We start from the raw sequence: 112910 nt of genomic DNA on the forward strand, positions 1-112910 counted from the left end.
GATCCCGACCAAAAGGCCGATGATCCACCGCCGCCACCGCGACCCCCATCGCAGCCGCGTGCAGCAACCCCGGCGCGGTTGGGTCGTTAGAGCCTACAAACACCGCGCGCGCCGGATGATCCCCCACCATATCGCGCAGCAGTGCCAGCATGTTAGAGCCGCCCCCAGAAATCAGGACGGCGACGCGTTTCACAGCAGACGGCCCTTGTAGATCACGCCCTCGCCCGCAACAACGCGACCCATAACCACAACCGTCTCCCCCTCAGCCCGCAGCAAATTGCTTAAAGCCTCAGCCCGATCAGCCGCCACTACCGCAATCATCCCAATGCCGCAGTTGAAGGTTTTCAACAGTTCAGGCTCGCTCATATTGGCGGTCACAGCCAGCCACCGGAACACACCCGGTAGATCCCAAGTCGACAGATCAATCTCACACGCCAACCCCTCCGGGATCACCCGTGGCGGGTTTTCTGTCAAACCACCGCCAGTGATATGTGCCAAGGCATGCACCCCACCAGCGCGAACCGCAGCCAAAGCCTGCTTCACATAAAGCCGCGTCGGCGCCAGAAGTGCCTCGCCCAATGTCCCGTCCGAGAACGGCGACGCCGCATCCCAGCCCAACCCCGACAATTCCACTACCTTGCGCACGAAGGAATAGCCGTTGGAATGTACCCCGTTCGAGGCCAATCCCAGCAGGACATCGCCCTCAACGACGCCCGCTGGCAAGTCCGCCCCGCGCTCCATCGCGCCCACCGCGAACCCGGCCAGATCGAAATCGCCCTTGTGATACATCCCCGGCATCTCGGCGGTCTCGCCACCGATCAACGCGCAACCGCTCGCCTCACAGCCCGCCGCAATGCCGTTGATGATGCGCGTCGCTTCCTCAACGTCCAGCTTGCCAGTGGCGAAATAATCCAGGAACAACAACGGCTCGGCCCCCTGACAGACCAGATCGTTGACACACATCGCCACCAGATCAACGCCGATGGTGTCAACGCGGCCAGTATCAATCGCAATCCGCAGCTTGGTGCCCACGCCATCCGTCGCTGCCACCAAAATCGGGTCGGTGTAACCCGCCGCCTTCAGATCAAACAGCGCGCCAAAGCCGCCCAAACCCGACATCGTGCCCGGTCGTTGCGTGCGCTTTGCCGCAGGTTTGATCCGCTCTACCAAAGCATTGCCCGCATCAATATCCACGCCCGCATCGGCATAGGTCAGGCCATTGTGTCCGGTACTCATGCGCAGATTCCCCAAGCTGAAAGGCAGTTGCCGCCCCCATAAGCCATCCGGCTCGCGCGCGCAACGCAAGCGCCGCACTCTGGCACGGTTTTGTCACCCCAAACCTTGACCCCGCCCCCGCATCTGATAGGCAAAGGCAGAATGGGTCTGTAGCTCAATGGTTAGAGCAGGGCGCTCATAACGCCTTGGTTGGGGGTTCGAGTCCCTCCGGACCTACCATTCCTTAGAAATTTCAACCCGACGGCCCTGCGCCAAGCGAGGCCCCGACACCGTAAACCATTGCAGTGATCGCCAATGAGATTATCGCCCTGCCCATCCAGCCGATGCGCCCGATCAGCGGAATAAACCGCGAGATCAAGACCATCGCGGCGGCAAAGGGCAAAATAAGCCATGCCGGAGCCTGCATGAAGCCCAGCATGCCCAGCACAAAAAGAAAAAGCGCGCCGATCATGGCGCGCTTTTGGATATGAAGCCAACCGATGTCACTGGTCGAGGAACGACCGCAACTTGCGCGAACGGCTCGGGTGTTTCAGCTTGCGCAAAGCCTTCGCTTCGATCTGGCGGATACGTTCGCGAGTCACGCTGAACTGCTGGCCAACTTCCTCCAGCGTATGATCGGTGTTCATCCCGATGCCAAACCGCATCCGTAGCACACGTTCTTCGCGCGGCGTCAGCGAGGCCAGAACCCGAGTCGTCGTCTCTTTCAGGTTTTCCTGAATAGCCGAATCCAGCGGCAGGATCGCGTTCTTGTCTTCGATGAAGTCGCCCAGTTGGCTGTCTTCTTCGTCGCCAATCGGGGTTTCCAAGGAAATCGGCTCTTTGGCGATCTTCATCACCTTGCGCACTTTTTCCAACGGCATTTGCAGCTTTTCAGCCAATTCTTCCGGTGTCGGCTCGCGGCCAATTTCGTGCAGCATTTGCCGACCGGTGCGGACCAGCTTGTTGATCGTCTCGATCATATGCACCGGAATACGGATGGTGCGCGCCTGATCGGCAATCGAGCGCGTGATCGCCTGCCTGATCCACCATGTCGCATAGGTCGAGAATTTATAACCCCGGCGATATTCAAACTTATCGACCGCCTTCATCAACCCGATATTGCCTTCCTGAATCAAATCCAAGAATTGCAGCCCGCGGTTGGTGTATTTCTTGGCAATCGAGATCACCAGACGCAGGTTCGCCTCAACCATTTCTTTCTTGGCCTGACGGGCTTCTTTCTCGCCCTTCTGCACTTGGTTCACGATGCGGCGGAATTCGGAGATATCCACGCCGATATAGGTGCCGACCTGCGCCATTTCAGCCCGCAAATCTTCCACCTTGTCGCGGCTTTTCTCGATCAGCGCCTGCCAGCCCCGGCCCGCTTTGGCGGCCATTTTGTCCAGCCAGTTCGGGTCAAGCTCGTAGCCTTGGTATTCGTCGATAAACTCGCGACGATTGATCCGGGCAGCATCGGCCAGCTTCACCATGCCAGAGTTGATCGCCATGATCTTGCGGTTGATGCCATAAAGCTGGTCAATCAGCGCTTCGATCCGGTTATTGTGCAGATGAAGTTCGTTCACCAACACCACGATTTCGCTGCGCAATTTCTGATAGGCGGTTTCCTCGGTGGCCGAGAACCGCGACTTTTCCGACAAGGTCGCCGACATCCGCAGATCCTGCATTTCCGCCAGCTTGGTATAATCGCGCGCGATCAGGTCAAGCGTTTCCAGAACCTTCGGCTTCAACGCCGCTTCCATCGCGGCCAGCGACATCGAGGTACCATCATCCTCGTCGTCATCGTCATCCGAGCGCATCAGCGGATTGCCATCGGCGTCCAGTTCCGGTTCGTCGCCACCAGTCCGACGCGGAGCAGCCTCTACATCGACGCCTTCCAGATCAGCGCCAACCAGACCTTCCTCGCCATCCAAAGACCGCCCAAAGGTGGCCTCCAGATCAATCACGTCGCGCAGCAGAATGTCTTCCGACAAAAGTTCGTCGCGCCAGATGATAATGGCCTGAAACGTCAGCGGGCTTTCACAAAGCCCGGCGATCATCGTGTTGCGGCCCGCCTCGATGCGCTTGGCAATCGCGATCTCGCCTTCGCGCGACAGCAGTTCAACCGAGCCCATCTCGCGCAGATACATCCGCACCGGGTCATCGGTGCGATCCAGTGCCTCGGTCGTCGTCGTAACAACGGCCACATCGCGCGCGCCCGATCCGGTTTCCACCAGATCGCCGCCCACCACAGCCTCGCCTTCCTCAACATCCTCATCTTCAATGACGTTGATGCCCATCTCGGACAGCATCGACATCACATCTTCGATCTGCTCGGACGACACCTGTTCCGGCGGCATCACATTGTTGAGCTGCTCGTAGGTGATGTAGCCCCGCTCACGCGCGTCGGCGATCATTTTCTTGACGGCCGCTTGGCTCATATCAAGGGAAACGTCCGCCTCATCGGCTTCGGGTTTGCCGTCGTCGGTGTCTTTCGAGGCCATGAGCGCTCCTAGGTCAAAACGGGTGGTCGGGGTCGTGGTAGCGAATCAGAGTCAATCAATTCGAATCAATAGCGCGAATCACGGCGGGGGAAAGCCGAATCAGTGAAATCCCCGTGATCTAACGCTTCGGGCCGTCCTTAGAGAACTGGATGCTGTCCCACAAGCTGCGAGCCCCTTCCAATTCGTCCTTATCCATTTGCACGCCATTACTGGCCATAACCGCCTCGGCCGTTTTGCCTTTCGGGCCAGCAGAGGCCGAAAACCGCGCCACATTGGCTTGGGACAGACGCCAAGTCAGGCCTTCATCGGCCAAACCTTCGATATCCTCCATTGCCTCGGCAATCTCCCGCTGCGCGCCCCGGCTGGCTTCCAGATGCGTCAGAGCCTCGGCAATGCAAAATTCGGCAAGCTCGCTGTCGGTGCGGTTTCTGACCGGCGGTGCGATCTGAACATGGGGGCGGGCGAGCAGCGCATCAAGGGCAGCGGGCGCTGCCTGCTGAATTTGGTCATAAAGCTGGGCAGGCTCTGCATCATGCCCGATCAGCAGTTGGCCCCGCAGGGCATGGTGGCCGTCTCCGATCAACTCCATGCGTTCCAGCGCAGATTCAAAGCGCCGGATCAGCCGGGGATGAAAAATCAGCACCGCTAAAATCACCGCCTCGCGCAAGACTTCCTCGGCGCGTTCGGGAGCAGCGGCGAGCATGGAATCCTTGGTAGACGCTACAGGCGGCATTTCAACCGTCGACTCAAAGCGCCCCTTCTGCCCCGGCTGGCGCGCGATGAAGGGTCTGGCTGCGCGCGGACGCTGCCCAAACAACTCCCAGCGCAACTGCTTGATATCCTCGCCATAATGGTTGCGGATCGACGGATCGGCGATGCGCTTCAGATGCGCGCGCAGGGATTTGTCCAAGGCGGCCTTGCGCTCGGGACTGTCAAATTGCTTGCCCTCAATCTCGCGCTGCCACAGCAGTTTGACCATCGGCACCGCCTGATCCAGCACGGCTTTCATCGCGCCCGCCCCCTGCGCGCGGAGCAAATCATCCGGGTCCATTCCCCCCGGCAGCACGGCAAAGCGCAAACCCTTCCCGGCCTCCAACAGCGGCAACGCCAGATCAATCACCCGCAACGCCGCCCGAATCCCCGCCGTATCGCCGTCCAAAGCAATGATCGGCTCATCCGAAATCCGCCACATCAGCCGCAGCTGATCTTCCGTAACCGCCGTGCCCAACGGCGCGACCGAGGCCTTGAACCCGGCCTCCGACAGCGCGATCACATCCATATAGCCCTCGGCCACCACCAAAGCCGCACCCTTGCCGGAAGCCTCCCGCGCCGGGGCATGGTTGAACAGATTGCGCCCCTTGTCGAACAACTCAGTCTCTGGCCCGTTCAGATATTTCGCCCGTGCGTTCGGGTCCATCGCCCGCCCGCCCAAGGAAATCGCCCGGCCCCGGCCATCGCGGATCGGGAAAATGATCCGCCCTCGAAAGCGGTCATAAGGCGCGCCGCCATCATCCGGCTTGGCACAAACCCCTGACGCCACAATCAAATCATCCGCCACGCCCTTTTGCCGCAGCGCCAGATACAGCCCCTGCCGCTGATCCGGCGCAAAGCCGATCTCCCAGCGATCCTGCGCCTCCACCGACAGGCCGCGCTTGGCGAGATACGCCCGCGCCTCGGATGCCGCAGAGGTGCGCAGCTGCAGGCGGAACCACTTCACCGCCTCCTCCATCACCTCAACCAGTTGCGTGCGCCTGTCCGCCACCTGTGCTGCGCGTGGATCGCGCGCAGGCATCGGCATCCCGGCCTCGCGCGCCAGAACCTCGACCGCCTCCATGAAGCCAAGGTTGTCGGTTTCTTTGATAAAGGTCACCGCGTCGCCTTTGGCATGGCAGCCAAAGCAATAGTAAAACCCCTTGCGATCATCGACGTGGAAGCTGGCGGATTTTTCCTGATGGAACGGGCAAGGCGCCCACATGTCGCCCTTGCCTTGGTTGGACTTGCGCGGATCCCACGTCACTTTCCTGCCCACAACCGAGGACAGCGAGACGCGGGTGCGCAGTTCGTCAAGGAAACCGGGTGGCAGACTCATGCCCCGTTATATCAGGTCTGATGGGTGCGCTGTCCAGTGCAGGGCGCAGCGTTGGCAAAAGTTTGAAGGGGCACGGCGTGGCGCACGCAACCTTTTGCGGACAAAGCTTAAGAGAGTCTGAACAACCCCCCGGTAACCCATTGATTCATATAAGAGGCCCACCTGTCCACGCGTGGACACAGGTTCAGCCCAGCAGATTGCGCAGCACCCGATCAAAAATCTGCACCCCCAGCGGGGTAAGCGCATCAGGGAAATCATAATCCGGGTTATGCAGCGCCGGATGATCCTCCCCCACGCCCAGAAACAGCATCGCCGAGCGGGTGCCACCCTGCCCAAACCGCCCGAAATCCTCCGACGCCCGCATCGGCAAATCGCCCGCATCATAGGGCATTGCCAAAGCCTCCAGCGCGCGGGCCAAATGCCCCGTCGCCTGCACATCATTCACCGAGGCCGCGAAATCATCGTGGTGGCTGAACCGAATACCAAGCCCCTGCGCGGCTGCCTCTGCCCGCGCCAGATCCATCGCGGCTCCACGCAAAGCCGCCATCTGACCATCTTCCATCGTGCGCAAGGTGGCCCAGACTTCCGCCTCTCCGGGTGCAATCCCGAACGCCGCCTCCCCCAGCCGTGCATGGGTGATCGTGACCAGTCGGTACTCAGGCCCAAGCGGCCCACCCCGCCCCAAAGCCGAAATCGCCGGGATCAGCCGCGCCAAGGCCAATGCAGGCGACAGCCCAGTTTCCGGCAAAGACGCATGGGCAGTCTTGCCCGTCAGCGTGATCTTCAGCCCCTGCGAGGCGCAATTCACTGCCCCCGCTTTCAACGCGGAATACCCAAACGGCAGCCCCGGCATGTTGTGGATCGAGAACGCCCAATCTGGCCGCAAGACCGCAAAGCGCGGATCGGCCACCACCGCAGCAGCCCCCGAGCCATCCTCCTCGGCGGATTGGAACATCAGCACCACCCTGCCCCGCGCGGGCCTTTGACGTGCGATCAGCCGCCCCAGCCCCATCAGCAAAGTCATATGCCCGTCATGCCCGCACAGATGCCCCTTGCCGGGAATCGTCGAGCGGTGCGCAGCCTCCGACAGTTCCTCTATCGGCAGCGCATCGAGTTCGGCGCGGAACAAAACCGTCGGACCATCGGCCGAACCGTTGAACACCGCAGCCACCCCATGCCCGCCAAGCCCTGTCACCACGTGATCAGGGCCAAGCGCCTGCAAAGCCTGCACGATTCGCTCCGCAGTTGCCAATTCCTCGCGCGACGCCTCGGGAAACCGATGCAACTCCTGCCTAAACGCCGTGAGTTCAGCCAAATCCTGCATAGAAAGCATCACGCCGCCCGCGCCGCCAAGGTTTTCAGTGCCACCTCAATCTCGTGCCACGCCGTCCGCGCCATCGAGCGGAACAGCATCAGCCGGAAGCCATCCTCGGCCACCCGCAAAAGCACCATCGACATATGGTAAAGCGGGGTGCGCGCCGCCATACCCACCGGGAATGCGACAAGCCGCAAATCCATCGGCACATAGCGCGCCAATGCCTGCACCGCCAACGGCCCCTGCAAAGACAGACTAACCCAGCCACCGGATTGATCCGTCACCGCCGCCAAACCGCTTAAATCCGGGCAATCGGCGCCAACCAAAAACGCTTGCTCACGCCCCGCCCAAGCGATAATCGCCACGCCGTTCATCGCAAAACTATTCACCGCAGGAAAGCCAAAGCCCAGCGGCTTCAAAGCGTTACCGACCACATCCTCCTGCCCTGGATAGGGCGCAATCGAGCTGACCATACCATGATCCACCTCGGCCAGCACCGTCCCAGACACCACCAGCTTCTTCCCCGCCAAAGCGGTCTTTGCGATCAATTCAGGCACGCAATTTCTCCCCGTCTTTGTCGTGGAACACCGGATCACAAACCTCGGCCAGCACATCAATGCCGCGCAGCCGGTCCACCACGCGCACCGTCTCGCCATGCCGTGCGCGACCATTCACCAGAAAGCCCAAGGCCAGATCGCGGTCAAACATCGGCGAATAGCCGACCGAACTGATATGACCTTGCGAGTTCACGCGGTTCAAATCCGCGCCCGGAATGAACAAATGCGCCCCCGAGGTGATCTTTTCTGCCGACAACGGCTTCAACCCCACCATCTGCGCCCGCTCAGGCCCAATCAATCCGGGGCGCGAGGCCGCCAATTTCCCGATGCAGTCCTTCTTCGCTGACAGCATCTTCGCTGCGCCAATATCAAACGCCGTCGCCCGGCCATCAATCTCGGCATGAGTGATCAGGCCCTTTTCGATCCGCAACACGTTCAGCGCTTCCATCCCGTAAGGCCCGCCGCCCATGGTTTCGGCCCGTGCCACAAGGTCACGGAACAACGCCTCACCATATCGCGTCGGCACCGCAATCTCATAGCCTTCCTCGCCCGAAAAGCTGATGCGGAACAATCGCGCTTGCACGCCGCCCACTGTCACCGCCCCCGTCGCCATGAACGGGAAGTCGCCCAAAGGCTGATCGAGATAGCCGTTCAGCAAAGCCCGCGCCATCGGTCCTGCCACCGCAAACTGCGCCCAGGACTCCGTCACCGAGATAAACCGCACATCCCAATCGGCACATTCGCTTTGATGCACGAAATCCAAATGCCGCATCACCAGACCCGCCGCCGCCGTGGTCGTGGTCATCAGGTAGTGATCCTGCCCCAGTCGCGCCGAAGTGCCATCGTCCAGCACATAGCCATCCGCCCGCAGCATTAGCCCGTACCGCACCCGACCCACCGACAAGGTGCTGAAAGTATTGGTATAAACCAGATCTAGGAACCGCCCCGCGTCCTTGCCCTGAATGTCAATCTTACCCAAGGTCGAGACATCGCAGACCCCAACCGCGCCCCGCACATAGCCAATCTCACGATTGCAGGAGTCTAGCCAACTCGTCTCGCCCGGCTTCGGGAAATAGCTGGGCCGATACCACAACCCGGCCTCAATCATCGGCGCAGCCCGGTCGCGGCTGGCCTGATCCGAGGTCAAAAACCGTTGCGGCGCAAAACCATTGCCGCGCCCGCCCGCCCCCATCGCCGCAATCGACGTGGGAATAAACGGCGGCCTAAACGTCGTTGTCCCCGTCTCGGGAATCCCGCGCCCCGTGGTATCCGCCAGCACCGCCAGAGCCCCCACATTCGAGTTTTTGCCCTGATCCGGCGCCATGCCTTGCGTGGTGTAGCGCTTCATATGCTCGACAGAAGAATACCCCTCTTGCGCCGCCAGCTTCACATCCTTGGTCGTCACGTCATTGGCGAAATCGAGCCAAGCCCGCCCCTTGCCCGCCACCTGCCACAGCGGCGCGATCACATAAGGCATCCCCTCTGCAGTCGGCAAAGCCGCATCCGCCGCCGCCATATTCAGGCCACGCAGCGCCGCCCGCGCCGCCGCTTGACCCTCGCTCAGACAGCCCAGAGTATCAAACACACCGTTACAAGCCCCCGCCGCCGTCAGGTTTGGCACCGCATCTGCCAAAGGCACAAACGCCGCCAAAGACGCCTCCCACCGAGGCCGGCCGTTCAGATGGCAGGTGATATGCAGCGTCGGGTTCCAGCCGCCCGAAACAGCCAACAGGTCGGTTTCCAACGAAAACTCACCACCAACATGGGTGCCCGTGATCGCTCGCAACCCCAGCCGCCCTTTGGTATCAGTCACCTGAGCACCCAGATACACCGGGCAATCCTCGACTGCCGATGCATCCGTCCGGCTGTCCAAAATCGCCGCAACCGTCACGCCCGCCGCCATCAACTGCCGCGCCACAGCCCGCGCACCATCGTTGTTGGCGAACAAAGTCACCCGCTTGCCCGGCACCACACCGAATTTATTGAGATACGTCTGCACCGCAGAAGCCAGCATGATCCCCGGCCGATCGTTCATCGGAAAGGCGATAGACCGCTCCAACGCCCCGGCCGCCAGCACTGTCCGCGCGGCCGTGATCCGCCAGAAACACTCGCGCGGCAAATCCGGGCGCGGCCCCTTATGCAGCCCCACCCGCTCAACCGCCGAGAATTGCCCGCCGTCGTAAGCCCCCGTTACCGTGGTGCGCGGCATGATCCGCACATTCGGCAGCGCCTTCAACTCAGCCTCAACCGCCGCCACCCATTCGCCCGCAGGCTTGCCATCCAGATGCGCGTCATCGGCCAGCAGACGACCGCCCAAAAGCCGATCCTCCTCGCACAAGATCACATCCGCCCCTGCCCGCGCCGCCTCCAACGCCGCCATCAAACCGCTAGGCCCTGCGCCGATCACCAGCACATCGCAAAACGCAAAGGCCTTTTCGTAATGCCCCTCGTCATGCTTGCCCGACAGGCTGCCCAGCCCCGCCGCCCGCCGAATGATCGGCTCGTAAATCGCCTCCCAGAACGCGCGCGGCCACATGAAGGTCTTGTAGTAAAACCCCGCCGACAGGAACGGCGACACCATATCGTTCACCGCCATCACATCGAACCGCAAGCTGGGCCAACGGTTCTGCGAGCGCGTGTTCAGCCCCTCAAAAATCTCTTGCACCGTGGCGCGCACGTTGGGGGTCTGGTTCGACGCCCCAACCACCTCAATCATCGCATTCGGCTCTTCCGAGCCAGCGGTCAAAACCCCACGCGGGCGGTGATATTTGAACGACCGCCCGACCAGCTTCACCCCACTTGCGAGCAAAGCCGAAGCCACCGTATCGCCCTTAAAGCCCTGATAGGCCTTGCCATCAAACTTAAACGAAACTGGCTTTGTCCGATCAATCAGCCCCTTACCTGCAATCCGCATGTTCAGGCCTCCTTCTGCTTGGCAACCAGTTCTGATCCCAGAACCTCATGGCTAATCGTGTTCCGCGTCACCACCATCCAAGCCCCACAGCCCGCCTCGTGATACCAGAGATCCCGCGTCACCCCCGCCGGATTATCGCGCAGGAACAAATGGTTATCTAAATCCTCGACCGTCCCTTGGTCGCTGGGCCGCTTCAGATAGTCCTCGGACCCGTAGTAATAAAACTCGCGCCGATCCCGAGTGCCACAAAGGGGGCAAGGTATACGCATCAGAGGGCCTCACAGGTTGCGACGGTGACAGATGAAACAAGTTTTCGATCTTCGAAATTCAACGGGTTCTGCGGTTTCGTGACAATCAGCAGATCAAAAACCACAGTTGCGCCCGAAGTTATGAACTGACGAAGATCGAAGCTGCTGCAAACCCTGTGGGTCAGCGTGGTGTTCAACAACGCAAGTCTGCCCTCTGAAGGCACCGAACCCGCGTCTGAACGCAGTGCAATCTCGTAGCGTGCGATCGGGCCTGTTTCAGAATCGCCGCCAAGAACAGGGTTAGGAGAGCGTGCCACAGTAGAATTGTCGCCGCCCACGACGCTACGAATTTCAACCGATGTGCGGCACCAATCAAACACGCCATTGCTCCCAAATTCGCCTGACCCTTCCAAGCAAACCTCAGCAATCGCCGTCGCTGGACTGGCGAGAAAAACCAACGCTGCCAAGGGTAAAGACCAATACATCACACTCATCTCAGTGCAAATTATGTTGGCTGCCGGTGGCTTCTTCGTCGATCACATGGCCCGAGCAGAAACGATCCAGCCGGAAGCGCCGTGCGACCTCGTGGCTTTCCCCGGTAGCCATCAGATGCGCCATACACCAGCCACTCGCCGGAGCCGCTTTGAAGCCGCCATAGTTCCAGCCCGCGTCGACAAACAGCCCCTCGACATGGGTCTTGTCGATGATCGGCGATCCATCAGGGGTCATATCCATAATCCCGCCCCAAGACCGCAGCACCTTGGCCCGTCCGATCATCGGCATCAACGTCATCGCGGCTTCCATCACATGCTCGACCATCGGCAAATTGCCCCGCGCCGCGTAGCTGGAATAGAAATCGAGATCACCGCCGAACACCAAGCCGCCCTTGTCGGACTGGCTGATATAGAAGTGCCCCATCCCGAAGCTGATCACAGAATCAATGATCGGCTTCAGCCCTTCGGTCACGAAAGCCTGCAACACATGGCTTTCAATCGGCAACCGCATCCCCGCCATCGCCGCGACCTGCGAAGACCGCCCCGCCACAACCATCCCAACCTTCTTGGCACGGATCGCCCCGCGCGTGGTCTGCACGCCCCGCACAACCCCGTTCTCAATATCAATCCCGGTGACTTCGCAGTTCTGAATCAGATCAACGCCCCGCCGATCTGCGCCGCGCGCATAACCCCAAGCCACCGCATCATGCCGCGCCGTCCCACCCCGCTTGTGCATCAACCCGCCATAAATCGGGAACCGGGTCTGCGCGAAGTCCAAATAGGGTGCGAAATCCTTGACCTGATCCAGCGTCCAGAGTTCAGCATCATCGCCCTGATTGATCATCGCATTGCCGCGCCGCGCGAGGGTATCGCGCTGCCCGTCCGAATGCGCCAAGATCAACTGGCCGCGTTGGCTGTGCATGACGTTATAGTTGAGTTCGGCCTCAAGCCCTTCCCACAGCTTCAAGGAATGGCTGTAGAACTCGGAATTTCCCGGCATGTAGTAATTCGCCCGCACAATCGTGGTGTTGCGCCCGATATTGCCTGACCCGAGATAGCCCTTTTCCAACACCGCGATATTGGTCAGCCCGTGGTTCTTCGCCAGATAATAGGCGGTCGAAAGCCCATGCCCGCCGCCGCCAATGATAATCGCATCATACTCGGCCTTCGGTTCCGGATTACGCCACGCCGGCCCCCAGCCCTTGTTGCCGAACAACCCTTCGGTGATCACCTTCAACCCGGAATAACGCATGGGGTGGCTCCTTGCCTAGCTGCGGGCAAGTGAACCCGCTTTGCGTGGGTTATTCAACAGCCAAACCCGAATAACTGTGCCATCCGCGACAAATGGTGTCGCAAGCCTATCAAGCCTTCAGCGTTTCATCTTGGTCTAAATATCCCCGCCGGAGGCTCTAGCCTTGGCCAAAGGAGCCTCCGGCGGGGATATTTGAGCCAAGACGAAAGCCCTTACAGCCCCTTCGATTTATAGGTCGCCGCAATCCGCCCGATCGACACGATATAAGCCGCCACCCGCAGATCGCCGACTTCGGGCCGACCGTGCCAAACCTCGCGCATCGCCTGATAGGCCGTGCGCATGGTGTCATCGAGCCCTGAGCGCACCAGCGCCAACTCATCCGAACCTTGCAGGAACTTCTTCTTGAAATCCGGCGTCAACTGCCAGCCGAGATGCTGATCATTCGACAGCCGCTCCAACTCCTCGACCAAAATCCGCGAGCGGCCTTCCTCGGCGCGCCTCTGCATCCGGCCAAAGCGGATGTGGGACAGGTTCTTCACCCATTCAAAATAAGACACCGTGACGCCACCCGCATTGGCATACATATCGGGAATAATCACGCAGCCCTTGGCGCGCAACACCTCATCCGCACCATAGGTGATCGGACCATTGGCTGCTTCGACGATCAACGGCGCTTGAATCCGCGCTGCGTTGGAAAGATTGATCACCCCCTCAAGCGCCGCCGGGATCAGGATATCGCAGGCCATCTCCAGCACCTTGGCACCGTCAACCACATGCTTCGCCTTGGGGTATGCCGCGAGCAAGCCATCATTGCGGTTCATCCATTGCCGCACATCTTCCACGTCGATGCCGTCTTCACTCACCAAAGCACCGTCGCGCTCAATGATCGCAATCACCTTCGCGCCGTCTTCCTCGGACAGGAACTTCGCCGCGTGGTAGCCCACATTGCCCAAGCCCTGCACAACAATCCGCTTACCATCCAGATCGCCCGACAGCCCTGCCATTGCCGCATCTTCCGGGTTGCGGAAGAATTCGCGCAAAGCATATTGCACGCCGCGCCCTGTCGCCTCGACCCGTCCCTGAATACCGCCCGCATGCGGCGGCTTGCCAGTGACGCAGGCCTTGGCGTTGATATCGGTGGTATTCATCCGCGCGTATTGGTCGGCAATCCACGCCATTTCGCGCTCGCCCGTGCCCATATCCGGGGCGGGGACGTTCTGCGCCGGGTTGATCAGGTCGCGCTTGATCAGTTCATAGGCAAACCGCCGGGTGATCTGTTCCAGCTCATGCTCATCCCACGCACGCGGATCAATACACAACCCGCCCTTCGATCCACCAAACGGCGTCTCCACCAAAGCGCATTTATAGGTCATAAGCGCCGCCAGCGCTTCAACCTCGTCTTGATTGACCCCCAACGAATAGCGGATGCCACCTTTCACCGGTTCCATATGTTCGGAATGCACCGAGCGATAACCCACGAATGTCTCAATCTTGCCGCGCAAACGCACCCCAAACCGCACGGTATAGGTCGAGTTACACACCCGGATTTTTTCCTGAAGACCTGGGCCAAGGTCCATCAGCGCGGTCGCCCGCCGGAACATCATATCTACGGATTCGCGAAAACTCGGCTCGCCTGCAACGCTCATGGTCGTCCTCCCAAAATGCCGTCTCTCTCCCGGCAGAGCGCCCGTTGCGCTCCCCCAACACCTACCGCCATTTGCTCAATAAACCAGCAAACATTGTAGGCAGATTTGAGCCGCTTTTGACCAAAAGTGATTCGGAATTGTACAATTTGGGCGATAGTGTGGCGCTCCATACAACCTATGCGAAAGCACACTGTCGTCGGTTTCGCCACAGTAAACCCCCTACATTGCCAGTGTTTCCATCACCGTCAACAATGCCCACTGCTTGCCAAGGTTGCCACAATTTTGCCATAACTTCTGGGCAGCAAAGTGGCGAAAGGATGTGTTTGCGGGGGCAGCATCCGATGTGGCTTGTAAAGGATAAGACCGTGATTTTGGCCCCCTCCCCCAGCGCTCTGATGCGTAATCTGGTTAATTGCAGCCAGCGGTTTCGCCGCGACGAAGACGGTTCTCTGATCATTTTCGCGCTGGTGCTGTTCTTGCTGATGGCGATGATCGGCGGCTTTGCGGTCGACATGACGCGCTATGAGCAGACGCGCACCGCTCTGCAAAACACGCTGGATCGCTGCACCCTGATGGCGGCCAGCCTTGACCAGAGACTCGATCCTGAATCAGTGGTCAAGGATTGCGTCGACAAAGCCGGTTTTGGGGCTGATCTGCAAGGCGTGATGGTGACTCAGGCGTTGAATTCGCGCAGCGTCGTCTCGAAGGGCCGCGTCGATACCAAGCCATTCTTCATGCACCTCATTGGCATCAACAAATTTGACGCCCTTGGCACCTCGGCGGCCGAGCAAGCCATCACCAATGTCGAAATCTCGCTGGTGCTGGACGTGTCAGGCTCGATGAGCGGGGCGAAGATCGCCAACCTCAAGATCGCTGCTGCCGAGTTTGTCGACAACATGCTGGCCAACGATCCCAATCACCGGATTTCGATCAGCATCGTGCCGTATAATGCGCAGGTGAACCTCGGCTCCGTGCTGCGCTCCAAGTATCAGGCGGTCAACTTACATGGTGTGGCTGATGTGAACTGCCTTGAGCTGCCGTCGTCGGTGTTCAGCGCCCCCGGCATCCCGCGCAATGTTGATTTGCCGATGATGGCCTATGCCGACCACAATTATGGCACCAGCCAGACCAATGCTGCTGTCTCGCCAACCTCCAGCTCTGCACTGCCGAACTATGCCTCCGTCTTCTGCACCAAGCAGCCGGCAAATATCGTGCGCCTGCCCAGCCAGAACGCCACCGCGCTGAAATCCCAGATCAATGGCCTTGTCGCGGGCGGCAACACGTCGATCACTTTGGGGATGAAATGGGGCGTGTCGCTGCTCGACCCTTCGGCGCGCGGCATGTATAATGAGCTGATCGGCGCGGGCCAGATGGGGGCAAACCTTGCAGGTCGCCCGTTCAATTACACCGACCCCGAGTCGATGAAAGTCGTCGTGCTGATGACCGATGGCGAGCATGTTGCCCACAACCGCGTCACCGATAGCTATAAGACCGGCCCCTCGCCGATCTATAAAAGCGCCGCCGATGGTCAGTATTCGGTGTATCAGGCCGCGCATGCTGGCAACAAATACTGGGTGCCGCATTTGGGCAGCTGGTCGGCCACCCCCTACAATGGCGGTGTGCAGCAGAACTGGGAAACCGTTTGGACCAATCTGAAGGTCAGCTATGTCGCATGGCAATTCTACGCCCGCGCCTTGGGCAGCACCAGCTCCGCGCGCAGCACGATCTACACCAATCAGATGGACGACATGGTGCAGACTTATGACTCTGTCAGCGGCATGAACGCCTCACTGCAACAAAGCTGCGGACAGGCCAAGCAGAACAACGTGCTGGTTTATGGCATCGCGTTTGAGGCGCCCAGCAATGGCAAAGCGCAGATCCTGCAATGCTCCACCTCAGCGGCCCATTACTTCGACGCACAGAACGGGCCCGAGATTCAGGCTGCGTTCCGTACCATCGCCTCGAATCTGACCCAGTTGAAGTTGACGCAATAACACAAGCGCCCCCGATCCCGGCATCGGGGGCACTCCTTTTCCGCATCGGTCAAAACCAATGCCCCAGTCATTCATCAGCCCCGATTCGCACCGTCCACTGCTTGGCTCTGTCCATTCGGCAATCGTAAAAGCCAATTTGGGTCATTCTATCTACGATTGTGTCTAATCTTCCTACCATTGCGCCAAACCACTCAACAATCCCCCCCCATCGGCGCAGTTTGTCGCCGGAATCGTGGATTTCGCCACAAGCTGCCCACAATCTGAAACACCAAAGCCATAGTTTTGCCCAAGCCCACGCGCTTTATGCCGTTTCAAGGTGTGTTTCTATGCTTCGCCGCCCGGTGCCCCGCACCGCAAGCCGCGAGCCGGAGTTGGGGTATGTCCATGTTCAGAGCGAACGTTGGAAATCAGGGTTGTGGCCAAATCAAACCGCGCATTGCGGTGTTGAGACGTTTTTGGGTGGCGCAAGACGGATCGCTGACCATTCTGGCGCTCACCCTGTTCCTGCTGATGGTGATGATGGGAGGCCTCGCGGTCGACCTGATGCGCTATGAGCAAACCCGCACCACGCTGCAAAACACCCTCGACCGCGCCACGCTGGCCTCGGCTTCGCTGTCCCAAACGCTAACCCCAAAGAACGTGGTGGCAGATTACTTCACCAAGGCGGGAATGGACAAATATCTCAAAGGCGTCACCGTGTCCGAGGGCATGAACTTCCGAAACGTCACCGCCGATGCCGCCGCCGCCACCGACCCCTATTTCCTGCATCTGATCGGTCAGGACAAGTTGGATGCTCTGGGCCATTCGATGGCCGAGCAACGCGTCACCAATGTCGAGATCATGCTGGTGCTCGACGTGTCGGGCTCGATGGCCTCCAACAGCAAGTTGGTCAACCTGAAGACCGCTGCGAATGAATTCGTCGACACCGTGCTGTCCAGCGATGCCGAGCATAAAATCTCGATCGGGCTGGTGCCATTCAACGGACAGGTCAACATCGGCCCCAACCTGCGCGCGAAATACACTGGCCTCACCGATGATCCGGGCGTGACCAACGTGCAATGCGTGGACATGCCCAGCACCGTCTACAATGCTACAGCACTACCGACCAATACAGTAATGTCGATGACCGCCCACGCCGACACCTATTCCGCCACCAACCAGACCAATTCTTGGGTGGCTTACACCGACACCAACTATGCCATCGGATACCATGCCACCAACAACAACGGCAACGTCTGGTGCCCGCCGATCGCCGGCAACATCATCCGCCTGCCCGCCGAGACGATCTCAACCCTTCAAGGGCAGATCAACGGCCTGACGGCGGTTGGGGCGACCTCAATCAATGCTGGGCTGAAATGGGGTCTGGCTTTGATGGACCCATCCGCCTCCACCATGTACACCCAGCTGATTGCCACAGGCAAAATGGCGGGCGATCTCAGCGGGCGTCCGTTCAGCTTCACCGATCCCGAGGCGATGAAGGTGATCGTGCTGATGACCGATGGTGAGCATTTCGCCGAAGAACGCGTCAACGGGGCCTACAAAAGCGGGCTGTCCGACATCTACAAAAGCAACAGCGACGGTAACTATTCAATCTATCATGCCAGCTTGGCCAGCAACAAATATTGGGTGCCGCATCTGAGCAAGTTCCAAGCTGTTCCGTGGACCAACTCGACCAACAGTGGCACCTACACCCAACAAACTTGGCCGCAGGTCTGGGGCGCGATGCGCCTCAGCTATGTCGCATGGCAGTTCTACGCCCGCGCCTTGGGCAGCACCACAACGGCGCGCAACACCGAATACACCAACCGGATGGACCTCTTCCGCAGCAAAACCCTAACCACCACGATGGACAGCCAGTTGCAACAGATTTGCGGGCTGGCGAAAGGTCAGGGCGTGATCGTCTATGGCATCGCGTTTGAAGCGCCAACCAACGGCCAGACCCAGATCCGGAACTGTTCGACCTCGGCAGCGCACTACTTCAATGCCTCTGGCCTGCAAATCCGCACCGCCTTCCGTGCCATTGCCAGCAACATCAGCCAGTTGAGGTTGACGCAATGATCCGCTGGTTCAAACGCCTAAGCCATGCGTTTCGCCGCGAGGACGGCACCGCCGCGCTGGAATTCGTCCTCGCAGTGCCGCTCTTGATCACCATCTTCATGGCCTCGTTTGAAAGTGGCCTGCTGATGATCCGCTCGATCATGCTGGAACAATCCGTCGATATGACGATGCGAGAGCTGCGCTTGGGCCATTACACCCTGCCCGACGCCGCACTGCTGAAAACCGAGATTTGCAAACGCACGGTGATCTTCAAGGATTGTCAGGCCAACATCACCATCGAGATGACCCGGATCAGCACCACAAGCTGGGCGCTGCCCACCACTGGCGTCGCTTGCATCAACCGCTCAGAAGATATCCAGCCCGTCACGGCGCTGCAAATTGGCCAGCAGAATGACATCATGCTGATTCGGGTCTGCGTTGTGCAGGACGCGCTGTTTCCCACCACCGGTATCGGCCTTGGCCTGCCGAAAGACGGTCACGGCGGCTATGGCGTGATTGCGACTTCGGCCTTTGTGACCGAACCGAGTTGAGGGGAACATCATGAAATCGCTCCGCAACATGTTCCGCCGTTTTGGCCGCGACGAAAGCGGCGTGCTGATGGCCGAGGCCATCATCGTGCTGCCCTTCATGCTCTGGTCCTACCTCGCGCTGTTCGTCTATTGGGATGCTTTCCGCTCGGTCAACACCGCGCAAAAGGCCGCCTACACCATTTCGGATATGATCTCGCGTGAGATGGTCACCCTGCCGACCAATTACGTCACCGGGATGCGCGATCTGATGCGCTACCTGATCGACGGCGATCAAACCGTGAAAATCCGCGTCACCGAGGTGACATGGTCGGCCGTCAACGCGCGGTTTGAGGTCGACTGGTCGCGCTCGCCCGATGGCGCCATGCTGCAACTGACCACCACGACCATCGCCTATTACGCCTACCGCATCCCCAAAATGGCCGATGGCGACCGCGTGATCATCGTCGAAACCGAGGTCAGCTATCACCCCGCCTTCGACGTCGGCATGAATGATGAAGTACTGAAGCAATTCGTAGTGACACGCCCGCGCTTCATCCCCAAGCTGTGCATGACGGGTGTAACCTGCTCCTGATCGTTAAACCCGATCACCCCTAACATCCTCCGCAAATCTGCACATAAGACCTGTGCGTTCACGCCTTGCTGCAAATACGCACCGGACTTACCTTGGGGACAACGCAATCAAAGGAGCCTGCCATGTCCCTCCGCCCCGTTCTCAGCCAATCCACAGCCCAGCCGCATATCGAAGGCGCAGGCGTGCATCTGCACCGTGCCTTCGGCTTTGGCGATCCAACCCAATTCGACCCCTTCCTGCTGTTCGATGATTTCCGCGGCGAAACCCCGCGTGATTACATGGCGGGCTTTCCGTGGCACCCGCATCGCGGCATTGAAACCATCACCTATGTCCTTGCGGGCGCGGTTGAGCATGGCGACAGCCTTGGCAATCGCGGCACCCTCAAAGGCGGCGATGTGCAATGGATGACGGCGGGTTCCGGCATCCTGCATCAGGAAATGCCGAAAGGTAACGCCAAGGGCCAGATGCATGGCTTCCAACTGTGGGCCAACCTGCCCTCGAGTCTGAAGATGACCCCACCGCGCTACCAAGACGTGAAATCCAACGACATCCCGGAAATCATGGATGACGACGGCTCCATCGTGAAGGTGATCGTAGGCTCGTTCTGGGGCAAAACCGGCCCGGTCGATGGCATCGCCGCCGATCCGCAATACCTTGACGTCTATGTGCCACCAGAAAAGAAAAAGACTTTCAAGATCGACACCCGCCGTCACGCCTTCGCCTATATCTTTGAAGGTGCCGGTAAATTCGCCGACAGTTCCAATCCGCGCGGCGTGCTGCTCGAAAAGGAATATAAGGGTGAGGAACTCAACATCCGCGATCTCTCCGGCAACCGCACGCTGATCGAGTTTGGCCGCGGCGACGAAATCACCGTGCAAGCTGGCCCAAACGGCATCCGCTTCCTGCTGGTGTCTGGCGCGCCGATCCAAGAGCCCGTCGCATGGCACGGCCCCATCGTGATGAATACCCAAGCCGAGTTGCAACAAGCCATGACCGAGTTGCGCAATGGCACCTTCATCAAACCTGCGCATTAACGCGGTTTGCGTTTTATCTGACGCAAAGGGTATCAGAATTCGCGCAGGTCTTAGCGCGAATTCTGATTCAAGATAAACGCAAACCGCTCTAGCAGCTCAGCCTGCGCATTGAACCTGAACCAACCGCGCGTTATGCTCCCCGGCATGACGCGCGCCCTCCTCCTGATCCTCGCCCTCTCCGCCTGTGCCCAATTCCCTGAAGTGGATGCAGGCGCCCGCACCAATCTGCCCACACCCTCCCTGCTCCCCACCGATCAACTGATCGCTGGCACCAATCAGACAGGCCCCGCCGATCCGTTGGCTGGCCAAGTCGCGCTCTTGAAAGCCCGCGCCGCAACCCTCCGCGCCGAAAGCCCCAGCCAATAACCTCACAACGCCCGCGTTGCGCAGCGCCACGCCATCGGCTAACACCCGGCGCAAGCAATCTGAAACGGAGTCCCCTCATGTCTGCCAAACCCCTGCGCATTGGTCTCGCTGGTCTTGGCACCGTGGGCATTGGTGTGGTGAAGATCGTGCAAGCGCACGCCGATCTGATCGCCAAACGCACTGGACGCGCCGTGCAGATCACCGCCGTCTCCGCCCGCGATAAATCCAAGAACCGCGATGCTGATCTGTCTGGTTATGCTTGGGAAACCGATCCCGTGGCGCTGGCCCAACGCGCCGATATCGACGTGTTTGTCGAGGTGATCGGCGGCCACGAAGGCGCCGCCAAACTTGCAACCGAGGCAGCCATCGCCGCAGGCAAAGATGTGGTCACCGCCAACAAAGCCCTGCTCGCCCACCACGGCCAAGCCCTCGCCCTCGCGGCTGAGTCCGCAGGCCGCGTCATCCGCTTTGAAGCCGCCGTCGCAGGTGGCATCCCGGTGATCAAGGCGCTGACCGAAGGGTTGGCCGCCAACCAGATCAAACGCGTGATGGGCGTGATGAACGGCTCGTGCAACTACATCTTGACCCGGATGCAGAACGAAGGCCTGTCCTACGCCGAGGTCTTCGACGCCGCCCAACAGCTTGGCTATTTAGAGGCCGACCCAAACCTAGACGTTGGCGGCATCGACGCGGGCCATAAACTCAGCCTCCTCGCCGCTATCGCCTTCGGCACCCAAGTCAGCTTCGATGCGGTCGAACTCGAAGGCATCGGCGCGATCTCGATCGACGACATCAAACTCGCCGCCGACATGGGCTACCGCATCAAACTGTTGGGTGTGGCGCAAATGACCGGGCGAGGCCTCGAGCAACGCATGACCCCCTGCCTCGTGCCCGCCGACAGCCCACTGGGCCAGTTGCAAGGCGGCACCAACATGGTCGTCCTTGAAGGCGATTCTGTCGGCCAAATCGTGCTGCGCGGCCCCGGTGCAGGCATGGGCCCCACCGCCTCTGCCGTGATGTCCGACGTGCTCGACATCGCGCGCGGCCTCCGTCTGCCCACCTTCGGCCAGCCTGCCAGCACTTTGGCAAAACCACAGGCCGCGCAATCCGCGACACCCGCCAGCTACTACCTGCGCATGACCCTGCTCGACAAACCCGGCGCACTGGCGAAAATTGCCACCTGCCTCGGCGACGCCGGCGTCTCCATCGACCAGATGCGCCAATATGACCACGAAGGCGACAAAGCCACCGTGCTGATCGTCACTCACAAAGCCACCCGCGCCGACATCGACCACGCCACCGGGCGCTTTGCCGCCACGGGTGTCATGGTCGGCGCCCCCGTCGCGTTGCGCATCGAGGAAGTCTGACCGCGATTCGCAAAGGCTTGATTCACGCTGGTTTCCTCCGACCCGCGTCAGCACGGGGAAAGCACAGCGAGAATACGCCGTAAAACCTTGCAACTCGGCAGATTACCTCAGCGCCCTCAAACTGTTAGCGCCACCATCCTTGCCGCCTACGCCGCCCCCGGCTAGACGAGGGAAAACCCCATTTTCCCGCAAGGATATCTCATGGCCGACGTCACCGAATTCCAAGACCGCCTGCTTTCCCTCGGCCTCGCCCGCGTCTCCGAGGCGGCAGCTTTGGCCTCCGCCAAGCTGATCGGGCGCGGCGATGAGAAAGCGGCGGATCAGGCGGCGGTCAACGCCATGCGCGACCAGTTGAATTTGCTGGATATTGCCGGCGTTGTGGTGATCGGCGAAGGCGAACGCGACGAGGCCCCGATGCTCTATATCGGTGAAGAAGTCGGCACCGGAAACGGTCCGGCGGTGGACATCGCGCTCGATCCGCTGGAAGGCACCACGCTGACTGCCAAAGACATGCCGAACGCACTGACGGTCATCGCGATGGCCCCGCGCGGCACCCTGCTGCACGCCCCCGATGTCTATATGGAAAAACTCGCCATCGGCCCCGGCTACGCCCCCGACACCGTCACCCTCGACATGCCGCCCGCTGCCCGCGTCCGCGCCCTCGCCCGCGCCAAGGGCGTGGCCGCGGATGAGATCACCGTCTGCATCTTGGAGCGCCCCCGGCATGAGGCGTTGATCGCCGAAGTCCGCTCCACCGGGGCCGCCATCCGCCTGATCACCGATGGCGACGTCGCAGGCGTTATCCATTGCGCAGAAAGCGAAATCACTGGGATCGACATGTATATGGGCTCGGGCGGTGCCCCCGAAGGCGTACTCGCGGCAAGCGCCCTGAAGTGCATGGGCGGCCAAATCTACGGCAAACTGTTGTTCCGCAACGACGACGAAAAAGCCCGCGCCTACAAGGCTGGCATCACCGATCTGAACCGCATCTACACCCGCGACGAAATGGTCACCGCCGACGTGATCTTCGCGGCCACTGGCGTCACCCAAGGCTCGATCCTGCAAGGCATCAAGATCGAACCGGGATGGGTGACGACCGAGACGATCCTGATGCGCTCGAAAACCGGATCAGTGCGCCGGATGTTGTACAAAAGCCCAATGAAATAAGGGCGCAACCGATTTCCGATACGGAAATCGTGCCGGAATTTCTCAAATTCCGCCTTGCTCCGCGCCACTCTGTCAGGCACACCCAAACTATGACAGAGCGCGCCTTTCTCTCGGTTGACCATTCGCTGACCCAGCGCCGTTGGATCGGCCCCGGTGACGAGGCCGAACGTCTGGCCGAGGCGATGGCGCAACTCACCCGCCTGCCTATCGCCCTCTGCGCCACCCTTGTCGCGCGCGGCGTCACGCCGCAAGACGCCCCGGCCTTTCTCGCCCCGCAACTGCGCGATCTGCTGCCAGATCCGCTGAAACTGCGCGATATGGCCAAGGCCGCCGCCCGCTTCCTATACGCCGTGAAAGCCCGCCAACGCATTGCAATCTTTGCCGATTATGATGTCGATGGCGGCTCCTCCGCCGCCCTTCTCATCATCTGGCTGCGCGCGATGGGTGCTACAGCCACCCTCTACATCCCCGACCGTATTGACGAAGGCTACGGCCCCAACGTGCCCGCCATGGCCGAACTGGGTAGCAAACACGACCTGATCCTCTGCGTCGATTGCGGCACCCTCAGCTTTGATCCCATCGCCGCCGCCAAATGTGACGTGGTGGTCTTAGATCACCACCTCGGCGCAGAAACCCTCCCCCCCGCCTTCGCCGTGGTAAACCCCAACCGTCAGGATGAGGACGGCGACCTCGGCCACCTGTGCGCTGCCTCCGTGGTGTTCCTGATGCTGGTCGAGGCCAACCGCCAACTGCGCGCCGACGGCAGCCAAGGCCCTGATCTGATGGCGCTGCTTGATCTTGTCGCCCTCGCCACCGTCGCCGATGTCGCCCCGCTGATCGGCGTCAACCGCGCCTTCGTGCGCCAAGGCCTCAAGGTGATGGCCCGCCGCGAACGTGCAGGCCTGCGCGCCCTCGCCGATATCGCCCGCATGGACCAAGCCCCCACCCCCTACGCACTTGGCTTCCTGCTCGGCCCCCGCGTCAACGCAGGCGGCCGCATTGGCCAAGCCGACCTTGGCGCGCGTCTGCTGTCCACAGATAGCCCAACCGAGGCAACCGCCTTGGCCGAAAAACTTGACGTCTTGAATACCGAGCGCCGCGATATCGAGGCCCGGGTGCGAGAAGAAGCCCTCTCGCAAGCCGAAATGCGCGGCTTGGACGGCCCCTTGGTCTGGGCCGCAGGCGACGGCTGGCACCCCGGCGTCGTTGGCATCGTCGCGGCCCGGCTGAAAGAAGCCAGTCATCGCCCCGCCGTGGTGATCGGTTTTGATGGCAACGAAGGCAAAGGTTCCGCCCGCTCCGTCACCGGCGTCGATCTCGGCGCGGCGATTCATCGTCTGACCACCGAAGGTCTGCTGCTGAAAGGCGGCGGTCACAAAATGGCCGCAGGCCTGACGGTGGCGCGCGATAAACTCGAAGCCGCGATGGAACGTCTCTCTGAACTTCTCGCCAAACAAGGCGCAGGTGCGGGCGGTCGCGAAGACCTGCGCATCGACAGCCTGCTGATGCCCACCGCCGCAACCCCGGGATTTGTCGAACAGATTGAGTCCGCAGGCCCGTTCGGAGCCTCCGCCCCAGCCCCGCACTTTGCCTTCGCCGACACCAACATCACCACCCGCCGCATCGGCGAGAAACACCTGAAAATCAGCTTCGGCGACAGCATGGGTGCCCGCCTCGAAGGCATCGCGTTTGGCGCTTTTGACACCGATCTCGGCCCCGCATTGGAAAACCCCGGCCACCAGCGCTTTCATCTGGCCGGGCGGCTAGAGTTGAACACATGGGGCGGTCGCACAAAGGTGCAATTTCGTCTGGAAGATGCGGCAAAAGCCTGATTTTTCCTCTTGCGAAGCGCCAAATCTGCCCTTAAACACCGCCGCACCACAGTGGCCCGTTCGTCTATCGGTTAGGACACCAGATTTTCATTCTGGTAAGAGGGGTTCGACTCCCCTACGGGCTGCCACTTTTCCCAACACCCTGAGATCTCTGCATAATTTCAGCCCCCTTGCGCCGGGCGACAGCCCAGCTATTCTGCCCACAACCTTTCCTTGTTGGATGCAGACAGTGTTGACCAAATCTTTGACCGCATTGCTTTTTTCGCTGACTTTGGCCGCCCCCGCTTTGGCTGCCACCTGCGGCAACACCGCATCCGGGTTTGACGCGTGGAAGGCCGATATGGCGCAAGAGGCCAAAGCCGAGGGCGTCGGCGAAGCGGGCCGCGCCGCACTGCTGAGCGCCAGCTATTCCAAGGCCACCATTGCGGCGGATCGCAACCAGAAAAGCTTCAAATACACCCTGCAAAAATTCCTGTCAGTGCGCGGTGCTGATGCGATCATCTCGCAGGGCCGCGCGCGCGAAAAGAAGAACCCCGATTTCTACGCCGGGCTTGAGGCACAATATGGTGTGCCCGCAGGCGTTTTGCTGGCCATCCACGGGATGGAAACCGGCTTTGGCAATTTCATGGGCGACACCAATGTCGTCTCGGCCATCGCCACCCTGACCTTCGACTGCCGCCGCACAGATTTCTTCCGCCCGCATCTGATCGGCGCGCTGCTGCTGGTCGATCAAGGCTCGATCAGCGCCAAATCTGTCGGAGCAAAACATGGTGAACTTGGCCACACCCAGTTCCTGCCCGGCAATGCGCTGCAATATGGTCAGGACGGCAACGGCGATGGCCGGATTGATCTGACCAACCTCACCGACGCGCTCTCCACCACCGCCAACTACCTGCGCCAGAGGGGCTGGCAACCTGGGCTGGGCTATCAGGAAGGCGAGCCGAACTTCGCGGTGATCAAAGAATGGAACGCCGCCAAGGTCTACCAGCAGGCCATCGCGCTGATGGGCGCAAAAATCGACCGATAAATCGGTTTTCCCCTCTTGAACCCCGCGCGCCAACCGCTTAGGAACCGCCGCAGTGGCCCGTTCGTCTATCGGTTAGGACACCAGATTTTCATTCTGGTAAGAGGGGTTCGACTCCCCTACGGGCTGCCACTTCCCTTAATTTATGAATGAAACCCATCGCTTGGGCTTCACCGTTAAGTTAAGCATCTTCCTTCCAAAACCGCAGCAATCGCACTAGTCTTCACTGAATTCCACAGCGAAAGTGTGCCAATGGATCGGCTGATCAGCGAGCGGATGTTCGTCACCGTGCTGGAAACCGGCAGTTTTGCCGCCGCAGCACAGCGCTTGGGCACCAGTTCCGGCCAAGCCTCCAAGCTGGTGTCAAAGCTTGAAGCCGAGCTTGGCGTGCGGCTGTTGCACCGCACCACCCGCGCGCTGGCCGCGACCGAAGCCGGACAGGCCTATTTCGACCGTCTGCGCAGCCTGCTCGATGAATTTGACGCGCTCGATACCGAAACCCGCAACGCCGCCCTGTTGCCACGCGGGAAGATCCGGCTCAGCGCGCCGCTCAGCTTTGGCACCATCCGACTTGCCCCCCGCCTTGCCGATTTTGCCAAGGCCTATCCCGAGATTGCGCTGGACGTGAATTTCTCGGACCGCCTTGTGAACCTTGTCGATGAGGGCTTCGATATGGCAATCCGGGTCGGCAAGCCCCGCGACACCACGCTGATCGCGCGCAAACTGTGCAGCTCGCAACTGATCGTGGCGGCTTCCCCAGCCTATCTTGCCGCACGGGGTGTTCCGCAAACACCGCAAGATTTGACCGGGCATGATTGTCTGATCGACACCAACTACCGCGACCCGCAGCGCTGGAGCTTCACTCAGAATCAACGAGTTGCGGTCACGGGGCGGTTGACGTTTTCCAACGCCTCCGCCTGTATGATCGCCGCTGAAACCGGGCTTGGCATCGCGTCTTCGCCCGATTTTGTTCTGGCCGATAGCCTTGCCAGTGGCCGCCTTGTCCGCCTGCTGGCCGCTTATGAAGAACCGCCGATGGGGGTGTTTGCGCTGTATCCCTCCGGTCGGCATCTGGCGTTGAAGATGCGGGTGTTGATTGATTTTCTGGTGCAACATCTGCCGCACCCCAGCACACCCCTTCCAAATCGGACGGAATGATCTTCCATTTGGCAAGATTATCAATCCAATCAGAAAGAGCCATATTGCGATAATCAATCCAAACCCAAAGGATAACCGCAATGACCGCCCTACCTTCCCAATCCACCAGCCAGACCGACCTCGCCGCCCTGATCCTGCGCCTCGCCCTCGGCGGCCTGTTCCTCGCCCATGCTGGCCTGAAAATCTTCGTCTTCACCCCCGCTGGCACCGCTGGCTTCTTCCAAAGCATCGGCCTGCCCGGCCCGCTCGCCTATCTGATCATCGCCGTTGAAGTGCTCGGCGGCCTCGCCTTGATCGCCGGATACCGCACCCGCATCGTCTCTCTCGCCCTGATTCCTGTGCTGCTCGGGGCCATCGTCACCGTGCATTTCGCCGCTGGTTTCTTCTTCACCAACGAGAACGGTGGCTGGGAATATCCCGCATTCTGGATCATCGCCCTTGTGGTGCAATCCCTGCTCGGCGACGGTGCCGCATCGCTTGGCCGCCGCAGCTAACCCCAAAACTTTCGGAGAACCGACATGTCCACTGCATCTGCACCCTTGGAAATCGGCCGCGTCGCCTTGACGGTGAATGACATCGGGCGTGTCGGTTCGTTTTACAAACAAGCACTTGGCTTGACTGAACTTAGCAATGATGGCGAAACCCTGCGCCTTGGCGCGGGCAACACCCCCCTGCTGGAACTGCGCGCCGACAAAACCGCCCGCCGCAGCAGCCCGAAAGAAGCGGGCCTGTTTCACACTGCCTTCCTGCTGCCCACCCGCGCCGACCTTGGCGCGTGGCTGCTGCACGCCTCTGACAGCCAACTGCCGCTAGAGGGTGCCTCCGACCACCTTGTGAGTGAGGCGATTTATCTGTCAGACCCCGAGGGCAACGGCATTGAGGTCTATATCGACCGTCCGCGCTCTGCATGGAAAACCCAAAACGGCCAAATCCAAATGGCCACCAACGGCCTTGATCTGAACAACCTCGCCGCCGCCGCCAAAGCCCCGTTCACCGAAAGTCCCGAGGGCACCGTGATCGGCCACGTCCATCTGCAAACCGGATCGGTCCCCGAGGCGGAAGCCTTCTACAACGGCGAACTTGGCTTTGCGATCACCACCCATTACCCCGGTGCCGCCTTCTACGGCGCGGGCGGCTACCACCACCACATCGCCACCAACATCTGGAACAGCCGCGGCGCAGGCAAGCGCGCCTTCCCCTCCACCGGCCTTGCCGATCTTGAAATCTTGGCCGATGCCGTACCCCTCGCCGCCCTGCGTGCCAAACTGCCCAAAGCCCTGACCGACCCGTGGGGCACCCCGATCACTCTGTCAGCGAAGGTGGTGTAACATGCTTGTCGATGGAAAATGGATGGAGAACTGGCAACCCGTGCAGGCGAAAGACGCTGAAGGCGGTTTTGTGCGCCAGCAATCCAGCTTTCGCAACTGGATCACCGCTGACGGTTCCTCAGGCTTCAAAGCCGAAGCCGGACGCTATCACCTTTATGTCGCCCTGATCTGCCCTTGGGCGTCACGCACTCTAATCGCTCGCAAACTCAAAGGCTTAGAATCCGCCATAACCGTCTCTGTCGTGGAACCGACCCTCACCGATCAAGGCTGGCGCTTCGGAGACTACCCCGGCAGCACGCCGGACCATCTGTACAACGCCACCTACATGCACCAGATCTACACCCGTGCCGATGCCCATGTCTCGGGGCGCGCCACTGTGCCGGTGCTGTGGGACAAACACACCAACACGCTGGTGAACAACGAATCGGCTGACATTGTGCGGATGCTCAACTCCGGCTTCGGAGATCTCGCCTCTGGCCCCGATCTCTACCCCGAAGCCCTGCGGTCTGAGATTGATGCGCTAAACGACCAGATCTACCCCGCCCTGAACAACGGCGTATATCGCGCCGGATTTGCCACCACCCAAGCCGCCTACGAAGCAGCCTTCACCGACGTGTTCGCTACGCTCGACAACCTCGAATCCCGCCTGTCGGATGCTCGCCCCTACCTGCACGGCGCGCCATTCACTGAAACCGACATCCGCGCCTTCGTCACCCTGATCCGCTTTGACGCCGCCTACCACGGCTTGTTCAAGACCAATCTGAAACGCATCGCCGACTACCCCAACCTGCAAGCCTATATGCTGCGTATCCTCGCGCTTCCCGGCGTCCGCGATACCGTTAGCATCGACCATATCAAGCGCGGTTACTACTCGATCAAAACCTTGAATCCGCTGGGCCTTGTCCCCGTCGGCCCCCTACTGCCGTGGGACAAAGCATGAGCAAGCTATTGATTATGCTGCATGGTGTCGGCAGCAGCGGCGCCGATCTGGCCCCAATCGGCCAACACATTGCGCAAAACATCGGCGCGCAATCCGAAAGCCCCGACGCCCCGCACCGCTTTGATCAAGGCGGCGCAGGTCGCCAATGGTTCTCAATCGCAGGCATCACCGAGGCCAACCGCCCCGCTCGGGTCGCCGCAGCCCGTGCCAGTTTCGACGCCACCCTCAGCGAAATCATCACCGCCCACGGCCTGCAAAACCAACTCCATAACGTCGCACTAATCGGGTTCTCGCAAGGCTCCATCATGGCCCTAGATGCCGTCGCCTCGGGCCGCTGGCCCGTCGGCGCAGTCGTCGCCTTCTCGCTGCGCCTCGCCAGCCCAGCGCCGCTAACGCCAGCGCTAAAAACCCCGGTTCTGCTGATCCACGGCACCAGCGACCCGGTGATGCCGATCACCGAGGCCACCACAGCCGAAGCCGCCCTGACCGCAGCAGGCGTGCAGACCACCCTCCATCTGCTGCCCGGCGTCGGCCACACCATCACCCCTGCGGGCGTGGCATTGGCCGAAACCTTCCTGCGCACGAGCCTTACCTAACGCCGCTGCGTATCCACCGGATAGGCGGTGCCATACTTCATCCGCTCCATCACGAAATGTGAGGTGAAATTCTTGATCGCCACCGCGTCAGTGAGTCGCTTGTAAAGCCCGTCAAAATCCGCCGTATCGCCGACCGAAACCCGCAGCAGATAATCCATCTCTCCGGCCATCCGGTAGACTTCCATGATCTCAGGGATCGCCTCGGTCGCCTTCATGAACGCCTCGCGCCACTCGGCAGAATGATCCACCGCTTCGACCTCGACAAACACCGTCAGGCCAAAGCCAAGCCGCGCCGGGTCCACCATTGCCACCCGTCCGGTGACAATGCCAGTGGCCTCAAGCCGTTGAATCCGCTTCCAGCATGGCGTCTGTGATAGCCCCACCCGGTCGGCAATCTGCGCCACCGGCAGCGTCGCATCGCGCATCAACTCGGCGATAATCTTGCGATCAATCTGATCAAGTTCGGCCATAGCCGTTCCCCTTCTGGTTCTGCGCCTAGGATGTGGCAAAAATTCTAAATGTCTACCATCTTTATCGTGATATATTTCAAAAGTACGATAAACTATTGTTTTAAAACAACTATATCTACAAAAACCATCTCTTCATCCCCTCAACCCATTGAGAATAAAGCAGAGAGAATTTTCTTCTAAAATCACGACAAAAAAGAGCGTTATTTTTCCGTTGCTAAACTCGACTAACTCTGTCGTTATTAAGGGTATCGACACACTCGACCCTACCCAACTAATCCAGAGGGAGACCACCATGTTCGCAGCACCCCAATCAGTCTTCAGCCATGCGGCGCCGATGTCCTGCGCCTATCAGGTTTCTCTGATCGACCGCCGCACCGGACGCGCCCACCGCGTCTCGGGCAGCCCGCTGGTCCGCTTCACCCGCGATCCGCAAGCTGCGGTGCAAGAATTGCTCGACGGCCGCGATGCCCGCCTGTGGGAAACCCGCGTCGAGCCCTTGGACCCCTACGCAAGATGACCGCCCCCATTCTCGGGTTCATCCCCGCCCTTCCTTTCCCGGCGAAACGCCATCCCATCCCGCAGGAGAAACCAATGCTCACCACCATCACCGTTGCAGGGACCGTGACGGCCCAAGGCACCCTCACCCAGCGCCATGCAGATGGCCGCGTCACCATCACCACCGGTGAGCGCGAGTTCGTAGGCTTCCCGGTGCGCGAAAACTGGCTGGGCAAGGCGGCGCTGGTCGCGCTTTCGGCGCTCTATCTCAGTTTCTCGGCAGCCCAAGAGCTTCGCGCCGAAACCCTGCTGAACGTCAGCTACGACCCAACGCGCGAACTTTACAAAGACCTGAACGCCGCCTTCATCGAAAGCTACACCGCCGCAGGCAACCCGGCTCCGACGATTGAGGCCAGCCATGGCGGTTCCGGCGCACAAGCCCGCGCCGTGATCGAAGGTCTGGATGCGCAGGTTGTCACGCTGGCACTCGCCGCCGACATCGACAAGATCGCCAAGGAAGGCAAACTGCCCGCCGATTGGCAGTCGAAACTGCCGCACAATTCCTCACCCTATACCTCGACCATCGTGTTCCTCGTCCGCGAAGGCAACCCGAAGGGCATCAAAGACTGGGGCGATCTGGTGAAAGATGGCGTTGAAGTGATCACCCCGAACCCGAAAACGAGCGGAGGCGCGCGCTGGAACTACCTCGCCGCTTGGGCTTGGGCAGAAAAGAACGGCCAAGACCCGCAAGCCTTTGTCAAAACCCTGCTGGAACATGTGCCTGTGCTGGACAAAGGCGCACGCGACGCCACCACCACGTTCGCCCAGCGCGGCATCGGTGATGTGCTGCTGGCTTGGGAGAATGAGGCCTACTTGGCTGAAAAAGAGCTTGGCGACGATCAGTTTGATATCGTCGTGCCCTCGCTCTCGATCCTCGCCGAACCGCCCGTCGCCTTGGTTGAGGCCAATATTCACAACGACGATCAGCGCAAACTGGCCGAGGCTTACCTGAACTTCCTCTACACCCCCGAAGCCCAAGCCATCATCTTCAAAGACTACTACCGTGGCTGGGATACCTCGAAAGCCGATCCGGCTGACGTTGCCCGCTTCCCGAAACTGGAACTTGTCGACATCAGCCACTTTGGCGGCTGGGCAGAAGCACAGAAAACCCACTTCGCCGATGGCGGCACCTTCGATCAAATCTACACCGCGAAGTAACGCCCCATGAGCAGACCGCTGATCAACAGATCCCCGCTTCCCGGCATGGCCCTTAGTGCCGGGATCACCCTCACCCTGCTGTCTCTGGTGGTCTTGCTGCCAATCGGCGCCCTTCTCTTGAAGGGCGCCACTGCCGGTTTGCCAGCCCTGTGGACCGAGGTGAACACCCCCCGCATCTGGGGCGCGCTGTTCCTGTCGTTCCGACTTTCCTTCATTGCCGCCCTGATCAACCTAGTCATCGGTGTCGCCCTCGCCTGGGTCTTGGTGCGCTACCGCTTCCCCGGCCGCCGCCTTCTCGACGCCGCCGTTGACCTCCCCTTCGCGCTACCCACCGCCGTCGCAGGCATCGCTTTGACCGCCCTTTACGCCCCAAACGGCGCGTTCGGCTCCATCGCCAAAGACCTCGGCTTCAAGATCGCCTATACCCAATGGGGCATCCTGATCGCCCTCATCTTCGTCGGCCTGCCTTTTGTGACCCGCACCGTGCAACCCGTCGTCGAAGAAATCGAGCGTGAGGTAGAAGAAGCGTCCGCCACCCTCGGCGCCACCCGCGCCTACACCCTGCGCCGCGTCGTCCTTCCCATGCTGGCCCCCGCCGCAATGACAGGCTTTGCCCTCTCACTCGCCCGTGCGGTTGGCGAATATGGCTCGGTAATCTTCATCGCGGGCAACATCCCGCTGAAAACCGAGATCGCGCCCCTGCTGATCGTCATCAAACTCGAAGAATTCAACTATGTCGGGGCCACCGCCATCGGCATCGCCATGCTCGTGATTTCCTTCGCAATGCTTTTGCTGATCAACGCCATCCAAGTTCTCAGCCGCCGGAGGATTGGCTATGTCTGACACCCCCACCCACCACTTGCCGAAACCCACAGGTTCGCAAGCGCATCGCCCGGTCACCACCGAATCCCCCGGCTTCCGCTTCGGCCTGATCGCGGTCGTCGTGCTATTCCTCGCGCTTTTGCTGTTCGCCCCCCTCGTCGCCGTCTTCGCCGAGGCCCTCTCGAAAGGTGCCATCGAAGCCGTCAAATCCCTCGCCAACCCCGAGGCGTCTTCTGCAATCAAACTCACCCTCATCGTCGCCGCCGTCGCCGTCCCCCTTAACGCCGTCTTCGGCATCGCAGCGGCATGGTTTATCACCAAATACGACTTTCGCGGCAAAGCTCTGCTGATCACCCTGATCGACCTGCCGTTCTCGGTCTCTCCGGTCGTCGCGGGCCTCTGCTTGGTGCTTACCTTCGGCGCAAACACCGCCGTCGGCGGCTGGATGGTCGCGCATGGCTACCCCATCGTCTTCGCTTTGCCCTCGATCATCCTCGCCTCGATGTTCGTGACCTTCCCTTTTGTTGCCCGCGAGTTGATCCCGGTGATGATCGAGCAAGGCAAGGCCGAGGAGGAAGCCGCCCTCACCCTCGGAGCCTCCGGCTGGCGCATCTTCTTCACCGTGACCCTGCCCAACATCCGCGGGGCACTGCTCTACGGTGTGCTGCTCTGCAATGCCCGCGCCATGGGTGAATTCGGCGCAGTCGCCGTGGTCTCGGGCAAAATCCGCGGCCAAACCGCCACCATGCCGATCACCATTGAGATGCTGTACAACGAATATCTCTCGGTCTCTGCCTTCAGCCTCGCCGCCGTACTTGCACTATTGGCGCTGCTGACCCTCACCCTGAAAACCCTGCTGGAATGGCGCTTTGCCGATCAGCTTGCCGCCGCACACCGTCCCTGAAAGGCCAAACCATGCAAATCGAAATTGATCAGATTTCCAAAGAGTTCGGCGCGACGGCAGCCCTGCACCCCGTCTCGCTGTCGATCCCCTCGGGCGCTTTGGTGGCGCTGCTCGGCCCATCGGGGTCCGGCAAAACCACCCTGCTGCGCATCCTCGGCGGCCTCGAATTCCCCACCGCAGGCCGGGTGCTGTTCGACGCATCCGACGCCACCAACCTCACCGTGCAAGACCGCCGCGCCGGATTTGTGTTCCAATCCTACGCTTTGTTCCGCCACATGACAGTATTCGAGAACATCGCCTACGGCTTGCGTGCCCGCCCCCGCGCCGGGCGACCCGCCAAGGCCGAAATCGCCCGCCGCGTCACCAAACTGCTGGAGCTGATCCAACTGCCCGACATCGGCGCACGCTATCCCAGCCAGCTTTCCGGCGGTCAACGCCAACGCGTCGCCCTCGCCCGCGCGCTTGCCATCGAGCCCCGGATGCTGCTGCTCGACGAGCCCTTCGGCGCATTAGACGCCCGCGTGCGCAAAGAACTCCGCGCGGGCCTGCGCGAGATTCACGACACCACCGGGTTGACCACAATCTTCGTCACCCATGACCAAGACGAAGCAATGGAACTCGCCGATCTGGTCGTCGTGATGTCGATGGGCCGGATTGAACAAATTGGCCGCCCGCAAGACATCCGCGCCCGCCCCGCCACGGCTTTCGTGAAAGAATTTCTGGCAGTCTGACCGCCAGAAGCCTCAAGCCGACAGTAAATCATCCCCTGTCGGCTGATAAAACTGCGCCTGCGCCCGCCCTGCCCGCTTTGAGGCATAAAGCGCCGCATCGGCATCGCTCAGCATCCGCTCGGCCTCGGGCGGATCATACAGTGTCGAAATCGTCAGACCAATCGAGGCCGAAATCCGGCATGGAGAGCCTTCAAAATCAATCGGTTGCGTCAAGCGTTCAATGATCCGCCGCGCAATCTGCTTCAAGCGCGCCGGGTCAGACAACCCCGGCAGCAGCACGACAAACTCATCGCCGCCCACCCGTGCCACCATGTCCGAAGCGCGGGTTTCCTCGACCAAAGCCTTTGCCACTTCGCGCAGCACGACATCACCCGCCGCATGGCCCAAGCTGTCATTGACCTGCTTGAAGTAATCCAGATCAATATGCATCAACCCAAACGCCACGCCCTGCCCGATCAGCGCGGGCAGCGACACTTCCAGCGCCCGCCGGTTGCGCAAGCCCGTCAGCGTGTCGGTCAGCGCCTGTTCCTCCGCCGTTGCCTTTGCGCCCAAAAGGCTCAGGTTCAGCCGCCGCAATTCCGTCATCACCGCCTGCTTGACCTCGACCAGATACAGCATTTCCACCGCCATATCGGTCGCGGCAAAATCCGCATCGGTCAGCGCATGTTGCCGCACCGCCTCAATCAACCGGATGCCAAACGACAGATTCAGCAGCATCCCGCCATCACTCGTTGGCATCGCCAGCCCACGAAACGTATCGCCCTTGCCGCGCAGATCGACATGCAACCGCACCCCGGCCCGCGCCCGCAGATCCTCCATCGAGATGATCCCGGCAGGTCGGCGCACCGAAAACACTTTCAGAAACCCCACCCCCAACGGCAGCGGCCCCTCAATCAGCTTGACCAAGGTCGGCCCCATCGAGTTGATTTTGCCCGCCGCGTTCAGCCCAACATGCATCGGCATCAATCGCGACAGTGCCGCTTTGTTTAACACAACCCCCGGCATCACCTAAGCCTCCGGCATGGCGAGTTCAAACCGCCGCCCCTCTGCAAAAGCGTGATCCAGCAGATGCACCGCAACCACCTCGCGCCCCGCCTCAACGCCTGCATGATCCAACACCACCAGCGCGCCATAATCATCCGCCATCGCCCGCAAAAGCCCCACCGTCACATGCCCCACGCCCTCAATCAGCCGCGAGACATGCAGCAAAAACCGCCCCTCGCCCTGATCCATCAGGGTGAATTCCGGCACCTCCAGGTCGGGCAGACCCAAGCGGCCGTGTTCCGGCAAATCTTCCATCGAGTGCAGAAAATCCTGAAAACTCACCCCGCCAAAGCGCAACAGCCGGCGCAGCGCCTCAAGATTGGGATGCGACACCAGATAAGTGCCCAAATCCTCTAACACCGTCTCACGGGGCCGCTGCAAATGTCGGGCGGCGGCGTCAATCACGCTTTCGGTCAGCGCCGTGTCATAGATCAGCAGCGGTTCAAAATTGTCAAAGCCGAGCCCCGCCATGCGCGCAATCGCAGACCAGCTGGCCGCCCCATAGGTGTCGCGCAGAAAACACTGGATCGAGCGGTTGATCAGGCCGTGCATCGGGATACTCGCAAATGATTCTCCCCGACTGTAAGCGCAGGGCATTAATAATTGCCAAATGCCCGAAGGCTTGCGCCGAGCAAGCCCCGATTTGCCACCCCGGCACAAGCACACGCCAAAAACGCAAAACGGCCCGCGCGGAAATCCGCACAGGCCCATCCTAACCCCTTACCAGCAATCAGAAATCGGTCGGTGCGCCACCCTCTTGCTTGCGCTTGGCCACAAACTGCCGCAGCGCTTCCTGATCATTGCCGTTCATCTCGGGTGCTTCAAATTCCGCGATGATCTGTTTGTAGATCCGATGCGCGCGCTCCACCGTCCAGATCGAACCATCCTGCTGCCACGCTTCATAATTCCGCCAATCCGACACGATCGGCGCATAAAACGCCGTGGCGTAGCGGTCTTGCGTGTGCTGGCAACCAAAGTAATGCCCGCCGGGGCCAACCGCCTTGATCGCGTCAAACGCCAGATCATCCGGCGTCACCGCCACCACCGCATCCTCAAAATAGCGCTGGATCATCTGCAACACTTCACAGTCCATGATGAACTTCTCGGGGCTTGCGATCAGCCCGCCCTCCAACCAACCCGCCGCGTGATAGACCATGTTGGTGCGGCTTTGCACCGCCGCCCACAGGCTGTTGGACGTTTCCCACATCGCCTGCCCATCCGGCACGTTGGCCGCACAGGTGCCAGACGAGCGCAGCGGCAGCCCATAAAACCGCACCAACTGCCCGGTCATCTGCGTCGCGCGCATATATTCCGGCGTACCAAACGCCGGCGCCCCCGATTTCATATCGACGTTCGAGGTGAACGTCCCCAACGCCACCGGGCAGCCCGGATTGATATATTGCAGCAAGGCCACCCCGGCCAAACCTTCCGCCAAAGACAGCGACACCGCCCCCGACATGGTGACAGGTGCCATCGCCCCCGCCAAGGTAAACGGCGTGATCACAACGGGTTGCCCGCGTTTGGCCAACCGCATCGCGCCATCCAGCATCGGATAATCATGCTGCAACGGCGAGACCGAGTTGATGTTGGTATACATCCGCGGCTTGGCGTCGAATTCGTCGTGCGAAAGACCGCCCGCGATGCGGACCATCTCCATCACATCCTCAACCCGCTCGGCTCCCAGCGAATAAGCGTGCACCACCTTATCGGTCAGCGTCAGCTTTTCATACAAACAGTCCAGATGCCGCACCGAGGCATGAATATCCACCGGCTCCACCGGATAGCCGCCCGCGACATGGATGCAGTTGAAATACTGCGTCAGTTTCATGAATTCCTTGAACGTCTCAAAGTCGCCAGTCCGCTTGCCACGCTCCAGATCCCAGGCATTGGGCGGAGAAGACACATTCACAAACAGCATATGCTTGCCGCCCATGATCAGCTCACGCTCCGGATTACGCGGCGTGATGGTGAAGCTTTCCGGCGCATGCGAAAGCATCTCCATGACGAAATCTTCGTCCATCTTGACGTTGGTGCCATTCACCACGCAGCCAGCCTGCTTGAGATAAGCCACCGCCTCCGGGTTCAGAAACTCGATGCCGATTTCCTTCAAAATCCGCATCGTCGCTTTGTGCACCGCCTGCACACCATCGGCGTCCAACGGCTCAATCGGGCGGTCGTTGTTGACCGGAATCCGCCACGGCATCTGGTCAATCACCGCCGAGCCCGCCCGGCTTTTGTTGCCCGCCCGACCCCCGGCACGAATGCGTTTGCGGCTTGCGTCATCGCTCATCTGGCGTCTCCATTCCTGCAACCACAACCGTGGCCGCTGCTGGTGCCTAAGATGAACGAAACGCAGCGCCTTAGCGCACCACGTTCCCGACGCAAATGTGTCGTTTTTATCCGACGCCCCGGTTAGGCGGCAGCCAAACCGTCAATCCAGGCCGCCAATTCGCCGATATTGGTCAAAACCACATCGGCATGCGCCTCAAGATCGGCGCGCACAGCGATACCGGTCAGCACCGCCACCGCCTGCATCCCCGCAGCCCGGCCCGCATCCAGATCATGCAAACTATCGCCCACCATGGCAACCCGCCCCGGCGTCAGTCCGCACTGCGCAACGAAAGCCAGAAGTTGCCCCGGCGCAGGCTTGCCACCAAAACCGGAATCGCAGCCGACCACGAAATCGAACAACTCCAACACCCCGGCCCCGGCCAAATGCCGCCGCGCAGGCAGCTCGGTGTCATTGGTCGCCAAACCCAGCTTCAACCCGCGCGCCCGCAATGCCTCCAACACGGCAGGCAAATCCACCGCAGGCACCATCGGCGCATCGGCGGAAAGCTGGTTCATCCGCTCCAACAACTCCTCCAACCCCAGCCCCGGCAAATGCGGCAGCAGAATATCGGCGATCTGGGGCGTGGTCATTGCGATCACCGGGCTGTCGGCGGCAAAATCATTCCGCGCCGCATCATAGCCCAGAACCGAGGCCAACCGCCCATCGGCATCGCCCAACTCGGCCAACAGGTTGCGAGTCCACGCCCCCCAGCTCAGGCGGAAATCAAACAACGTGCCGTCCTTGTCGAAAATCAGCGCCTCAATCATGCTCGTCTCCATTAGGTCAGCCCGCTGAGCGGGTCCGCTTTTGGCCCGCACCCTGCCGCGCCGAAACCGAAAACGCAATCAGGTCCAGTTCGGCAATTCGCCCCCAGGCAGCGCCGCCCGTGCCTGCATCACCGCCGTATAGGGCAGGCCTGCGGCATCGCAGAATCCGATCACCCGCGAATCATCCTCCATCAGAAAATCCAATACCGCGCCCAAAAACACCGGATCACCCGCAAGGGCGGCCAATTCCCCCTGCCCGGCGCCCGTCGCGTTAAGGAAGACCCCCACCAGATCATCCTGCGCCAAAAGCCAAGCAAACGCCTGCAAAGCCAGAGTTTCAGCAGATTCCCGCCTATTCATGCCGCATTTCCTAGGTTTTGCACAGGTCACGCGACAATTGCGCATCTGAGATATTGGTTTTGGAAAGGATTTCTTAACCCTTTCGGCGGCACACTGGAAACACAAGCTTAACACTTAACTCAGGCGTTTCGACAATGGTCGGCAAGATACTCATTGTGGACGATGTTGCGACAAATCGCATCGTCATGAAGGTCAGGCTGACGGCTGCTGGCTACACGCCGCTTTTGGCGGCCGATGGCGCGGCCGGTCTGAAACTTGCATTGACCGAAGCGCCCGATCTGATTCTGCTTGAACTCTCCCTGCCAGATATGCCGGGGCTGCACTTGCTGGAACGATTGCGGGCGGAACCCGCATTGCGGCATGTGCCGATCGTGATCTGCTCACCTGTGCTGGATGCCAAAGCCCGCTGCGAGTCCTTCCGCGCCGGGGCCGATGATTTCCTGCAAAAACCGCTGGATGATCAAAGCCTGTTGGCGCGTATCCGCAGCTTCATGCGCGCCCGCGATGAGGTGGAAGGTTTCGCACCGCATCACGACGGCATCGCCATGCTGGGTCTGGCCGAAGCCCCGGCGACGTTTTACCAACCCGGCGTGATCGCCCTGATCACCCAACGCAGCGAAGTGGCGCTGAAACTGCGCCGCGATATGGCCCCGCATCTAACCGACCGCGTGCTTGCCATGACGGCAGAAGAGGCGATGACCGAAGGCATGCATCATGGTGCCACACCCGACGTTTTCCTGATCGAATCCGATTTCAACGGTCCGGGCTCTGGTCTGCGGTTGATGTCAGAACTGCGCTCGCGCACCCACAGCCGCCATGCCGCGTTTTGCGTGCAATCCGGCCTCGGCTCGGCCATCGCGGCGGCGGTGGCGTTTGATCTTGGGGCGCATGATCTGGTGGCAGATGGCATCCCCGCCGAAGAACTCGCGCTGCGTCTGGCCCGGCTGCTGGTGCGCAAGCGTGAAGCCGATGCGATGCGGGCCTCGGTGCAAGACGGATTGCGCTTGGCGATGATCGACAGCCTGACGGGTTTGCACAACCGCCGTTACGGCATGGCGCAACTCGCCGCCATCGCCGATATTTCCCGCCGCTCGGGGCAGGAATTTGCCGTGATGGTGGTCGATCTGGATCGCTTCAAATCGGTGAACGACCGCTGGGGTCATGCCGCAGGCGACGCCGTGCTGATTGAGGTGGCAGAAAGGCTGAACCGCAATCTGCGGGCGGGCGATCTGCTTGCCCGCATCGGTGGCGAAGAATTCCTGATCGCTCTGCCCGAAACCTCGCTTACTGAGGCCCGCAGCATTGCCGAACGCCTGTGCCACGCCATCGAAGAAACCCCGGTACGGATCGGCGATTTTGCTGCCCTTCAGGTCACCGTTTCGATTGGCCTTGCCACCTCAGCCGATGCCTGCGCCCCCAGCGTCAAAGACACCTTGTCAGACCTGATTGACCGCGCCGACCGCGCCTTGCTTTACGCCAAATCGGCGGGCCGCAACCAAGTCACCATCAGCCGCACCGCCGCATAACAAAGATCGAAGTATCGCCACGCCCCGGCCCCAACCGAGATCCCTAAGGCTTCGGCGGTGGCCCCTCATCGCCGAACTTATCCGGCCCACCCTTGCCACCCTGCTGCAAGCGCTTCTCCAGCCGATCCGCAAACGCCCGCCGCGCCTCGGGCGTCATCGCCACCAGCAAATCGCGCATCAGGCCCTGCCCCACCTCAAACCGCCCCGCCATCCGCAGCCTTTGCGCCTCCAACACTGCCGCCAGCTGGCCGGGATCAAACGGCTCCGCCCGCAACACCCCCAGCAAAACCTGCGCATCCCGGCCTGCCTCTTGCCGCGCCTGCCGCATCTCAGGCATCCGCGCCAGCAACGCCTTGCGCAACGCCTTGCGATCCTCCCGTCTCAACGCCTCGGAAAACGGACCAAAGCCGATCTCGCGCACCCCACGTGGCCCGCCATCCTCGTGATCTTTCAGAAACGAGCCCGCAAACAGCCCCGCCACGGCCAGGTTCAGCGCCACCGAGACCGCCAGCGCGATCCGCAACCCCTTGCCGGGCACTTTCCCCACAGCCGCTCCGCTCATCACCTATTCCTCTGCCAAAAGCACATCGAGTTGCGGCATCAGATCGACCTGATCGACCGCACTCCCCGCCCACATCTCCGCAACCGCGCCCATACCCTCGGGCTGCACAAAGCCGAAAAACAACCCCGCCACCGCAGCCGAACCCACACCCACCAGCGATCCCGCGCCGCCAAACAATGTCGCCAGCCCCGCCAACCAGCCTGCACGCGGCACCACCGCCACCACTGGCCGCGCCTGCAGATCAGCCGCATCCGTCAAAACCCGCGCCATCAGCGCCTCCGAAGGCTGCACCAAAACCCGCGATGCCCCGGCCAATAGATCATCAAGATCATCCATCATTCCGCCTCCTCATAGCCTAAAGCCGCCCGCTGCCCCGACAAAAGCGCGACCAGTGCCCGCTTGCCCCGCGCCGTCAGACTTTCCACCGCTTCCACGCCAATCTGCAAAATCTCGGCAATCTCGGGGTTGCTGAAGCCCTCAATATGCCGCAACACCACCGCTTCCCGCTGTCGCTCGGGCAAGGCCGCCAAAGCCAAGTCCAACGCCGCCATCCGGTCCGCTTCCATCATCCCGGCCACCACCGAAGCAGCACCATCCGCAGGTTCCGCCACATCATCCAACGCCTCGGCCCGCCGCCGCCTGCGCGCCCGCAGACGATCCGTGCACAGATTGGCCACCACCCGGTAAATCCAGGTTGAGACCTCCGCCTCACCCTGCCGCCACTCCGGCGCCACCTTCCACAGCCGCAGCATCGCCTCTTGCGCCACATCCTCGGCCTCAATGCGATCCGCCAGCATCCGCCCGGCATAGCCCAAAACCCGTGGCAACAGCCGCCCAGCCAGCAGCCGTGCGGCATCGGGGTCGCCATGGGCATAGAGCACCACCAGCGCCTCATCGGCCAAGTCTGCAAGGGTATCGCGCGGCATTGTCATCCTGTGATCGGGCTTACCCGGCTTGCTCCGGGCTGGCAATGTTTCGCAACAGATCTGGGTTTCGCTGTGACGTGGGGTCTGCGGCAACAACCGCAAACCCCACCCCTGACGCCCCGATCCCGGCCAAAGCCTCTGGGGATCATCGACCCCAACCCAGATCAGGGCACCAGATCAGGTTTGATCAGTTCGCCGGATCATCCCCACCATCCGGCCCGCCCATCATGTCATCCTCCATCGCAGAACCATGCTTGCCGTGTTTGCCGTGGCCCTTGCCATGCTTCTCATGCATCGCCTTGCGCGCGGCATCGACCTCATCTTGGGTGACCGCCCCGTCCGCATTGGCGTCGATCCGATCAAACAGCATCTCCGGCCCCGGACGCGCCGCCATCTCAGCCGCGCTCAACAACCCGTCGCCATCCGAGTCCATCTTCTTGACCATCTCCGCCGAGCGCGCCTTGATCCGATCTGTCGAGGCCGCAATCCGCGGGGCCGCCAGCTCATCTGCCGAGATCTTGCCATCCGCATTGGCGTCCATCGCCTTGACCTTGGCGGCACGGAACGCCTCTACCTCGGCTTTGGTCACTTTGCCGTCTTTGTCCGCATCCAAAGTGGCAAAATCAAACCCGCCATGCGGCGTTTGCGGCGGTGTGGCATCCTGCGCATAGGCTGCAGCCCCCATCAAAGCCGCCACCAGAATCAAGGCCGACCCTGCCAGTTTCGGATTGCCCGCCAGTGTGCTGTAGCGCGCCATTTTGCTGTTGATCGCCGTTTTGCTGTTAAGCATGCTGTTCTCCTCAAGCTCGCCGCAGCCTCTGCCATGGCGTTCATACCCAGATAAACGCCGCAGCTTTCGGTTTCCGTCGCGCAGCGCCGCTGGATTTTTTCAGCCCCGCTTGCGACAAAGCACCGCCCCCCCGTGTAAGCACTCAACTTTCGTCCCCACATCGGTTAGAACATGCCTCTCGCATTCAGGATTTTCCGATGACCGACGCCGCCCTGCACCTTGTCCCTGACCACGGGGCCGCTGATCTCCACGCCCATGATCACGATGGCTTTGCCGAACGACCAACTTGGCCCGCGCTGCGCCGGGGCTGGGCGCGGCGCTGCCCGAATTGTGGCGCGGGTCCGCTGCTGAAAGGCTATCTCAAGGTGCGTGAAAGCTGCCCGGTCTGCGCGCAGGATTTCACCCCGCAGCGCGCCGATGATGGCCCGGCCTACCTCACTATCCTGATCGTCGGGCATGTGATGGCACCGCTGTTGATGTTTGTGTTCGTGAAATACCGCCCCGAGCCTGCCACCCTGTTCACCATATTCTCCATCGGCACCGTGGCGCTGTCGCTGTATCTGCTGCCCCGGCTGAAAGGCGCGCTGGTGGCGCTGCAATGGGCCAAGCGGATGCACGGCTTTGGCCGCACCACCGCCACCACACCCGAGCAGTTGTGAGCAACGCCGCCGAGACCATCCGCCCCGCCGCCACCATCGTGCTGTGGCGGCCTGCGGCCACGGGGTTTGAGGTTCTGATGGGTCAGCGCGGCCATGCTGCCGCCTTCATGCCCTCAAAGTACGTATTCCCCGGTGGCGGCGTTGATGCCGAGGATGCCACCGATACCCTGCCCGGCCTCACTGTCGATTGCGCCCACCGCCTGACGCTGAACTGCCCCGCAGATGCCCCCACACCGGGCACGCTTGCGACCGCAGCCCTGCGCGAGTTGACCGAGGAAACCGGGCTTTCGCTGCCGGGTCCCGCCCCCGGTGCCCTGCGCTTCATGTTTCGCGCCATCACCCCACCGGGTCGCCCGCGCCGCTTTGACGCGCGGTTTTTCCTGACCTCCGCCGCAGGTGTTGCGGGCGACACCGAAACCTTCTCCGACACCCTGACCGAGCTGTCGCACCTGCATTGGATCGGCCTCGCGGCCGCCCGCGCGCTCGATCTGCCCTTCATCACCGAGGTCGTCCTCGCCGAAGTGACCGCCCTTTTGCGCGGCCAAACCCAACCCGGCGTGCCGTTCTTCGACAACTCCGGTCCGGTGCCAACCTTCCGCAGGTTGTAAGCAAGCCACCCAGCGTCAAAACCACCCACTTAAGGTCATCCTCTGTGCTCAAATATCCCCGCCGGAGGCACGCGCCTCCAGCCCCCGAAGCCTCCGGCGGGAGTATTTCAAAAAGAGCAATTGGGCAGAAAAGTTAAGACTTTCTGAACGTCGACCCATAACCATTTGAAATAAAACATAATAAAAATGGCCCCGAGTTACCCCCCCGGCATCACCTCACCAAAGCCTTCACCCGCGCGGCAAAATCATCGCCCCGCACCTCAAAATTCGGATACTGATCAAACGAGGCCGCCGCCGGGGCCAGCAACACCACCTCCCCCGCCACAGCTTCCTCAGCTGCCCGAGAAACGGCACGCTCCATCGTCTCACAAATCTCATAGGCGGTGTCGCCCAATTCCAGCGCAAAATCGCGCGCCGAATGTCCGATCAGGTAGGCCTTCACCACCGATCCCAGATGCGGCACCAGCCCCGCAATCCCGCCCTCCTTACCCATCCCGCCCGCGATCCAGCGGATCTTCGGAAACGCCTGCAAAGCCTTGGCCGCCGCATCGACATTGGTGGCCTTGCTGTCATTGATAAACCGCACCCCGGCCTTCTCACCGACCAACTGGCTGCGGTGCGGCAACCCCGCAAACGAATGAAACGCCGTCTCAATCAGCTTCGGCCCGATCCCAAGGCTGCGACAGGCCGCGTAGGCCGCGCAAGCATTCTGATGATTATGCGCCCCCGGCAGCCCCGCCACTTCCCTCAAATCCACCGAGGCCACCTGCTTGCCGCGCCGCCATTCCGCCAGAAAGCCTTTGCGGGCAAACACGGCCCAGCCAAACCGCTCCAGCTTCTGCCCCGAGGAAATCCGGATCACCCGGTCATCCTGCGGGCCTTCCGACATCTGGTTGGCCAGAAACCGCCCCTCGACCTCATCCACCCCGATCACCGCGCGATCTGGGCCGCCTTCCGAGAAAAGCCGCCGCTTCGCTGCGAAATAGCCGCCCATCCCGGCGTGGCGGTCCAGATGATCCGGCGAGAGATTGGTGAACACCGCGACATCCGGGGTCAGGCTGCGGGCGAGGTCGGTTTGGTAGGAGGACAGTTCCAGCACCACCACCTCACCATCCTGTGCGGGCTCGATATCCAGCACGCCGCGGCCGATATTGCCCGCCATCTGCGTCGCCCGTCCGGCCACCTCAAGGATATGATGGATCAGCGCCGTCGTGGTGGATTTACCGTTCGATCCGGTCACGCAAATCACCCGGGGGGTGAGGTCGAAATCATCCCATTCCGGTCCCGCAAAGCTGCGGAAGAACAGGCCGATATCGTTGTCGAGCGGCACCCCGGCTTCCAAGGCCCGCGCGATCACTTTGTTCGGGGTGGGATAAAGATGCGGGATACCGGGAGAGGTGATCAGGGCCAGCACGCCGTCAAAAGCGCCCGCTCGGGTCAGGTCGGTGCAGGTGAAACCCTCGGCCTCGGCCTTCAAACGGGCCTCGGGGCTGTCGTCCCAGATCAGCGCCTCGGCCTCGCCAGCAGTCAGGGCCCGGGCGGTGGCAAGGCCGGAGCGGCCCAGACCCAGCACGGCCACTTTTTGGCCCTCATAGCCTTTTACGGGAATCATAGCAGCCTCCGGTTTTATCTCGCCCAGACAATGCCCCGAGCCGGGGGGGCGGGGCAAGGCGGCATCTGTCCACGCGTGGACAGAGGGGCGGGGTGTGGTTTATCAAGGGGTTAGGGGTGAGGCGTTAAGAGGTTGTTAGGTTTTTCCCGGCGTGGCGGGGTGAACCCCGCCCTATGATTGGCAAAGGCGTCTGAGGTGAGTCTCCACCGCAACACTATCGCACCACCTCAGGGCGTTTGCCCTTCAAAGCTGGTGACGCGCTCGCTGTGACTCTATGCTGACCAAAGCAGTCAAAAATAAGAAAGTGACCATTATGCAGGTTGTTAGCAAGCACACCCTCGCCGCCCTTAGCCTTGTTCTGGCAAGCTCAGCCGCCCAGGCCGAGATGACAGGCGGGCAGGTTAAGCTGTCGCAATCGGGGTTTACCGATGATTTCTCGGTGGCCAAGACCAATATCAGCGGCTCAGTCGAGCTGGCGTTTGGACCGCAGTTTGGCATGCAGATGGATCTGGGCGTCAATATGCTGAACTTCGCCGATGAGACGGCCACGAATTTCGTGACGCACGGCACCTATAAGCTGGGCGACAGCACGGCCCTTGGCGCGTTTTACGGCATGGATGCGGTGAACGGCGGGCGCACGGATATTTATGGGCTTGAGGCGGCGCAGAATTTTGGCACTGGCGGTGTGCAGGGCTATGTCGCGCATGCCGAAGACGATGGTGGCAGCGGCACGGTGCTGGGTGTCAGCGGCGGCATGGTGATGGGCAATGGCGTGGGCATTGGCGGGTCGCTCGATCACGGCTCGTTTGATGGCACGTCGCTGACACGCTATGGTTTGCGCGGTTCGTTCGGCTTGGGCGAAAGCTCAAAAATGTTCGCGGAGCTTGGGGCGTTGAACACCGATGCGGGATCGGAAACCTATGCCAAGATTGGCGCGACCTATAACTTTGGTGCGAATTCTGGGTTGATGTTTGGCGACCGTAGCCTGTTCAACCTGCTGCCGGGGTCGTGACTTGCAGGCTTTGATCTGGTCAGCAGCATAAATGAAAACGCCTGACGATCGGATCGTCAGGCGTTTTCATTTGTAGGGTGTCGATGCCGTGGCGAAGGGCGGTGGGGTGAACCCCGCCCTACCCATGCCGTGCCGTCTTACCGGACCTTCAGCGTCGCAAGGCCAATCATCGCGAGGATCAGGCTGATGATCCAGAACCGGATGACGATTTGCGGTTCGGCCCAGCCTTTTTTCTCAAAATGATGGTGAATCGGGGCCATCAGGAACACGCGCTTGCCGGTGCGTTTGAAATACAGCACCTGGATGATCACGCTCAGCGCCTCGACCACGAACAAGCCGCCGACGATGGCGAGAACGATTTCGTGTTTGGTGCAGACGGCGATGGCACCAAGGGCGCCGCCGAGGGCGAGTGAGCCGGTGTCGCCCATGAACACCGCCGCCGGGGGGGCGTTGTACCACAGAAAGCCGAGGCCGCCGCCGAACAAAGCGGCGGCGAAAACCAGCAGCTCCCCGGTGCCGGGAACGAAATGCACGCCAAGGTATTCGGCGAAATTATAGTTACCGACGATGTAGGAGATCACCCCCAAGGTGCCGCCCGCAATCATCACCGGCATGATGGCAAGGCCATCAAGCCCATCGGTCAGGTTCACAGCATTGGCGGCCCCGACGATGACGATCATGCCGAAGGGGATGAAAAACACGCCGAAATCCAGCAACACGTTTTTAAACAGTGGCAATGCCAGTTGGTTGGTGAGCTCGGGCGGATGAAAGCTGGACGCGGCATAGGTCGCCATCGCGGCAATGGCGAGGCCCGCGAGCATCCGCACCCGGCCCGAGACGCCCTTGGTGTTTTGTTTGGTGACCTTGGCGTAATCGTCGGCAAAGCCAATCAGCCCAAAGGCCAGCGTCACCAGCACCACGATCCAGACATAGGGATTATCGAGGCGCGCCCACATCAGGGTCGAGACCATCAGCGCCGACAGGATCAAAAGCCCGCCCATGGTGGGGGTGCCTGCCTTGATGAAATGGCTTTGCGGGCCATCGTCGCGGATCGGTTGGCCCTTGCCCTGTTTGCGGCGCAACAGGTCGATCAAGGGTCGGCCAAAGATGAAGCCGAAGATGAGGGCGGTGGCAAAGGCGCAACCGGCGCGGAAGGTGATGTAGCGAAACAGGTTGAAGACGTCGCCGCCATCCGAAAACTCGGTGAGCCAATACAGCATTACGCTTCTCCTTGTTGCGCGCGGGACGGCATGACCACGCGCCTTATTGCTTTGTGTCGGGCGCTGGGTGCCCCAATTTGCGCAGGGCGTCAACGATCAGGCTGACTTTTATACCCTTCGAGCCTTTCACCAGCAGAATATCCCCAGCATCAATCAGGCTGCGCGGGCGGGCGGCAAGGTCGCGCGCATCGCTCACCCACTCGCCACGCTGGGCGCGCGGCAGTTTGACGTAAAGCGCTTTCATCCGGGGGCCGACGCAGTGGATCAGGTCGATTTTGTTCAGATGCGGGTGCTGGGTTATGGCTTCGTGCAGGGCAATTTCGGTGGGGCCAAGTTCCAGCATATCGCCGAGAATGGCGATGCGACGGCCCTTGCCGACGCGGCCAATGCCGTCTTGCGGGGTGGCGGCGATCAGCACATCCAAGGCGGCGGCCAGCGAGGTCGGGTTGGCGTTGAAGGCATCGTCGATCAGATCGAAGCTGGTTTCCTCAACAATATCAAGCTGGATGTGTTCCCGCGTGCCACGACCTGCGGGTGGTTTCCATTGGCCGAGGTCAGAGGCGGCAATCATCGGGTCAAGGTTTAGCGCATCAGCGACGGCCAAAGCGCCAAGCCCGTTGGCGGCGAAGTGGCGGCCAGGGGAGAGGACTTTGAACAGGCTCGGGGTGCCCATACGGGTGGCTTTCACGATGGTGGCGGTGTCGCAGAGGGTGACATCGCTCAGGCGGTAGTCGGCGGTGGTGTTGGCACCAAAAGTGATGGCTTTGGCCCCGACTGCGGCGGCTTTGGCTTGCAGGATCGGGGTGATGCTTTGATCGCCGGGGAAAATCGCGGTGCCACCGGGGCGCAGGCCGTCGAAGATCGCGGCTTTCTCGCGGGCGATGCCTTCCAGATCGTTGAACGCCTCCAGATGCGCCGGGGCGACGATGGTGATCAGGGCGACGTCGAGGTCGGCGAGGCGCGCGAGGGGCGCGATCTCGCCGGGGTGGTTCATGCCGATCTCGATCACCGCGAAGTCGGTGTCGGCGGGCATCCGGGCGAGGGTCAGCGGCACGCCCCAATGGTTGTTGTAGCTGGCCTCGGCGGCGTGGGTGCTGCCTTGGCCAGAGAGGATGCGGCGGAGCATTTCCTTGGTTGAGGTTTTACCGACCGATCCGGTGACGCCGATCACCTTGGCGCGGGTGCGGGCACGGGCGAAAGCGCCCAGCTTTTCAAGCGCTTGCAGCACATCATCGACGATCAGCAAGGGCGCATCGGGGACAACGTCGTCGGGGATGTGGGAAACCAGCGCTGCGGCGGCACCTTTCGCCAAGGCGGTGGCAACGAAATCATGGCCGTCGCGGATGTCTTTCAGCGCCACGAACAGATCGCCGGGTTGGATCGTGCGGGTGTCGATTGAAACGCCGCTGGCGGTCCATATGGCGGTTGAGCGCCCGCCGGTGGCGGTTAATGCGTCGGCAGAGGTCCAAAGCGGATCTAGTTTTGTGGTCATAGCAATCCATCCAGTGCGGCGACGGCGATGCTGGCCTGTTCCACATCGTCAAACGGGTAGATGTTGCCCATGATCACCTGACCGCTCTCATGCCCCTTGCCTGCGACCAGCAAAGCGTCGCCGGGTTGCAGGGCATCGACGGCCAACAGGATCGCCTCGGCACGGTCACCGACCTCGTTGGCTTCGGGGCAAGCGGCCATGATGGCGGCACGGATCAGGGCGGGATCTTCAGAGCGCGGGTTGTCGTCGGTGACATAGAGCACATCGGCATTGGCCTGCGCAGCGGCCCCCATCAGCGGGCGTTTGGTGGTGTCGCGGTCGCCGCCTGCGCCGAACACCACGATCACCCGGCCCATCACATGCGGGCGCAAAGCGCGCAGGGCGGTTTGCAGGGCGTCGGGGGTATGGGCGTAATCAACGAATACCGACGCGCCGTTCAGCCGCGTACCTGCTAATTCCATCCGGCCCCGCACGCCCGAAAGCTGCGGCAGCACGGCGAACACATCGCGCGCGGATTCGCCTGCCCCGATCACCAAGCCAGCGGCCAAAGCCACGTTCTCAGCCTGAAAGCCACCGATCAGGTTCAGGCGCACTTGGTAGGGCGTGCCCTTCCATTCATAGCGCACATCCTGCCCCTTGGCGTCAAAGCGCTGGCCAAGGATCCTCAGATCGCAGCCCTCGCCCGTGCCGACCGAGATTAGGCTTTGCCCCCGCGCCACCGCGATCAGCGCCACCTCATGCCCCTTGGGATCGTTCATGTTGATCACAGCGCAGCCATCTTCGGGCAGCACGCGGTCGAACAAGGCAGCTTTGGCGGCGAAATAAGCCTCGAACGTGTGGTGATAATCGAGGTGGTCTTGGGTGAAGTTGGTAAAACCCGCCGCCTTCAGCCGCACCCCGTCCATCCGGCGCTGATCAAGCCCGTGAGAGGAAGCCTCCATCGCGGCATGGGTGACGCCCTCTGCCGCCGCGAGGCTCAGCATCCGGTGCAAAGTGATCGGGTCGGGCGTTGTATGGGCAGAGGGAGCCGACCATGCGCCTTCAACGCCGGTGGTGCCGATGTTGATCGCGGCATGGCCCAAGGCCATCCAGATCTGCCGCGCAAAGGTCGCCACGGATGTTTTGCCATTGGTCCCGGTGACCGCGACCATCGTGGCGGGCTGATTGCCGAACCACAAAGCCGCCGCACGCGCAATCGCCTCACGCGGGTCTTCGGCGACGATCAGCGCCGCATCGGAGGCGGCCAAAGCCTCTGCCGCCAACCGCGCCCCTGCGGCATCGGTCAAGATCGCAGCGGCACCCTTGGCCAAAGCGCCCGCAATGAACTTAGCACCATGCACCGCCGCCCCCGGCATTGCGGCGAACAGAAATCCGTCTTCCACCGCGCGGCTGTCCAGCGTGATGCCGCGCAGTGCCGGATTGCGGCCTTCGCGGGCGGTCAGGCCCAGATCTGCGAGTGTTTTTGTCCGATCTGCCACAACATGCCCCCAAGCTTAATTCTTGACGGCTACTAGCCCATCCAAGCTGGCAGCTTCAACCTGTGGCCGCATCCCCAGCAAAGGGGCGGCACGGCGAATGATCTCGGCGGCCACCGGAACGGCGGTCCAACCGGCAGTGCGGCGCGGTTTTGACCCGGTGTTTTCCGATGGCTCGTCCAGCGTCACCACCAGCACATATTTCGGATCATTGGCCGGGAACACACTGGCAAAAGTGTTGACGACCTTATCCTTGATATAGCCGCCACCGCGCTTGGTTTTCTCAGCCGTGCCGGTCTTGCCTGCCACCGCATAGCCGGGCACATCGCCCAAGCTGGCGGTGCCTTCGGTGACAACGCGGCGCATCATGCTGACGGCCAGAAGGGCAACACGCTTCGACAGGATCCGCTCGCCCTGCATCGGCTCGGTGCGCTTCAGCAGCGTCGGCGTCACCTTTATGCCGCCATTGGCGATGCTGGCGTAGGCGGTGGCGAGGTTCAGCGGGCTACCCGAGATACCATGGCCATAGGCGGCGGTGATGGTGACGATTTCCGGCCAACGCGCCGGGCGCAAAGGTTTCGCGCCCTTCGCCTCGACCAGTTCCACCGGCGAGGCATCGAACAGGCCCAAAGATTTCAGGAAGGCCTGCTGACGCTCGCCGCCGATCATCATCGCGATATGGGCGGTGCCGACGTTGGAGGATTTCGCAATGATATCAGACACTGACAGCAGCGGGCCGTAGTTGTGGCCCTCAAACTCATTGATCTTGAACTTGCCGTAATACATCGGCGCATTGGCATCGACGAGGGTTTCTGGTGTCACCAAACCCAGCTCAATCGCTTGCGAAGCCGCGAAGATTTTGAAGGTTGAGCCCAGCTCATAGACGCCTTGCACCGCGCGGTTGAACAACGGGCTGTCAGACGGATCGCCCGAGGTCGGGTTGGCGGGGCGGTCGTTCGGATCGAAGGTCGGACCAGCAGCAAGCGCCACGATTTCGCCGGTGTTCACATCCATCAGAATCGCCGCGCCACCCTTGGCGTTCATCATGGTGATGCCCGCGCCCAGCACATCCTCGACCGCCGCCTGCACGGTGATATCCAGCGAGGTGACCAGTGGGGTGCCCGCTTGCGCCGGATCACGCAGCCGCGCGTCTTCGAATTTCTCAAGGCCCGCCGTGCCAATCACTTCGGCGCTGTTTACACCCTCTGCGCCAAAGGACGAGCCCCCGAGAACATGGGCCGCGAGCGTGCCGTTGGGATAAAGCCGCATCTCACGCGGGCCAAACAGCAGGCCGGGGTCGCCGATTTCATGCACCAGTTGCATTTGTTCGGGGCTAAGGACTTTGCGCACCCAGAGGAAGCTGCGGCCATCAGTAAAGCGGCGCAGCAGGGCTTTTTCATCCAGATCGGGGAAGATCGCGGCGAGTTCTTTCGCCACCCGCGCCGGGTCGATCAGATCGCGGGTTTGGACGTACAGCGCATGGGTCAGCATGTTGGTGGCCAGAATCCGGCCATTGCGGTCAACGATATCGGCGCGGCCTGCGTCAATTTCCGCCCCTGCGGAAGCCGTGCGCGGCTCGACCGGTTCCGAGGCCGCAATCGTGCCCATCCGCGCGCCGATCAGGGTGAAGGCGCCGAAAAAGCACAAGGCGAGGATGACAAGGCGCACCTGAGCGCTGCCACGGGATTTGTCGCGCAGGACTTCGTGGCGCAGGCGCAGGTTTTCACGCTCGATGCTGTCGGGGTTCTCACCCTTTTGGCGGGCGTTCAGAATACGGGCCAGTGGGCGCAAAGGCGTGCGGGTCATGGCGTTTGCTCCCCTTCTGTCGCGGCAAGCGTGCCAGACACCATTTCACCGCCCGCAATCGGCAGATTGGTGATCAAAGGTGCTGGCGGGAAGGCGATTTGTGCGGTGACACCGAATTGCTGCGGCACCATAGGCAGCAGGCCAAGGCGGTCAAAGTTCAGCGTCGCCAGATCGCGCAGCCGTTCGGGGCGATTGAGATACGCCCATTCGGCGCGCTCGATCGACAGGCTTTCGCGCAGAGAGCCGATTTCGTTCTGCAAATCAGTCACATCGCGCAATGCGGCTTGGGTCGCGTAATTCTCACGATAGGCCCAAAACCCCAACGCCATCACGGCGAGAAACGACAGAACGTAAAGCACAGGGCGCATGGCTTAGCGGTGTCCTTTTTTGTTGGAAGGTTTCGGCAGATCGGGGGCGTTCAGCGCCGCACCTTCAATGTCTTTGGCAGGCGCTGCGGTGCGCCGTGCGACGCGCAGCTTGGCCGAACGCGCGCGCGGGTTTTCTTCGAGTTCAAGGTCATCCGGGCCAATCGCCTTGCGGGTGACCAATTCAAACCGCGCGGTGGTGTTTTCTTTGACGGGCGCATAGCGATTGGAGTTCGGCTCCTCGCCCGCTGCCTGTTGGAAGAAGCGTTTCACCACGCGGTCTTCCAGCGAATGGAAGGTGACAACGGCCAGCAGCCCACCGGGTTTCAGTGCGCGTTCGGCGGCCAGAAGCCCCTGCACCAGTTGGGTAAATTCCTCATTCACCGCAATGCGCAGGGCTTGGAAAGACCGCGTGGCGGGGTGGCTTTGCCCCGGCTTCGGGCGCGGCAGGCATTTCGCGACAATCTCGGCCAGCCGCAACGTCGTGACAATCGGCTCGGCGCGCTGTTCGACAATCGCATGGGCGATCCGGCGCGAGGCGCGTTCTTCACCGAAATGATAGAGGATATCGGCGAGGCGCTGCTCAGTGGCGGTGTTGACGATATCCGCTGCCGACTCGCCCGATTGGCTCATCCGCATATCGAGGGGGCCGTCTTTCTGAAACGAAAATCCACGTTCGGCCTGATCAATCTGCATCGACGACACGCCGAGATCGAGCACAACGCCATCGAGCAATTCCCCGGCATGTTGATCCATGTCCGAAAAATTCCCCGCCACCAGCCGCAGTTTGTCACCGTATTCCCCCGCCCAAGGCGCCGCCATTTCCAGCGCCAAAGGGTCACGGTCGACGCCGATCACACAATCGGCGCCTGCCTCCAGCAAACCCTTGGTATAGCCGCCTGCCCCAAAGGTGCCGTCCAGCCACAGCCCACGCACAGGGGCGACAGCGGCCAACAAAGGCCGCAACAATACGGGGATATGCGGAGAGCGGCCGATGTTCTGGTCGCGGATCGGGTCCATGTCAGCCCGCCCGCGCAGCCCGGCCGACAAGGGCCAAGGGATCGACACCATCATCGTCGTCATCATTGAATTCGGCGTCGTAGACTTCACGACGATACAGCTTGAAGCGGTTGGTGTAGCCCGCAAAAGCCGCCTCACCAGCAATATCGTCTGCCGAAAAGCCCATCTTGGCGCGCACTTTCAGCGGCAAAACGATCCGGCCATCGGGCTCAATCTCGACCATCACCGAGCGCGAAATCAAATCGCGCTCTGCCTTGTCGCGGTCGTCCGAACCCAGTTCCATCGCTTCGATCTTGGCGGCCAATGCATCGGCGCCAGACTTCGAGTAACACTCGACGAAATTGCGGCTTTTGCCGCCGTAAACCATGTAGACCTTGGGGCGTGCATCATCGGAGGAGGGGTCTTCTGCTTCCAGAATGCGGCGGAAGGCTGCTGGGATGGATACCCGCGCCTTGCTGTCTACCTTCTGGTAGAACTCGCCTCTGAACGCCTCACTCACCATCGGCCTTTCGGCTCCTTTTGGGGTTTTTCAACCCCTGAAATAGAAAAGGCGGACCGAGCTGCTGCCACTGCTCGATCCGCCGTCTGTCCCATCGCTGGGCGTCCTGCTGCGCTTGCCACCTGGGGGAGATGTCTGCTCGCTCGCGCGCCGGATCTGTCAAAGTTGGAAAGGCGGGGTGCCTGTATGAGCCTGTCTTTTTCGCCTTGTTCGGGGTCTTCAGCCGCCCCTGCTTTTTTGTCCCGCCGTTCCGTCTTCGTGAGATAGGGATGCCATGGGATTTCATGGGAAGCAATGGAAATCTTTGGGTGAATGTGGGGAATATCTTGTTTTCGGGTCGAGCGAAAAACAGCATCTTGTGGTTCGGGATGCTAAATTTAGGCAGTAACGCCGCTTTCACAGCGGCGTGAACACTAGATATAGATTTTCAAAAATCTCTCCGCAGGCTCCCATGATTTCCCAAAAATTTTCGGGTGCTTGCAGAAATCACCCAGATGTTGCGCAGAAGCTGGCCGAATCGACGGTTGATTACAACGCAGAAACGTAAAAAACCGGAGTTTCCCCCGGTTTTCCCATGATTTCCCAGATGAAGTGATTCGCCGCAGCGGCTTTCCCATGAAGTCCCATTTGGGATCGGCGGAGGCTGGGGATTCAACCCAGCCTCGTCACCATACCGCGCTCGGTACGTTGAAAACCCAAGCCTAGGCCATGCCACCCGCAATCAGCCTTTGCGCCAAGCGCGCATAGGCCTGCGCATGCGGGCTGTCGCCGACCGCAATCGGCACCCCCGCATCCCCCGCCAGACGCACATCTATAGACAGCGGCAATTCCCCCAAGAACGGCAGGTCCAGCCGCTTGGCTTCTGCCGCGACGCCACCATGACCGAACAGATGTTCCTCGTGGCCGCAGTTCGGGCAGATATAGGTCGACATGTTCTCGATCAGCCCCAGCACCGGGGTTTTCAGTTTTTGGAACATATCCAGCGCCTTACGCGCATCCAGCAAAGCCACATCCTGCGGGGTGGACACCACAATCGCGCCCGTAAGATGGGTGCGCTGGCACAGCGTCAGTTGAATATCGCCCGTCCCCGGTGGCAGGTCGATGATCAGCACATCCAACTCACCCCAAGCCACCTGCCCCAACAACTGCTGCAACGCCCCCATCAGCATCGGGCCGCGCCAGATCACCGCCTCATCTTCCTTCAGCATCAGGCCGATGGACATCATGGTGACGCCATGCGCGTGCAACGGCTCAATAATCTTGCCATCAGGGCTGGCCGGGCGTTTGTTCACCCCCATCATCCGCGGCTGGCTGGGGCCGTATATATCAGCATCCAGCAAGCCTACCCGCCGCCCCTGTTTCGCCAAAGCCACCGCGAGGTTGGAAGACACGGTGGATTTGCCCACCCCGCCCTTACCCGAACCAATCGCGATAATCCGGTCCACGCCTGCAATCCGCGCAGGGCCGCCCTGATGCGGCGTCGGGTGCTGGCCGATCTTCACAGCGCCGGGATTTGCACCCAACATTGGCGGTGCCGCCGTAGCCGGTTTCGGCGCGGGGCCGTGCGCCGTCATCACCGCCTGCACATCCGTCACCCCCGGCAGCGCCTTCACCGCCATCTCTGCCGCCACCTGCGCCGGGGCCAGATCGCGCGCCTCGGCAGGCGTCGGCGCTTCAATAACGAATCGCACGAGGCCACCTTCGACCATCACCGCCCGCACCAGATCGCGCGACACCAGCGTGCCGCCAGGCACCTGCACCCGCGCCAGAACCGCCATCACCTCATCCCGAGTCACGCTCATTGTTTTTCCTTCGCCCGCATTTTAGTTTGTATGCTATCTAAATTAGCAGTTGCGCACCACAAAGTTGTGCGCTTTACCGGAAAGGGCAAGCCCTGTTGACCAAACGCTCAAATATTCAGCGAAGCGCCTGTTAAGTATGAATATTTTACGACACCAAGCCATGCGTGTGCCGCATGGCAGCATTGATCACTCAGACTATTGTGCAGTTGCAGCATTTGCCCCATGTTATCGATAACAGCGGAACAGAAGGGTTTAGGCATCCGGCCAAGACCAACCGCTCGCAGAACAAAAAGTGAGGCTATCATGGCATATGTGAATTCAACCCGCGCCGTCCAAGTATCGGCAACCGACCGTATCTCGGGCATCTTTGCTTCGATCTCGGCAATGCTGGCACGCCGTCGGGTCTATGACCGCACCATCCGCGAATTGCGTCAGCTGACCGACCGTGAGCTGTCCGATCTGGGCATCGCCCGTTCGCTGATCACCGAAATCGCTCGTGAGGCAGCTTACGGCAAGTAATCCCTGAACCGGCCGCTACCTCCTCCCAGCGGTTTGGTTTCACGGCGCGGCGGCGCGCAACTCCTCCCTTGCGCCGTCGCCTTTTTATTCTCTTCGATGAGCCTTCTCCTCCCTTAGGCTCTCGGAAATCGGGTTTCGTGTTTGACTTATGGCAAAAACGAAATCCGACGGTGGCGATCTGGTCTCCTCCCTCAGATCGTCGCACCCTATTCGTCGGGCCAAACCTCCTCCCTTGGCCCTGTCGATCCGGCAGCGATCCCGTCCTCCTCCCTGGGATCGCTGCCACCCTATTCGCGCGGCCCACCTCCTCCCGGGCCTGTGTGATCAGGCGGTGATCCAACCTCCTCCCTGGATCACCGCCACCCTATTTTCTTCGATGAGCCTTCTCCTCCCTTAGGCTCTCGGACACGCGGCGATCTGTTCTCCTCCCTCAGATCGTCGCACCCTATTCGCGCGGCCCACCTCCTCCCGGGCCTGTGTGATCAGGCAGCGGTCCTTACCTCCTCCCTAGGGTCGCTGCCGCTTTAATTCCCCGGCCCACCTCCTCCCGGGCCGGAGATGACGATGACGCGGCCCACCTCCTCCCGGGCAGCGCATCATAAGTTCGAGCGGCCAACCTCCTCCCTGGCCTGCACGATTTGGCGGCACCCTCTTGTCTTATCCTGAATCCAGCTCTTGTGCGATACTGGAGCCGTTGCCCGGCACGGCATTTATGCCGGGCAACGACGGGGGTCGGATCGTTTCCCGCTTGGTCGTGCTGGACCGTGGAGGAGTATGGTCGCCTTCGTCTTTTCTCTTGACCTGAACGGATACTGGGGCCTTGGGCCCGTATGACAAGACAAGGTAGAAAAGACACATGGATGATATCATCGGAATTGATGTTTCCAAAGACACGCTTGACGTCCATCGGCTTGCAGATGGATCAAACCGCCAGTTTCCAAATGGGACAGTTGGCCATAGCAAATTGCTCAAATGGCTTGAGACGCTGCCATCATTGCCCTTGGTAATATATGAAGCGACGGGTGCATATCATCGACAGCTTGAACGGCGACTTGGGGCAAAGGCTTTGTCCTTTGTAAAAGTGAACCCAAAGCAGGCACGCCGGTTTGCCCAAGCCAGCGGCAAGTTGGCAAAGACGGACCGCGTTGACAGCGAAATGCTGGCAAGGATGGGCGTGGCGTTACAGTTGACGCCAAAGACAATACAGGCGGAAAATCTGTATGATCTTAAAGAGTTACTGGCAGCGCGGCGGGCATTGATCAAGGATCGGACTGCCGCCAAGACGCGAAGAGCGACCAGCACCGTAGCGTTGATCAAGGTCCAACTCGACAGAAGGCTGCGCCAGATCGCAGACGACATCGGCAAGATCGATGCGCAAATGTTGGAAGTGGCCAGCAAAGATCAGAACATGGCAAAGCGGATGGAGCAATTGATCAGCATACCAGGGATCGGTATAAATACGGCGCTCATGATCTTAGTTGACATGCCCGAGATTGGCAGCCTGACCAACAAACAAGTCGGCAGCCTCGCGGGTCTTGCTCCGATGTCACAAAGCTCGGGGAAATGGCAGGGCAAGGCGCGGATTTTGGGCGGACGTCCCAACCTGCGCCATGCGATATTTATGCCCGCACTTGTCGCGATCAGGTTCAATTTGGATATGAAGCTGAAATACGCAGCCCTGATCGCTGCGGGGAAAGAAAAGAAGGTCGCGATCACAGCCGTCATGCGAAAGCTTCTTGTGTTAGCAAATGCTCTGCTGCGCGACGATAGAAAATGGGCCGCAAAACCGACTTGACCAAGACGGATACTCCTCCTCCCTAGGGTGCCGCCTTCCTCATCCCCTTGCATCCGCCGATCCGCCCCACGATACTCTGGCTGCGGCAAAACAGGCGGGCTCATGCGGATTTCTATGCTTTCAGCGGCGCTCGTGGCCGCCTTGGTCGGCTACGGCTCTACCATCGCCCTCGTGCTTTCCGCCGCCGCAGCCCTCGGCGCCAGCCCTGCGCAAACCGCCAGCTGGGTGTTCGCAATCTGCATCGCCAAGGCAGTGGGATCGGCCTATCTCAGCTATGCAAACCGCATCCCCGTCGTGCTGGCGTGGTCCACCCCTGGCGCCGCGCTGATCGCCGCCACCAGCGGCATCAGCATGGCCGAGGCTGTGGGTGCTTTCGTGCTCGCAGGCGTGCTGATCGCCTTGACCGGAGCCTTGCGCCCCTTGGGTCGCCTCGTAGCCCTGATCCCGGACGGAGTCGCCGCAGGAATGCTCGCAGGCGTGCTGTTGCCGTTCTGCCTGAAGGGCAGCCTCGCCGCCCAAAGCCTGCCCGGCTTGGTGTTCCCAATGATCGCGGTGTTTCTGCTGGTGCGGCTGAAAAACCCCGCCCTTGCCGTGCTGGCGGCGCTCACCACCGGGCTGATCCTCGCCTTCGTGACCGGAGCAGCACACCTGCCGCAGCTTTCCCTGCCGCTGCCGACCCTGACTTTCATCCCGCCAGCGTTCCGGCTGGATGTGCTGTTGGGCCTCGGCCTGCCGCTGTATCTGGTGACGATGGCCTCGCAAAACCTGCCCGGCTTCGCCACCCTACGCGCCGCCGGATACGAGCCCCCCGTCGGCCCCGCCCTGATCACCACCGGCGGGATTTCTGCCGTCGCCGGCCTGTTTGGCGCGCATACCATCAGCATGGCCGCGATCACGGCGGCGATTTGCCTCGGTGACGACACCCACCCCGACCGCACCCAGCGCTGGAAGGTCGGCCTGGTCTATGCTGGATTCTGGGTCATGCTGGGCTTGCTCGGCCCGGTGATCCTGCCGATTCTTGCCGCCCTGCCACCCGCGTTAATGACAGCTTTGGTGGCTTTGGCGCTGCTTGGGCCGCTGATGGGCGCGCTGACCGGGGCTTTCACCCCACCGCGCACCCGCTTTGCCGCGACGGTGACCTTGGCAGTGACGGCATCAGGAGTCGCCGCTTTCGGGATTGGAGCCGCCTTCTGGGGCTTGCTGGCAGGTCTGGCCGTTTATGCTTTGGAGCGGTTCAAGCCTACTGCCTAACCTCGACACCAAACCGAAATTCGCCACGAATTTCGTGCCGGAATTTCTCAAATTCCGCCCTGCTTTAACCGGTCCGCCCTAAAACGGCACGTCATCGACCTGATGCGCCGGCACCACCCAGCGCGCCACGATCATCTTTGATCCGGCATGGTCAAACTCGATGCTCAGCTTATCGCCCTCAATGCCCATGATCTCGCCATAACCAAACTTGGTGTGAAACACCCGGTCGCCGATGATGTAAGATGACAAAGCCTGCGCGTCGATCGTCACATTGCGCGCCTCACGCGGTTGGCTGACCCCACGCTGCGCCGAGCGGTCCTGCATCCGCTTCCAGCCCGGCGAGTTATAGACATCCGCCTTCACCGCCCGATCTTCCAGCGCAGCGCCATAAGACGGAGCCGCGGCGCCATAGCCACCGCGATGCAGGCTGGGTGGCGTCAGCACCTCGACATGCTTTTCCGGCAACTCGTCAATGAACCGACTGGGTAACTGGCTTTGCCACTGGCCATAAACCCGGCGGTTTGAGGCAAAGGAAATCGTGCAGAGTTCCTCCGCCCGCGTAATGCCGACATAGGCCAGACGGCGTTCTTCCTCCAAACCCTTCTTGCCGGATTCGTCCATCGAGCGTTGGCTCGGGAACAACCCATCCTCCCAACCGGGCAGAAAAACCACCGGGAATTCCAATCCCTTGGCGGCGTGCAGCGTCATGATCGACACTTTCTCCGCCGCTTCCTCGTTGTCATTCTCCATGATCAGGCTGACATGTTCGAGGAAGCCTTGCAGGCTGTCGAACTGCTCCAACGCCTTCACCAGTTCTTTCAGGTTCTCCAACCGCCCCGGCGCTTCCGGCGTTTTGTCGTTCTGCCACATCGAGACATAGCCGGATTCCTCAAGAATAACCTCGGCCAGCCGCACATGGCTGAGATCATTCGCAGGCGGCGTATCCGGCAGCATCGGCTCGATCAGCGCATCTTCGGGCGGCACAACCCGCGCGCCGGTCAAAGCCGCGTGCCAGCGATCCACGCCTTCAACAAAGCCGCGCAACTGCCCGGCCCCCTTGCCGCCAATGCCACCGCGCGCGACCAGACTGCGCGCGCCATCCAGCAGCGGCAGCGCCTGCCCGCGCGCCTCGCGTTGAATATCCTGCTGCGCCTTGTCGCCAAGCCCGCGCTTCGGCAGGTTCACCACCCGCTCAAACGCCAGATCGTCCTCCGGCGAGACCGCCAACCGGAAATAGGCCATCGCGTCGCGGATTTCCTGGCGTTCATAGAACCGAGGCCCACCAATCACCCGATACGGCAACCCGATGGTCAAGAACCGATCCTCAAACGCCCGCATTTGGTGCGAGGCCCGCACCAGAATCGCCATACCGTTCAACGAGGTCGCTTCAATGCCGCGCCGCCCGCGCTGGGTGGCCTCAATCTCTTCGCCAATCCAGCGGGCTTCTTCCTCGCCATCCCAATGGCCGATCAGCCGCACCTTTTCGCCCTGTGCGCCCGCCGTCCACAGCGTCTTGCCCAAACGGTCGGCGTTGGCGGCAATAATCCCCGAGGCGGCGGCGAGAATATGCGCGGTCGAGCGGTAATTCTGCTCCAGCCGCACCACCTTGGCGCCCGGAAAATCCTTCTCAAACCGCAGGATGTTGCCAACCTCAGCCCCGCGCCAGCCGTAGATCGACTGATCATCATCGCCGACGCAGCAGATGTTGCGATGGCCCTGCGCCAAGAGCCGCAGCCAGAGATATTGCGCAACGTTGGTGTCTTGGTATTCGTCGACGAGGATGTATTTGAACCAGCGCTGATACTGCGCCAGCACATCTTCATGCTTCTGGAAAATCACCACGCAATGCAGCAGCAGATCGCCAAAATCGGTGGCGTTCAGGGTGCGCAGCCGCTCTTGATACTGGGCATACAGTTCCGTGCCACGGTTGTTGTAGGCCGAAGCTTCCGACGACGGCACCCGGTCCGGCGTCATCGCGCGGTTCTTCCAGCTATCAATCATCGAGGCCAACATCCGCGCGGGCCAACGTTTTTCGTCGATATTCGCCGCCGCAATCAACTGCTTCAGCAGCCGCAACTGATCATCTGTATCCAGAATGGTGAAGTTGCTTTTCAACCCCACCAGTTCGGCATGGCGGCGCAGGATCTTCACTGACAGTGAGTGGAAAGTGCCCATCCACGCCATGCCCTCAGCGACATCGCCCAGCAACCGCCCGACCCGCAGCTTCATCTCACGCGCGGCTTTGTTGGTGAAGGTCACCGACAAAATCTCACGCGGGCTCGCCTTGCCCTTGTTCAAAAGATGCACGATCCGCGAGGTCAGCGCCTTGGTCTTGCCCGTCCCCGCCCCCGCCAGCATCAAAACCGGGCCGTCCAAAGCCTCGACCGCTTCACGCTGCGCCGGGTTCAGATCGTCGAGATAGGGTGCTGGCCGCGCTGCCCCTCGGCCAAGCGCGCGCTGTGACAGCGGCACGGCCGCCGCAAAAGCATCTTCGTCATCGGTCCAGCTCATCGCGCTAACTTAGCCGGGTTCGCGGCCAAGATAAAGCAGTGTTCCCGCATTGTTCACAGGAAACTTTTGCGTTTATCTCGCTTCTGTTGCGCTGCGATTTTCAGCACTTTGCCCAAGGCTTCAGCCATTCTGCCAAAAACCCCGCGCCATCTTCGCATATCGCCCATTTTTCAGGCAACGAATCGTCCCTTCTGCAACGGTCGGATGTTAGCGCCCGACATATCGCAAATCTGTCATATCATGGCGTTTCCGCCCCTTGCGCTGCACCGCAGCGTGGCTAGTGTACGAACTCGATCACGCCCACTCCCCCGTTACCCGGAGCAGCCTTATGACCGAATTCAAGAAAATCCTCATCGCCAACCGCGGCGAAATTGCGATCCGCGTGATGCGGGCAGCCAATGAGATGGGCAAAAAGACCGTCGCCGTCTATGCCGAGGAAGATAAACTCAGCCTGCACCGTTTCAAAGCGGATGAGGCCTATCTGATCGGTGAGGGCCTGTCCCCGGTCGGCGCTTATCTCTCGATCCCGGAGATCATCCGGGTGGCGCGGGCCTGTGGTGCCGATGCGATCCACCCCGGCTATGGTTTGCTGTCGGAAAACCCTGATTTCGTCGATGCCTGCGATCAGGCCGGCATTACCTTTATCGGCCCGAAAGCCGACACCATGCGCGCCTTGGGCGACAAAGCTTCTGCCCGCCGGGTGGCTATGGCCGCTGGCGTTCCGGTGATCCCGGCCACCGAAGTTCTGGGCGATGATTTCGATGCTATCAAGAAAGAGGCGGCTGCGGTCGGCTATCCCTTGATGCTGAAAGCCTCATGGGGCGGTGGTGGGCGTGGCATGCGGCCGATCCTGTCGGAATCCGAATTGGTCGATAAGGTCCGCGAGGGTCGTCGTGAGGCTGAGGCCGCTTTTGGCAACGGCGAAGGTTATCTGGAAAAAATGATCATCCGCGCGCGGCATGTTGAGGTGCAAATCCTTGGCGACAAGCATGGTGCGATCTATCACCTCTATGAACGCGACTGCACCGTACAGCGCCGCAACCAAAAGGTGGTCGAGCGCGCCCCTGCCCCGTATCTGACCGACGCCCAGCGCGCCGAGGTTTGCGATCTGGGTCGCCGGATCTGCGCCTATGTCGGCTATGAATGTGCCGGCACCGTCGAATTCCTGATGGATATGGACAACCAGCAGTTCTATTTCATCGAGGTCAATCCACGCGTTCAGGTCGAGCATACCGTCACCGAACAAGTCACCGGCATCGACATCGTCCAAGCGCAAATCCTGATTGCCGAAGGTAAAACCTTGGCCGAAGCCACCGGCAAGGCCAACCAAGAAGAAATCCACCTGACCGGCCACGCCCTGCAATGCCGCGTCACCACCGAAGACCCGCAAAACAACTTCATCCCGGATTATGGCCGCCTGACCGCCTACCGCTCTGCCACCGGCAATGGCATTCGTCTGGATGGCGGTACTGCCTACGCGGGCGGCGTGATCACCCGCTATTACGATTCGCTGCTGGTCAAAGTGACGGCCACCGCCCAAACTCCGAAAGCCGCCATCGCGCGGATGGACCGGGCGTTGCGCGAATTCCGTATTCGCGGGGTTTCGACCAACATCGAATTCGTCATCAACCTGCTGAAGCACCCGACCTTCCTCGATGACACCTACACCACCAAATTCATCGACACGACGCCCGAGCTGTTCCAGTTCAAGAAACGCCGCGACCGTGCGACGAAAATCCTGACCTATATCGCGGATATCACCGTCAACGGGCATCCCGAAACCGCTGGCCGCAACAAACCCCATGCCGAGGCCCGCACGCCAAAGGCCCCGAAAGCCTTGGTCGAGCCAGCAATGGGCACCCGCAACCTGCTGGAACAACACGGGCCTCAAGCCGTTGCCGACTGGATGAGCAAACAGCAAAAGCTGCTGTTGACCGACACCACCATGCGCGACGGCCACCAATCGCTGCTCGCCACCCGCATGCGCTCGATCGATATGATCAAGGTCGCCCCCGCCTACGCCGCCAACCTGCCGCAGCTGTTCTCGGTCGAATGTTGGGGGGGGGCGACCTTTGATGTCGCCTACCGCTTCCTGCAGGAATGTCCGTGGCAGCGCCTGCGCGATCTGCGCGCATTGATGCCGAATGTGATGACGCAAATGCTGCTGCGCGCCTCTAACGGCGTCGGCTACACCAACTATCCCGACAATGTGGTGCAGGCGTTTGTGAAGCAGGCGGCCAGCACCGGCGTCGATGTGTTCCGGGTGTTCGACTCACTCAACTGGGTCGAAAACATGCGCGTCGCGATGGATGCGGTGCTGGAGGCCAACAAGGTCTGCGAAGGCACCGTCTGCTATACTGGCGATATGCTTGACCCGGATCGCGCCAAATATAACCTGAAATACTACGTCGATACCGCGAAACAGTTGAAAGTCGCAGGCGCGCATGTGCTGGGGCTGAAGGATATGGCGGGGCTGTTAAAACCCGCCGCCGCCAAATTGCTGATCAAGACGCTGAAGCAAGAGGTCGGCTTGCCGATCCACTTCCACACCCATGATACCTCGGGTGCAGCCGCAGCCACGATCATTGCGGCGTCGGATGCAGGCGTCGATTGCGTCGATGCGGCGATGGATGCGTTCTCGGGCGGCACCTCGCAGCCCTGCTTGGGCTCGATTGTCGAGGCTTTGCGCCACACTGACCGCGATACGGGTCTTGATATGGCCGCGATCCGCTCAATCTCCAACTATTGGGAAGCCGTGCGCGGCCAATACGCGGCGTTTGAATCCGGTATCCCCGCGCCCGCGTCAGAAGTCTACCTGCACGAAATGCCCGGCGGCCAGTTCACCAACCTGAAAGCTCAAGCGCGCTCGCTGGGCCTCGAAGAACGCTGGCATGAGGTGGCGCAGGCTTACGCTGACGCCAACCAGATGTTTGGCGATATCGTGAAAGTCACGCCTTCGTCGAAGGTCGTGGGTGACATGGCGCTGATGATGGTGGCGCAAGGTCTGACCCGCAAGCAGGTGGAAGACCCGAAGATCGACGTCGCCTTCCCCGAGTCGGTGGTCGATATGCTGAAAGGCAACCTCGGCCAGCCGCATGGTGGCTGGCCCGCGGGGATTTCCAAAAAGGTGCTGAAGGGCGAAGTCGCCTCAACCGCCCGCCCCGGCGAAAGCTTGGCACCCGTTGACCTAGCGGCGGTGCGGGCGAAACTGTCCGAAGAACTTGGCGGCTTCAAGATCGACGACGAAGATCTGAACGGCTACCTGATGTATCCGAAAGTCTTCCTCGATTATATGGGCCGCCATAGGGCTTACGGCCCGGTGCGCACGCTGCCGACGCGGACGTTCTTTTACGGCATGATCCCCGGCGAAGAAATCACCGCCGAGATTGACCCCGGCAAAAAGCTGGAAGTTCGCCTGCAAGCGGTGGGGGAGACCACCGATGACGGCGAAGTGAAGGTGTTCTTTGAGCTGAACGGTCAACCCCGCGTGATCAAGGTGGCTAACCGCGCGATCAAAGCGAAAGTTGCGGCCAAGCCGAAAGCCGTTGAGGGCAATCCGGGCCATATCGGGGCGCCGATGCCCGGCTCGATTGCATCTGTCGCCGTGGTGGCAGGCCAGAAAGTCAGCGCGGGCGATTTGCTGCTGACCATTGAAGCGATGAAGATGGAAACCGGCATCCACGCCGACCGCGCCGCTGTGGTGAAGGCGTTGCATGTGCATCCGGGCAGCCAGATTGATGCTAAGGATCTGCTTGTCGAGTTGGAATGAACCCGGCCGATTTTTGAGAAAAATCGTGCTCCCTAACATGAAACCCCGCGCCAGATGGTGCGGGGTTTATACGTTCAAACGTTAAGAAAGTCTGAATCTCGACTTGTAAGATATTGATATTACTTCATATCAAAAAGGTCCCGAGTTGGGACCGCCCTAAATCTTCTTCACAAACGCAGTCAAAATCACGATCCGCTGATCCTCAACCCGGCCTTCAATTTGCTCGGGATTGTCCGCCACCAAAGAAATCCGCCGCACCGCAGTGCCCCGCTTGGCGGTGAAATTCGCGCCCTTCACCACCAGATCCTTGATCAACATCACAGAGTCGCCGTGGGCCAGCAAAACCCCATTGCTGTCGCGATGCTCGACACTGGCGGCAACTTCCGTCCACCCTTGCACCTCATCCGACAACACCATGCCCTCGCGCGCCTCAACCGCCCAAGGCTCGGCCAACTGCCCGAATTTGCGCCAGACCGCCAATTGCACCGCAGGCTCTGCCGACCAAGCGGCACCCTCCAGACAGCGCCAATGCGAGGCATCGGCGGGCACATCTTCGCGGCAGGCGGGGCAAAGTGCCACCTCACCCGCAGGCGGCACATCGACCGCAGCCAGATCGGCTGTTGCGCCGCAGAATTCGCAAGCATTGCCCGCGCGGGCCAGAAGATCGGAAAGTGCCATGATATATCCTTTGGTTTCCTCCAGCCCTAGACCCCGCATCCAGCAAAGGCCAGCACAAAGCGGGTCAGAGCACCCGCAGCGTCTCACCCAGCCAAGGCCATTCCGCCTGCGCCGGGGCGACGATTTGCGCCGCGATCAGGCCGCGCAGACGGCTGGCAATCTGGCGCGGCATCTCACGCAGCACGCCTTCGCGGGCGGAAAGCGAGAGGGTGCGTTGCAGGGGTTCAAACGGCAGCGGGGCGACGTCGATCGCCGCGTGAAAACGGGCGGCATGGTGCAGCGCCAGCGGGGTCAGGATCGTCCAGCCCTGCCCGCCCGCGACCATTGCCAAGATCGCATGGTAGCTGTCGAGTTCAAAGCGATGCGCCAACCGCAGGTTTTGCCGCGCCAGATGGCCCGCGATCTGGCGGCCCATCACATGTCTGGCGGTGTATTGGATCAAGGGCAGATCGGTATGGCTGCGACCTTTTGGGGTAATGGCGAGGAAGGGTTCGGCCAGCAGCGGATGCACCTCGCGCCAGCCTTGATCGGCGGTGTCGGAGTCGAGATCAGCGGCGACGACAATATCCAGTGATCGGGTTTCCAGCTGATCCAGCAGGCGGTGGCTGGCCCCGGTTTCCAGCAGGAAACGACAGCCTTTGAGCTCCCCCGCCAAGGCTGACAAAAGACTGGGCGTCACCTCGGCGTCGAAATCTTCGATCATGCCCAGCCGCAGGGTGGTCAGGCCAGAAAGATCCGCCACCGCCAGATCGGCGCGGGCCTCTGCTTCGGCGTTCAGGATGGTTTGGGCGTGGCGACGAAACATCGCGCCCGCTGGCGTCAGCCGCATCGGACGGGCGGAGCGGTCTAACAGCACGGCGGCGAGGGCCGTTTCCAGCCCCGTCAGCTGCTGACTGATCGCCGAGGGGCTGACCCCTAAGCGTTTCGCAGCCGCAGAAATCGCGCCTTCTTCGGCGACGGCGAGGAAAACCTCGATCCCCCAAAGCGTGACGCGTCCCTGTTGTTCTGCCATCTAAAATACGGGCATTTACAGCTTCGACAGCTTTTTCTGCAGCTCGGCGAATTGCTTTTTGATCTCGGCCAATTCCTCAGCCGGGTCTTGCGCGGCATCTTCTTTGGCTGGGCCAGAGCCTGACCAGCCCGGAACGCCGCCCATCATGGTTTTCATGAAGGCTTCTTGCTGCTTGCGCATCAGATCAAACCCCGGCATCGCGGTCAGCGGATTCGGGATCGCGTTCATGTTCTCGATGACCTTGGTGGGACCATCACGCAGCATCTCAAAGCTGGCGGCGAGAAATTGCGGCACCACGGATTGAATGTTGGTGGTGTAGCTGCGCACCAGATCGGTCAGCACATTGGTCGGCAGAACGGTGTCGCCCTTGGATTCGTGTTCCGCGACGATCTGCAACAGATATTGCCGGGTCAGGTCATCACCGGATTTCAGATCGACAATCTGCACCTCGCGGCCCGCGCGGATGAAGCCCGCAATGTCTTCAAGCGTGACGTAATCAGACGTCTCGGTGTTATAGAGACGACGGCTGGCATAGCGCTTGATCAACAGCGGCTTAGCAGGTTCGGCCATAGTTCTCTCCCCGAGATATTGCAGTGCAGAGAAAGTCTAGGACAGTGCAGCATAAAAAGAAAGGGCGGGCACAATGGCCCGCCCTGCACATCCCCACTTAGGGAGGAAATTGGGATGCGCTATCCTTGCGGATTACTTGGCAGCGGTCGCCGCGGTGGCTTTTTTGGTCGCAGCGGTCACTTCGTCGGTGGCTTTTTTGACAACAGCCGAAGCTTCAGCCGAAACGTCTTTGCCAGCAGCAAGCATCAGTTCAACGGTTTCCATCTGCACTTTTTTCGCCACTTCAGCGAAAGCAGCCATGTTTTCCGAAGCCAGTTCGGCAGCAGCCGAAGCAAAGTCGGTCACGGCTTTGGTGTAGTCAGCCGGCTCGGATTTAGCTTTGGCAGCGCCCGACAGCTTGGCGATGGTCTCTTTTGCCCATTTGGACGAGATTTCGGTCGATTTTTCAGCAGCTTCCAGAGCCACTTTCGACAGTTTCTCGCCAAAAGCAGCTTGGGTTTTGAAAGCGTTCTGGAACGCCGAAGCGTCTACCGGGAACTTTGCCATCATGTCCTGCATAACTTTGGTGAAGTCATTCGCGTTGGTCATTGTATGCTCCTACAGGTGTGCGGGAGACAGCCCCGCTTTTCGATGAGCCAGATATAAATGCTGCAGTGCAGCATTGCAAGTGAATTTTCTGCAACGCGGCAATGACAGTGTCGCAGGGCGCGCGCAGGCTTACCTTACGGAAAGCCCTGCAAACTCAACCTTTTGGCGAATCTGGCTGTTGCGACACATAGGTGCCTGGTGCGGCGCAAAGCACCGGATGGACCGAATCACCTGGGATGCGGGCGGGCACCTGCCCCCCCGCTTGTGCGGCGAGCCATGTCCCCCACCGCGGCCACCAACTGCCACTGTTGAAGGTGGCACTTGCCATCCAGTCATCCGGTGCGCCTGCAACGGGGCCCGCATTGGTGTAATGGCCGTATTTGCCTTTCGAGGGCGGGTTGATGATGCCCGCGACATGGCCCGATTGCGAGACGATGAAGGTTTTGTCGGTCGACCCCATCTGCTTGAAGCCGTTAAAGCTGCCGCGCCAATGCGCGATATGATCGGTTTCACAGGCAATGGCGCAAACCGGGATCTGGATATCCTTCAGGCTGACGTTATGACCGAAGACTTTATATGTACCCTGCGCCAACCCATCATCCTGGCAAAGCCCGCGCAGGTATTCGATTGCCATTTTGCACGGCAGATTGGTGCCGTCGCCGTTCCAATACAAAAGGTCAAACGCCGGGGGGGCTTCGCCCATCATATAGCTTTTGATCGCCGGGCCGTAGATCAGATCATTCGAGCGCAGATAGCTGAAGGTGCGGCTCATGAAGGTTTTCGACAACATGCCATCACTGATGCTTTGGCGTTCGATACCGTCGAGGAAGTCGTTGTCGAGGAAGACGCCGACCTCGCCCGGATCAGAGAAATCGGTCAACATGGTGAAGAAGGTCGCCGATTTCACCGAAGTGTCGCCCGCGCGGTGCAGGTGCGACAGCGTCAGGCTGAGGGTGGTGCCCGCGATGCAATAGCCGACCGCGTTGATCTGTTTTTGATCGGTGATCCGGCGCACCTCGGCCATCGCGGTGAGGTAGCCTTCGCGGATGTAATCATCCATGCCAACATCAGCATAAGAGGCATCCGGGTTGACCCATGAGACGATGAACAGTGTGAAACCCTGATCGACGATCCATTTGATCAGCGAGTTTTGCGGCTTCAGATCCATCACGTAGAATTTGTTGATCCACGGCGGGAAGATCAGCAGCGGGGTTTGAAAAACCGTTTCGGTGCTGGGGGAATACTGGATCAGTTCCAGCATCCGGTTGCGAAACACCACGGCTCCGGGGGTGGTGGCGATGTTTTCACCGAGCACGAACGCCTCACGGTCGGCCAAAGTCACCGCGAGTTCGCCATTGTTGGCCTCAATATCGGCGACAAGGTTCTCAAGCCCGCGCACGAGGCTTTCGCCATCGGTCGCCACGGCTTTTTCCAAAGCATCCGGGTTGGTGCCAAGGAAATTGGTCGGCGACAGCATATCGACAATCTGCTTGGTGAAATATTCGACGCGCTTTTTGTCGCCGGGGTCGATGGATTCCATATCGCCGACGGCATCGCGCACCGCCTCAGCGTTGAACAAATACTGCTGTTTCAGATAGTTGAACGCCGGATGGGTATCCCATAGCGGATTGGCAAAGCGGCGATCTTTTGGGCCGGGATCGGCGGGGGCGCGGATTTCACCCGAGGCGAGGGCCCGCTGCGCCTCGACATAATGCTTCATGGTCTTGCCCCAATAGGCGACCTGATGCTCCAGCACCTTGGCCGGATTCTGCATCATCCCGGCCAGATAGGCTGCGGCGGCTTTCATATACATGTCTTGCCCCGGACCTTGCACGCCGGGGTCGGAAGACTTTTTATTCGCCAAAGCCGCCATCAAACGCGCTGACAATGCTTCAATTTTGGCAAGATTAGCAGTCATCTTCTCTAATTTTGCACCTGCAGCAGTGTCTTCGGTTGTCATGTTAATTTTTAACCCCTATTCTTTCTGCTGTGCAGCATAACGTCGCCCCGCCACAAGGGCCCGACGACGATTGGGCCGGGGCCCTACCCCCGCAAGGAATCGTGATGAAGTATATGGCGACCTACGACCTTATGGAAAGCATTCGTAACACCAATGAGTGGATGGGCGCCACCGCGCGCGCCATGGCATCCTATCCGGCGTTTTCGATGACGATGAACCCGATGCTGAATGTGATGGCTGCTTGGGGCGAGGTGACCGAACGCAGCTTTGGCCGCATGGTGGTCAAGCCCGATTGGGGCATCCGCTCAATTCCGGGGCCCGATGCGCAAGACCATTTGGTTGATGTGGTGCCGGTGGTGGAGCGTGCTTTTGGCAGCCTGATGCAGTTCAAAGTGCGCCGCCGTGCGCCGATGGCCCGCAAAGTGATGCTGGTGGCCCCAATGTCGGGACATTATGCCACACTGCTGCGTTCGACCGTGTCCAGCCTGCTGCCGGACGCCGATGTCTATATCACCGATTGGCACAATGCCCGCGACATTCCGGTGTCGGAAGGCAAGTTCGATATTGAAGATTACACGCTGTATCTGGTCGAGTTCATGCGGGCACTCGGCCCTGATACCCATGTGATTGCGGTGTGTCAGCCAGCGCCACTGACCTTGGCAGCGACTGCCTATCTTGCGGCGGAAGAGCCCGATGCACAGCCGCGCTCGCTGACCCTGATCGGCGGGCCGATTGACCCCGATGCGGCCGCGACCGATGTGACCGACTTTGGCCGCCGAATCACCATGGGCCAGTTGGAGCAGATCGCGATCCAGCGCGTCGGCTTCAAATACAAAGGCGTCGGCCGGTTGGTCTATCCGGGTTTGCTGCAACTGCAAAGCTTCATGTCGATGAATTCTGAGCGGCACTCGAAAGCGTTCAGCGATCAGATCATGCGGGTGGCGCAGGGCGATGCCTCGGATCACGACGCGCATAACCGCTTTTACGACGAATATCTGGCGGTGATGGATATGACCGCCGAATTCTACCTTTCCACCGTCGAGCGGATCTTCAAGAACCGTGAGATTGCGAAGAATGAATTCATCGTTGCGGGCAAAAAGGTCGATATCGGGGCGATCACACGCGTTGCGGTCATGACGGTTGAGGGCGAGAATGATGACATTTCCGCCCCCGGCCAATGCGTCGCCGCGCTGGATATGCTGACCGGACTGCCTGACAGCAAGAAGGCGCAACACCTTGAACCCGGCGCGGGCCATTACGGCATCTTCGCGGGCAAAAGCTGGCGGCTGAACATCCGGCCGTTGGTGTTGTCGTTCATCGACGCCAATTCGGGGGCAGCACCCGTTGTCCAAGCGCCCGTGGCACCAGCACCGATTGCAGCAGCAGATATTGAAGAACCTGTTGTCGCAGCACCTGTTGCAGTAGAGCCTGCTGCTGCAGCGCCGGTTGTCGCAGCACCCGTTGCAGTAGAGCCAGTTGCCGAAACACCCGTTGTCGCAGCGCCAGTTGCCGAAACACCCGTCACCTCAGCCGCGGCTGCGAACGTCACCCGACTGTCTTCGGTAAAGTCCAGGCGCTAACGACTTGTTATTGCAACAAAGGCTCGAGGGGAAACCTTCGGGCCTTTTTCCTATCGCAGCATCATCGGCCCGGCGAGGAATTCCTCAATGGCCTTGGACACCACCTCGGGCTGCTCCAAACTCGCCAAATGCCCGGCGGCCTCGATCACCAACAGTTTGCCATAGGGCATCAGATTGGCAGTGAATTCCTGCCTACGCATCGGCACCAATGTATCGGCTTGGCCTGCGATCACCAACACCGGCAGCTTCACTCGCCGCATGGTTTTCTGCTGATCGGGCCTACGTTGCAAGGCGCGCGATTGCCGCAAAAACACGCCCTCGCCCAAGCCCAACGCCATATCCTGCACCAAGGCCATGATCTCGTCGCGCCAATCGGCCTCGACAATCGCCGAAAGCGGAATCTCCTGCCGCATCGCCTCGGCCAAGCGCCCCGATTTCGCGGCGACAATCCGGGCTTCGCGGGCGGCGGCGGCTTGTGGCGGTTCCGACAAAGGATCGGTCGCCATTAGCACCACACGGGTGACGCGATCTGGCACCCGCCGGATCAGATCCAGCGCAATATCGCCGCCCAAGCCATGCCCCAACAGCGCGAATTTCTCGGGCAGGCCGGGCAGGACGGCCTCTGACATCTGCTCCACCGTCTCGCCCTTGGTCGGCAACACCACCTGCATCGCCCGCGCCGCCCCTAAGCGCACCATCTGCGGCAAAAACAGCCGCGCATCGGCCATCAGGCCGGGGATCAGTACCAAGGGTTCGGGATGCGGCATCAGTTTGTGGCCTTCAGCACATCGGCGATGGCGTCAGTGATTAAGGCAAGGCAAGCGGGGGTGGAAAAGCGGTGATCGGCATCTTTCACCAAAGTCAGGCGGATATCCTCGCCCGTGGCGTGATCCAGCAGACGCAGCGCGACCGAGGGCGGCACGTCAATATCAGCGGTGCCTTGCAGCAAGCGGGTGGGGAAATTCAGCGGCAAAGCCGTGCGCAGAACCAGCCGATTGCGACCCTCCTCGATCAGGCGGCGGGTGATGATATAGGGGCTGTCGGCATAGTCCGACGGCAAGCCGATCTGGCCTTTGTCCATGATATTAGCACGTTGCGCGTCGGTGAAATCCGCCCACATGCTGTCTTCGGTAAAGTCAGGTGCCGCAGCGATGCCGACCAGACCGACAATCCGCGCTGGGATCGCCTTGGCCACCAGCAGCGAAATCCAGCCGCCCATCGACGAGCCCACCAGCACCAGCGGCCCCGAAGTGACCGCCTCTATCACCGCCAAAGCATCCTCGAACCAATCGCCAATCGCGCCGTCGAGAAAATCACCCGAGGAAACTCCATGCCCGGAATAGTCCAAGCGCAGAAAGCTACGCCCAGCGGCCTCAGCCCAATCCTGCAAATACACCGCCTTGGTCCCGGTCATATCCGATTTGAAACCGCCCAAAAACACCACGCAAGGCCCCTGCCCCTTGGTGAAATGATAGGCAATCCGGCGGCCCTGCGGCGTGGTCAACTGGTGCGGTTCGGTCATGCTGCCTCACTTTTTCTTCACCTTAGCCGCCTGCGGTTGACAAGGCCACGGGCGATAGGCAAAACCCCGCTCACATAACCCGCAACCGGGCGTTTCGTAGGCGCCAAAACGACGAGGAGGACGAAATGTCCCAGATTTCCCTGACGTTCCCTGATGGCAATAAGCGCGATTACGCCGCCGGCGTGACGGCTGCCGAGGTGGCTATGTCCATCGCACCGGGTCTGGCGAAGAAAGCCATCTCCGCCACGGTCAACGGCGCGCATTACGACCTGCAGTGGCCGATCGACGCCGATTCCAGCATCGCCATCCACACTTTGGCCGATGGTGCCCAAGCGCTGGAGCTGATCCGCCACGATGCCGCCCACATCATGGCGCGCGCGGTGCAGGAAATCTGGCCGGATGTGAAAGTCACCATTGGTCCGGTGCGCGATTACGGCTGGTTTTATGATTTCGACCGCGCCGAGCCGTTCACGCCGGAGGATCTTGGCCAGATCGAAGCGAAGATGAAGCAGATCATCAACGCCCGCGATCCGGTGCGCACCGAAATCTGGGACCGCGCCCGCGCTGTCAAATTCTACGAAGACAAGAACGAGCCGTTCAAGGTCGAGCTGATCAACCGCATCCCCGAGGGTGAAGACCTGCGGATGTATTGGCATGGGCATTGGCAGGATTTCTGCCGTGGCCCGCATTTCGCCCACACCGGCCAAGTCCCCGCCGATGCCTTCAAGCTGACGCATGTGGCGGGGGCCTATTGGCTCGGCGATGCCTCACGCCCAATGTTGCAGCGCATCTATGGTCTGGCGTTCAAGAACCGCGACGACCTCAAAGCCCATATGACCATGCTGGAGGAGGCCGCCAAGCGCGACCACCGCAAGCTCGGGCGTGAGATGGACCTGTTCCACATCCAAGACGAAGCGCCGGGCATGGTGTTCTGGCATCCGCATGGCTGGACGGTTTACCGTCAGTTGGAAGATTATATGCGCGGGCGTCAAAAGGCGGCGGGCTATAAGGAAATCAAGACGCCACAAGTGGTTGACCGTGTGCTGTGGGAGAAATCCGGCCATTGGGAAGCTTACCGCGAGAATATGTTCATCGTCGAAGTTGACGAGGAAGGCGCGAAGGAAAAGCGCATCAACGCGCTGAAACCGATGAATTGCCCCTGCCATGTGCAGATCTTCAACCAAGGCTTGAAGTCATATCGCGACCTGCCGCTGCGGCTGGCCGAGTTCGGCTCCTGCCACCGTTATGAGTCGTCAGGTTCCATGCATGGCCTGATGCGGGTGCGGGGCTTTACGCAAGACGATGCGCATATCTTCTGCACCGAGGATCAGATCGGCAGCGAGTGCGAGGCCTTCATCAAGCTGCTGGCCAGCGTCTATAAAGACCTCGGCTTTGACGGCTTTGAGATCAAATTCTCCACCCGCCCGGATGTCCGCATCGGTTCGGATGAGACATGGGATAAGGTCGAGGGCATGCTGGAGGCCGCGATCAAGGCCGCAGGCGTGGCTTATGAGGTCGATCCGGGTGAAGGCGCGTTCTATGGCCCGAAGCTGGATTTCAAACTGACCGACGCGATTGGCCGCAAATGGCAGTGTGGCACATTCCAAGTTGATCCGAACCTGCCGGTGCGGCTGGATGCGGAGTATGTCGGCGAGGATGGCGCAAAGCACCGCCCCTACATGCTGCACCGCGCGATCCTCGGCTCATTCGAGCGTTTTATCGGCATTCTGATCGAAAACTACGCTGGAAAACTGCCGTTCTGGCTGGCGCCGCGTCAGGTCGTGGTGGCCTCGATTGTGTCCGATGCCGACCCGTTCGTGCATGAGATCACCAATGCTTTGATCAAAGCCGGGGTGCGGGCCGAGGCTGACACCCGCAATGAGAAGATCAACTACAAGGTGCGCGAACATTCTGTCGGCAAGGTTCCGGTGATCCTTGCAGTTGGGATGAAAGAAGTCGAAGATCGTACGGTGTCTGTGCGCCGCTTGGGTGACAACCGCACCGAGACGCTTAGCTTGGATCAGGCCTTGGCCGAGTTTGGCTTTGCCGCTTTGCCGCCGTCGGGGCACTGAAACCTGCTCAATTTCATCTTGGCCTAAATATCCCCGCCGGAGGCTTCCGCCGAAACCGCGCAAGCCTCCGGCGGGAGTATTTCAGAAAGAGCAAATCCAAGACCCGGCAGCGCCGCTGAGTGGTGGCTCCGCTCGGCGGAAATCGCGCGCCCAGCGCGTCTTCTGATCCGCCTCCCACCACCCGAGGCGGCCCCTGTTTAATGGGTATCCGGTTGCCGCGCGGCCAGTGCCAACAGGCCGCCAAGGCCGCACATCGCAATCGGGAACATCGTGAAGACGTTGAATCCGAAGGCGACATAGATCCCCACCGCCGAGGCCAGCATCAAAACCCCCGCTGGAATATTTTGCGACCGCGCCATCGCCGCCCCTGCAATCGCAAGGATCGGGGCCAGAAAGCTGGCCATTTTGATCACCATCGGATGATCGACTTGGTTGCCGAAATCGCCAATCGCGCCGTGGCTGGCCACGAACTCGGTATAGCCATAGCCAAAAAACCCAACAATCATGGCCAAAACGCCGCCAATCAAGCCTAAAGTCAGTGCAGCGTTTCTCACCCGAATCTCCGTGCTTGATTTTCGCCTAAGGTTTGGCATGATTTCATCAGTGACGACAGACTTTCTGAACGCCTAGCTTGGCCCGGAAGACCTGGATTGCACGGCCCGGGGTAATATCGCCTCGGGAGGGTTGAGATAGGAGAGACGGCATGCCAACCGGCACCGTAAAATGGTTCAACAGCACAAAGGGCTACGGCTTTATTGCGCCCGATGATGGCGGGAAGGATATCTTCGTTCACATCTCGGCAGTCGAGCGCGCCGGATTGAAGGGCCTGAATGACAACCAGAAGATCGGCTTCGAGCTGCAATCTGGTCGTGACGGCAAGGAATCCGCTGGCGATCTGCGGTTGCTTTAAAGTTTGAAAGCGGCCCTTCAGGGGGCCGTTTTCCTTACAGCAGGGCCGCTTGCACCGCGTCATCCCAGCCGAGGTAGTATTTGCCATCGGCCTCAATCACTGGTCGTTTCATCACGGCCGGTTGGGCTGCAATTTGTGCCTCGGGGTCCGAGGCTTTCAGGAAATCGTTGAAACCGCGATAGGTGGTGGACTGCTTGTTCACCGCGCGATCACCAAATTCTATCACGATCTTGTCGATCTCGGCCTCGGAAAGCGGTTCCGCGCGGACGTCGCGGAAGGTCACAGATTTGCCCGCCGCCTCCAGCGCTTTCAGGGCTTTCTTGCAGGTGTCGCAGGTGGAGATGCCGTAGAGGATCATTGCAGGCCTTTGAATATCATCTTGGTCAAAGAGACCCCGCCCCAAGCCGAGGCGGCGGTCAGGAAGGTGCCCCAGATCAGATCAGTCGCGACCATCTCGGGGCTCCAGGCTTTCATAACCGCGTAGCTGGTGAATTCATAGGTGCCGTAGGCCATCGCGCCCAAGATCGCGGCGGGCAGGACGACGGGGGTGTCGGATTTCAGGCCGGGGATTGAAATCAGGTACAACAGGCCCGCGATATAGGCGGCGTAGAAGGCAGCGGCGGGAAGGTAGCGGATTTCGGGTAGTAGTTGATCGCCGAGGTGGCGGCGGAACAACGGCTGCATGTGCAGGGTCAGCATCACGGCATCGAGGATTAGGAAGATCAGCGCAGTCAGGATATAGAGGGTTGCGATTTGCATGGGGCTCTCCTTTGGCCGGAAGGTAGGCTGCGGGGTGAGTTTGGCGAGGGGTTTTCGGAGGGTCCCAACTCGGGACCTTTTGGATGCGTTTAATATCAAGGCGTTAACTGGGTCGTTTTAACGGAAAATTAAGGTTTTGCCGCAAACAGCCGCCGGATTTGGCCATTCAGCCGTGGCAGATACCACGCCTCCCAGCGCAAAACCGGATAGGCGAAGGTGATGGCGAAAGCCCAGGTGGCGATGAAAGCGGCGATCAGTTGCAGCGGTGCGCCAAGGCTGGCGGCGTTCACATAAACGAAGCTGCCGAGGGTCAGCACGCCGATGGTGTGGCTGATGTAGAGCGGGAAGGACCAGCGGCCGCACAACTGACCGATCCGCCCGAGCAAAAACCCCGGCGTGGCACTGGGCGTGGTGACGCACAGCACGATCAAAGCCGCACCCAGCATCGACTGTCCGGCAACCGGAGAGCCAACCAAGATCAACCCCAGCACACCCATGCAAATCGCCAGCGGTTTTGGCAAAAAATAGCGGTGGCTGTAGCCGTAGGCCAGCCCGGCCCCGACGGTGAACGTCCAGCCATATCCGTGCGGAATCATCAGATTGACCGCAATCACAGCCAACATCAGGCCCGCTTTGATAAGGCATTGCCGTTTGTGCGCCAAAACACGGGGGCGGAACAGACCTGCCAATGCGAAGGCCGCAAACAGCGCAAGCAGACTGCCATAGAATTCGACAACCATGGTCCATAGGTTCGAATTGAACTGCAAAGTGCGATAGCGCAGAAACACCGTGATGCTTTCTTTCACCGCACGCAGCAGGCTGATGTCTTGGGTTTGATCGGTATAGGCGAATTTTTCCAACCAGTCAGACCCGGCCAAAATCGCCGCTTCGCCATTGTAATTCAACTGAAACCGCAGGGCGAGATAGCCCAGCAAGACCCCATAAGCGGCGGGTGGCCACAGCCGGGGCAAGCGCTTGATTGCGGCACCGATCAGCCCTTTGGCATCGCCGCTTTCGAAATACTTCAGCGTCAACACAAAGCCCGACAGCAAGAAGAACACATAGACCGCTCCGGTGCCGTTGAGCAGCCAGCCCAAGCTGTAAGCGGGCAAGCCCCGAGACATTTGGGCCTTGAACGCGGGCAAGAACCCCAAGGCGAAATGGTGCAAAACCACAACGACCGAGGCATAGCCGCGCAGAGCTTCAAGCGCACGCAGGCTGGGATTGGTGGCTCGGTCCAATGGTAGCACGGGCAACTCCGGTGGTGACTGGCAAATCGGTCACGGGTGTGTAGCGCATTTACCCCCCCCTGAGAGAGGGCGATTTCGCGGCAATCGCGCAAAATGCTCACGTTTTTGGCATTGGTGTGAAAAACGCTCGGCGGATCGACGTAACCTCCTATGCTGGCGACGAAATATGGGGGCACGCATGATCGACGCCAAACTTTTGCCGTTGCAGCACAGGCTGTTGCAACGGCCCGCGCGCGGGCTTGCGCGCCGGGTCACGGCGGATCAAGTCTCGCTCGCCGGGTTTGCTTTGGGCGCGCTGACGGTGCCTGCCTTGGCGTTTGGTCTTTATGGGCTGGCGCTGGCTTTGCTGCTGTTGAACCGGTTGGCGGATGGCTTGGATGGTGCTGTTGCGCGGCTTATCGGGCCGACGGATCGCGGGGCGTTTTTGGATATTGCGCTGGATTTCGTGTTTTACGCGCTGTTTCCACTGGGGTTTGCTTTGGCTGATCCGGGAGTGAATGCCCTGCCCGCCGCCGTGCTGATCGCCAGTTTTGTCGGCACCGGATCATCGTTTCTGGCCTTTGCCAGCATTGCGGCGCGGCGCGGTTTGACGGCGGCGGACTATCCCAGCAAGGGGATTTATTATCTCGGCGGCTTGACAGAAGGCTTTGAAACCATTGCGGTCTTTGCCGCGATGGCGTTGTTTCCTGCGTGGTTTTCCGTTCTGGCTTATGGCTATGCGGCGGCCTGTTGTCTGACCACGGCTTTGCGGTGGCGGATGGGTTGGCAGGCCTTTGCCTCCTAATGCGCGCGGGCTATATCTTGCTGATATGATATGATTTTTGACATTGGAGTTGCCATGAAACTGCCGCTGGTTGCCACCCTTGGGCTGCTGTTCGCCTCGCCTGCCTTTGCCGATTGGACGCAGACTTTGGCCGAAGCGAAGGGGCAAACGGTGTATTTCAACGCTTGGGGCGGCGATGCGCGCACCAATGCGTTTATCGCTTGGGTCGGCACGCAGACCGAGGCGCTGTATGATGTGAAGGTTGAGCAGGTGAAGCTGACCGACACGGCGGAGGCGGTGACGCGGGTGATTTCCGAGAAAGCGGCGGGGCAGGATACGGATGGCTCGGTCGATCTGATTTGGATCAACGGGCCGAATTTTCTGGCGATGAAAGAGCAGGGTTTGCTGCACGGGCCGTTTTTGGCGGGTCTGCCGAATGCGCGTTATCTCGATTTGGGGTCTGCGTCGGCGGCCTCGGTAGATTTTACCGTGCCGGTGGATGGCATGGAAAGCCCGTGGCGGCTGGCGAAGTTTGTGTTCAGCTACGACAGCGCCAAGGTGACGGAGGTGCCTGCGGATATGGTCGGATTTGTCGATTGGGCGGCGGCGCATAAGGGCCGGATGACGCATCCGGACCCGTCGAATTTCATGGGGGCGACGTTTCTGAAGCAGGCGCTGATTGAGCTCGCGCCTGACCCAAGCGTGTTGCAGCAGCCGGTGACCGAGGAAGCGTTTGCTACGGCGACGGTGCCGCTTTGGGCGTGGTATGACGCGTTGCGGCCGAACCTGTGGCAGGGCGGGGCGACGTTTCCGGCCAGTGGTGAGGTGCAGAGCCAGATGCTGAATGATGGCGAGGTCGATATTGCGATGTCGTTTGATCCGGCCTCGACCGCGGCGGCGATTGCCGAAGGGACATTGCCCGAGACCGCGCGGGTGTTCGTGCCGAAAGCGGGCAGTATTGGCAATATCAGCTTCGTGGCTATCCCCTATAATGCGGCCCATGCGGCGGGGGCGGAGGTGGTGGCGAACTTTTTGCTAGAGCCCGCCACGCAAGCGCATATGCAGGATATTACGGTTTTGGGCTCGTTTGCGGTGCTGGACCCGGCGCGGTTGGATGCGGCGGGCAAGGCCGGGTTTGCGGCTTTGCCGCAGGCTGCGGCCCTGCCTGCGTTGGAGGATCTGGGGCCGGTGTTGTTGGAGCCGCATGCCAGTTGGATGACGCGGCTGGTCGCGGAATGGGCCAAGCGTTACACCAAATGAGCAAGTTGCGCGGCGCGGTTTTGGCGGTGGTACTGCTGGGGCTGATCGCGCCGATTGTGGTGGGATTGGCCGAAACCGCGCGCGCGGCCTTTGGGGTGTTGCCGGCTTTGGGGTTACGCGCATGGTCGTTGGAGCCGTGGCGGATGCTGCTGGCCCAGCCGGGGTTTGCGAGTAGTGTGCGGTTGACGCTGGTGACGGGGCTGGGCTCGACCCTGATCGCGCTGGCCTTGGCGATGGGGTTTTGTGCCAGCGTGCCGGGGCGGATGCGTTGGCTGGCCCCGTTTCTGGCGACACCACACGCGGCGATGGCGGTGGGGTTGGCGTTTGTTTTGGCCCCCTCGGGCTGGATTGCGCGGGTTTTGGCACCGGTGATGGGATGGGCTTCGCCGCCGGATCTGGCGACAGTGCATGACGGTTGGGGGCTGGCGCTGATGCTGGGGCTGGTGGTGAAGGAACTGCCGTTTTTGCTGTTGGTGATGGCGTCGGGGCTGGCACAACTGCCGGTGGCACATCACATCGCAGCGGGGCGGGCGATGGGCTATGGGCCGGGGGTGGCGTGGATCAAGCTGATCTTGCCGCAGCTTTGGCCGCTGATCCGGCTGCCGGTTTGGGTGGTGCTGGCCTACGGGCTGTCAGTGGTGGATATGGCGATCATTCTGGGGCCGTCGAACCCGCCAACTTTGGCGGTGGCGGTGCTGCGCTGGTTCAATGCGGCCGATGTGGCGATGATCCTGCCTGCCTCGGCGGGGGGGCTATTGCAAGCGGGGCTGGTGGTGGGCTGTATTGCTGCGCTTTGGGGCGCGGAGGTTGTGCTGCGCGGGATCGGGCGCTGGTGGTTGCGGCGCGGCGGGCGGGGGGTGTCTTGGGCGCCGGGTTTGCAGGTGGCGCGGGTTGGGGTGTGGGGGCTAATGGGGTTAGCTTTGGCAGCGCTGCTGTCGCTACTGGTGTGGTCGCTGACCTGGCGGTGGTCTTATCCGATGATCTGGCCCGAACGCTGGTCTGGCGCGCTTTGGATGAGCGCGATGTGGAGTAAGGCCTTGATGAATACGCTGATTTTGTCGGGGGTGACGATGATGCTGTCGCTGCTGCTGGCGGTGTTCTGGTTGGAGGCGGAAGAAGACCTCACGCGCGCAGCTTGGGCAGAGGCGTTGATTTATCTGCCACTGCTGATGCCGCAGATTGGGTTTCTCTATGGGCTGAACGTGGTGTTTTTGCGGGCGGGCATCTCGGGCGGCTATATAGCAGTGGTCTGGGCGCAGGCCTTGTTCGTGTTTCCCTATGTGATGATCGCCTTGTCAGAGCCGTGGCGGGCCTTGGATGCGCGGTTGCTGCGGGTGGCGGCAGCTTTGGGCGCGGGGCGCTGGCGGCGGTTGTTCACACTGCGCTTGCCGATGTTGCTTGGCCCGATCATGACCGCAGGCGCGATTGGCGTGGCGGTGTCGGTGGCGCAATATCTGCCGACGTTGTTTTTGGGCGCGGGGCGGATTGCGACACTGACGACCGAGGCGGTGACGTTGTCGTCGGGCTCAGATCGCCGGGTGACGGCGGTGTATGCCAGCCTGCAAGCCGCCCTGCCCTTTGCAGCCTATGCGCTGGCGGCGCTGATCCCGGCGTGGTGGCATCGCAACAGGCGCGATCTGCGCGGAGGTGGGGTGTGAGTCTGGAACTGGTGGAGCTTTCGGTGCAGCGGGCGGGGGTAGCGTTGTTCGCGCCCTTGTCATTACAGGTGGCCTGTGGGGCGGTGGCGACGGTGATGGGACCGTCTGGGGTGGGCAAATCGACCCTGCTGGATGCGATTGGCGGCCATCTGGCGCATGGGTTTTCCTGCACGGGCCGCGTGCTGGTGCAGGGCCGCGATATGACCACCCTGCCCGCCGAGGCGCGGCGGATCGGGGTGATGTTTCAGGACGCGCTGCTGTTTCCGCATTTGTCGCTGGGGGACAATCTGGCGTTTGGGCTACCTGCTGCGGTGAGGGGCCGGGCAATGCGGCGGGCGGCGGTGGAGGCGGCTTTGGCGCAAGCGGGGCTGCAAGACATGTATCTGCGTGACCCCGCGACGCTATCCGGTGGACAGCGGGCGCGGGCGGCTTTGATGCGGGCGCTGTTGGCCGAGCCTTTGGCCTTGCTGTTGGATGAGCCGTTTTCCAAGCTGGATGCGGGTTTGCGCGGTGAGATGCGGCGGTTCTTGTTCGGCCATCTGCGCGCACGCGGCATTGCGACCTTGATGGTGACGCATGATCCCGAGGATGCGGCGGAGGCTGGCGGGGCGGTGGTGGTTTTGTAAGGGTTGGATTGTGGGACACCCCGGGGGCTCCCCCCCGGACCCCGAGGATATTTGAGCGCAGAGGATGACAATTTTAGATAAGTTTTAGAGAGTCAGCGGCGGAGGTATTCTGTGGCGGTGCAAATGGGAGCCTCTCCACGCAATGGGATCGAGGACAGTTGCTGCCAGTCTTTTGCGTCAAAATCCGGGAAGAAGGCGTCGGCATCAGGGATATCTAGCGCGACTTCGGTGATCAGCAGGCGATCCGCCAGGGGCAGCAGCGCGCGGTAGATGCCTGCGCCACCGATGCCATAGGAGCGGGCATAGCCGCTGGCGCGGGCAAATGTGAGGGCAGCTTCGGGAGTTGCGAAGACATGCTCGGTCAGGGATTTGTCAGACGAGACCACGCAATTCAGCCGGTTTTTCAACGGCTTGAACGGCAGGCTTTCCCAGGTTTTGCGGCCCATGATGATCGCGCCTCCGGTGGTTTCGCGTTGAAAGAACGCCAGATCCTCGGGCGCGTGCCATGGGATCAGGTTGTCTTTGCCGATAGCCCCATTGCGGGCGCGGGCGACGACGAGGCTGAGCATCAGATCGGCCCCCTTACACAGCCACGGGGGCTTTGATGGCGGGATCGGGATCGTAGTTCAGAAACTCAAAATCTTCATATTTGAAATCAAAAATCGAGCTGACTTGCCGCTTGATCCGCAGGGTTGGCAAGGCTTTTGGGCTGCGGGCGAGTTGGGTCTGCACCTGTTCCATGTGGTTGGTATAGATATGCGCGTCGCCCATGGTGTGGATGAAATCGCCCGGCTCGTAGCCCGTGACATGCGCCAACATACTTTGCAGCAGCGCATAAGAGGCGATGTTGAACGGCACACCGAGGAACATATCGGCCGAGCGTTGGTAGAGTTGCAGATGAAGTTTACGCCCGACGATGCGAACTTGCCAAAGGGTGTGGCAGGGCGGCAGCGCCATATTGGGCACCTCGCCAGGGTTCCAGGCCGAGACGATCAGGCGGCGGCTGTCGGGGGTTTTACGAATCGCGGTGACCAGATCGGCGATCTGATCGACGCTGTCGGCGTAGTAAAGTGGGCGGCCTTGCGGGTCGTCGCCCGCCGGGGTCAATTTCGGAAACCGCCGCCATTGCGCGCCATAGACCGGGCCAAGATCGCCGTTTTCATCGGCCCATTCATCCCAGATGCCGACGCCATTGGCCTTGAGATAGCCGATATTGGTGTCGCCATTCAGGAACCACAACAGCTCGTGGATGATGGATTTCAGGTGCAATTTCTTGGAGGTGACCAGAGGAAAGCCTTGCGAAAGATCGTAGCGGCTCTGCATGCCAAAATACGAAATCGTCCCGGTGCCGGTGCGGTCGGTCGAGGTTTGGCCCTCGGCCAGCACGCGGCGCAATGCGTCGAGATAGGTTTGCACGTCTGTGTTCCGTTTGGCTTGAGGGTTTTGGTTTTACGAGCGCGCGACAAGCTGTTGTCAGGTTTTCGGGTGGTTTGTCTATATATAGACAGGTTCGCAGCTCCGCGCCAAGACCGAAGCGGCAGCATGGGGAGTGATGCGGTGTGGGCACAGCGGTGAAAGATTGATCGATAAAATCGAATCTGCTTTGACTTTCATGGGTTTTGCACGCAAAGTTGATGTGATTTTGCTTAGGGTGGGCCCGTTGATGAAACCGTTTTATCTGCTGTTTGCTGCGGCGCTGACTTTGGCGGCTTGCGGTGGCAACCCGTTTGTTGAAGACCCAGTGGTGGTTCCGCCCGATCCGACCGACCCGACCAATCCCGACGCTCCAGTTACGGTTGATGCAAAGGTCGCGGTGGATTTGCGCTCGATCATTTATGACCCCAGCGGGGCAGGGTCGCTGACGATGAATATCAATGGATTGGCTGGTCAAAATGCCAATGTGCCGTTTATCCGCGATGGCGCGTTGGATGTGGCAGGCTACGAGGCTTATACCTACCAAAACCGGACCACCCAGCGGTCTTATATCGCTTTGGTCGCCAACAACGCGCGCGGATCGCTGCTAGCTTCTGCGGTTTCGGACGGTGGACAGTTTAACCGCCATTTCGGCGGCGGCACGTTCGCGCGTCTGGATGTCTACACCGCGCCGACAACGGGCACGTTCTCTTATGCTGGCACCTATGCCGGAATTTTTGCCCCCGGTGATGCCTCAAGCGATCTTCCGGCTGGGCTGGTGGCGAACAATCCGTATCGGGTGCAGGGCGATGCCTTGATGAACGCCAGCTTTGTCAACAGTAAGGTGGATGGTGGCGTGGTCAATCGCTGGCTGCTGGACGCAAGTGGCGCCAAAATTGATCTGAATGCCGATGGCGTGGTGGATGATAACGACAAGTTGGTAGATATCACTTTCCCGGAAATGACCATCACCGCCAATGGGCAGTTCCTCGGCGATGTTGAGGTTTCGGTCGCACCGGACGTACCGGATGCCGGCAGTGCGATTGGCACGGTCAACGGGGTGTTTGGCGGTGTGCAAGCCTCGGATGTGGCGGGTGCCATCGTGATCAATCCAATCCCCGGTAATGACGGCATCTGGGAACATGGCGTGTTCAACCTGCCGCGTTGTGGCCTTGCGGGTGAGTCGCCGTTGTGCAACCCCAACCCATTGCCGTGACACGCGTGCGGCGGCGGGCTCGGGCGGTTTGGCTTGGGCTTTGCGTGGCCGGGGCGGTTGCGCTTGCTCCTGTAGCGGGGGCGGAGACGGTGAAGCTTTCGCTGGATCAAGGGCGGATCATCGCGCGGCAGGCGCTGATGGCGGGCAATTCGGCTTTGGCGCGGGCTTTAGCCAAAGGGTTGTTGCAGGCGGACAGCCATGATCCCTATGCGTTGCTGATCCTGACGGCGGCGGAGACGCAGTTGGGCAATCCGACGGCGGGGCGGCAGGCGGGGCGTGCGGCTTGGACGGCGGCGCGCGGTTTGCCGGACGGGTTGCGGTATGACATCGCCCGCTACACCGCTTTGGCGGCATTGCAAGAGGGGCGGGTTTTGCCGACGCAATTCTGGCTGCGCCGCGCCGTTGATACCGCGCCCACCCCGCAAGCCCGTGCGCAGACGATCAGTGATTACAAGGCTTTGCGCAGTAATTCCCGGCTGCGCTATGCGATAGACCTTTCGGTGACGCCCAGCGACAATCTGAACGACGGCGCGTCGAGCAAATATCTGTCGATTGATGATTGGTTCGTGCTGGGCACTTTGTCCGGCTCGGCGCAGGCGCTGTCCGGGGTGCGAACGGATGCGCGGCTGCGGCTGACTTACCTGTTGCGGACCTCAGCGCAATCGCAGACCAGCCTTGGCTTTAGTGCGGCGGCATCGCGCAATTTTCTGTCGGATGAGGCCAAACTGCTGGCCCCCGATCTGCGCGGCAAAGATCTGGATCAGAGTGCGGCGGAAGTCAGTGTGACGCAGGATTTCCTGTGGCCACAGAGCCAGCACCCGATCAGCCTCAGCTTGGCGCTGGGGCAAAACTGGGCAGCGGGCAGCGTCGCGGGGCCTTATGCACGGGCGCAAATCTCGACCCCGCTGCTGCAGCGCGAGCATGCGCTGATCCGACTGGAGGCCACCACGCAGCGGGCTTGGCGCAGCGATTCCACGATAAATGCCAATGCGTTATCCTTGGAGGGGCAGTATCGCTTGGGCGCTGGGTCGATCAACTGGGGCTTGGCGGTCAGCGATGTGGCGGGCACGGCGATCAATCAAAGCTACAATCGCGGCTCGGCCAGTTTGGGCTACCGTTTTGACAAGCCGATTGGGCCTGTCACGCTGGCGACCACTCTGACGGCGGCCAACAGCCATTACGACATCTATCAGCTTTTGGGCGCGCAATTGACCAAGGGGCGCACCGACACGCAGTTTGACCTCAGCGTCGATATGACGTTTCAAAACATCGGCTTGATGGGCTATTCGCCGACGCTGAGTGTGTCAAAAACGACCACACAATCGAATGTCAGCCGCTTTGAGAGCAATGGGGTGAATATCTCGGTGGGGATCACCTCGCAGTTCTGACCCCCTCGCCTTTCCCGGTTTGCCTGCTAAGTTGCACCGGAACAAAGGAGACGCGCATGACAATCCGATATCTGCACACCATGGTCCGGGTACTGGACCTTGATGCCTCGATGGCATTCTACCGCCTGCTCGGGCTGGAGGAGACCAAGCGCTATACCAATGACAAGGGCCGCTTTACGCTGGTGTTCATGGCGCCTCCCGGTCAGCCGGAGTGTCCGGTGGAGCTGACCTATAACTGGGATGGCGATGCGGGTCTGCCGTCGGATTCGCGGCATTTTGGGCATTTGGCTTACGAAGTCGATGACATTTACGCCACCTGCGCGCATTTGGCGGCCAATGGTGTGCTGATCAACCGCCCGCCGCGCGATGGCCATATGGCGTTTGTGCGCTCGCCGGATAATGTCTCGATTGAGATTTTGCAGAAGGGGGAGGCCTTGGCTGCGGCGGAGCCTTGGGCGTCGATGGGCAATACCGGGAGTTGGTGAGGATTTCCGCCGGGAGTGCAGGCTGAAATCTGCGCCTCCGGCGGGGATATTTGAGCCAATGTGAATGGTTAAGAAATTGAACAGTCAAAAGGACCAGAGGCTGTAGGCGTCTGGTCCTATGGTTTTGGTCTCGCGCAGGGTGAGACGGGGGGCGTCTTTGAGAGCGGTGAGGTTGAGGGCGGCGAGGCTGGCTTGGCCGTCGCCGCCGATCAGTGCACCTGCGGTGAATAGGGCGAGGTCGTCAACCAGATCGGCGCGGATCAGCGCGGCTGCTAAGGTGCCGCCGCCTTCGCAGAAGATCCGGGTGAGGCCTTGGGCAGCGAGGGCTTGCAGCGCCGCGCGGGGGGTTATGGTTCCGTTTTCGCAGGCGGTTTCCAGCAGGGCCGCACCCTGCCCTGTCCAAGCATCCCGGTTTTCCGGTGGCGCGTCGGGGCCGTGCAGCAGCCAGACCGGCGAGGTTTTGGCGGTTTGGCCAAGGCGGCTGTCGGGACTGTGGCTGAGGCGGCTGTCCATCACGATGCGGATTGGTTGGTGCGTGGCACCAAGCTCGCGCACCGTCAGATCAGGATCGTCGGCGCGGGCGGTGCCGGAACCGATCAACACTGCATCATGGCTCAGCCGCATGGCATGGACAGCGCGGCGGGACGCGGGTCCGGTGATCCAGCGGGATTCACCTGAGGCGGTGGCGATGCGGCCATCCAAAGTGGTGGCGAGTTTCAGGGTGACCAAGGGCAAGCCTTGGGTCACGCGTTTCAGGAAGCCTGCGTTGGCACGGGTGGCCTCAGCTAGCAGAATGTTTTCAGTGACTGCGATGCCAGCGGCACGGAGCATGGCATGGCCTTTGCCCGATACACGCGGGTCGGGGTCTTGCAACGCACTCACCACCCGCGCCACCCCTGCGGCGATTAAAGCTTCGGCGCAGGGCGGGGTTTTGCCGTGATGCGCGCAGGGTTCCAACGTGACGTAAGCCGTGGCCCCACGCGCAGCCTCTCCGGCTTGTGTCAAGGCCATCACCTCGGCATGCGGGCGCCCCCCCGGTTGGGTCCAGCCTCGGCCCACAACCACGCCCTGCCTTATGATCACGCAGCCGACGGCCGGATTGGGCCAAGTACGACCCAAGCCCCGCGCAGCGATGCGCAAGGCATGGGCCATATGGTCTGCGTCGCTCACTCGTCCGCAGCGGTGCCGGGGCGGAGTTCAGACACGAAGCGGTCGAAATCATCAGCGGCTTGGAAGTTCTTGTAAACGCTGGCAAACCGGACATAGGCGACCGTGTCGATGCGCGCTAAAGATTCCATCACGATCTCACCAATCACCTTCGACGAGATGTCGGTATCGCCCAAAGATTCCAAGCGGCGCACGATGCCGGAAATCATCTGATCAATGCGTTCAGGATCAATCGGGCGTTTTTGCATCGCGATGCGGATCGAGCGTTCCAGCTTGGTGCGGTCGAAATCCTCCCGCTTGCCCGAGGTTTTGACGACGACCAGATCACGTAACTGCACGCGCTCATAGGTGGTGAAGCGCCCACCGCAGGCCGGGCAAAACCGACGGCGGCGGATCGAAACGTGATCCTCCGCAGGGCGGCTATCTTTGACTTGCGTATCGACGTTTCCGCAGAATGGGCAGCGCATCGGCTCCCTCCTTGCTTGTTATTTGTTACTGCCTCGGTCCCGGCTATCCTGCCGAGTTATCCACAGACCCTAGCGCCATTGCCTAGCCTTCGCCTAGGGGGTTGATCGCAGATACTGCATATAGCTGTAGACTGTGGCGGGCAGGACTCAGGTGAGGTCTAAAACCCGAGTTTTGAGGGCGGCGTCTGTGTGGCGTGACAGCAAAGTTTGCACAATTTGACAGCAGAGTCTGCAGCAACGCGATTTTCAGGTTTGGGCGGCGACGTCAAGAAAAAGCCCAGTCGCAATTAGGTCTATGGTGTTTGCTTGGTGGGCTGCGACATGTCGTGCTCAGCTTCTTTTACCCCGGCACCGCTATCCTCGAGGGGCAAAACCGTCTGAGCTTCGCTAGTAGGAACTACTGGGCTATTCGCGCCAAGCTCCTCGATTGTCGCTTTTGAGACGCTTGCGTTGCTTTCGGTGGAAAGCCAGTTCGTGGCTGCTGCTGCAAAGATAGCCAGAGCCACGATTATCGCTATCACCCCAACTAGATTGTAGGCTTTTGTTGCCGATCGAGCAGGATCTACAACCATGGCTACATAGTCAGACTCTGGCACAAAACGATAGAAACGGGTCCGCCACTGCTGTCTCAGCCGATCTCGCAGGCGAAGAAACGACCAACCGGTTGCGGCAACAGCAATCAAATAACATGCGACCACCATCCCAACCGCTGAAAGCACCCAAGGCTCTGATGTGCCTGTGGCTCTGGCAGCAACCAATCCAATCGAAGTCGCTATGGCAACTGAGCTACCCCCCGAAAATCGGACAGTGACGGAAGCTACGATCTGAAGTCTGCTGGTCTCCAAGCACGAGGAGAACAGAGATGTCGAAACGCAGGAACCATGACGCAGCCTTCAAGGCGCGTGTGGCGTTGGAGGCGTTGAAGGGTGAGCGCACGGTGTCGGAATTGGCGACCGCCTATGAGGTCCATCCGACGATGATCCATCAATGGAAAAAGGCACTTCTGGAAGGTGCCACGGGCATCTTTGAGCGCGGTAGCAAGGCGGTCGCCACCGCTGAGGTCGCCGAGGATACGGTCCGCGAGCTGCATGCCAAGATCGGAGAACTGGCGGTCGCCAACGATTTTTTGGCAAGAAAGCTCAAGCCCTGGACCGGGAAGTGAGGCGTGGCATGATCGAACGGACCCACCCCACGCTGTCGGTCGGGGCGCAGTGTCGACTGCTATCGATCTCGCGGTCGTCGTTCTACTACGCGCCGCAAGGAGAGACTGCGATGAACCTCGACTTGATGCTGCTGGCCGACAAGCAGTTTCTGGAGACGCCCTTCTATGGCGTCCGGCAAATGACATGGCACCTGCAGAATGAAGGTCATGCCGTGAACGAAAAGCGCATCCGGCGTCTGATGCGCCTTATGCGCTTGATGCCGATCTACCAAAAACCCAACACCAGCAGGCCTGCGAAGGGGCACAAGACTTACCCCTATCTGCTGGGTGGGCTGCGGATCGACCGGCCCAACCAAGTCTGGTGCGCCGACATCACTTACCTGCCCATGCGCAAAGGCTTCCTCTATCTGGTGGCCATCATGGACTGGTTCACCCGCAAGGTGCTGGCCTGGCGCATCTCCAACACGCTGGAGGCCGACTTCTGCCTGGAGGCTTTGAACGACGCCATCCACAAGTTCGGCCCGCCCGAAATCATGAATACTGACCAGGGCAGCCAGTTCACCTCCTTCGACTGGACCGACCGCTTGAAGCGGGCAAAGACCAAAATCTCGATGGACGGCAAAGCCCGCTACCTCGACAACATCTTCATTGAACGTCTCTGGCGTTCCCTGAAGTATGAATGCGTCTACCTGCACGCCTGGGAAACCGGGTCACAGGCCAAAGCCGGCGTCGGGCGCTGGATCACCTTCTACAACCACCTGCGGCCCCACGCCGCCCATGGCGGACAACCGCCCGCCGTGGTCTACTTCAACGCAATCGAAACCGATCAGCAGAGGCAGGCAGTAGCTTAACTCACCCGGAAATCTGTCCAAGAGTTGGGGAGTAGCTCACGGGTTTGTTGACGGTTGAACATCGGATTTCAGCCTAAGGCGACAGATCAACACAAGCCGGGGCCCGCACCTGTCTCCCCCCGAAATCATAACCATAGTAACTGAATATCTCTTTCTGCATCATCGATAGACCAATTTGTTTGATCTGATGCGGCTGTAAAACGAGACCAACATCAGCAGCGATCTTGTTGCGAGATGCTACTCTTGGGTCAAGTGCCTTTGCGCACATTGTTGACCATCGCGGCGATCTGTCTTCGATGGCTTGGTGGAACGCGCTGGCGGCGATGTCAGCCAGTTGCAAGCCAGCATGCATATAGTGCGGCACATAATCGACCAACCCAAAGCTCAAGATGTCGTGCCGCATCTCGTAGAGAGGAAGGAAGGTCCGTCCAACCATGCTCTTGGCGCGCAGAAGCTCCCAGTATGCTTTCGTTTGGCCATAAGAGTGCCCCCCGCGCGCGCTGAACAGGACCTTGAGCTTCGCTGCCTTGCCGAACTTTTTGATCGCGTTGTCGGCGCAGTAGTTTGTCGAGCGCTCCATCATGATTCTGACGACCCAGTTATAGAACCACTGCTTTCCGCCAGCCTGCTCGGCACGATCATTTTTATAACGCGCATGTTTCGCTTGTTTGGTAATCCCCCATTTTTAACGGGGTGCATTCGTAGAACTTATGCGGCCATTTTCAGTTTCTGGGCGGGTGTTATGCCGCCGATGCCCCGTTGCCCGGCAATGGTTTGCTTGCAAACCATGAAAGGGATGTTCGGACGGTCGTTGTTGTAAGTCCAGAGCCATTGCGTGGCGTGGTCTTGGGCCTCCTCGATGGTTTCGATGATGTATTGATCCAGCCATTCGTGCCGAACCGTGCGGTTGTAGCGCTCGATATAGGCGTTCTGCTGCGGCTGACCGAGTTGTATGTGCTGAATGGTGATGCCGCGTTTCTCGGCCCAGATCAGCAACTTGCCACTGATGTATTCCAGGCCGTTATCAACCCGAATGGCGCCTGGCTTGCCGCGCCATTCAATGATCCGGTCCAGGCTCCGGATCACCCGCTCGGCGGGCAAGGAAAAGTCAACCTCGATGCCCAAGCCCTCGCGGTTGAAGCCGTCGAGCACGTTCAGCAGCCGAAACGCACGGCCATCGCCCAGCCGATCCGCCATGAAGTCCATGGACCATGTCATGTTCGGCGCTTCTGGCACCGCCAAGGCGTCAGGTTTGTCCCGCTTCAACCGCTTGCGCGGCTTGATCCGCAGGTTCAGTTCAAGCGCGCAATAGATCCGATACACCCGCTTGTGGTTCCATGGATGGCCCTTCACGTTGCGTAAATGCAAGAAGCAAAGCTCGAACCCCCAGGTCTTGCGGGCATCCGTCAGACCGACCAGCAGATCGGCGATCTCTTCGTTCTCGGCCCTTAACTTCGGGCCATAGCGGTAACACGTCTCGCTGACCCCGAAAGTCCGGCACGCCAGCGCTATGCTGACCCTGCGTCGCGCCACCGCGTTCTCGGCCATCTCACGGCGTTGAGACGGCCCAGTCACTTTTTTCCAAGGGCTTCCTTCAGAAATTCGTTCTGCATGCTCAACTCGGCGAACATCTTCTTCAGCCGCCGGTTCTCTTCCTCAATGGCTTTCGCCTGGGCGATCATCGACGCATCCATGCCCCCATACTTCGCCCGCCATTTATAGAATGACGCGTTCCCTCTCATGGTTTGAAGACAAACCATTGCCGGGCAATGGCATCATGCCGTGCACCCGGCACAGCTCGGCCACCGGCATGCCGCCTTCAGCCTGACGCAGGATCGCGAGGATCTGCGCCTCTGTGTATCTGCTTGTCTTGATTCAGAATCTCCTCGTTCATCTTGCCGAGAAAACTCTACTTATGCAGACCCTTACTTCCAGGGGGGATTACCTTCCCCAGCAACCGTATGAAGCAGGACCTCGCTCTGCGCGCACTGAACAGGGCGATCGCGATCCGCAGACCGCCGCCAGGCGCATTCACCACACGGACCGCGGCTCGCAATACTGTGCCCACGACCACCAGAAGTTTCTGCGCAAGCACGCGCTGACGCCCTCCCCTCTCACGGATGTAAACATCCGCTGCCGGGCAGCGGATGAGCGGGAAAGGCAATTGCTATGACAATTCTGCCGTCGAAAGCTTCTTCAAGTCGCTGAAGGCCGAACTGGTCTGGCACCGCAACAGGCAAACCCGTCGCAAAGTCGAAGTCGCCATCTTCGAATACATCAACGGCTTCTACAACCCGCGCCGAAAACACTCTGCCCTGGGCTGGAAATCACCCGTGGCCTTCGAACAGAGGGCCGCCTAACATGAGCACCTGACCGGAACGAAACCGCTGCAGGTCCAGGCGCTGATAATCGGCCGCGCGCTTCCGGGCGTCGCGATGGTGCGTTTGATGCGCAAATTCGTTACCTCACTTGTTCATCAGCGACGCAACATAGCAAGTATAACTCAGACAGGCTCTAAAGGGCCGGAACACAATTTGCCCGTTCACTGGGATTTCATCTGATAGCGCTGGTTACCTCACGCGCCCGCCAGTCTTCCACTTCCGCCACTGTCGCCTTGCCGCCGCGGGGGCCGTGACGGGTGACGGCGCGGGAAGCGGCTGCGACCGCAAACTCCAGCGTTTCTGCAACATCATGGCCCTGCTCTAGCCCCCAAGTCAGCGCGGCACCAAAGGTGTCGCCCGCGCCGGTGACATCGACGACATCGACGCTGTGGCCCTTGGTGCGGATCACCCCGGTTGCGTTCAGGGCCTCGGCACCATCCTCGGCCTTGGTACGCACCACGCAGGCGATCTGGTTGTCGTGCATCCAACCCGCGACACGCTCGATATCATCATGGCCGAATGTGATCTGAAACCCAATCTGGTTGAAGATCACCACCGCAGCCCCGCGCAGATAAGGCAGATCGGCGGCCGCGGCACCGCCAACGTCCAGATCGAAGATGGTTTGCCGCCCGTGCGCGCGCAGATCGGCCAGCAGCGCCGCTTGCGCGAGCGTGCCCGCTGGCGTGGCACTGTGCAGGCGCCGCGCCCGATAAAGCGTGGTGTAAAGAAAGCCGGGCTGACGCAGCGCCGCCAGCGTGTCGGCGGCAAGCCACATCGGCTGTTGACCCATCTCAACCGTCAACACCACATGTTCGCCATCGACCAGAAAAATCAGGTTGCGCGACTCTGGGATCGCGGCGTCACGCAGCATGTGACGGGTCGACACCCCGTTCGCGGTCAAATCGGCAATAAGCCGTTCAGACAGCGGGCTTGCGTTCAGAAGCGAGATGAACTCTGGCGCGCCGCCAAGGGCTGCATGAACCACCGCCGCATTGGCGATCGAGCCGCCGCATTCGGCGGGCAATTCTGTGACAAAGCCCTTGTCGGCGCGACCCGGCCAGCGGTCAGCGGTATAGTATTCATCAATTGCCACATCGCCAATGAAGAAAGCCGTCATGCCCGCACCTCGACAGGGCCACCGGCGACAGCGACCCATGGGTCGGGGCCAAGGCCGCAGGTTGCCATCCAATAGTAGGGGGTCGGGCCATCAAGCCCGCGACACGCGTCATGCCAGACCCCACGCTGCATCACCGCGACCTGACCCGGCAGGATGATGAACGCCTCAATCGTCTCGGCGCTGGGGGCCGCGGCTGGACCGGCCGGGGCGACCGCCAGAACAATCGGCGCCCCGGCGCAGAACAGTGCCTCTTCTGTGCGCGGATGGCGTTCCATCAACTGGCACTGCCACGGGGCCCCCGGCCCCTGCGTCATGCCAAGATGGCCCGCACTGTCGATCAGCGGCTTGAGGGTGAAACTGTCGCTCCAACCCTCACCCGACATCGGCACCACGCCCTCGGCAGCGCTGCCGTTCAGCTCAAAGACCCGGCCGAAGGTGGCGAAAGCCGCTGCGGTCAGCGGTTGAGGCGTGACCACCAGCCCCGTCATGCTGCCATCTCACGCAGGTTGCGGACCGCAGCCATAAAGCGCGCCACATGCGTGGCTTCGACCCGGCCCTTGTCCGAGTGGCCTGTCTTCAGCCAGCTTCCGACGATAGCGCCATCGGCCAGCGCGAGTTGCTGGGCGACATTGGCTTCGGTCATACCCGCGCCGATCAAAAGCGGCAGCGTGCCGCCGGTCGCTGCGCGGAAGCGCAGGGTCTTCTCGGGTGCAGTCTCTTGCCCGGTTGCATCCGAGGTCACAACCAGCCCGTCACACCGCGCGGCACCTAGGCGAAGATCTTCAGCTTCGCTCCGCCCCGAAAGCACCGGCTGATACTTGAAGCGCACGCCGCCCAGCAACAGCGCCGTCACCCCGGCGCGGTCGGCGGCAAGTTTGGCCGCGAAGTCGGTGTCCGCCTCGGGTGGAAGATGACCGCAGACAGAATCAATCTGGATGAAGGCGACGGGATAGCTGTGGGCCAGCGCAAAGGCCCGATCATTGTCATGCAACACATTGATGCCGATCTGCGGGCCAAGCCCCAGCCCGCTCAGCCGATCAAGAACACGCTCGACGTCATCGGCATCGCCGAAATAATTCTCGACGACCAGCCCGTCGATGCCTTCGCCCGCCATGATCCGGGCTTCCTCGATCGCGCGCGAAAACCGATCTTCAGGGGTGTCACCGCCCAGATGCAACATCCCAAGGATGGGTTTTGGCATCGGAAATACGCTGCTCAGCGTCGTCATTTCTCGTCTCCTGTTTCATCGGATGCGGCCCGGCCAGTCGTGCCATGGCCCCAGCGGGTCGCGAATTTCATTTCGACGTTCGGGGAGTAGACGATCGAGGTCCGCTCGACCCGCCGATCTTCTCCGTCAAGCACGTCGCCCGCCGCGCACAGATAGCCCGGCACAGTCGGGGTCTGGCCGAACACCTCCAGCAACTGTTGCGTCGGCGGCACCACCGACAACTGCAATTCAGAGCGCATCGGGTCGCGGCCATAGTCACGGCGCAGCACCTCATAGAGCGACTGCGCCGCGAAATCGTAGCGATCAATCCCCGGATACAGGTCAAGCGGCAGCCAAGATGTGTCGAGGTTCAACCAATCGACACGCTCGGCGCTGCCCAACCCGCGTGCCCGGACAAGCACGAGATCGCCAGCCTCGATGCGGTGCTCAATCACCCGCGTGACCGGGCGCTTGCCGCTGGAGCGGGCAAGTTCGGTAAAGCTTCCGAAGTTCCAGACGCTGTGGCTGACGGGGCGGTGCGACACCATTGTGCCCTTGCCACGCACCTGCCGGACAAGCCCCTCCCGCACCAGCAGCGCCATGGCGTTGCGCACGGTCGTGCGGGCGATGCTGAAACGGTCGCGCAGTTCGTTCTCGGACGGGATAATTTCGCCTTCACTCCAAGCGCCCGACAAGATCGCCGCGCGCAAAGATCGGTAAAGCTGGCGGTAAAGCTGTTCGCTGGAATAGAGATCGAGCGCGACCTTCGCCAGAGGATCATCCTCTGTTTGCCGTCCGTCCTCGCCCGATCCCGCCATCTTACCGCCTCGCTTCTTGTTTACGTGGTGCCGTGCTTACTACTTGACACCGTTGATGACGAACGCGTCGACAGCACCAACCCCCAGCGCATAGCGGTTGGCGATTTCCAAATAGGTACCGTCCGCCTTGAGACTGTTCAGCGCCGCCAGAACCGCATCGCGCAGCCCGGTATTCGATTTCTCGAATGCGATGCCATAGGGGTTCGGCTCGCCCGGCACACCGATCTGGTAGAATTGGTCGGGCTCGTTCAACACGAGATCCGCAAGTCCCTCAACCCCGATCACCGAAGCCTGCGCCCGCCCCTGACGGATTTGCATGATATGTTCCGCTTGGGTCGGAATCTGGATCACGTTGTAAGGCTGATCGGCCGGGCAGATCGCTTTGCCGACACCTTCGGCCCAAGTCACCCAGCTGGTGCCTGTGGCGACCGCGATGGTCTTGCCGCAAAGCGATTTTTCATCGGTGATTTCGGCCTTATGGTCGACGGTTGAATAGAACACGTTGCCGGTGTTGAAATAGTCGATGAAATCAAGCTGTGCCTGACGCTCCACTTTGTCAGAGAAGGCGGTCATCGCCATGTCGGAGCGACCCGTCACCACCTGCGGGATCAACTGCGGAAACTCGACGTTCTGAAACTCGACGGCAAGGCCAAGCCGGTCGCCAATAGCACGGGCGAGGTCGATGTCGAAACCCTTCAGCTCTTCCGAACCCGCGTCATTGTATTCCATTGGCGGATAGGCCAGCGAGATCACCACGTTCAGCTTGCCAGCCGTGGCATAGGCCGGGGGCAGCAGCGCCGCCGCGGCCGCATCGGTTTCGGCAAAAGCCGGGGCGGCGACGGTCAGCATCAGCGCCGCCGCTACGGCAGCAGGTCGCAGCAAATTCAGTGTCATCGTCATTCCGATAGTCTCCTCACTATTGATCTGATGTTGCAGTGGTCTCAGGCCAAAACGCGCCTGAGGAAGGTTCTGACCCTGGGGTCGTCGGGGTTCGATAGAACGGCGGAAGCGGGCCCCGACTCGCGGATCTCGCCGTCGATCATCACCACCACGCGGTCTGCCACTTCGCGCGCGAAGCCGATCTCATGGGTGACGACGATCATCGTGGTGCCCGCGGCGGCAAGCCGTCGCATGACTTCAAGCACCTCGCCGACCAGTTCCGGGTCAAGCGCGCTTGTCGGCTCGTCGAAAAGCATGACCCGCGGCTCCATCGCCAGCGCGCGCGCAATGGCGACTCGCTGCTTCTGTCCGCCGGACAACTGAGCCGGATAAGCGTCGGCTTTGCCCGACATGCCGACCATGTCGAGCAGTTCCATCGCCCGCGCCACCGCCTTTTCGCGTGAGTGGCGGCGCACGATCATCGGACCTTCGATCACATTGCCCAGAACCGTGCGGTGGGAGAACAGGTTGAAGTGTTGAAACACCATGCCTAGCTGGCTTTGCTGGATACGCAACCGCTTGATCGGCAGTTCATCCAGCCGCCCCCCCTTCAGCGCATAGCCGATGATCTGGCCATCGACCCAAGCATAGCCGCCATCGGGCACTTCTAGATGGTTGATGCAGCGCAGCAGCGTCGACTTGCCGCTGCCCGAGGGACCAAGGATGCACAGCACCTCGCCATGGCTCACCTCAAGGTCGATGCCTTTCAGCACTTCGTTGCCGCCAAAGCGCTTGCGGATACCAACTGTTTTGACTGCGAGTGTCATGCTTCGCCCTCGGTCGCTGCTTTGCGGAACCAGCTGCGGCGCGGCGCCGCGCCGCCCGCGCTGCGGCCAAAATGCCGCTCAAGGTAATATTGCCCGACCGACAGCACCGAGGTGCCAGCCAGATACCAGAGGGCGCAGACAAACAGCAGTTCGATGACGGCACCGTTGATGAAGTAAATCCGTTGCGCGGCATTGAGCATCTCCGCCATGGCAATGGTCGCAGCCAGAGACGAGAATTTGAGCATCCCCACCGCGCTGTTGCCCAAAACCGGCAACACCAGCCGCATGGTTTGCGGCAGGATGATCCGGCGCATCGCCTGACCCGGCGTCATGCCAAGCGTGTTGGCCGCCTCAATCTGCCCGCGATCGACAGAATTGATCCCACCCCGGACCACCTCGGTCAGATACGACCCCTCATTGACGCCCAAACCAAGCACGGCGGCGACAAACGGCGTGACCACATCCACCATGCGCGCATCAATCAGGCCGGGGAAATAGAGCCGCGGAAAAATCAGCGCGATGTTGAACCAGATTAGAAGTTGCAGCAGCACCGGCGTGCCGCGGAAGATCCAGACATACAGCGCGGACGCGAAGCGCAGCACCGGATTGGCCGAAAGCCGCATCATGCCGAACCCAAAGCCAAGCACGACACCAAGCGCCAGCGCGCAAAAGGTTATCAGCAGTGTCCAGCCAAAGCCCTTCACGATGACTGGGGCGATCAGGAACTCTCCGACGATGGCCCACCGGATATTGCCGACAGCAAAGGCGTGGATAAGCAACGCCAGCACCAGCATCACCGCCGCGCCGGAAAGCCAGCGCCCCGGATGCCGCAGGCGACGAATGGGCAAGCCGACGGCGGGAAGAGATTCTGGCGGGATGCGCGGTATTTCCGAGGAATGGGAGAGCATCTGCTGCACCACTTAATTGTAGGGTTGTTCCTACAACTTATGAAGCCATGATTTACCTTATGTCAAGCGCGGTGTGGCGATTTTTTGAGCGCGCTACAGATGGCGGGTGCGGCGCAGTGGCGCATCACGCCAAAATCAATGGCACAAGTTCTGTCTGCCATGGATCCCTGAGAACCGATACCTTCGACGGGTGACGAAGTCACAGCTTTCTTCCCGGCTGACAGGCTTTGCTTCTTCGCGCAAAACGGCAGCGCGCTGCGTTGACGCCGTTGCAGGGCTTTGGCGGCATCCTGTCGCTCGATGGCTATGCAGGATACAATCGTCTGCCCCATCGCACTTGACGAAAGCAAAGATCAGCAGGCCTGTTGCGCCGCCATCTGCCTTTGGAGCAAGGATCGGCAGCATGTCCGGTCAACATCGTCTTCTGACATGTCAGCCCGGAGTGGCCGCCGATCTGTCGCATCACTTAGACTTTGGTTTTGCCGCTGTTACGGCGACAGCGTTTTTCATACTGGGGGCGGCTGCGATGGTTTTCACGACTTCCTTCTTCGGTTTTTTTTCGTCACGTCGTCGTTTGGTCATGCCCTGGGCCATGTTTTCTCTCCTTTGAAACGACTGTCATCCGTTGACAGCGCATCGACCATAGCTGTTTGTTTTAGGAAGGCCATAGTCATTTTGTGAACAGATATAATGGGTTAAAAGCCGCCGATCAGGCGCGTCAGAGATTTAGGACGTGGAGGCCCTGCCCGTCGCTATTTGCGAGCGCGGGTCTGTGATTTTCGCAGCAGGGGTTTCAATCTCGCCGCATAAAAGCAGACCCAGCATGCGCCAAAAGCTGCAAAGCGGCCCGCAAGCCAGACTGAACACATCTGGCCGAGACGGCAGCGTTGCCTCCATCAATTCTGGTCTGATCTGTGTGAGCCCCAGGTCAGCGATCGGCGCAAAGCGCCGTCCCCGCCTGGGGTTACCGGCGGTTCAGTCTGTTTCCCGCGTAAAGCAGGAACCTCGTATGGAAGCTGAACATCATCATGCTGCAAATATGTAACTTGCAGGTGCTGGTTTCAATCAGCCCGCGCCCCATCTGCGACCTTTGGGCGCGAAAACGCCTACGAGGGGGCCATTTATGCGACACCCACACAACCACACCCGTAAACAGGCTGACCCCCAATTGACACAGACCAGATGCATTCCTAAGTTTAACCCATGTTAGCACATTTGGATCATTTCCGATTTCTTCTGCTGAACCGCCTGCTTCCCCGGGCGGTCTAGGCGCGTCTGCGCCCGCCAACCCTCCCGGGGCCTCCTCACAATTTTGAATTGAACACGCGACGTCTTGGCGTCCGGGGAGAGGCAATGAGCAACATTATTCAATCCACTTCGGCAGAAATCGACACGCAGCGCACGCAAAAAACCGGCATGTTGCGGACGTTCACACTTCGCGACGACGACTGCCAGCACCTTCAGCGACATCTAAAGCAGCCGGACATCGCGCAGCGACCTTTTCTTGATCATGTTCTGCGCCATAAAATCACGGCATCCAGACCGCCGCGGGGTGAGGTGCCAAAGGATGTTGTCACTGGCGCGTCCTGTGTGAGCTACGCGTTGGATGGCGGACCCGCCCAAATAGGTTTTCTAAGCCACCGGGCAAGAAACGGCGCGCACAGTGGTGTCATTCCGGTCTGTTCACTTTTGGGGGCGACGCTGATCGGGATGCGCGTTGGCGAACGTGCGCCACTGCTTCACGAGGACGGCGCTATCAGTTCGCTGACTGTCCTGAGCGTCGCACCGACGGCTTAAGGCACATCCTTCCCAATCAATGGGATACCCCGGTCTTCGGACCGGGACCAATCCCACATCTCATCCATTCAAGGACACAATTCCCATGACAATCCAACTGACCAGACCCGCAAAAAATACCCACATGCGCACGCCCAAAATTGTGATCAATGAAGACGAACTTGGTCACATTGAGGCGCTGGCAGAAGGCGCCATGCATCGCAATCCCGCACTAGCTGAACGCCTGATGGAGGAAATTGGCCGCGCGCAGATCGTCAAACCGAACAAAATGCCTCGCGATGTCGTATCTATCGGCAGCAGCGTGACATATCGGGATGAAGCAACGGGTCTGAATAAGACTGTGACACTGGTTTACCCCGAAAGCGCCGACATCATGCGCCATCGGATTTCCATCATGACTCCGATCGGCGTCGCGCTCTTGGGATTGTCTGAAGGTGCCGCGTTTTATTGGGATACCCGCAATAATCAGCGCCGCACACTGACCGTTATCGGGGTCGTGCAGCCAGCCCAACTTCAAAGCAACTCGGCGCTCGGTTCAACTTAACAGTCTGGGCCAAACCGACGTGCCGCTTGGGCATCTGTTCAATTGAAATCGGGCCCGTCGCTGGGCGGCGCGCTAGACAGGATCGCCGCCAGCAAGCCCGGAAAGCGGCTGTCCAGATCGCCGCGGCGCAGGCTGCGCGTCCGGCCCCGGCCTTTCGGCGCGTTGCGGCGGATCACGCCAGCCTCGCGCAGCACCCGCATCAGATGCGATTTGGTAAACTTGGCCATGCTGGGATCTTGCAGATGGCAACGTGCCATATCGACCGGACCCGCACGCCTCCTAGCTCCGATCATCGACCTGCGCACCGCATCGCGCTTGAACTCGTCTGTGAATTTTGCTCCGGACATCTCGTCCTGCCTGCTTCCAAATTTACCAAGCAAGGCGTCTAGCAAACTAGGGGCTATTCACTGTAAGCTCAAACTTAGTCATCTCTTTTCCTTGCAACCTGCCATCGCAACATAGAAGGGACACAAACATCCACTGGACCTTATCCTCAAAATTGCAACATTGCGAAAATTGACCTAGTTGACGCAACCCACATAACGCCCTTAGCTCATTGAACTTATACGGGTAATTGACACTGTAGAGAGTTTTTCAGCTTGGCAGGTTGCATTTCCTCAACGTCTCAGCCTTAACGACACAGGTATCGGCAATCCGCGTTTCGGCGGTTCAATTCCGTCTCCGGCACCACTTAAATCCTTGAATGGTTGCGGGTTTGGATGGGCTTGTGCTGATGGCACAAACCGCTCTTGCCCGAAATCTCTGGCCCCGACCGAGAGCATGCGTCATGCATCAGTGCCGATCACACACCAAGGGGGCCGCGCGAACGCAGCCCCCTTGGTTTAATCCTCGTCGCTGGCGATCTGGGACAGCACAGCGCCTTGACCGCGCATCCGCATGATCAGCGGCACCACCAGCGCTAAGGTTGCAACCAGCAGGATACCTGCAGACACCGGGGTTGCCACCAGCGTTGTCCAATCGCCTTGTGAGATCGCCAGCGCGCGGCGCAGCTGTTGCTCGGCCATCGGGCCAAGGATCAAACCGACCACCACCGGGGCAATCGGATAGCCGTAAAGCCGCATCATAAAGCCCATGATGCCAAAGATCAGCAACATGCCAAGCTCAACGGGCGAGGGGTTCATGCCGATGGTGCCCAGCGTGGCGAACAGCAAAATCCCGGCATAAAGCCAGTGGCGCGGGATGGTGAGCAATTTCACCCACAAGCCGACCAGCGGCAGGTTCAGCACCAAGAGCATGACATTGGCAATCAGCAGGCTGGCGATCAGACCCCATACCAAATCGGGCGAGGTGGCAAACAACAGCGGCCCCGGTTGCAGCCCGAATTGCTGAAACCCCGCCAACATGATCGCAGCGGTGGCGGACGTCGGCAGGCCCAGCGTCAGCAACGGCACCAGAGTGCCTGCGGCCGAGGCGTTGTTGGCGGCTTCGGGGCCAGCTACGCCCTCAATCGCGCCGTGGCCGAACTCCTCGGGGTTCTTCGACAGCCGCCGCTCGGTGGCGTAAGACAGCAGCGTGCCAATTTCGGCGCCACCTGCGGGCATCGCGCCGATCGGAAAACCGATCAGAGTGCCGCGCAGCCACGGCTTCCACGAACGCGCCCAATCCGAGCGTGTCATCCAGACCGAGCCTTTCACCGCCTCAATCTTGTCGACGCCAGTGTTGCCCTGCGAGGCGACAAACAGCGCCTCGCCGATGGCGAACAATGCAACCGCAAGCGTGGTCACCTCTACCCCGTCCAACAGTTCGGGCACCCCGAACGACAGCCGCGCTTGCCCGGTCAACTGGTCAATCCCCACCAAAGCCAAAGCAAGGCCGACGAATAGCGAGGTCAGCCCCTTCATCGCGCTGTCGCCAAACGCCGCCGAGACGGTGACAAACGCCAGCATCATCAGCGCAAAATACTCGCGCGGGCCGAACACCAGCGCCAGTTTCACCACGTAGGGCGCAAGGAAGGCCAGCGCGAGGGTGGCGAGCAATCCCGCCACAAACGAGCCAATCGCAGCGGTGGCCAAAGCCGGACCACCCCGCCCTGCCCGCGCCATCTTGTTGCCTTCAAGTGCTGTGACAATCGAGGCACTTTCTCCCGGCGTGTTCAGCAGGATCGAGGTGGTGGAGCCGCCATACATCCCGCCATAGTAAATCCCGGCGAACATGATCAATGATCCCGCGGGATCAAGGCCATAGGTGACAGGCAACAGTAACGCCACGGTCAGCGCCGGGCCAATGCCGGGCAGCACGCCCACGGCGGTGCCAAGCGTGACCCCAATCAGCGCGTAAAACAGGATCATCGGGTCCATCGCCACAGAAAGACCGTGTAGCAGAAAGTCGAATGTCGTCATCTCAGCCCCCGAAAATCAGGTGTTCCAGCACGCCCGCTGGCAGTTTCAGCCGCAGCAGCTGGTCGAACACGCCATAGATCAGCAACGACAGCGCAAGGCCGATGGGCAAGGTCAGCACCAGTTTGGTTTTGCCAAAGCCCGCAGCCGTGCAGGCAAACAGCAGAGCCGAGCCGATGGCAAACCCCAGCGGCTTCAACAAGATCAGTTGCAGCAGAAGTCCGACAAGGATCCACAGCACCGGGGTCCAATGCGGACGCGCCATGGCGGGGGCGGCATCGCGCAGGCCAGAGACCACATGCAGTGCAGCCAACACCAGCAGGCCGTAGCCGACGAATTTCGGCAATGCGCCCGAGCCGATGCCCGCGTAGCCGCCCTTGTCGGGAATGGCGAAGCCTTGCCAGATCAGCAGGGCCCCTAAGGCCGCCAGCGCGCCTGCGACGACGAACGCCGCCCCATTGGGGCGACGCTTGGTTGCTGTGTAAAATTCGCTCATTTCACCAGACCGATGTCCTTCAGGACAGCCGTGGTGGAGTCGACTTCTTTGGCGAGTTGCGCGTCAAAATCAGCACCGGCAAGGTAGGTGTTGGCCCAGCCTTTGGTTTCCAACAAGGTCTTCCAGCCTGCCGAATTCACCATCTTGTCGATATCCGCCGCAACCGCTGCTTTTTGTTCCGCCGACAGGCCCGGAGCCGCCGCGACCATGCGCCAGTTTTGCACGTTCACGTCATAGCCCGATTCCATCAGCGTCGGAGCATCGGTGCCCTGCCATTTCTCAGCGGTCGAGACGGCCAGCATCCGCATGGTGCCAGCTTCGACTTGCGGCAGGAACTCGCCCACGCCGGAAATACCAACGGTGACCTGATTGCCAAGGATCGCGGCCAGTGCCTCCCCACCGCCCGAGAAGGCGACATAGTTGATCTTGGTCGGATCAATGCCTGCGGCTTTGGCCAGCAGACCGACGGTGATATGGTCCACCCCGCCTGCCGAGCCGCCTGCCCAAGACACCGAGCCGGGATCAGCCTTCATCATCTCGACCAACTCGCCAATGGTCTGGATCGGCGACGAGGCGGAAACAGCAATACCCTCGGCTTCGCCGGTCAGACGGGCAATGGGGGTGACATCTGCCAAAGTCACTGGCGATTCATTGGTCAGGATCGCGCCGACCATCACATAACCGCCAACGATCAACTGGCTGGGATCGCCCGCAGCAGTCGAGGCGAATTGCGCCAGACCCACGGTGCCACCCGCGCCTGGGACGTTTTGCACCTGAACCGAAGGCGAGATGCCTTCGGCTTGCATCACCTCTTGCATCGAACGCGCGGTGCTGTCCCAGCCCCCCCCCGGTGCGGCAGGTGCCATAATCATATAATCGGTCGCAAACGCCGGAGCCGCCAAGGCCGCGACAAAGAACGCGCTCAAAAGCGTGTGTTTCATTCTGATTCTCCTCCCAAGGCACGGATTTTGTGCCATTTCTTCTGGGCGGCACCTCCTCGTGCCGTCCCTGCTTAGAATTTCAGCACATAATCCTGTCATCTGGCTGACAGTGGCCCTGCGCGTCTACTTTAGGGCCAAAGCCGCGCGCCATAGCCGGAACAACCGCTGCCGCTTGGCTTGATCGAGATAGACCAGCACGCCGGGGCTGACCGAAACCGGCCGCAGTTGATCGCCCAAAGCCGCCTGCATCGCGCGGCCACTGTTGGCCCCCGACACCTCTAGGCTTACCGCAGGCATCCGCAGCTTTTCCGACAGCAGGGTCTGGCCCTGCTTGCTCATCAGAAAATCCAGAAACTCCGCCCCCATCTCGGGCGAAGCAGCCGCGCGCGGCACCAACGCCACCCGCGACACCACCACGGTAAAATCCCGCAGCAGCACCAACCCCAGATCGGGCGCATTGCGGGCCTGATCGGCGGCATACGAGCCTAAGATGTTATACCCCAACACCAATCGGCCGTCCGCCACCCGATCGATGATGTCCTGACTGGTCGGATAGGTTTGCAACCCGGCCTGCGCCATCTCGCGCAGCAAAGACCAGATATCGGGGAAATGCTCGGTATCGCGGGCGAGAAACAGATAACCCACCGCAGAGCGCTCAATATCATAGGTGCCGATCTTGCCGTGCATCGCGGGCGGGGCGTGGCGCAGCCAATCCATCAACTCCAGCCGAGATTGCGGCGGGCCATTCGGGAAGCTGGGCTTGTGGTAGACCAGCACCCCCGGCTCAAACGTCATCGCAAAAGCCGTGTCCTGCCAATTCGCCCATTCCGGCCAGTTGCGCGCGGCGGGCACTTCGACCGCCTGCGCATAGCCGTCATTGGCCAGCTTGATCTGCATATCCATCGCCGAGGAGAACACGAAATCCGCTGTGGGCTGGCCGGCCTCTGTCTCCGCCACCACCCGCGCCGAAATTTCCCCCGCCAGCAGGTCTTCGTAGCGCACCGCAACCCCCGGATGCCCGGCCTGAAACGCCGAAATCAGCGGGTTCACCAAGTGATTGTCGAGCGTCGAATAGATCACCAATTCTGACCCGGCGGGGCCATCCGGGGCGGGATAGTCCACCACCTCGCCCCAGATCGGGCCAGCCAGGACAGCGCAAAACAAGGTCAAACCGAACATTCTTCGCATCAGTTCACTCTGCCCGATGCAACTTGCGTTCACAACTCTGCGCTTTCCGCCTAGCCTGACGTGAGGAGGAGGCCGGATATGCGCTTATTGGTGGTTGAAGATGATCTGCCCTTGGCGGAATCCTTGGTGACGCTGTTGACCTCGTCGGGCTATGCGGTGGATTGCGTGCATGATGGCGCATCTGCCGAGGCGCTGGCGGCGTCTGAACAATTTGATCTGGTGATCCTTGATCTCAACCTGCCGCAGATGGACGGGTTGTCGCTGCTGCGCGCGATGCGGGCGCGGGCCAATCCGGCAGCGGTGATGATCCTGACCGCGCGGGGTGCCGCCGAAGACCGGGTGCGCGGCCTGGATCTGGGCGCTGATGACTACATGGCCAAACCTTTCGATGTGCGCGAGTTTGAGGCCCGCGTGCGCTCGCTGTTGCGGCGTCAGGCGGGCCTGCGTTCAGCCACCGTCACTTTGGGGGCTGTCACCTTGGACCTAACCACACGACAGTTTTCAGCGGCAGATCAACCGCTTGACCTACCCCCGCGCGAACGGGCTTTGCTGGAACTGCTGCTGACCCGCGCCGGAAAAGTGGTGACGAAAGAGGCCATCGTGCAATCGCTAACCTCACTCGACGATATGCTGTCGGACAATGCCATCGAGCAATATATCTCACGTCTGCGCCGCCGCATTGCGCCCTTTGGCCTAGGGCTGCGGGCGGTGCGCGGCATTGGCTATCTGTTGGAAAAAACCCCGGACAGCCGATGAAACCCTATTCTTTGCGCCGTCGTCTGCTGCTGTGGCTGTTTCTGGCGACGGCTCTGCTGGGGCTGATCGCCCTGCTGGACACTTGGCGCGAGGCGCTGCGCACCGCGCAAAGCGTGTCAGACCGGGTGCTGGTCGGCTCGGCCTTGGCGATTGCGGAACGGGTGACGGTGGATGAAACTGGGGAGTTAGAGGTTGATCTGCCGTATTCCTCGCTGGAAATGCTGACCTCAACCGCACAGGACAAGGTGTTTTACCGGGTGGATGGCCCGATCGGCCACTTTCTGACCGGCTATGACGATCTGGCGGTCAACCCGGCACCTGCGGGCGGGGTGGCCTTTGCGGATGGTATGCACGGCACGGTAGGTATCCGCAGCGCCACTCTGATGCGCGAAGTGTCCACCGGGGCGCGCTCGATTGCTTTCAGTGTAACGGTTGCAGAATCAACCCGGGCGCGGGCGGAACTGGCCCGCGCGATTCTGCTACGCTCGGCGTTGCGGCTGGCGGTGTTGATCCTTGGCGTCGCCTGCATCGTCTGGATCGCGGTGACTTTGGCGCTGCGCCCGCTGGACCGGCTTGGGGCCACCATTGCCGAACGCTCGCCCGACGATCTGCGCCCGGTGACCGCCGATACGCCGCAAGAGGTCGAGGCGCTGGTGCTGGCGATCAACTCTTTCATGAAACGTCTGGATACAGTGCTGGAGGCTCTGCGGCATTTTACCGGCAATGCCAGCCACCAGTTGCGCACGCCGCTCGCCGTGGTTCGCACGCAACTGGCGCTGATTGACCGCAGTGCAACGCCTGCGCAGACCACTGCGGCGACGGATAAGGCGAAAACTGCGCTGGAACGGGCCGAGCGGGTTTTGGCGCAGCTATTGGTGTTGGCGCGGGTCGATGCCGCAACCGGGGCCGCAGCTCTGCAACGGGTCAATATCGTCGCGGTCGCCAAGGATGTGACCGCCGAAATGGTGCCGCTGGCGCTGAGCCACCGCATCGATCTTGGCTATGAGGGGGCGACGGAAGCGGTGGTGCTGGCCGAACCGGTGCTGCTGGCCGAGTTGCTGAAGAACCTGCTGACCAATGCCATCGCCTATGCTGGCGGCGGGGCCGTGGTGACGGTGCGGGTGCAGAGGCTGGGTGATGCCGTGGTGCTTGAAGTTGAAGACAACGGCCCCGGCCTGTCGCCCGAGCAGACCGAGCGCGCGGTCTTGCGCAAACGCGGCACCAATGCCCCTGCTCGCGCGCTGTCGGCTGATCAGGAAACCGGCTTTGGCTTGGGTCTGGCGATCACCGCCGAAATCGCCGCGCTGTTTGACGCCGAAATTCAGTTGCAACGCGGGGCTGAGCGGCGTGGTCTGCTGGTCCAGGTGAAATTTCCGCCGCTGGCGTGAGGCGTGGTGCACGCGGCAAGCCGAACACCGCAAATCCGAGGCGATCCGTGCGTGTGCAAGGGATAAATTCACTTCATGCTTTATAAAAAATATAGTATTTGTGAAGTAAGAGGAGAATCACATGCTCGGAAGCCGTTTCGCAACCCGGATCAATTCGTTTGCCTCAGGGGCTTCGGATTACTGGCCTGCGCTGACAGAAAAGCCCTCGCTGGCACAAATCATCCAACGCGCGGCGACGGTTGACGGGCTGACCGAGTTGGACCTCAACTACCCCGATCACGTCGGTGCAGAGCCTTCGGAAATCGCCAAAGTGGTGGCGGATTGCGGGCTTTCAGTCAGCGGTCTGGCGATGCGCTATTACACCAACCCAGCCTTCAAACGCGGCGCTTTCACCAACCCGGACCGCGCGGTGCGGCGCGAGGCAATTGATCTGACCAAGCGCGGCATTGATGCCGCCCGCGCCATCGGGGCGCCGATGATGACTTTGTGGTTGGGGCAGGATGGCTTTGATTATACCTTCCAATGCGACTACGCCGCACTGTGGCAAGATGAGATTGCAGGCATTGCCGAAGTCGCAGCACATGATGCGGACTGCCTGATCTCTATCGAGTATAAGCCCAATGAACCGAGGGCTTACAGCGTTCTTCCTGATGCTGCGACCACGCTGTTGGCGATCAAAGAGGTGGGTGCTAAAAACCTTGGCGTCACCATCGACTTCGCCCATGCGCTTTACGCCGATGAACAGCCCGCCTTTGCCGCAGCTTTGATCCAGCGCCACAGCCGCCTGCTTGGCTTGCACCTGAACGACGGCTACGCCAAGCGCGATGATGGCCTGATGGTGGCCGCAGTACACGAACAAGCGACGCTGGAACTGCTGCGCGAGGTCAAACGCGGCGGCTTTGATGGCGCGATTTATTTTGACACTTTCCCAGATGCCTCTGGCCTTGATCCGGTGGCGGAATGTGCCGCCAATATCCGCACCGTGCGGCGGATGCTGGCAGCGGTGGATGTGATGGCGGGTGACAACCGCCTCGCCGATGCGCAAAGCCGCCAAGACCCGATTGCAGCGCAAGAAATCGCCCGACTTGCGCTGGCGGGTAAAACAGTAATCTGATTAACTTTACAAAAATACGTGTACTTGTGCTGAATCGTGTTGTCCTGAATACAGCCCTGTGCACGATAAGCGGATGGAACGCGTGATGGAGATCCGAGGGAAATATGGGCGATCCAAAAGCCGTGGCCGCACAGGTCCGCATGAAGCTGCCCAGCCTGACGCCGCTGGAAGGCAAAGTCGCCAGCGATATTCTGGCGCGCAAGGATATTGACGCATCAACACCCTTGCGGGAGGTGTCTGAGAAATCGGCTGTCTCAGATGCGATGGTGGTGAAGGTCGCCAAAAAACTGGGCTTTGCTGGATTTCGTGAGTTTCGTCAGGGCCTTGTAGATTACTACAAATCTGACACCGCCGCGCTGCACTCTGAAATCTCGGAACAAGACGGCTCTGGCGAAATCGTGCAAAAGGTGTTCCGCACCGCGATGCAGGCGCTGGAGGAAACCTTTGCCATCCTTGATCTGGCGGCGTTTGAGCGGGCGGTGGATTACCTGCACCGTGCCACGCAACGCGATTTCTACGGCCTTGGCGGCTCGGCACAGATCGCCCGCGATGTAGCGCATAAGTTTCTGCGCATCGGCATCCGGGCAAGCGTGTTCGATGACGCCCATATGATGATGATGTCGGCGGCTCTGCTGGGCCCCGATGACGTGGTGGTGGCGTTTTCGCATTCCGGCACCACGGCGTCGGTGCTGGACGCGGTGGAACTGGCGCGGCGCAATGGCGCGCGGATCATCGCCGTGACGAACTATGCCGAAAGCCCCCTCGCCGGGTTGGTCGATGTGGTTTTGTGCTCGACCGCGCAGAACTCGCCGCTGCTCGGCGAAAACGCCACGGCGCGGATCGCGCAGTTGAACCTGTTGGATGCGTTGTTTGTAGCGATAGCACAGCGCGACCGCGCCGCCGCCGATCAAAATCTGGATCGCACCATGCGCGCCGTGCAGTCGAAACGCAGACAATGAGGCCAAGATGACCAAGCCCATCCGCCAGACCGGAAATACCGTCCTTGTGGTCGGCAGCCTGCACTATGACATCATGGTCGAGGCCGATCATTTGCCGCGCAAAGATGAGACAGCGGTGGGATCGCGCTGGTATCCGAAGTTCGGCGGCAAGGGCGGCAATCAGGCGGTCTCGGCACAGGCGCATGGCGCGATTGCGCGGATGCTGGGTGCGGTGGGAGCGGATGATTTCGGCGCGTTCCTGCGGGCACGGTTGCAGAGTTCAGTCGTCGATCACCGCTTTGTCGCCACCTGCGACGGGGTGGCATCGGGCATGAGCGTGGCGATCATGGACGCCAGCGGCGATTATGCGGCGACGATTGTGTCGGGCGCAAACCTGCATATCCTCCCCGAAACCCTGCAAAATCCCGAGGTTTGGCAGGATGTCCGCCTGCTGGTTCTGCAAAATGAAGTGCCCGAAGCAATCAATCTAGCCGCCGCGAAAGCCGCGCGCGCGCGTGGCATCCGCACCCTGTTGAACGCCGCTCCGAGCCGACCAATGTCGCTAGCGTTCGCTCGTTTGGTCGACGTGTTGGTGGTCAACGCGGTGGAAGCCGAGATGATGATGGGCACGGCACCCATCACCAGCCTGAAAGCCGCCGCGGGAGCCGCCAAAATACTTGCGGATCGGTTTGAAAGCGTGATCGTCACCGCAGGCTCGCTGGGACTGGCCGCGTGGAGCGCTGAGGATGAGCATTTCTCGATCCCCGCCGAGAAGATCGAAGTGGTCAGCTCGCACGGCGCAGGCGATGCGTTTATTGGCGCGCTGGCGGCTTGTCTGGTGGGCGACACGAGGTTCAAGAAGGCTTGTGCTGCGGCTTCGCACGCTGCCGCCGAGCATGTGGCGGGGCGGCCTGCGGTGGCGATCCCGCGTTAGCGCATCACGAATGGGTCAGGAATCGGATCATCCGAGGTGCGCAGCCACACCGTTTTGACCGTGGTGTAATCCAACGCCGCCGCCAAGCCACCCTCCCGACCATGCCCAGACATGCCGTGGCCGCCAAAAGGGGCAATGGGCGACACCGCGCGATAGGTGTTCACCCAAACCACCCCCGAGCGGATGCCTCGGATCATCCGATGCGCACGCGTCAGGCTGCGAGTGAATACGCCCGAAGCCAATCCATAAACCGTGTCATTGGCCAGCGCCAAAGCCTCGGCTTCGGTCTCAAAACTGATCACCGATAGCACCGGGCCAAAAAATTCTTGCCGCAACCCCGCCACATCTGGCAGGCCAGAGCAATCAAGGATTGTCGGCGGATAGTAGAAACCGGGGCCTTCCGGCACC

109 protein-coding genes, 3 tRNA genes and 2 pseudogenes (2 of these 114 only partly in view) are annotated in these 112910 nt (G+C 60.6%); 50 read left to right on the forward strand and 64 right to left on the reverse strand.

Features of this window, described 5'->3' with window-relative positions:
• Nucleotides 1-193, reverse strand: partial view of a phosphoribosylglycinamide formyltransferase gene (purN, locus tag ACS5RD_RS18830; protein WP_489928659.1) — the 5' end (the start) only. It extends 395 nt beyond the left edge of the window; only the first 193 of its 588 coding nucleotides appear in the window; the start codon lies at nucleotides 191-193; its stop codon lies off the left edge, out of view.
• Nucleotides 190-1236, reverse strand: coding sequence for a phosphoribosylformylglycinamidine cyclo-ligase (purM, locus tag ACS5RD_RS18835; RefSeq protein ID WP_489928660.1), 1047 nt, complete (start codon nucleotides 1234-1236; stop codon nucleotides 190-192). Before purM ends, purN begins: the two co-directional genes overlap by 4 nt.
• Before the next feature lie 143 nt (nucleotides 1237-1379).
• Here purM and ACS5RD_RS18840 point away from each other — a divergent pair.
• Nucleotides 1380-1455, forward strand: a tRNA-Ile gene (locus ACS5RD_RS18840).
• Between the two features lie 13 nt (nucleotides 1456-1468).
• On the opposite strand, the gene ACS5RD_RS18845 is transcribed toward ACS5RD_RS18840, so the two are convergent.
• The 10 genes from ACS5RD_RS18845 to ACS5RD_RS18890 form a co-directional block, all read right to left on the reverse strand.
• A complete protein-coding gene (locus ACS5RD_RS18845; protein ID WP_054007951.1) occupies nucleotides 1469-1687 on the reverse strand; it encodes a hypothetical protein in 219 nt (72 codons plus the stop codon).
• 31 nt (nucleotides 1688-1718) lie between these two features.
• On the reverse strand, nucleotides 1719-3713 hold the full coding sequence (gene rpoD, locus ACS5RD_RS18850; RefSeq protein ID WP_489928661.1) for an RNA polymerase sigma factor RpoD: 1995 nt from the start codon (nucleotides 3711-3713) through the stop codon (nucleotides 1719-1721).
• Nucleotides 3714-3831: 118 nt separating this feature from the next.
• Complete coding sequence (gene dnaG, locus ACS5RD_RS18855; RefSeq protein ID WP_489928662.1) at nucleotides 3832-5802, reverse strand: DNA primase; 1971 nt, start codon at nucleotides 5800-5802, stop codon at nucleotides 3832-3834.
• Nucleotides 5803-5986: 184 nt separating this feature from the next.
• The gene (locus ACS5RD_RS18860; protein WP_489928663.1) at nucleotides 5987-7135 is read right to left on the reverse strand and encodes an amidohydrolase; all 1149 of its coding nucleotides are present in this window, start codon (nucleotides 7133-7135) and stop codon (nucleotides 5987-5989) included.
• A complete protein-coding gene (locus tag ACS5RD_RS18865) occupies nucleotides 7135-7674 on the reverse strand; it encodes a sarcosine oxidase subunit gamma (protein ID WP_489928664.1) in 540 nt (179 codons plus the stop codon). Before ACS5RD_RS18865 ends, ACS5RD_RS18860 begins: the two co-directional genes overlap by 1 nt.
• Nucleotides 7667-10588: a sarcosine oxidase subunit alpha family protein gene (locus ACS5RD_RS18870; protein WP_489928665.1), complete on the reverse strand. Its 2922-nt coding sequence runs from the start codon at nucleotides 10586-10588 to the stop codon at nucleotides 7667-7669. Before ACS5RD_RS18870 ends, ACS5RD_RS18865 begins: the two co-directional genes overlap by 8 nt.
• 2 nt (nucleotides 10589-10590) lie before the next feature.
• The gene (locus ACS5RD_RS18875; RefSeq protein WP_489928666.1) at nucleotides 10591-10857 is read right to left on the reverse strand and encodes a sarcosine oxidase subunit delta; all 267 of its coding nucleotides are present in this window, start codon (nucleotides 10855-10857) and stop codon (nucleotides 10591-10593) included.
• Entirely contained in the window at nucleotides 10857-11321 is a 465-nt protein-coding gene (locus tag ACS5RD_RS18880; protein WP_489928667.1) for a hypothetical protein, read from the reverse strand. The genes ACS5RD_RS18875 and ACS5RD_RS18880 overlap by 1 nt, the downstream gene beginning before the upstream one ends.
• A gap of 10 nt (nucleotides 11322-11331) precedes the next feature.
• Entirely contained in the window at nucleotides 11332-12582 is a 1251-nt protein-coding gene (locus ACS5RD_RS18885; RefSeq protein WP_489928668.1) for a sarcosine oxidase subunit beta family protein, read from the reverse strand.
• A gap of 212 nt (nucleotides 12583-12794) precedes the next feature.
• Nucleotides 12795-14228, reverse strand: coding sequence for a Glu/Leu/Phe/Val family dehydrogenase (locus ACS5RD_RS18890; protein ID WP_489928669.1), 1434 nt, complete (start codon nucleotides 14226-14228; stop codon nucleotides 12795-12797).
• Nucleotides 14229-14623: 395 nt separating this feature from the next.
• Between ACS5RD_RS18890 and ACS5RD_RS18895 the strand changes: the two genes are divergently transcribed.
• The 17 genes from ACS5RD_RS18895 to ACS5RD_RS18975 all read left to right on the forward strand — a co-directional run bounded on the left by ACS5RD_RS18895 (nucleotide 14624) and on the right by ACS5RD_RS18975 (nucleotide 30193).
• The gene (locus tag ACS5RD_RS18895) at nucleotides 14624-16222 is read left to right on the forward strand and encodes a TadE/TadG family type IV pilus assembly protein (protein WP_489928670.1); all 1599 of its coding nucleotides are present in this window, start codon (nucleotides 14624-14626) and stop codon (nucleotides 16220-16222) included.
• 444 nt (nucleotides 16223-16666) lie between these two features.
• Nucleotides 16667-18280: a TadE/TadG family type IV pilus assembly protein gene (locus tag ACS5RD_RS18900; RefSeq protein WP_489928671.1), complete on the forward strand. Its 1614-nt coding sequence runs from the start codon at nucleotides 16667-16669 to the stop codon at nucleotides 18278-18280.
• The gene (locus ACS5RD_RS18905) at nucleotides 18277-18810 is read left to right on the forward strand and encodes a TadE/TadG family type IV pilus assembly protein (protein WP_489928672.1); all 534 of its coding nucleotides are present in this window, start codon (nucleotides 18277-18279) and stop codon (nucleotides 18808-18810) included. The genes ACS5RD_RS18900 and ACS5RD_RS18905 overlap by 4 nt, the downstream gene beginning before the upstream one ends.
• Nucleotides 18811-18820: 10 nt before the next feature.
• Nucleotides 18821-19381 carry a TadE/TadG family type IV pilus assembly protein gene (locus ACS5RD_RS18910; RefSeq protein ID WP_156317675.1) on the forward strand — a complete coding sequence of 187 codons (561 nt, stop codon included), beginning with the start codon at nucleotides 18821-18823 and terminating at the stop codon, nucleotides 19379-19381.
• A gap of 122 nt (nucleotides 19382-19503) precedes the next feature.
• The gene (locus ACS5RD_RS18915; protein WP_489928673.1) at nucleotides 19504-20415 is read left to right on the forward strand and encodes a pirin family protein; all 912 of its coding nucleotides are present in this window, start codon (nucleotides 19504-19506) and stop codon (nucleotides 20413-20415) included.
• A 144-nt stretch (nucleotides 20416-20559) separates the two neighbouring features.
• A complete protein-coding gene (locus ACS5RD_RS18920) occupies nucleotides 20560-20781 on the forward strand; it encodes a hypothetical protein (RefSeq protein WP_489928674.1) in 222 nt (73 codons plus the stop codon).
• A gap of 77 nt (nucleotides 20782-20858) precedes the next feature.
• Nucleotides 20859-22148 carry a homoserine dehydrogenase gene (locus ACS5RD_RS18925; RefSeq protein ID WP_489928675.1) on the forward strand — a complete coding sequence of 430 codons (1290 nt, stop codon included), beginning with the start codon at nucleotides 20859-20861 and terminating at the stop codon, nucleotides 22146-22148.
• A 201-nt stretch (nucleotides 22149-22349) separates the two neighbouring features.
• Nucleotides 22350-23315 carry a class II fructose-bisphosphatase gene (gene glpX, locus ACS5RD_RS18930; RefSeq protein ID WP_054007969.1) on the forward strand — a complete coding sequence of 322 codons (966 nt, stop codon included), beginning with the start codon at nucleotides 22350-22352 and terminating at the stop codon, nucleotides 23313-23315.
• A gap of 89 nt (nucleotides 23316-23404) precedes the next feature.
• Nucleotides 23405-25147 carry a single-stranded-DNA-specific exonuclease RecJ gene (recJ, locus tag ACS5RD_RS18935; protein WP_489928676.1) on the forward strand — a complete coding sequence of 581 codons (1743 nt, stop codon included), beginning with the start codon at nucleotides 23405-23407 and terminating at the stop codon, nucleotides 25145-25147.
• Between the two features lie 53 nt (nucleotides 25148-25200).
• Nucleotides 25201-25275 (forward strand) — tRNA-Glu (locus tag ACS5RD_RS18940).
• Between the two features lie 92 nt (nucleotides 25276-25367).
• Nucleotides 25368-26174, forward strand: coding sequence for a lytic murein transglycosylase (locus tag ACS5RD_RS18945; RefSeq protein ID WP_489928677.1), 807 nt, complete (start codon nucleotides 25368-25370; stop codon nucleotides 26172-26174).
• 54 nt (nucleotides 26175-26228) lie between these two features.
• Nucleotides 26229-26303: transfer RNA gene (locus ACS5RD_RS18950), tRNA-Glu, on the forward strand.
• Nucleotides 26304-26423: 120 nt separating this feature from the next.
• Nucleotides 26424-27329, forward strand: a complete 906-nt coding sequence (locus tag ACS5RD_RS18955; RefSeq protein WP_489928678.1) for a LysR family transcriptional regulator — start codon at nucleotides 26424-26426, stop codon at nucleotides 27327-27329.
• An 80-nt stretch (nucleotides 27330-27409) separates the two neighbouring features.
• Nucleotides 27410-27823: a DoxX family protein gene (locus ACS5RD_RS18960; protein WP_489928679.1), complete on the forward strand. Its 414-nt coding sequence runs from the start codon at nucleotides 27410-27412 to the stop codon at nucleotides 27821-27823.
• 24 nt (nucleotides 27824-27847) lie between these two features.
• Entirely contained in the window at nucleotides 27848-28657 is an 810-nt protein-coding gene (locus ACS5RD_RS18965; RefSeq protein ID WP_489928680.1) for a VOC family protein, read from the forward strand.
• A gap of 1 nt (nucleotide 28658) precedes the next feature.
• Nucleotides 28659-29597, forward strand: a complete 939-nt coding sequence (locus tag ACS5RD_RS18970; protein ID WP_489928681.1) for a glutathione S-transferase family protein — start codon at nucleotides 28659-28661, stop codon at nucleotides 29595-29597.
• A complete protein-coding gene (locus ACS5RD_RS18975; RefSeq protein ID WP_489928682.1) occupies nucleotides 29594-30193 on the forward strand; it encodes an alpha/beta hydrolase in 600 nt (199 codons plus the stop codon). Before ACS5RD_RS18970 ends, ACS5RD_RS18975 begins: the two co-directional genes overlap by 4 nt.
• Here ACS5RD_RS18975 and ACS5RD_RS18980 read toward each other — a convergent pair.
• Nucleotides 30190-30663: an Lrp/AsnC family transcriptional regulator gene (locus ACS5RD_RS18980; RefSeq protein ID WP_489928683.1), complete on the reverse strand. Its 474-nt coding sequence runs from the start codon at nucleotides 30661-30663 to the stop codon at nucleotides 30190-30192. The genes ACS5RD_RS18975 and ACS5RD_RS18980 overlap by 4 nt on opposite strands.
• Before the next feature lie 292 nt (nucleotides 30664-30955).
• Here ACS5RD_RS18980 and ACS5RD_RS18985 point away from each other — a divergent pair, with 292 nt between their 5' ends.
• The 5 genes from ACS5RD_RS18985 to ACS5RD_RS19005 all read left to right on the forward strand — a co-directional run bounded on the left by ACS5RD_RS18985 (nucleotide 30956) and on the right by ACS5RD_RS19005 (nucleotide 34833).
• Nucleotides 30956-31180, forward strand: coding sequence for a hypothetical protein (locus ACS5RD_RS18985; RefSeq protein WP_489928684.1), 225 nt, complete (start codon nucleotides 30956-30958; stop codon nucleotides 31178-31180).
• A gap of 74 nt (nucleotides 31181-31254) precedes the next feature.
• Nucleotides 31255-32376 (forward strand): sulfate ABC transporter substrate-binding protein, encoded by a 1122-nt coding sequence (locus tag ACS5RD_RS18990; protein WP_489928685.1) that lies wholly within the window; start codon nucleotides 31255-31257, stop codon nucleotides 32374-32376.
• A 6-nt stretch (nucleotides 32377-32382) separates the two neighbouring features.
• Nucleotides 32383-33219, forward strand: a complete 837-nt coding sequence (gene cysT, locus ACS5RD_RS18995) for a sulfate ABC transporter permease subunit CysT (protein ID WP_489928686.1) — start codon at nucleotides 32383-32385, stop codon at nucleotides 33217-33219.
• Nucleotides 33212-34102, forward strand: coding sequence for a sulfate ABC transporter permease subunit CysW (gene cysW / locus ACS5RD_RS19000; protein WP_489928687.1), 891 nt, complete (start codon nucleotides 33212-33214; stop codon nucleotides 34100-34102). Before cysT ends, cysW begins: the two co-directional genes overlap by 8 nt.
• 11 nt (nucleotides 34103-34113) lie before the next feature.
• Entirely contained in the window at nucleotides 34114-34833 is a 720-nt protein-coding gene (locus ACS5RD_RS19005; protein WP_426034579.1) for a sulfate/molybdate ABC transporter ATP-binding protein, read from the forward strand.
• 12 nt (nucleotides 34834-34845) lie between these two features.
• Here ACS5RD_RS19005 and ACS5RD_RS19010 read toward each other — a convergent pair whose 3' ends face one another.
• The 5 genes from ACS5RD_RS19010 to ACS5RD_RS19030 form a co-directional block, all read right to left on the reverse strand.
• Nucleotides 34846-35838 (reverse strand): diguanylate cyclase domain-containing protein, encoded by a 993-nt coding sequence (locus ACS5RD_RS19010; protein WP_489931407.1) that lies wholly within the window; start codon nucleotides 35836-35838, stop codon nucleotides 34846-34848.
• A gap of 3 nt (nucleotides 35839-35841) precedes the next feature.
• On the reverse strand, nucleotides 35842-36429 hold the full coding sequence (locus tag ACS5RD_RS19015; RefSeq protein ID WP_489928688.1) for a heme NO-binding domain-containing protein: 588 nt from the start codon (nucleotides 36427-36429) through the stop codon (nucleotides 35842-35844).
• 178 nt (nucleotides 36430-36607) lie between these two features.
• Nucleotides 36608-38167, reverse strand: a complete 1560-nt coding sequence (locus tag ACS5RD_RS19020; RefSeq protein ID WP_054007982.1) for a trimethylamine methyltransferase family protein — start codon at nucleotides 38165-38167, stop codon at nucleotides 36608-36610.
• Nucleotides 38168-38289: 122 nt separating this feature from the next.
• On the reverse strand, nucleotides 38290-38976 hold the full coding sequence (locus ACS5RD_RS19025) for an HAD family hydrolase (RefSeq protein WP_489928689.1): 687 nt from the start codon (nucleotides 38974-38976) through the stop codon (nucleotides 38290-38292).
• Between the two features lie 78 nt (nucleotides 38977-39054).
• Nucleotides 39055-39336, reverse strand: coding sequence for a DUF3572 domain-containing protein (locus ACS5RD_RS19030; protein ID WP_489928690.1), 282 nt, complete (start codon nucleotides 39334-39336; stop codon nucleotides 39055-39057).
• 155 nt (nucleotides 39337-39491) lie between these two features.
• On the opposite strand from ACS5RD_RS19030, the gene ACS5RD_RS19035 reads away from it, so the two are divergent.
• A complete protein-coding gene (locus ACS5RD_RS19035) occupies nucleotides 39492-40862 on the forward strand; it encodes a diguanylate cyclase (RefSeq protein WP_489928691.1) in 1371 nt (456 codons plus the stop codon).
• 43 nt (nucleotides 40863-40905) lie between these two features.
• Here ACS5RD_RS19035 and ACS5RD_RS19040 read toward each other — a convergent pair whose 3' ends face one another.
• From ACS5RD_RS19040 to ACS5RD_RS19055, 4 genes are all read right to left on the reverse strand, one after another.
• Nucleotides 40906-41424 carry a periplasmic heavy metal sensor gene (locus tag ACS5RD_RS19040; protein ID WP_489928692.1) on the reverse strand — a complete coding sequence of 173 codons (519 nt, stop codon included), beginning with the start codon at nucleotides 41422-41424 and terminating at the stop codon, nucleotides 40906-40908.
• A gap of 3 nt (nucleotides 41425-41427) precedes the next feature.
• Nucleotides 41428-41760 carry a dihydroorotate dehydrogenase gene (locus ACS5RD_RS19045; protein WP_489928693.1) on the reverse strand — a complete coding sequence of 111 codons (333 nt, stop codon included), beginning with the start codon at nucleotides 41758-41760 and terminating at the stop codon, nucleotides 41428-41430.
• Nucleotides 41760-42356 carry an RNA polymerase sigma factor gene (locus ACS5RD_RS19050; protein ID WP_489928694.1) on the reverse strand — a complete coding sequence of 199 codons (597 nt, stop codon included), beginning with the start codon at nucleotides 42354-42356 and terminating at the stop codon, nucleotides 41760-41762. Before ACS5RD_RS19050 ends, ACS5RD_RS19045 begins: the two co-directional genes overlap by 1 nt.
• Before the next feature lie 181 nt (nucleotides 42357-42537).
• On the reverse strand, nucleotides 42538-43140 hold the full coding sequence (locus ACS5RD_RS19055) for an EF-hand domain-containing protein (RefSeq protein ID WP_489928695.1): 603 nt from the start codon (nucleotides 43138-43140) through the stop codon (nucleotides 42538-42540).
• A 197-nt stretch (nucleotides 43141-43337) separates the two neighbouring features.
• Between ACS5RD_RS19055 and ACS5RD_RS19060 the strand changes: the two genes are divergently transcribed.
• Both ACS5RD_RS19060 and ACS5RD_RS19065 read left to right on the forward strand, forming a co-directional pair.
• On the forward strand, nucleotides 43338-43799 hold the full coding sequence (locus ACS5RD_RS19060) for a DUF983 domain-containing protein (protein ID WP_489928696.1): 462 nt from the start codon (nucleotides 43338-43340) through the stop codon (nucleotides 43797-43799).
• Complete coding sequence (locus ACS5RD_RS19065) at nucleotides 43796-44407, forward strand: NUDIX hydrolase (protein WP_489928697.1); 612 nt, start codon at nucleotides 43796-43798, stop codon at nucleotides 44405-44407. The genes ACS5RD_RS19060 and ACS5RD_RS19065 overlap by 4 nt, the downstream gene beginning before the upstream one ends.
• Before the next feature lie 211 nt (nucleotides 44408-44618).
• Here ACS5RD_RS19065 and murD read toward each other — a convergent pair whose 3' ends face one another.
• The gene (murD, locus tag ACS5RD_RS19070) at nucleotides 44619-46019 is read right to left on the reverse strand and encodes a UDP-N-acetylmuramoyl-L-alanine--D-glutamate ligase (protein WP_489928698.1); all 1401 of its coding nucleotides are present in this window, start codon (nucleotides 46017-46019) and stop codon (nucleotides 44619-44621) included.
• 313 nt (nucleotides 46020-46332) lie between these two features.
• Here murD and ACS5RD_RS19075 point away from each other — a divergent pair, with 313 nt between their 5' ends.
• Nucleotides 46333-47031 (forward strand): hypothetical protein, encoded by a 699-nt coding sequence (locus tag ACS5RD_RS19075; protein WP_489928699.1) that lies wholly within the window; start codon nucleotides 46333-46335, stop codon nucleotides 47029-47031.
• A gap of 137 nt (nucleotides 47032-47168) precedes the next feature.
• Here ACS5RD_RS19075 and mraY read toward each other — a convergent pair whose 3' ends face one another.
• The 8 genes from mraY to ACS5RD_RS19115 form a co-directional block, all read right to left on the reverse strand.
• Nucleotides 47169-48251, reverse strand: coding sequence for a phospho-N-acetylmuramoyl-pentapeptide-transferase (gene mraY / locus ACS5RD_RS19080; protein WP_489928700.1), 1083 nt, complete (start codon nucleotides 48249-48251; stop codon nucleotides 47169-47171).
• 43 nt (nucleotides 48252-48294) lie between these two features.
• Nucleotides 48295-49743 carry a UDP-N-acetylmuramoyl-tripeptide--D-alanyl-D-alanine ligase gene (locus ACS5RD_RS19085; protein ID WP_489928701.1) on the reverse strand — a complete coding sequence of 483 codons (1449 nt, stop codon included), beginning with the start codon at nucleotides 49741-49743 and terminating at the stop codon, nucleotides 48295-48297.
• On the reverse strand, nucleotides 49740-51221 hold the full coding sequence (locus tag ACS5RD_RS19090; RefSeq protein WP_489928702.1) for a UDP-N-acetylmuramoyl-L-alanyl-D-glutamate--2,6-diaminopimelate ligase: 1482 nt from the start codon (nucleotides 51219-51221) through the stop codon (nucleotides 49740-49742). The genes ACS5RD_RS19085 and ACS5RD_RS19090 overlap by 4 nt, the downstream gene beginning before the upstream one ends.
• Nucleotides 51222-51236: 15 nt before the next feature.
• Nucleotides 51237-53024, reverse strand: coding sequence for a peptidoglycan D,D-transpeptidase FtsI family protein (locus ACS5RD_RS19095; RefSeq protein ID WP_054007995.1), 1788 nt, complete (start codon nucleotides 53022-53024; stop codon nucleotides 51237-51239).
• Nucleotides 53021-53392, reverse strand: coding sequence for a cell division protein FtsL (gene ftsL / locus ACS5RD_RS19100; protein ID WP_054007996.1), 372 nt, complete (start codon nucleotides 53390-53392; stop codon nucleotides 53021-53023). Before ftsL ends, ACS5RD_RS19095 begins: the two co-directional genes overlap by 4 nt.
• A gap of 3 nt (nucleotides 53393-53395) precedes the next feature.
• On the reverse strand, nucleotides 53396-54409 hold the full coding sequence (gene rsmH, locus ACS5RD_RS19105; RefSeq protein WP_082351753.1) for a 16S rRNA (cytosine(1402)-N(4))-methyltransferase RsmH: 1014 nt from the start codon (nucleotides 54407-54409) through the stop codon (nucleotides 53396-53398).
• Between the two features lies 1 nt (nucleotide 54410).
• Nucleotides 54411-54911, reverse strand: a complete 501-nt coding sequence (locus ACS5RD_RS19110) for a division/cell wall cluster transcriptional repressor MraZ (protein WP_054007997.1) — start codon at nucleotides 54909-54911, stop codon at nucleotides 54411-54413.
• A gap of 698 nt (nucleotides 54912-55609) precedes the next feature.
• Entirely contained in the window at nucleotides 55610-56710 is a 1101-nt protein-coding gene (locus ACS5RD_RS19115; protein WP_489928703.1) for an Mrp/NBP35 family ATP-binding protein, read from the reverse strand.
• A 303-nt stretch (nucleotides 56711-57013) separates the two neighbouring features.
• On the opposite strand from ACS5RD_RS19115, the gene ACS5RD_RS19120 reads away from it, so the two are divergent.
• The 3 genes from ACS5RD_RS19120 to ACS5RD_RS19130 all read left to right on the forward strand — a co-directional run bounded on the left by ACS5RD_RS19120 (nucleotide 57014) and on the right by ACS5RD_RS19130 (nucleotide 60275).
• Nucleotides 57014-57229 carry a DUF1127 domain-containing protein gene (locus tag ACS5RD_RS19120; protein ID WP_054007999.1) on the forward strand — a complete coding sequence of 72 codons (216 nt, stop codon included), beginning with the start codon at nucleotides 57014-57016 and terminating at the stop codon, nucleotides 57227-57229.
• Nucleotides 57230-58085: 856 nt separating this feature from the next.
• Nucleotides 58086-59024 (forward strand): IS110 family transposase, encoded by a 939-nt coding sequence (locus ACS5RD_RS19125; RefSeq protein ID WP_489927673.1) that lies wholly within the window; start codon nucleotides 58086-58088, stop codon nucleotides 59022-59024.
• 102 nt (nucleotides 59025-59126) lie between these two features.
• Nucleotides 59127-60275, forward strand: a complete 1149-nt coding sequence (locus tag ACS5RD_RS19130) for a benzoate/H(+) symporter BenE family transporter (protein WP_489928704.1) — start codon at nucleotides 59127-59129, stop codon at nucleotides 60273-60275.
• A 78-nt stretch (nucleotides 60276-60353) separates the two neighbouring features.
• Here the strand turns inward: ACS5RD_RS19130 and ACS5RD_RS19135 are convergent, their stop codons facing one another.
• Nucleotides 60354-62786, reverse strand: coding sequence for an ATP-dependent helicase (locus ACS5RD_RS19135; protein ID WP_489928705.1), 2433 nt, complete (start codon nucleotides 62784-62786; stop codon nucleotides 60354-60356).
• A gap of 328 nt (nucleotides 62787-63114) precedes the next feature.
• Here ACS5RD_RS19135 and ACS5RD_RS19140 point away from each other — a divergent pair, with 328 nt between their 5' ends.
• Nucleotides 63115-66555, forward strand: a complete 3441-nt coding sequence (locus ACS5RD_RS19140) for a pyruvate carboxylase (protein WP_489928706.1) — start codon at nucleotides 63115-63117, stop codon at nucleotides 66553-66555.
• A gap of 156 nt (nucleotides 66556-66711) precedes the next feature.
• Here the strand turns inward: ACS5RD_RS19140 and ACS5RD_RS19145 are convergent, their stop codons facing one another.
• From ACS5RD_RS19145 to phaC, 5 genes are all read right to left on the reverse strand, one after another.
• Entirely contained in the window at nucleotides 66712-67233 is a 522-nt protein-coding gene (locus ACS5RD_RS19145; RefSeq protein WP_489928707.1) for a PhnA domain-containing protein, read from the reverse strand.
• A gap of 64 nt (nucleotides 67234-67297) precedes the next feature.
• Complete coding sequence (locus ACS5RD_RS19150) at nucleotides 67298-68245, reverse strand: LysR family transcriptional regulator (protein WP_054008004.1); 948 nt, start codon at nucleotides 68243-68245, stop codon at nucleotides 67298-67300.
• A gap of 15 nt (nucleotides 68246-68260) precedes the next feature.
• A complete protein-coding gene (gene phaR, locus ACS5RD_RS19155) occupies nucleotides 68261-68815 on the reverse strand; it encodes a polyhydroxyalkanoate synthesis repressor PhaR (RefSeq protein WP_489928708.1) in 555 nt (184 codons plus the stop codon).
• 132 nt (nucleotides 68816-68947) lie between these two features.
• Nucleotides 68948-69403 (reverse strand): hypothetical protein, encoded by a 456-nt coding sequence (locus ACS5RD_RS19160; protein ID WP_054008006.1) that lies wholly within the window; start codon nucleotides 69401-69403, stop codon nucleotides 68948-68950.
• Nucleotides 69404-69557: 154 nt separating this feature from the next.
• Nucleotides 69558-71363, reverse strand: coding sequence for a class I poly(R)-hydroxyalkanoic acid synthase (gene phaC, locus ACS5RD_RS19165; protein ID WP_489928709.1), 1806 nt, complete (start codon nucleotides 71361-71363; stop codon nucleotides 69558-69560).
• Nucleotides 71364-71467: 104 nt separating this feature from the next.
• On the opposite strand from phaC, the gene phaZ reads away from it, so the two are divergent.
• Nucleotides 71468-72943: a polyhydroxyalkanoate depolymerase gene (phaZ, locus tag ACS5RD_RS19170; protein WP_489928710.1), complete on the forward strand. Its 1476-nt coding sequence runs from the start codon at nucleotides 71468-71470 to the stop codon at nucleotides 72941-72943.
• A gap of 50 nt (nucleotides 72944-72993) precedes the next feature.
• On the opposite strand, the gene ACS5RD_RS19175 is transcribed toward phaZ, so the two are convergent.
• Nucleotides 72994-73710 (reverse strand): alpha/beta fold hydrolase, encoded by a 717-nt coding sequence (locus tag ACS5RD_RS19175; RefSeq protein ID WP_489928711.1) that lies wholly within the window; start codon nucleotides 73708-73710, stop codon nucleotides 72994-72996.
• The gene (locus tag ACS5RD_RS19180) at nucleotides 73710-74465 is read right to left on the reverse strand and encodes an alpha/beta hydrolase (protein WP_489928712.1); all 756 of its coding nucleotides are present in this window, start codon (nucleotides 74463-74465) and stop codon (nucleotides 73710-73712) included. The genes ACS5RD_RS19175 and ACS5RD_RS19180 overlap by 1 nt, the downstream gene beginning before the upstream one ends.
• A 125-nt stretch (nucleotides 74466-74590) precedes the next feature.
• Here ACS5RD_RS19180 and thrS point away from each other — a divergent pair, with 125 nt between their 5' ends.
• Entirely contained in the window at nucleotides 74591-76537 is a 1947-nt protein-coding gene (thrS, locus tag ACS5RD_RS19185; protein WP_489928713.1) for a threonine--tRNA ligase, read from the forward strand.
• A 197-nt stretch (nucleotides 76538-76734) separates the two neighbouring features.
• Here thrS and ACS5RD_RS19190 read toward each other — a convergent pair whose 3' ends face one another.
• The gene (locus ACS5RD_RS19190) at nucleotides 76735-77091 is read right to left on the reverse strand and encodes a hypothetical protein (RefSeq protein ID WP_489928714.1); all 357 of its coding nucleotides are present in this window, start codon (nucleotides 77089-77091) and stop codon (nucleotides 76735-76737) included.
• Between the two features lie 149 nt (nucleotides 77092-77240).
• Between ACS5RD_RS19190 and ACS5RD_RS19195 the strand changes: the two genes are divergently transcribed.
• On the forward strand, nucleotides 77241-77447 hold the full coding sequence (locus ACS5RD_RS19195; RefSeq protein WP_054008012.1) for a cold-shock protein: 207 nt from the start codon (nucleotides 77241-77243) through the stop codon (nucleotides 77445-77447).
• 34 nt (nucleotides 77448-77481) lie between these two features.
• Here the strand turns inward: ACS5RD_RS19195 and ACS5RD_RS19200 are convergent, their stop codons facing one another.
• The 3 genes from ACS5RD_RS19200 to ACS5RD_RS19210 form a co-directional block, all read right to left on the reverse strand.
• Nucleotides 77482-77805 carry an arsenate reductase family protein gene (locus ACS5RD_RS19200; RefSeq protein WP_489928715.1) on the reverse strand — a complete coding sequence of 108 codons (324 nt, stop codon included), beginning with the start codon at nucleotides 77803-77805 and terminating at the stop codon, nucleotides 77482-77484.
• Entirely contained in the window at nucleotides 77802-78206 is a 405-nt protein-coding gene (locus ACS5RD_RS19205; protein ID WP_489928716.1) for a DUF2177 family protein, read from the reverse strand. The genes ACS5RD_RS19200 and ACS5RD_RS19205 overlap by 4 nt, the downstream gene beginning before the upstream one ends.
• Before the next feature lie 128 nt (nucleotides 78207-78334).
• Nucleotides 78335-79456 (reverse strand): acyltransferase family protein, encoded by a 1122-nt coding sequence (locus tag ACS5RD_RS19210; RefSeq protein ID WP_489928717.1) that lies wholly within the window; start codon nucleotides 79454-79456, stop codon nucleotides 78335-78337.
• Between the two features lie 178 nt (nucleotides 79457-79634).
• On the opposite strand from ACS5RD_RS19210, the gene ACS5RD_RS19215 reads away from it, so the two are divergent.
• From ACS5RD_RS19215 to ACS5RD_RS19230, 4 genes are read left to right on the forward strand one after another with little or no spacing between them, the layout of a single operon-like run.
• Nucleotides 79635-80240 (forward strand): CDP-alcohol phosphatidyltransferase family protein, encoded by a 606-nt coding sequence (locus tag ACS5RD_RS19215; protein WP_489928718.1) that lies wholly within the window; start codon nucleotides 79635-79637, stop codon nucleotides 80238-80240.
• A 54-nt stretch (nucleotides 80241-80294) separates the two neighbouring features.
• Nucleotides 80295-81479, forward strand: a complete 1185-nt coding sequence (locus ACS5RD_RS19220) for an ABC transporter substrate-binding protein (protein WP_489928719.1) — start codon at nucleotides 80295-80297, stop codon at nucleotides 81477-81479.
• The gene (locus tag ACS5RD_RS19225) at nucleotides 81476-83137 is read left to right on the forward strand and encodes an ABC transporter permease (RefSeq protein ID WP_489928720.1); all 1662 of its coding nucleotides are present in this window, start codon (nucleotides 81476-81478) and stop codon (nucleotides 83135-83137) included. The genes ACS5RD_RS19220 and ACS5RD_RS19225 overlap by 4 nt, the downstream gene beginning before the upstream one ends.
• Nucleotides 83134-83763 (forward strand): ATP-binding cassette domain-containing protein, encoded by a 630-nt coding sequence (locus ACS5RD_RS19230; protein WP_489928721.1) that lies wholly within the window; start codon nucleotides 83134-83136, stop codon nucleotides 83761-83763. The genes ACS5RD_RS19225 and ACS5RD_RS19230 overlap by 4 nt, the downstream gene beginning before the upstream one ends.
• 92 nt (nucleotides 83764-83855) lie before the next feature.
• Here the strand turns inward: ACS5RD_RS19230 and ACS5RD_RS19235 are convergent, their stop codons facing one another.
• Nucleotides 83856-84332 carry a dihydrofolate reductase gene (locus tag ACS5RD_RS19235; RefSeq protein ID WP_489928722.1) on the reverse strand — a complete coding sequence of 159 codons (477 nt, stop codon included), beginning with the start codon at nucleotides 84330-84332 and terminating at the stop codon, nucleotides 83856-83858.
• Between the two features lie 13 nt (nucleotides 84333-84345).
• On the reverse strand, nucleotides 84346-85179 hold the full coding sequence (locus ACS5RD_RS19240; protein ID WP_489928723.1) for a thymidylate synthase: 834 nt from the start codon (nucleotides 85177-85179) through the stop codon (nucleotides 84346-84348).
• Between the two features lie 247 nt (nucleotides 85180-85426).
• Here ACS5RD_RS19240 and ACS5RD_RS19245 point away from each other — a divergent pair, with 247 nt between their 5' ends.
• The 3 genes from ACS5RD_RS19245 to ACS5RD_RS19255 are packed head-to-tail and all read left to right on the forward strand — an operon-like array spanning nucleotide 85427 to nucleotide 88265.
• On the forward strand, nucleotides 85427-86392 hold the full coding sequence (locus ACS5RD_RS19245) for a hypothetical protein (protein ID WP_489928724.1): 966 nt from the start codon (nucleotides 85427-85429) through the stop codon (nucleotides 86390-86392).
• Complete coding sequence (locus ACS5RD_RS19250; protein ID WP_489928725.1) at nucleotides 86368-87780, forward strand: porin family protein; 1413 nt, start codon at nucleotides 86368-86370, stop codon at nucleotides 87778-87780. Before ACS5RD_RS19245 ends, ACS5RD_RS19250 begins: the two co-directional genes overlap by 25 nt.
• 56 nt (nucleotides 87781-87836) lie before the next feature.
• On the forward strand, nucleotides 87837-88265 hold the full coding sequence (locus tag ACS5RD_RS19255; protein WP_054008024.1) for a VOC family protein: 429 nt from the start codon (nucleotides 87837-87839) through the stop codon (nucleotides 88263-88265).
• An 84-nt stretch (nucleotides 88266-88349) separates the two neighbouring features.
• On the opposite strand, the gene ribD is transcribed toward ACS5RD_RS19255, so the two are convergent.
• From ribD to ACS5RD_RS19270, 3 genes are all read right to left on the reverse strand, one after another.
• Nucleotides 88350-89417: a bifunctional diaminohydroxyphosphoribosylaminopyrimidine deaminase/5-amino-6-(5-phosphoribosylamino)uracil reductase RibD gene (gene ribD, locus ACS5RD_RS19260; protein WP_489931408.1), complete on the reverse strand. Its 1068-nt coding sequence runs from the start codon at nucleotides 89415-89417 to the stop codon at nucleotides 88350-88352.
• Between the two features lie 14 nt (nucleotides 89418-89431).
• Entirely contained in the window at nucleotides 89432-89899 is a 468-nt protein-coding gene (gene nrdR / locus ACS5RD_RS19265; RefSeq protein WP_054008026.1) for a transcriptional regulator NrdR, read from the reverse strand.
• 293 nt (nucleotides 89900-90192) lie between these two features.
• Entirely contained in the window at nucleotides 90193-90618 is a 426-nt protein-coding gene (locus ACS5RD_RS19270; RefSeq protein WP_489928726.1) for a hypothetical protein, read from the reverse strand.
• Between the two features lie 143 nt (nucleotides 90619-90761).
• On the opposite strand from ACS5RD_RS19270, the gene ACS5RD_RS19275 reads away from it, so the two are divergent.
• A protein-coding gene (locus tag ACS5RD_RS19275; protein WP_489927680.1) for an IS3 family transposase occupies nucleotides 90762-91912 on the forward strand; the annotation gives its coding sequence in 2 pieces (ribosomal slippage) (nucleotides 90762-91053 and nucleotides 91053-91912; 1152 coding nt in all).
• 73 nt (nucleotides 91913-91985) lie between these two features.
• On the opposite strand, the gene ACS5RD_RS19280 is transcribed toward ACS5RD_RS19275, so the two are convergent.
• Both ACS5RD_RS19280 and ACS5RD_RS19285 read right to left on the reverse strand, forming a co-directional pair.
• On the reverse strand, nucleotides 91986-92495 hold the full coding sequence (locus ACS5RD_RS19280) for a hypothetical protein (protein ID WP_489928727.1): 510 nt from the start codon (nucleotides 92493-92495) through the stop codon (nucleotides 91986-91988).
• Nucleotides 92496-92620: 125 nt separating this feature from the next.
• Nucleotides 92621-93787, reverse strand: a pseudogene (locus tag ACS5RD_RS19285) (IS3 family transposase).
• Between the two features lie 77 nt (nucleotides 93788-93864).
• Here ACS5RD_RS19285 and ACS5RD_RS19290 point away from each other — a divergent pair.
• Nucleotides 93865-94272: pseudogene (locus tag ACS5RD_RS19290) on the forward strand (DDE-type integrase/transposase/recombinase); the annotation flags it as partial.
• A 193-nt stretch (nucleotides 94273-94465) separates the two neighbouring features.
• On the opposite strand, the gene ACS5RD_RS19295 reads toward ACS5RD_RS19290, so the two are convergent.
• The 8 genes from ACS5RD_RS19295 to ACS5RD_RS19330 form a co-directional block, all read right to left on the reverse strand.
• Nucleotides 94466-95410, reverse strand: coding sequence for a carbohydrate kinase family protein (locus ACS5RD_RS19295; RefSeq protein ID WP_489928728.1), 945 nt, complete (start codon nucleotides 95408-95410; stop codon nucleotides 94466-94468).
• On the reverse strand, nucleotides 95407-95898 hold the full coding sequence (locus tag ACS5RD_RS19300; RefSeq protein WP_489928729.1) for an ureidoglycolate lyase: 492 nt from the start codon (nucleotides 95896-95898) through the stop codon (nucleotides 95407-95409). The genes ACS5RD_RS19295 and ACS5RD_RS19300 overlap by 4 nt, the downstream gene beginning before the upstream one ends.
• Nucleotides 95895-96638: a BtpA/SgcQ family protein gene (locus ACS5RD_RS19305; protein ID WP_489928730.1), complete on the reverse strand. Its 744-nt coding sequence runs from the start codon at nucleotides 96636-96638 to the stop codon at nucleotides 95895-95897. Before ACS5RD_RS19305 ends, ACS5RD_RS19300 begins: the two co-directional genes overlap by 4 nt.
• The gene (locus ACS5RD_RS19310; protein WP_489928731.1) at nucleotides 96635-97435 is read right to left on the reverse strand and encodes a GntR family transcriptional regulator; all 801 of its coding nucleotides are present in this window, start codon (nucleotides 97433-97435) and stop codon (nucleotides 96635-96637) included. The genes ACS5RD_RS19305 and ACS5RD_RS19310 overlap by 4 nt, the downstream gene beginning before the upstream one ends.
• A gap of 39 nt (nucleotides 97436-97474) precedes the next feature.
• Nucleotides 97475-98335 carry an ABC transporter substrate-binding protein gene (locus ACS5RD_RS19315; protein WP_489928732.1) on the reverse strand — a complete coding sequence of 287 codons (861 nt, stop codon included), beginning with the start codon at nucleotides 98333-98335 and terminating at the stop codon, nucleotides 97475-97477.
• Nucleotides 98336-98376: 41 nt separating this feature from the next.
• Nucleotides 98377-99141: an amino acid ABC transporter ATP-binding protein gene (locus tag ACS5RD_RS19320; protein ID WP_489928733.1), complete on the reverse strand. Its 765-nt coding sequence runs from the start codon at nucleotides 99139-99141 to the stop codon at nucleotides 98377-98379.
• Nucleotides 99138-100049, reverse strand: a complete 912-nt coding sequence (locus tag ACS5RD_RS19325) for an amino acid ABC transporter permease (protein WP_489928734.1) — start codon at nucleotides 100047-100049, stop codon at nucleotides 99138-99140. The genes ACS5RD_RS19320 and ACS5RD_RS19325 overlap by 4 nt, the downstream gene beginning before the upstream one ends.
• Before the next feature lie 462 nt (nucleotides 100050-100511).
• The gene (locus ACS5RD_RS19330) at nucleotides 100512-100643 is read right to left on the reverse strand and encodes a hypothetical protein (RefSeq protein WP_489928735.1); all 132 of its coding nucleotides are present in this window, start codon (nucleotides 100641-100643) and stop codon (nucleotides 100512-100514) included.
• Nucleotides 100644-101402: 759 nt separating this feature from the next.
• Here ACS5RD_RS19330 and ACS5RD_RS19335 point away from each other — a divergent pair.
• Together ACS5RD_RS19335 and rnk are read left to right on the forward strand one after the other, a co-directional pair.
• Complete coding sequence (locus ACS5RD_RS19335) at nucleotides 101403-101846, forward strand: GreA/GreB family elongation factor (protein WP_489928736.1); 444 nt, start codon at nucleotides 101403-101405, stop codon at nucleotides 101844-101846.
• 85 nt (nucleotides 101847-101931) lie between these two features.
• On the forward strand, nucleotides 101932-102390 hold the full coding sequence (gene rnk, locus ACS5RD_RS19340; protein ID WP_489928737.1) for a nucleoside diphosphate kinase regulator: 459 nt from the start codon (nucleotides 101932-101934) through the stop codon (nucleotides 102388-102390).
• 38 nt (nucleotides 102391-102428) lie between these two features.
• On the opposite strand, the gene ACS5RD_RS19345 is transcribed toward rnk, so the two are convergent.
• From ACS5RD_RS19345 to ACS5RD_RS19365, 5 genes are all read right to left on the reverse strand, one after another.
• The gene (locus ACS5RD_RS19345; RefSeq protein WP_489928738.1) at nucleotides 102429-102737 is read right to left on the reverse strand and encodes a hypothetical protein; all 309 of its coding nucleotides are present in this window, start codon (nucleotides 102735-102737) and stop codon (nucleotides 102429-102431) included.
• A 495-nt stretch (nucleotides 102738-103232) separates the two neighbouring features.
• A complete protein-coding gene (locus ACS5RD_RS19350) occupies nucleotides 103233-104750 on the reverse strand; it encodes a tripartite tricarboxylate transporter permease (protein WP_054007164.1) in 1518 nt (505 codons plus the stop codon).
• Nucleotide 104751: 1 nt separating this feature from the next.
• Nucleotides 104752-105243 carry a tripartite tricarboxylate transporter TctB family protein gene (locus ACS5RD_RS19355; protein WP_489928739.1) on the reverse strand — a complete coding sequence of 164 codons (492 nt, stop codon included), beginning with the start codon at nucleotides 105241-105243 and terminating at the stop codon, nucleotides 104752-104754.
• Nucleotides 105240-106184: a Bug family tripartite tricarboxylate transporter substrate binding protein gene (locus ACS5RD_RS19360; protein WP_054007162.1), complete on the reverse strand. Its 945-nt coding sequence runs from the start codon at nucleotides 106182-106184 to the stop codon at nucleotides 105240-105242. Before ACS5RD_RS19360 ends, ACS5RD_RS19355 begins: the two co-directional genes overlap by 4 nt.
• A gap of 123 nt (nucleotides 106185-106307) precedes the next feature.
• Complete coding sequence (locus tag ACS5RD_RS19365) at nucleotides 106308-107363, reverse strand: ABC transporter substrate-binding protein (protein WP_489928740.1); 1056 nt, start codon at nucleotides 107361-107363, stop codon at nucleotides 106308-106310.
• A gap of 87 nt (nucleotides 107364-107450) precedes the next feature.
• Between ACS5RD_RS19365 and ACS5RD_RS19370 the strand changes: the two genes are divergently transcribed.
• The 5 genes from ACS5RD_RS19370 (at nucleotide 107451) to ACS5RD_RS19390 (ending at nucleotide 112502) form a co-directional block, all read left to right on the forward strand.
• A complete protein-coding gene (locus tag ACS5RD_RS19370) occupies nucleotides 107451-108128 on the forward strand; it encodes a response regulator (protein ID WP_489928741.1) in 678 nt (225 codons plus the stop codon).
• Entirely contained in the window at nucleotides 108125-109516 is a 1392-nt protein-coding gene (locus ACS5RD_RS19375; RefSeq protein ID WP_489928742.1) for a sensor histidine kinase, read from the forward strand. Before ACS5RD_RS19370 ends, ACS5RD_RS19375 begins: the two co-directional genes overlap by 4 nt.
• A 121-nt stretch (nucleotides 109517-109637) precedes the next feature.
• The gene (locus tag ACS5RD_RS19380; RefSeq protein WP_489928743.1) at nucleotides 109638-110630 is read left to right on the forward strand and encodes a sugar phosphate isomerase/epimerase family protein; all 993 of its coding nucleotides are present in this window, start codon (nucleotides 109638-109640) and stop codon (nucleotides 110628-110630) included.
• Between the two features lie 104 nt (nucleotides 110631-110734).
• Nucleotides 110735-111589, forward strand: a complete 855-nt coding sequence (locus ACS5RD_RS19385; RefSeq protein WP_489928744.1) for a MurR/RpiR family transcriptional regulator — start codon at nucleotides 110735-110737, stop codon at nucleotides 111587-111589.
• Between the two features lie 7 nt (nucleotides 111590-111596).
• Entirely contained in the window at nucleotides 111597-112502 is a 906-nt protein-coding gene (locus tag ACS5RD_RS19390) for a PfkB family carbohydrate kinase (protein WP_054007157.1), read from the forward strand.
• Here ACS5RD_RS19390 and ACS5RD_RS19395 read toward each other — a convergent pair.
• Nucleotides 112499-112910, reverse strand: partial view of an aldehyde dehydrogenase gene (locus ACS5RD_RS19395; protein ID WP_489928745.1) — the 3' portion only. The gene runs 1052 nt beyond the window's last position; the window shows 412 of its 1464 coding nt (coding positions 1053-1464); the start codon falls outside the window, past its right edge — the gene reads right to left on this strand; it ends in the stop codon at nucleotides 112499-112501. The two genes, ACS5RD_RS19390 and ACS5RD_RS19395, sit on opposite strands and share 4 nt — an antisense overlap.

The sequence above is a fragment of the Cypionkella sp. PAMC25878 genome, assembly GCF_058135695.1.

Bases quoted from the DNA above. Each gene is read 5' to 3' on its own strand.
- purM (WP_489928660.1), bottom strand. From the start codon at position 1,236: ATGAGTACCGGACACAATGGCCTGACCTATGCCGATGCGGGCGTGGAT.
- ACS5RD_RS18845 (WP_054007951.1), bottom strand. From the start codon at position 1,687: ATGATCGGCGCGCTTTTTCTTTTTGTGCTGGGCATGCTGGGCTTCATG.
- rpoD (WP_489928661.1), bottom strand. From the start codon at position 3,713: ATGGCCTCGAAAGACACCGACGACGGCAAACCCGAAGCCGATGAGGCG.
- dnaG (WP_489928662.1), bottom strand. From the start codon at position 5,802: ATGAGTCTGCCACCCGGTTTCCTTGACGAACTGCGCACCCGCGTCTCG.
- ACS5RD_RS18860 (WP_489928663.1), bottom strand. From the start codon at position 7,135: ATGCTTTCTATGCAGGATTTGGCTGAACTCACGGCGTTTAGGCAGGAG.
- ACS5RD_RS18870 (WP_489928665.1), bottom strand. From the start codon at position 10,588: ATGCGGATTGCAGGTAAGGGGCTGATTGATCGGACAAAGCCAGTTTCG.
- ACS5RD_RS18875 (WP_489928666.1), bottom strand. From the start codon at position 10,857: ATGCGTATACCTTGCCCCCTTTGTGGCACTCGGGATCGGCGCGAGTTT.
- ACS5RD_RS18880 (WP_489928667.1), bottom strand. From the start codon at position 11,321: ATGTATTGGTCTTTACCCTTGGCAGCGTTGGTTTTTCTCGCCAGTCCA.
- ACS5RD_RS18885 (WP_489928668.1), bottom strand. From the start codon at position 12,582: ATGCGTTATTCCGGGTTGAAGGTGATCACCGAAGGGTTGTTCGGCAAC.
- ACS5RD_RS18890 (WP_489928669.1), bottom strand. From the start codon at position 14,228: ATGAGCGTTGCAGGCGAGCCGAGTTTTCGCGAATCCGTAGATATGATG.
- ACS5RD_RS18895 (WP_489928670.1), top strand. From the start codon at position 14,624: ATGCGTAATCTGGTTAATTGCAGCCAGCGGTTTCGCCGCGACGAAGAC.
- ACS5RD_RS18905 (WP_489928672.1), top strand. From the start codon at position 18,277: ATGATCCGCTGGTTCAAACGCCTAAGCCATGCGTTTCGCCGCGAGGAC.
- ACS5RD_RS18910 (WP_156317675.1), top strand. From the start codon at position 18,821: ATGAAATCGCTCCGCAACATGTTCCGCCGTTTTGGCCGCGACGAAAGC.
- ACS5RD_RS18915 (WP_489928673.1), top strand. From the start codon at position 19,504: ATGTCCCTCCGCCCCGTTCTCAGCCAATCCACAGCCCAGCCGCATATC.
- ACS5RD_RS18920 (WP_489928674.1), top strand. From the start codon at position 20,560: ATGACGCGCGCCCTCCTCCTGATCCTCGCCCTCTCCGCCTGTGCCCAA.
- ACS5RD_RS18925 (WP_489928675.1), top strand. From the start codon at position 20,859: ATGTCTGCCAAACCCCTGCGCATTGGTCTCGCTGGTCTTGGCACCGTG.
- glpX (WP_054007969.1), top strand. From the start codon at position 22,350: ATGGCCGACGTCACCGAATTCCAAGACCGCCTGCTTTCCCTCGGCCTC.
- recJ (WP_489928676.1), top strand. From the start codon at position 23,405: ATGACAGAGCGCGCCTTTCTCTCGGTTGACCATTCGCTGACCCAGCGC.
- ACS5RD_RS18945 (WP_489928677.1), top strand. From the start codon at position 25,368: ATGCAGACAGTGTTGACCAAATCTTTGACCGCATTGCTTTTTTCGCTG.
- ACS5RD_RS18955 (WP_489928678.1), top strand. From the start codon at position 26,424: ATGGATCGGCTGATCAGCGAGCGGATGTTCGTCACCGTGCTGGAAACC.
- ACS5RD_RS18960 (WP_489928679.1), top strand. From the start codon at position 27,410: ATGACCGCCCTACCTTCCCAATCCACCAGCCAGACCGACCTCGCCGCC.
- ACS5RD_RS18965 (WP_489928680.1), top strand. From the start codon at position 27,848: ATGTCCACTGCATCTGCACCCTTGGAAATCGGCCGCGTCGCCTTGACG.
- ACS5RD_RS18970 (WP_489928681.1), top strand. From the start codon at position 28,659: ATGCTTGTCGATGGAAAATGGATGGAGAACTGGCAACCCGTGCAGGCG.
- ACS5RD_RS18975 (WP_489928682.1), top strand. From the start codon at position 29,594: ATGAGCAAGCTATTGATTATGCTGCATGGTGTCGGCAGCAGCGGCGCC.
- ACS5RD_RS18980 (WP_489928683.1), bottom strand. From the start codon at position 30,663: ATGGCCGAACTTGATCAGATTGATCGCAAGATTATCGCCGAGTTGATG.
- ACS5RD_RS18985 (WP_489928684.1), top strand. From the start codon at position 30,956: ATGTTCGCAGCACCCCAATCAGTCTTCAGCCATGCGGCGCCGATGTCC.
- ACS5RD_RS18990 (WP_489928685.1), top strand. From the start codon at position 31,255: ATGCTCACCACCATCACCGTTGCAGGGACCGTGACGGCCCAAGGCACC.
- cysT (WP_489928686.1), top strand. From the start codon at position 32,383: ATGAGCAGACCGCTGATCAACAGATCCCCGCTTCCCGGCATGGCCCTT.
- cysW (WP_489928687.1), top strand. From the start codon at position 33,212: ATGTCTGACACCCCCACCCACCACTTGCCGAAACCCACAGGTTCGCAA.
- ACS5RD_RS19005 (WP_426034579.1), top strand. From the start codon at position 34,114: ATGCAAATCGAAATTGATCAGATTTCCAAAGAGTTCGGCGCGACGGCA.
- ACS5RD_RS19010 (WP_489931407.1), bottom strand. From the start codon at position 35,838: ATGCCGGGGGTTGTGTTAAACAAAGCGGCACTGTCGCGATTGATGCCG.
- ACS5RD_RS19015 (WP_489928688.1), bottom strand. From the start codon at position 36,429: ATGCACGGCCTGATCAACCGCTCGATCCAGTGTTTTCTGCGCGACACC.
- ACS5RD_RS19020 (WP_054007982.1), bottom strand. From the start codon at position 38,167: ATGAGCGATGACGCAAGCCGCAAACGCATTCGTGCCGGGGGTCGGGCG.
- ACS5RD_RS19025 (WP_489928689.1), bottom strand. From the start codon at position 38,976: ATGATTGAGGCGCTGATTTTCGACAAGGACGGCACGTTGTTTGATTTC.
- ACS5RD_RS19030 (WP_489928690.1), bottom strand. From the start codon at position 39,336: ATGAATAGGCGGGAATCTGCTGAAACTCTGGCTTTGCAGGCGTTTGCT.
- ACS5RD_RS19040 (WP_489928692.1), bottom strand. From the start codon at position 41,424: ATGAGCGGAGCGGCTGTGGGGAAAGTGCCCGGCAAGGGGTTGCGGATC.
- ACS5RD_RS19045 (WP_489928693.1), bottom strand. From the start codon at position 41,760: ATGGATGATCTTGATGATCTATTGGCCGGGGCATCGCGGGTTTTGGTG.
- ACS5RD_RS19050 (WP_489928694.1), bottom strand. From the start codon at position 42,356: ATGACAATGCCGCGCGATACCCTTGCAGACTTGGCCGATGAGGCGCTG.
- ACS5RD_RS19055 (WP_489928695.1), bottom strand. From the start codon at position 43,140: ATGCTTAACAGCAAAACGGCGATCAACAGCAAAATGGCGCGCTACAGC.
- ACS5RD_RS19060 (WP_489928696.1), top strand. From the start codon at position 43,338: ATGACCGACGCCGCCCTGCACCTTGTCCCTGACCACGGGGCCGCTGAT.
- murD (WP_489928698.1), bottom strand. From the start codon at position 46,019: ATGATTCCCGTAAAAGGCTATGAGGGCCAAAAAGTGGCCGTGCTGGGT.
- ACS5RD_RS19075 (WP_489928699.1), top strand. From the start codon at position 46,333: ATGCAGGTTGTTAGCAAGCACACCCTCGCCGCCCTTAGCCTTGTTCTG.
- mraY (WP_489928700.1), bottom strand. From the start codon at position 48,251: ATGCTGTATTGGCTCACCGAGTTTTCGGATGGCGGCGACGTCTTCAAC.
- ACS5RD_RS19085 (WP_489928701.1), bottom strand. From the start codon at position 49,743: ATGACCACAAAACTAGATCCGCTTTGGACCTCTGCCGACGCATTAACC.
- ACS5RD_RS19095 (WP_054007995.1), bottom strand. From the start codon at position 53,024: ATGACCCGCACGCCTTTGCGCCCACTGGCCCGTATTCTGAACGCCCGC.
- ftsL (WP_054007996.1), bottom strand. From the start codon at position 53,392: ATGCGCCCTGTGCTTTACGTTCTGTCGTTTCTCGCCGTGATGGCGTTG.
- rsmH (WP_082351753.1), bottom strand. From the start codon at position 54,409: ATGGACCCGATCCGCGACCAGAACATCGGCCGCTCTCCGCATATCCCC.
- ACS5RD_RS19110 (WP_054007997.1), bottom strand. From the start codon at position 54,911: ATGGTGAGTGAGGCGTTCAGAGGCGAGTTCTACCAGAAGGTAGACAGC.
- ACS5RD_RS19115 (WP_489928703.1), bottom strand. From the start codon at position 56,710: ATGAGCGTGACTCGGGATGAGGTGATGGCGGTTCTGGCGCGGGTGCAG.
- ACS5RD_RS19120 (WP_054007999.1), top strand. From the start codon at position 57,014: ATGGCATATGTGAATTCAACCCGCGCCGTCCAAGTATCGGCAACCGAC.
- ACS5RD_RS19125 (WP_489927673.1), top strand. From the start codon at position 58,086: ATGGATGATATCATCGGAATTGATGTTTCCAAAGACACGCTTGACGTC.
- ACS5RD_RS19130 (WP_489928704.1), top strand. From the start codon at position 59,127: ATGCGGATTTCTATGCTTTCAGCGGCGCTCGTGGCCGCCTTGGTCGGC.
- ACS5RD_RS19135 (WP_489928705.1), bottom strand. From the start codon at position 62,786: ATGAGCTGGACCGATGACGAAGATGCTTTTGCGGCGGCCGTGCCGCTG.
- ACS5RD_RS19140 (WP_489928706.1), top strand. From the start codon at position 63,115: ATGACCGAATTCAAGAAAATCCTCATCGCCAACCGCGGCGAAATTGCG.
- ACS5RD_RS19145 (WP_489928707.1), bottom strand. From the start codon at position 67,233: ATGGCACTTTCCGATCTTCTGGCCCGCGCGGGCAATGCTTGCGAATTC.
- ACS5RD_RS19150 (WP_054008004.1), bottom strand. From the start codon at position 68,245: ATGGCAGAACAACAGGGACGCGTCACGCTTTGGGGGATCGAGGTTTTC.
- phaR (WP_489928708.1), bottom strand. From the start codon at position 68,815: ATGGCCGAACCTGCTAAGCCGCTGTTGATCAAGCGCTATGCCAGCCGT.
- ACS5RD_RS19160 (WP_054008006.1), bottom strand. From the start codon at position 69,403: ATGACCAACGCGAATGACTTCACCAAAGTTATGCAGGACATGATGGCA.
- phaC (WP_489928709.1), bottom strand. From the start codon at position 71,363: ATGACAACCGAAGACACTGCTGCAGGTGCAAAATTAGAGAAGATGACT.
- phaZ (WP_489928710.1), top strand. From the start codon at position 71,468: ATGAAGTATATGGCGACCTACGACCTTATGGAAAGCATTCGTAACACC.
- ACS5RD_RS19175 (WP_489928711.1), bottom strand. From the start codon at position 73,710: ATGCCGCATCCCGAACCCTTGGTACTGATCCCCGGCCTGATGGCCGAT.
- ACS5RD_RS19180 (WP_489928712.1), bottom strand. From the start codon at position 74,465: ATGACCGAACCGCACCAGTTGACCACGCCGCAGGGCCGCCGGATTGCC.
- thrS (WP_489928713.1), top strand. From the start codon at position 74,591: ATGTCCCAGATTTCCCTGACGTTCCCTGATGGCAATAAGCGCGATTAC.
- ACS5RD_RS19195 (WP_054008012.1), top strand. From the start codon at position 77,241: ATGCCAACCGGCACCGTAAAATGGTTCAACAGCACAAAGGGCTACGGC.
- ACS5RD_RS19200 (WP_489928715.1), bottom strand. From the start codon at position 77,805: ATGATCCTCTACGGCATCTCCACCTGCGACACCTGCAAGAAAGCCCTG.
- ACS5RD_RS19205 (WP_489928716.1), bottom strand. From the start codon at position 78,206: ATGCAAATCGCAACCCTCTATATCCTGACTGCGCTGATCTTCCTAATC.
- ACS5RD_RS19215 (WP_489928718.1), top strand. From the start codon at position 79,635: ATGATCGACGCCAAACTTTTGCCGTTGCAGCACAGGCTGTTGCAACGG.
- ACS5RD_RS19220 (WP_489928719.1), top strand. From the start codon at position 80,295: ATGAAACTGCCGCTGGTTGCCACCCTTGGGCTGCTGTTCGCCTCGCCT.
- ACS5RD_RS19225 (WP_489928720.1), top strand. From the start codon at position 81,476: ATGAGCAAGTTGCGCGGCGCGGTTTTGGCGGTGGTACTGCTGGGGCTG.
- ACS5RD_RS19235 (WP_489928722.1), bottom strand. From the start codon at position 84,332: ATGCTCAGCCTCGTCGTCGCCCGCGCCCGCAATGGGGCTATCGGCAAA.
- ACS5RD_RS19245 (WP_489928724.1), top strand. From the start codon at position 85,427: ATGAAACCGTTTTATCTGCTGTTTGCTGCGGCGCTGACTTTGGCGGCT.
- ACS5RD_RS19255 (WP_054008024.1), top strand. From the start codon at position 87,837: ATGACAATCCGATATCTGCACACCATGGTCCGGGTACTGGACCTTGAT.
- ribD (WP_489931408.1), bottom strand. From the start codon at position 89,417: ATGGCCCATGCCTTGCGCATCGCTGCGCGGGGCTTGGGTCGTACTTGG.
- nrdR (WP_054008026.1), bottom strand. From the start codon at position 89,899: ATGCGCTGCCCATTCTGCGGAAACGTCGATACGCAAGTCAAAGATAGC.
- ACS5RD_RS19280 (WP_489928727.1), bottom strand. From the start codon at position 92,495: ATGATGGAGCGCTCGACAAACTACTGCGCCGACAACGCGATCAAAAAG.
- ACS5RD_RS19295 (WP_489928728.1), bottom strand. From the start codon at position 95,410: ATGACGGCTTTCTTCATTGGCGATGTGGCAATTGATGAATACTATACC.
- ACS5RD_RS19300 (WP_489928729.1), bottom strand. From the start codon at position 95,898: ATGACGGGGCTGGTGGTCACGCCTCAACCGCTGACCGCAGCGGCTTTC.
- ACS5RD_RS19305 (WP_489928730.1), bottom strand. From the start codon at position 96,638: ATGACGACGCTGAGCAGCGTATTTCCGATGCCAAAACCCATCCTTGGG.
- ACS5RD_RS19310 (WP_489928731.1), bottom strand. From the start codon at position 97,435: ATGGCGGGATCGGGCGAGGACGGACGGCAAACAGAGGATGATCCTCTG.
- ACS5RD_RS19315 (WP_489928732.1), bottom strand. From the start codon at position 98,335: ATGACGATGACACTGAATTTGCTGCGACCTGCTGCCGTAGCGGCGGCG.
- ACS5RD_RS19320 (WP_489928733.1), bottom strand. From the start codon at position 99,141: ATGACACTCGCAGTCAAAACAGTTGGTATCCGCAAGCGCTTTGGCGGC.
- ACS5RD_RS19325 (WP_489928734.1), bottom strand. From the start codon at position 100,049: ATGCTCTCCCATTCCTCGGAAATACCGCGCATCCCGCCAGAATCTCTT.
- ACS5RD_RS19330 (WP_489928735.1), bottom strand. From the start codon at position 100,643: ATGGCCCAGGGCATGACCAAACGACGACGTGACGAAAAAAAACCGAAG.
- ACS5RD_RS19335 (WP_489928736.1), top strand. From the start codon at position 101,403: ATGAGCAACATTATTCAATCCACTTCGGCAGAAATCGACACGCAGCGC.
- rnk (WP_489928737.1), top strand. From the start codon at position 101,932: ATGACAATCCAACTGACCAGACCCGCAAAAAATACCCACATGCGCACG.
- ACS5RD_RS19345 (WP_489928738.1), bottom strand. From the start codon at position 102,737: ATGTCCGGAGCAAAATTCACAGACGAGTTCAAGCGCGATGCGGTGCGC.
- ACS5RD_RS19350 (WP_054007164.1), bottom strand. From the start codon at position 104,750: ATGACGACATTCGACTTTCTGCTACACGGTCTTTCTGTGGCGATGGAC.
- ACS5RD_RS19355 (WP_489928739.1), bottom strand. From the start codon at position 105,243: ATGAGCGAATTTTACACAGCAACCAAGCGTCGCCCCAATGGGGCGGCG.
- ACS5RD_RS19360 (WP_054007162.1), bottom strand. From the start codon at position 106,184: ATGAAACACACGCTTTTGAGCGCGTTCTTTGTCGCGGCCTTGGCGGCT.
- ACS5RD_RS19365 (WP_489928740.1), bottom strand. From the start codon at position 107,363: ATGTTCGGTTTGACCTTGTTTTGCGCTGTCCTGGCTGGCCCGATCTGG.
- ACS5RD_RS19370 (WP_489928741.1), top strand. From the start codon at position 107,451: ATGCGCTTATTGGTGGTTGAAGATGATCTGCCCTTGGCGGAATCCTTG.
- ACS5RD_RS19375 (WP_489928742.1), top strand. From the start codon at position 108,125: ATGAAACCCTATTCTTTGCGCCGTCGTCTGCTGCTGTGGCTGTTTCTG.
- ACS5RD_RS19380 (WP_489928743.1), top strand. From the start codon at position 109,638: ATGCTCGGAAGCCGTTTCGCAACCCGGATCAATTCGTTTGCCTCAGGG.
- ACS5RD_RS19385 (WP_489928744.1), top strand. From the start codon at position 110,735: ATGGGCGATCCAAAAGCCGTGGCCGCACAGGTCCGCATGAAGCTGCCC.
- ACS5RD_RS19390 (WP_054007157.1), top strand. From the start codon at position 111,597: ATGACCAAGCCCATCCGCCAGACCGGAAATACCGTCCTTGTGGTCGGC.